This is a genomic window from Mesorhizobium sp. M0854 (assembly GCF_040319815.1).
GTDB lineage: Bacteria > Pseudomonadota > Alphaproteobacteria > Rhizobiales > Rhizobiaceae > Mesorhizobium.
In genome coordinates this window covers 1-88,023 of record NZ_JAMYOL010000022.1, presented here as the reverse complement: position 1 = coordinate 88,023, position 88,023 = coordinate 1, and the positions used below count along the sequence as shown (strand labels likewise).

General features: G+C 60.2%; 73 protein-coding genes, 10 pseudogenes and 1 riboswitch. Of the genes and pseudogenes, 51 read left to right on the top strand and 32 right to left on the bottom strand.

Translation table 11 applies throughout. The features are described 5' to 3' along the window. Positions 1 to 364: 364 nt before the first annotated feature. A complete protein-coding gene (locus NKH99_RS25240; protein ID WP_353016171.1) occupies positions 365 to 2,107 on the bottom strand; it encodes a hypothetical protein in 1,743 nt (580 codons plus the stop codon). A 14-nt stretch (positions 2,108 to 2,121) separates the two neighbouring features. Beyond that, entirely contained in the window at positions 2,122 to 2,487 is a 366-nt protein-coding gene (locus NKH99_RS25235; RefSeq protein ID WP_353016168.1) for a hypothetical protein, read from the bottom strand. A gap of 300 nt (positions 2,488 to 2,787) precedes the next feature. On the opposite strand from NKH99_RS25235, the gene NKH99_RS32800 reads away from it, so the two are divergent. Continuing rightward, positions 2,788 to 3,075, top strand: a complete 288-nt coding sequence (locus NKH99_RS32800) for a hypothetical protein (RefSeq protein WP_502900107.1) — start codon at positions 2,788 to 2,790, stop codon at positions 3,073 to 3,075. Between the two features lie 423 nt (positions 3,076 to 3,498). Next, entirely contained in the window at positions 3,499 to 3,642 is a 144-nt protein-coding gene (locus NKH99_RS25225; protein WP_353016166.1) for a hypothetical protein, read from the top strand. Between the two features lie 782 nt (positions 3,643 to 4,424). Here NKH99_RS25225 and NKH99_RS25220 read toward each other — a convergent pair. Together NKH99_RS25220 and glmS are read right to left on the bottom strand one after the other, a co-directional pair. Continuing rightward, entirely contained in the window at positions 4,425 to 4,679 is a 255-nt protein-coding gene (locus NKH99_RS25220; RefSeq protein WP_031212627.1) for a helix-turn-helix domain-containing protein, read from the bottom strand. A 723-nt stretch (positions 4,680 to 5,402) separates the two neighbouring features. After that, positions 5,403 to 7,226, bottom strand: a complete 1,824-nt coding sequence (gene glmS / locus NKH99_RS25215; RefSeq protein ID WP_023679615.1) for a glutamine--fructose-6-phosphate transaminase (isomerizing) — start codon at positions 7,224 to 7,226, stop codon at positions 5,403 to 5,405. Between the two features lie 336 nt (positions 7,227 to 7,562). Between glmS and NKH99_RS25210 the strand changes: the two genes are divergently transcribed. Continuing rightward, positions 7,563 to 7,853, top strand: coding sequence for a hypothetical protein (locus NKH99_RS25210; protein ID WP_352572085.1), 291 nt, complete (start codon positions 7,563 to 7,565; stop codon positions 7,851 to 7,853). A 219-nt stretch (positions 7,854 to 8,072) separates the two neighbouring features. On the opposite strand, the pseudogene NKH99_RS25205 reads toward NKH99_RS25210, so the two are convergent. Continuing rightward, positions 8,073 to 9,412 (bottom strand): annotated as a pseudogene (locus NKH99_RS25205) (IS1380 family transposase). Positions 9,413 to 10,183: 771 nt separating this feature from the next. On the opposite strand from NKH99_RS25205, the gene NKH99_RS25200 reads away from it, so the two are divergent. After that, positions 10,184 to 10,459, top strand: coding sequence for an acyl carrier protein (locus NKH99_RS25200; RefSeq protein ID WP_352852551.1), 276 nt, complete (start codon positions 10,184 to 10,186; stop codon positions 10,457 to 10,459). Beyond that, positions 10,460 to 11,665, top strand: a complete 1,206-nt coding sequence (locus NKH99_RS25195; RefSeq protein ID WP_023679610.1) for a beta-ketoacyl-[acyl-carrier-protein] synthase family protein — start codon at positions 10,460 to 10,462, stop codon at positions 11,663 to 11,665. It begins immediately after the preceding gene. Here NKH99_RS25195 and NKH99_RS25190 read toward each other — a convergent pair. The 7 genes and pseudogenes from NKH99_RS25190 to panB all read right to left on the bottom strand — a co-directional run. Further along, positions 11,652 to 11,816 (bottom strand): annotated as a pseudogene (locus NKH99_RS25190) (LysR family transcriptional regulator); the annotation flags it as partial. The gene NKH99_RS25195 and the pseudogene NKH99_RS25190 sit on opposite strands and share 14 nt — an antisense overlap. Positions 11,817 to 12,283: 467 nt before the next feature. Then, entirely contained in the window at positions 12,284 to 12,595 is a 312-nt protein-coding gene (locus NKH99_RS25185; protein ID WP_245274808.1) for a DUF2285 domain-containing protein, read from the bottom strand. Positions 12,596 to 12,752: 157 nt separating this feature from the next. Continuing rightward, positions 12,753 to 13,127, bottom strand: a complete 375-nt coding sequence (locus NKH99_RS25180; protein ID WP_352572089.1) for a transcriptional regulator domain-containing protein — start codon at positions 13,125 to 13,127, stop codon at positions 12,753 to 12,755. After that, entirely contained in the window at positions 13,124 to 13,774 is a 651-nt protein-coding gene (locus tag NKH99_RS25175; RefSeq protein ID WP_352692545.1) for an acyl-homoserine-lactone synthase, read from the bottom strand. Before NKH99_RS25175 ends, NKH99_RS25180 begins: the two co-directional genes overlap by 4 nt. 93 nt (positions 13,775 to 13,867) lie before the next feature. Further along, a complete protein-coding gene (locus NKH99_RS25170; protein WP_353016163.1) occupies positions 13,868 to 14,593 on the bottom strand; it encodes a LuxR family transcriptional regulator in 726 nt (241 codons plus the stop codon). Between the two features lie 94 nt (positions 14,594 to 14,687). Next, positions 14,688 to 15,548 (bottom strand): pantoate--beta-alanine ligase, encoded by an 861-nt coding sequence (gene panC, locus NKH99_RS25165; protein ID WP_353016161.1) that lies wholly within the window; start codon positions 15,546 to 15,548, stop codon positions 14,688 to 14,690. Beyond that, positions 15,545 to 16,405: a 3-methyl-2-oxobutanoate hydroxymethyltransferase gene (gene panB, locus NKH99_RS25160; protein ID WP_353016158.1), complete on the bottom strand. Its 861-nt coding sequence runs from the start codon at positions 16,403 to 16,405 to the stop codon at positions 15,545 to 15,547. The genes panC and panB overlap by 4 nt, the downstream gene beginning before the upstream one ends. A 173-nt stretch (positions 16,406 to 16,578) precedes the next feature. Here panB and NKH99_RS25155 point away from each other — a divergent pair, with 173 nt between their 5' ends. The 13 genes and pseudogenes from NKH99_RS25155 to NKH99_RS25095 all read left to right on the top strand — a co-directional run bounded on the left by NKH99_RS25155 (position 16,579) and on the right by NKH99_RS25095 (position 29,452). After that, positions 16,579 to 17,547: an NUDIX hydrolase gene (locus NKH99_RS25155; RefSeq protein ID WP_023722073.1), complete on the top strand. Its 969-nt coding sequence runs from the start codon at positions 16,579 to 16,581 to the stop codon at positions 17,545 to 17,547. A gap of 66 nt (positions 17,548 to 17,613) precedes the next feature. Next, complete coding sequence (gene nadA, locus NKH99_RS25150) at positions 17,614 to 18,588, top strand: quinolinate synthase NadA (RefSeq protein WP_352508058.1); 975 nt, start codon at positions 17,614 to 17,616, stop codon at positions 18,586 to 18,588. Beyond that, positions 18,585 to 20,126 (top strand): L-aspartate oxidase, encoded by a 1,542-nt coding sequence (locus NKH99_RS25145; RefSeq protein ID WP_353016156.1) that lies wholly within the window; start codon positions 18,585 to 18,587, stop codon positions 20,124 to 20,126. Before nadA ends, NKH99_RS25145 begins: the two co-directional genes overlap by 4 nt. Beyond that, complete coding sequence (gene nadC / locus NKH99_RS25140) at positions 20,126 to 20,980, top strand: carboxylating nicotinate-nucleotide diphosphorylase (RefSeq protein WP_352469119.1); 855 nt, start codon at positions 20,126 to 20,128, stop codon at positions 20,978 to 20,980. The genes NKH99_RS25145 and nadC overlap by 1 nt, the downstream gene beginning before the upstream one ends. A 95-nt stretch (positions 20,981 to 21,075) precedes the next feature. After that, positions 21,076 to 22,074 (top strand): biotin synthase BioB, encoded by a 999-nt coding sequence (bioB, locus tag NKH99_RS25135; RefSeq protein ID WP_352684237.1) that lies wholly within the window; start codon positions 21,076 to 21,078, stop codon positions 22,072 to 22,074. After that, complete coding sequence (locus tag NKH99_RS25130; RefSeq protein ID WP_353016152.1) at positions 22,071 to 23,210, top strand: 8-amino-7-oxononanoate synthase; 1,140 nt, start codon at positions 22,071 to 22,073, stop codon at positions 23,208 to 23,210. The genes bioB and NKH99_RS25130 overlap by 4 nt, the downstream gene beginning before the upstream one ends. Positions 23,211 to 23,221: 11 nt before the next feature. Further along, positions 23,222 to 23,857, top strand: coding sequence for a dethiobiotin synthase (bioD, locus tag NKH99_RS25125; protein WP_023679599.1), 636 nt, complete (start codon positions 23,222 to 23,224; stop codon positions 23,855 to 23,857). Next, the gene (locus tag NKH99_RS25120; protein WP_353016149.1) at positions 23,857 to 25,122 is read left to right on the top strand and encodes an adenosylmethionine--8-amino-7-oxononanoate transaminase; all 1,266 of its coding nucleotides are present in this window, start codon (positions 23,857 to 23,859) and stop codon (positions 25,120 to 25,122) included. The genes bioD and NKH99_RS25120 overlap by 1 nt, the downstream gene beginning before the upstream one ends. Continuing rightward, the gene (gene bioZ / locus NKH99_RS25115; RefSeq protein WP_353016146.1) at positions 25,119 to 26,102 is read left to right on the top strand and encodes a 3-oxopimeloyl-[acyl-carrier-protein] synthase BioZ; all 984 of its coding nucleotides are present in this window, start codon (positions 25,119 to 25,121) and stop codon (positions 26,100 to 26,102) included. The genes NKH99_RS25120 and bioZ overlap by 4 nt, the downstream gene beginning before the upstream one ends. A 68-nt stretch (positions 26,103 to 26,170) precedes the next feature. Next, a complete protein-coding gene (locus tag NKH99_RS25110) occupies positions 26,171 to 26,437 on the top strand; it encodes an aspartate 1-decarboxylase (protein ID WP_352772439.1) in 267 nt (88 codons plus the stop codon). A gap of 103 nt (positions 26,438 to 26,540) precedes the next feature. After that, positions 26,541 to 26,705: pseudogene (locus tag NKH99_RS32795) on the top strand (NrtR DNA-binding winged helix domain-containing protein); the annotation flags it as partial. 623 nt (positions 26,706 to 27,328) lie between these two features. Then, positions 27,329 to 27,985, top strand: coding sequence for an antitoxin Xre/MbcA/ParS-like domain-containing protein (locus NKH99_RS25100; protein ID WP_352577960.1), 657 nt, complete (start codon positions 27,329 to 27,331; stop codon positions 27,983 to 27,985). A gap of 315 nt (positions 27,986 to 28,300) precedes the next feature. Beyond that, a complete protein-coding gene (locus NKH99_RS25095) occupies positions 28,301 to 29,452 on the top strand; it encodes a porin (protein WP_352779595.1) in 1,152 nt (383 codons plus the stop codon). A gap of 566 nt (positions 29,453 to 30,018) precedes the next feature. Here the strand turns inward: NKH99_RS25095 and NKH99_RS25090 are convergent. Further along, positions 30,019 to 30,897: pseudogene (locus NKH99_RS25090) on the bottom strand (S46 family peptidase). 526 nt (positions 30,898 to 31,423) lie between these two features. Here NKH99_RS25090 and groES point away from each other — a divergent pair. The 7 genes and pseudogenes from groES to NKH99_RS25055 all read left to right on the top strand — a co-directional run. Beyond that, positions 31,424 to 31,720: a co-chaperone GroES gene (groES, locus tag NKH99_RS25085; RefSeq protein ID WP_352453535.1), complete on the top strand. Its 297-nt coding sequence runs from the start codon at positions 31,424 to 31,426 to the stop codon at positions 31,718 to 31,720. 65 nt (positions 31,721 to 31,785) lie between these two features. Further along, on the top strand, positions 31,786 to 33,441 hold the full coding sequence (gene groL, locus NKH99_RS25080; RefSeq protein WP_352671077.1) for a chaperonin GroEL: 1,656 nt from the start codon (positions 31,786 to 31,788) through the stop codon (positions 33,439 to 33,441). A gap of 309 nt (positions 33,442 to 33,750) precedes the next feature. Beyond that, positions 33,751 to 33,900 (top strand): hypothetical protein, encoded by a 150-nt coding sequence (locus tag NKH99_RS25075; protein WP_352779598.1) that lies wholly within the window; start codon positions 33,751 to 33,753, stop codon positions 33,898 to 33,900. Positions 33,901 to 33,996: 96 nt separating this feature from the next. Next, positions 33,997 to 34,500: an ABC transporter permease family protein gene (locus tag NKH99_RS25070; protein WP_353016141.1), complete on the top strand. Its 504-nt coding sequence runs from the start codon at positions 33,997 to 33,999 to the stop codon at positions 34,498 to 34,500. 373 nt (positions 34,501 to 34,873) lie between these two features. Beyond that, positions 34,874 to 35,956, top strand: a complete 1,083-nt coding sequence (locus NKH99_RS25065) for an HPP family protein (RefSeq protein ID WP_353016138.1) — start codon at positions 34,874 to 34,876, stop codon at positions 35,954 to 35,956. A 1,585-nt stretch (positions 35,957 to 37,541) separates the two neighbouring features. Beyond that, entirely contained in the window at positions 37,542 to 39,197 is a 1,656-nt protein-coding gene (locus tag NKH99_RS25060; RefSeq protein WP_353016135.1) for an MFS transporter, read from the top strand. A gap of 32 nt (positions 39,198 to 39,229) precedes the next feature. Then, positions 39,230 to 39,779: pseudogene (locus NKH99_RS25055) on the top strand (ABC transporter transmembrane domain-containing protein); the annotation flags it as partial. Here NKH99_RS25055 and NKH99_RS25050 read toward each other — a convergent pair. Both NKH99_RS25050 and NKH99_RS25045 read right to left on the bottom strand, forming a co-directional pair. Continuing rightward, positions 39,754 to 40,359 carry a cold-shock protein gene (locus tag NKH99_RS25050; RefSeq protein WP_352595612.1) on the bottom strand — a complete coding sequence of 202 codons (606 nt, stop codon included), beginning with the start codon at positions 40,357 to 40,359 and terminating at the stop codon, positions 39,754 to 39,756. The pseudogene NKH99_RS25055 and the gene NKH99_RS25050 overlap by 26 nt on opposite strands. 272 nt (positions 40,360 to 40,631) lie before the next feature. Next, positions 40,632 to 40,848 (bottom strand): annotated as a pseudogene (locus NKH99_RS25045) (3-methyl-2-oxobutanoate hydroxymethyltransferase); the annotation flags it as partial. Between the two features lie 147 nt (positions 40,849 to 40,995). Between NKH99_RS25045 and NKH99_RS25040 the strand changes: the two are divergent. Further along, the gene (locus tag NKH99_RS25040) at positions 40,996 to 41,958 is read left to right on the top strand and encodes an NUDIX hydrolase (RefSeq protein ID WP_353016131.1); all 963 of its coding nucleotides are present in this window, start codon (positions 40,996 to 40,998) and stop codon (positions 41,956 to 41,958) included. Between the two features lie 7 nt (positions 41,959 to 41,965). Here NKH99_RS25040 and NKH99_RS25035 read toward each other — a convergent pair. Then, positions 41,966 to 42,310: pseudogene (locus NKH99_RS25035) on the bottom strand (transposase); the annotation flags it as partial. Positions 42,311 to 42,449: 139 nt separating this feature from the next. Between NKH99_RS25035 and NKH99_RS25030 the strand changes: the two are divergent. Further along, the gene (locus tag NKH99_RS25030; RefSeq protein ID WP_353016128.1) at positions 42,450 to 42,734 is read left to right on the top strand and encodes a hypothetical protein; all 285 of its coding nucleotides are present in this window, start codon (positions 42,450 to 42,452) and stop codon (positions 42,732 to 42,734) included. Between the two features lie 166 nt (positions 42,735 to 42,900). Here the strand turns inward: NKH99_RS25030 and NKH99_RS25025 are convergent, their stop codons facing one another. Continuing rightward, positions 42,901 to 43,587 (bottom strand): isopentenyl transferase family protein, encoded by a 687-nt coding sequence (locus tag NKH99_RS25025; protein WP_353016125.1) that lies wholly within the window; start codon positions 43,585 to 43,587, stop codon positions 42,901 to 42,903. A gap of 731 nt (positions 43,588 to 44,318) precedes the next feature. Between NKH99_RS25025 and NKH99_RS25020 the strand changes: the two are divergent. Next, a pseudogene (locus NKH99_RS25020) lies at positions 44,319 to 44,659 on the top strand (PIN domain-containing protein); the annotation flags it as partial. A 202-nt stretch (positions 44,660 to 44,861) separates the two neighbouring features. Here NKH99_RS25020 and hemN read toward each other — a convergent pair. Beyond that, positions 44,862 to 46,217 (bottom strand): oxygen-independent coproporphyrinogen III oxidase, encoded by a 1,356-nt coding sequence (hemN, locus tag NKH99_RS25015; protein ID WP_353016122.1) that lies wholly within the window; start codon positions 46,215 to 46,217, stop codon positions 44,862 to 44,864. A gap of 518 nt (positions 46,218 to 46,735) precedes the next feature. Here hemN and NKH99_RS25010 point away from each other — a divergent pair. The 9 genes and pseudogenes from NKH99_RS25010 (at position 46,736) to NKH99_RS24970 (ending at position 54,597) form a co-directional block, all read left to right on the top strand. Continuing rightward, a complete protein-coding gene (locus NKH99_RS25010; RefSeq protein WP_353016119.1) occupies positions 46,736 to 47,101 on the top strand; it encodes a hypothetical protein in 366 nt (121 codons plus the stop codon). Between the two features lie 159 nt (positions 47,102 to 47,260). Then, positions 47,261 to 48,418, top strand: coding sequence for a porin (locus NKH99_RS25005; protein ID WP_353016116.1), 1,158 nt, complete (start codon positions 47,261 to 47,263; stop codon positions 48,416 to 48,418). A 14-nt stretch (positions 48,419 to 48,432) separates the two neighbouring features. Beyond that, positions 48,433 to 48,642: pseudogene (locus NKH99_RS25000) on the top strand (bifunctional hydroxymethylpyrimidine kinase/phosphomethylpyrimidine kinase); the annotation flags it as partial. 402 nt (positions 48,643 to 49,044) lie between these two features. After that, positions 49,045 to 50,577, top strand: a complete 1,533-nt coding sequence (locus tag NKH99_RS24995; RefSeq protein WP_353016113.1) for a Fic family protein — start codon at positions 49,045 to 49,047, stop codon at positions 50,575 to 50,577. Between the two features lie 15 nt (positions 50,578 to 50,592). Beyond that, positions 50,593 to 52,362 carry a prenyltransferase/squalene oxidase repeat-containing protein gene (locus NKH99_RS24990; protein ID WP_352617042.1) on the top strand — a complete coding sequence of 590 codons (1,770 nt, stop codon included), beginning with the start codon at positions 50,593 to 50,595 and terminating at the stop codon, positions 52,360 to 52,362. A 176-nt stretch (positions 52,363 to 52,538) separates the two neighbouring features. Then, positions 52,539 to 53,300 carry an HsdM family class I SAM-dependent methyltransferase gene (locus NKH99_RS24985; RefSeq protein WP_353016179.1) on the top strand — a complete coding sequence of 254 codons (762 nt, stop codon included), beginning with the start codon at positions 52,539 to 52,541 and terminating at the stop codon, positions 53,298 to 53,300. Between the two features lie 31 nt (positions 53,301 to 53,331). Continuing rightward, positions 53,332 to 53,724, top strand: coding sequence for a hypothetical protein (locus NKH99_RS24980; RefSeq protein ID WP_353016109.1), 393 nt, complete (start codon positions 53,332 to 53,334; stop codon positions 53,722 to 53,724). Further along, complete coding sequence (locus NKH99_RS24975; RefSeq protein WP_353016106.1) at positions 53,721 to 53,912, top strand: type I restriction enzyme subunit R domain-containing protein; 192 nt, start codon at positions 53,721 to 53,723, stop codon at positions 53,910 to 53,912. The genes NKH99_RS24980 and NKH99_RS24975 overlap by 4 nt, the downstream gene beginning before the upstream one ends. 61 nt (positions 53,913 to 53,973) lie before the next feature. Further along, on the top strand, positions 53,974 to 54,597 hold the full coding sequence (locus NKH99_RS24970; RefSeq protein WP_353016103.1) for a hypothetical protein: 624 nt from the start codon (positions 53,974 to 53,976) through the stop codon (positions 54,595 to 54,597). 741 nt (positions 54,598 to 55,338) lie between these two features. On the opposite strand, the gene NKH99_RS24965 is transcribed toward NKH99_RS24970, so the two are convergent. Next, positions 55,339 to 55,551 (bottom strand): hypothetical protein, encoded by a 213-nt coding sequence (locus tag NKH99_RS24965; protein ID WP_353016184.1) that lies wholly within the window; start codon positions 55,549 to 55,551, stop codon positions 55,339 to 55,341. Between NKH99_RS24965 and glyA the strand changes: the two are divergent. The 3 genes and pseudogenes from glyA to NKH99_RS24950 form a co-directional block, all read left to right on the top strand. Then, a pseudogene (gene glyA, locus NKH99_RS24960) lies at positions 55,504 to 55,865 on the top strand (serine hydroxymethyltransferase); the annotation flags it as partial. The gene NKH99_RS24965 and the pseudogene glyA sit on opposite strands and share 48 nt — an antisense overlap. A 54-nt stretch (positions 55,866 to 55,919) precedes the next feature. After that, on the top strand, positions 55,920 to 57,095 hold the full coding sequence (metK, locus tag NKH99_RS24955) for a methionine adenosyltransferase (protein WP_353016101.1): 1,176 nt from the start codon (positions 55,920 to 55,922) through the stop codon (positions 57,093 to 57,095). 110 nt (positions 57,096 to 57,205) lie between these two features. After that, a complete protein-coding gene (locus tag NKH99_RS24950; RefSeq protein WP_353016098.1) occupies positions 57,206 to 58,198 on the top strand; it encodes an adenosine kinase in 993 nt (330 codons plus the stop codon). Positions 58,199 to 58,230: 32 nt separating this feature from the next. On the opposite strand, the gene NKH99_RS24945 is transcribed toward NKH99_RS24950, so the two are convergent. Further along, positions 58,231 to 58,905 carry a transposase gene (locus NKH99_RS24945; RefSeq protein ID WP_353016095.1) on the bottom strand — a complete coding sequence of 225 codons (675 nt, stop codon included), beginning with the start codon at positions 58,903 to 58,905 and terminating at the stop codon, positions 58,231 to 58,233. A 288-nt stretch (positions 58,906 to 59,193) separates the two neighbouring features. Between NKH99_RS24945 and NKH99_RS24940 the strand changes: the two genes are divergently transcribed. Continuing rightward, complete coding sequence (locus NKH99_RS24940; RefSeq protein ID WP_353016092.1) at positions 59,194 to 59,454, top strand: MFS transporter; 261 nt, start codon at positions 59,194 to 59,196, stop codon at positions 59,452 to 59,454. 52 nt (positions 59,455 to 59,506) lie between these two features. Next, on the top strand, positions 59,507 to 60,340 hold the full coding sequence (locus tag NKH99_RS24935; protein WP_353016090.1) for a helix-turn-helix transcriptional regulator: 834 nt from the start codon (positions 59,507 to 59,509) through the stop codon (positions 60,338 to 60,340). Positions 60,341 to 60,656: 316 nt separating this feature from the next. On the opposite strand, the gene NKH99_RS24930 is transcribed toward NKH99_RS24935, so the two are convergent. After that, a complete protein-coding gene (locus NKH99_RS24930; RefSeq protein ID WP_353016086.1) occupies positions 60,657 to 60,911 on the bottom strand; it encodes a hypothetical protein in 255 nt (84 codons plus the stop codon). 556 nt (positions 60,912 to 61,467) lie between these two features. Beyond that, positions 61,468 to 61,668, top strand: a riboswitch (cobalamin riboswitch). A gap of 95 nt (positions 61,669 to 61,763) precedes the next feature. Here NKH99_RS24930 and metE point away from each other — a divergent pair. Next, positions 61,764 to 64,109 (top strand): 5-methyltetrahydropteroyltriglutamate--homocysteine S-methyltransferase, encoded by a 2,346-nt coding sequence (metE, locus tag NKH99_RS24925; RefSeq protein WP_353016084.1) that lies wholly within the window; start codon positions 61,764 to 61,766, stop codon positions 64,107 to 64,109. 98 nt (positions 64,110 to 64,207) lie between these two features. Here the strand turns inward: metE and NKH99_RS24920 are convergent, their stop codons facing one another. The 3 genes from NKH99_RS24920 to NKH99_RS24910 are packed head-to-tail and all read right to left on the bottom strand — an operon-like array spanning position 64,208 to position 66,648. Then, positions 64,208 to 64,426 (bottom strand): FMN-binding negative transcriptional regulator, encoded by a 219-nt coding sequence (locus NKH99_RS24920; RefSeq protein ID WP_353016081.1) that lies wholly within the window; start codon positions 64,424 to 64,426, stop codon positions 64,208 to 64,210. Positions 64,427 to 64,460: 34 nt separating this feature from the next. Further along, complete coding sequence (locus NKH99_RS24915; RefSeq protein ID WP_353016078.1) at positions 64,461 to 65,363, bottom strand: dihydrodipicolinate synthase family protein; 903 nt, start codon at positions 65,361 to 65,363, stop codon at positions 64,461 to 64,463. A gap of 52 nt (positions 65,364 to 65,415) precedes the next feature. Further along, entirely contained in the window at positions 65,416 to 66,648 is a 1,233-nt protein-coding gene (locus NKH99_RS24910; protein WP_353016076.1) for a trans-sulfuration enzyme family protein, read from the bottom strand. Between the two features lie 74 nt (positions 66,649 to 66,722). On the opposite strand from NKH99_RS24910, the gene pdxR reads away from it, so the two are divergent. The 3 genes from pdxR to NKH99_RS24890 all read left to right on the top strand — a co-directional run bounded on the left by pdxR (position 66,723) and on the right by NKH99_RS24890 (position 70,158). Then, a complete protein-coding gene (gene pdxR, locus NKH99_RS24905) occupies positions 66,723 to 68,228 on the top strand; it encodes a MocR-like pyridoxine biosynthesis transcription factor PdxR (RefSeq protein ID WP_353016073.1) in 1,506 nt (501 codons plus the stop codon). Between the two features lie 454 nt (positions 68,229 to 68,682). After that, positions 68,683 to 69,390, top strand: coding sequence for a B3/B4 domain-containing protein (locus tag NKH99_RS24895; RefSeq protein ID WP_352818152.1), 708 nt, complete (start codon positions 68,683 to 68,685; stop codon positions 69,388 to 69,390). Positions 69,391 to 69,636: 246 nt separating this feature from the next. Further along, the gene (locus NKH99_RS24890) at positions 69,637 to 70,158 is read left to right on the top strand and encodes a helix-turn-helix domain-containing protein (protein WP_352468280.1); all 522 of its coding nucleotides are present in this window, start codon (positions 69,637 to 69,639) and stop codon (positions 70,156 to 70,158) included. A gap of 277 nt (positions 70,159 to 70,435) precedes the next feature. On the opposite strand, the gene NKH99_RS24885 is transcribed toward NKH99_RS24890, so the two are convergent. Continuing rightward, entirely contained in the window at positions 70,436 to 71,491 is a 1,056-nt protein-coding gene (locus tag NKH99_RS24885) for a cytochrome-c peroxidase (RefSeq protein WP_353016177.1), read from the bottom strand. Between the two features lie 812 nt (positions 71,492 to 72,303). Beyond that, a complete protein-coding gene (locus NKH99_RS24880) occupies positions 72,304 to 72,606 on the bottom strand; it encodes a DUF982 domain-containing protein (RefSeq protein ID WP_353016070.1) in 303 nt (100 codons plus the stop codon). 557 nt (positions 72,607 to 73,163) lie between these two features. On the opposite strand from NKH99_RS24880, the gene NKH99_RS24875 reads away from it, so the two are divergent. Beyond that, entirely contained in the window at positions 73,164 to 73,634 is a 471-nt protein-coding gene (locus NKH99_RS24875; RefSeq protein ID WP_352684092.1) for a Ros/MucR family transcriptional regulator, read from the top strand. A 227-nt stretch (positions 73,635 to 73,861) separates the two neighbouring features. Here NKH99_RS24875 and NKH99_RS24870 read toward each other — a convergent pair whose 3' ends face one another. Together NKH99_RS24870 and NKH99_RS24865 are read right to left on the bottom strand one after the other, a co-directional pair. Next, the gene (locus NKH99_RS24870; protein WP_023679670.1) at positions 73,862 to 74,074 is read right to left on the bottom strand and encodes a cold-shock protein; all 213 of its coding nucleotides are present in this window, start codon (positions 74,072 to 74,074) and stop codon (positions 73,862 to 73,864) included. 290 nt (positions 74,075 to 74,364) lie between these two features. Next, complete coding sequence (locus NKH99_RS24865) at positions 74,365 to 74,793, bottom strand: hypothetical protein (protein ID WP_352780513.1); 429 nt, start codon at positions 74,791 to 74,793, stop codon at positions 74,365 to 74,367. An 829-nt stretch (positions 74,794 to 75,622) separates the two neighbouring features. Between NKH99_RS24865 and NKH99_RS24860 the strand changes: the two genes are divergently transcribed. Continuing rightward, positions 75,623 to 77,041, top strand: coding sequence for a M16 family metallopeptidase (locus NKH99_RS24860; RefSeq protein ID WP_353016067.1), 1,419 nt, complete (start codon positions 75,623 to 75,625; stop codon positions 77,039 to 77,041). 510 nt (positions 77,042 to 77,551) lie between these two features. Beyond that, the gene (locus tag NKH99_RS24855) at positions 77,552 to 79,009 is read left to right on the top strand and encodes an NAD-dependent succinate-semialdehyde dehydrogenase (RefSeq protein ID WP_353016175.1); all 1,458 of its coding nucleotides are present in this window, start codon (positions 77,552 to 77,554) and stop codon (positions 79,007 to 79,009) included. An 829-nt stretch (positions 79,010 to 79,838) separates the two neighbouring features. Here the strand turns inward: NKH99_RS24855 and NKH99_RS24850 are convergent. The 4 genes from NKH99_RS24850 to NKH99_RS24835 form a co-directional block, all read right to left on the bottom strand. After that, entirely contained in the window at positions 79,839 to 81,839 is a 2,001-nt protein-coding gene (locus NKH99_RS24850; RefSeq protein WP_353016065.1) for a class I tRNA ligase family protein, read from the bottom strand. A 335-nt stretch (positions 81,840 to 82,174) separates the two neighbouring features. Then, positions 82,175 to 82,954 carry a phytanoyl-CoA dioxygenase family protein gene (locus NKH99_RS24845; protein WP_353016063.1) on the bottom strand — a complete coding sequence of 260 codons (780 nt, stop codon included), beginning with the start codon at positions 82,952 to 82,954 and terminating at the stop codon, positions 82,175 to 82,177. 496 nt (positions 82,955 to 83,450) lie between these two features. Further along, positions 83,451 to 84,755, bottom strand: coding sequence for a lysine N(6)-hydroxylase/L-ornithine N(5)-oxygenase family protein (locus NKH99_RS24840; protein WP_353016061.1), 1,305 nt, complete (start codon positions 84,753 to 84,755; stop codon positions 83,451 to 83,453). A gap of 202 nt (positions 84,756 to 84,957) precedes the next feature. Next, positions 84,958 to 85,149 (bottom strand): iron-sulfur cluster assembly accessory protein, encoded by a 192-nt coding sequence (locus tag NKH99_RS24835; RefSeq protein ID WP_353016058.1) that lies wholly within the window; start codon positions 85,147 to 85,149, stop codon positions 84,958 to 84,960. Between the two features lie 1,175 nt (positions 85,150 to 86,324). On the opposite strand from NKH99_RS24835, the gene NKH99_RS24830 reads away from it, so the two are divergent. After that, positions 86,325 to 86,726, top strand: a complete 402-nt coding sequence (locus tag NKH99_RS24830; protein WP_352753643.1) for a hypothetical protein — start codon at positions 86,325 to 86,327, stop codon at positions 86,724 to 86,726. A gap of 166 nt (positions 86,727 to 86,892) precedes the next feature. Further along, a complete protein-coding gene (locus NKH99_RS24825; RefSeq protein ID WP_353016173.1) occupies positions 86,893 to 87,573 on the top strand; it encodes an OmpW/AlkL family protein in 681 nt (226 codons plus the stop codon). The last annotated feature ends 450 nt before the right edge of the window (positions 87,574 to 88,023 follow it).

Genomic DNA, 88,023 nt, shown 5'->3' with positions numbered 1-88,023 from the left:
GCTCCGCGCCAGCGCCCGTCGCTTCACCCGCCCAGCAGGGCACAACCCACGCCGGAAACGAACTCAAAACTGGATAGAAACTGGGAGCAACGTCACTGAGACAGCATAGCCCGGCAGCGACCGTGGACGTTTCCTTCAGGTGCCTGTCAGAGGGAGGGGTACAGTTCGGCCATGCTCCGAAGCTGTATCGTTCCCAATTATGTGGTCGCATCAGGAGGACTTTCGCCGCCTAGATGAACAGCGTTCGCAGATACGTGCTGCCGCGCTTTGAAATGCGGCCCAAGATCGGCTTGCCGCCGGCACCCGTTAGGGAAGGGCAGCTGCACACGAGCCCTTTACCAGCCAAGGGCTATCGCTGTTTCGCTCAGACATGGACATAGAGGGCATTGCCGAAATCGTCTATCAAGCGGACCCCGGAACGCTGCTGGCACTCCTTTATCCTATCGACAGCGGCCTGGAGGCCTTGCAGACCTGACGGGAAATATTTGGCCAGGAAAACCTTATCCCAGGATATGCTGTTCAGCAGTCCAAGTCTGGCCAGGGCTTCTATCAGCCCCAGGTCATCGTCCAGAACATGAAGCAAACCGTCTTGCCTCATATCCTCCTCGACCGAGTCCAGATTTTCGTCCGGCGTAAGCAGCAGCGCCCTCTGCTTATAGAATTTGTTGGCAACCCACGACACATTTTCCCGAAAATGAAGGAGTTCCTCCGTAAGACCGGCGTCGGCGACGACCTGGTCGATACCCTTCTCGGCCAAGTCGTCCTGCGCGGCTGCCTTGTCATAGCTCGTCTGAAAAGAGAGAAAATGCTCTTTGGCGCTATCGGAGACATCGTGCGGCATAATCGTCGCGACCACGAGCCGGTCATCCAGATGAACCGCCACGGCCCGGTACTGCGCGGGTCCCAGGCAAATGAAGAACGAAATCGACCCTTGCCCTTCCCCGGGCGGCGTGCCGGGAAGAGCGCCCGTCTTGAACGCCCATCTTGGCATCTCCGGCGGCATGTCCGTGCCAATTTCGGGATTGGTAATGGCCTCAACGAAGCCAGTTTCGGTCACCTTGACGCGGTCCCGAAAACGGCCGACGCAGATGATGGATCGCTGAGCGACGCGCCACATATCGTCGCGGCTAATGTAGGGAGATGCTGCCTTTCGCAGCCGGTCGAGCCTCGCCTTGCCACGCTCCACGGCCGCCGGTTCGGATAGTACAATTGGCAGCTCCCGCTCCTCTAGCGTGCGCCCCTGTTGTTCAAGAACAAATTTCTCGAACTGTTCCAGCATGTCGTTCGTGAGGTTGGCGGCCACATGCGACAGGCGCCTCTGAAAATAGACCGAAACGGCCTGAACACTGTCATAACCCAAGCGGTCGGAATCGAGCAGCTCATCGACAAAGCCATAGTCCTCGTAAATAAAACTCCGCATGAAGCCGAGATAGTGATCCTGGTCCAACAATGCTGTGCATTTTCGCTCGGTCAAAAGCAAAAAACGTAGATTTTTTACAACCATATATCCGGCAAGATAGCCCCCCTCGTCACATTCTAGTGACGATACAAGAAGATTCTCCTTCCGCTCTCTTAGCTTTTCACCCATGCGATTGTCGGAGATGATACCAGTCAGGATCGTCAGCATTTCCTCGTCGCCGACAAACGGCATTTTCACGGGCAGAAACGCCTGGAAAATGCACTTCGCCGTTTCGGAGATCAGGCGCGATTGTCCGGGAAGCAGATCGTACTCCGCATACTGGGCGAGCCCCTCGGCGAAGGGCCGCATCAATTTGAGAGCGACGTCGGACCGGAGAAGGTCGTCTAGGACCTCCGCCGCACCAGTGCGAAACTCCTCAGAGGCAGGATGGAGGCCGGAGACAGCTTTCGCCCTGGTGCGAGCACGAAGGCGAAGATACGCGATGGCGGCCCCGACCGGCGAATGGAAGCACCAATGATGGGTGAATTCGTGGGCGAAGGCGGCGAACATCTGCGACGGCAGACGGCCCCGCGTTATGAACCATTTTTGATCGCGGAAGACGTCGACGCCGGACAATCCGGTCCAGTTTGAAATCGGATCGGTCCAGTTCCGATCGCTGCCCTGCGAACAGTGAATGTGGCTCGCCATGGACAGCCTCCTATTCAGCTTGCCAAGGTGGATAGATCTATCCCGAGCGCTTCGACTATGGCCTCGACCACCGTCTTTTCGGGCGCTTCGCTTTCCTTTCGCTTGTAGATGACCGTCCGTTCGATTCTCTTGCCGTCCTTTATTTCGACGGTGGTGTCCGTCCACTCAGTGCTCTTGTGCTTCCGCAGTAGATACCTGCCGACAACCTTCAGCGCGGCCAGCGTCAGCACGACGGTGACAACACCAAGTCCAAGGTCGCCGTGACGCCCGCCGGAGAGGGAATCGGCTTCAAAGGTCGAATTTCCCTCACCGAGTTCATTCTGGAGCTTGAGAGAATCGATCTTTGATACACCGCGTATCTGAAGCTGATGGCTGCTCATTTGGAATCCCTCAGGTTACGGTCCACTATCTGAATTCTAGGAAGTTGTTTCTGCTTGTGAGCAGACTTTGCAAAGTCTAAGCAAAACGAGCGCACAATGCCAGCCGATGCGTGACGGCGGCTTGAATCGGTGCCGGTGTGCCGATGCGAGAGAGCCGAGACGGGAACTATGGTACTTGGCCTCTGCGTCATTGGAGGATCTGTATCGATGCCGAGCGCAGCGCGTACGTGTCTGGTCCGCGAGGCCAGTTCGTAATTGCGTTGCCAAACCCTTGGGGTTGTTGTCACCGCAAGCGTGTAGATGCCTACGATCGCATTCCCGGACGAGGTCCTCGAAGTCCGTGTAGAGGTCGAGATGGCAGTGAACGTCTACAAGCGGCTCGCCATGCATACCGCTGCTGATGTCCGCGCTGCCTTGCAGATGACTGCGGAAACCGGAAGCTCGTCGAAGTCGAACCTGGACGGTCTTGGATGGGAAAATGGTGCAGTGGTCGCGCCGGGCTGCTCCGCCACGGGGCGAGTGTGGTCAAAGGCCCAGGGTAGCGTCAGAGTGTCGGCCAGAAACAGGGCTGACTGCGACGGCAGCTGATCCCGTCGTCTCAAAAGGCAGCCCGCCGAATGACACTGAGCGCGGTCAATGGCGTGATTGCATAGATCCACGAATTCCTCGCCCAGATCGAGGTGCCGGAATTGATCTGGAAAGGCTGGAAACCACCAAGGGAAACCTCCAAAGCGCACTCAGGTATACAACTTTGGGTGTGCTAGGTACAAAACTTTGGGTGTGGAATACCTTCCTAAAAAATATGCCTGGATTTCAATTAGATCCGAAGGACGTAGGATACAACTTTGGCTCTCGCACCAGCGATCGCCGCGATGATGGCGATCGACGCGTGGGCGTTGCATCGATGCGCGATCGTTTAGACGGAGGTCTCCGCCTGGCATCGAGCAACATGCACGGAGGTACGCAAAGCGCAAATCATCAAGTAGTTGAAGGGACGAGCCCCTCGCGTAAATGGAACTTGCGCTGCCGTTGTCGTCCCATCGTGCCGCCGAACTCGGAGGCGTGACGATCGACCACGATGGTCTATTTTTTTGCAAAGTCGAATGTCCCGATTCCGATGCCAAGGAAAAAAACTCCGACCACAGCGAAGAATAGTAACAACACGGGCGACGCAAGCCGCCTTGCCCTCTAGCAGGGGAGGTGCTTGCGGTGCTCTCACCGACACAAGATCGCAAATGGCACGTGGGTGAGCACCAGAACTGGCGACACCCATGGTGATCGGCTTGACTCGCTGGAGGAAGCACAAGGCCTCATCGGGCAGAGGCGCAAGCGACGGTCGAACACTGGCTGGCTGCTCGGGATCTGATCGAGGCGTAGTCGGACAAGGAAGCGTAGTGCCCTACCTCGATGTTCCTAGAAGCGCGCCGGCAGCCTGGCGGGGGGCTTGGGGTTAGACTGCCGGCGCACGCCACTCATGAAGAGCGGCCCCTTTTTGCGGTTCCGACACCCATAGTCAACCCGGCAGCGTCTGGATGCCCGCTGTGCTCTTTTCAGAGCGGCGCGCGATGCCGGCCATGTCGGCCGATCCTGCCTAGTCTAGGATGGGGGGCCACTCTCGTCGGCCGAGTTGATGCTCCAGCCAGTATCGCCTTGCCGACCAGCATGAGTTCGCTGTTAGCAATCCATCGTCGCGAGCCGATGCTATCGTGCACGTGTCGCAGCACTCCGGGCGGCTATATCGCCTAAGACAGCATGACGAAGCGTTCCAACTTCCTGTTCGGCGAGCCCGTGTGCAGTTCCATCGGACAGTGACGAGAATTCTCTTGGCGGTACTGCGCCAGAAGGCATTCGCGTCCAACGGAATCAAGCGACGACTATCAGCCGCAAACTTCACATCACAAGAGCGGTCTTCCACCCATTGCAGATTATCCGACTGATCAGGCGGCGTCCGATATGTCCGCCTCTGCCTCAAGAATTCCCACAGGTATGGACAGCGATCTTGCTATCCGATCCCGATAGCCCTTGTTGTACCTCACACCCCGCTCGATGTTTTGGATTTCCTCAGCGGCAAGCCCGCACGCCACCGCGAGGTCCTCGATTGAATACCCAAGGTGCTCACGATAAGCGCGGATGATGTGGGTCCCCTGCGACATAGCCGTCAAGACTGGCTCGGGAATGCGCGAATCCTTCATAAACATCTCCAAGAAGATGGGAGCGCCTGACAAATCGGGAGATTTCCTCCCCGACCCTGGCGCACACCCAGCAAATCAAAAAAATGGACGTCCATTCGGCCGGACCGGCCTCATCCATGGAATGGGCCACTTGAAATTGGCAGCCGGGTCGGAATATGGCGGCTCACCTGCTTCTGATCAAGTTCTAAGAACCTGCCCACCCTGAGATGGCCTGATCGGCTGTAGCGCATTCGACCTGCGATCCTACACGACTCACTCTCGCCGATGGCTTTCTTGAACAGCAACTCGAACTCCCCCTGACGCCTCCAGTGGCTATTCGCGGCACCGTCCACCCAGCCTCGCGGACGCTGATACCTTCGACCAATTTCCACCGCCGATGCAGCGAAAGACGCGCTTGTGCTTGAATCACACATCGATCACCGCTGTTAACGAAATTTTTTAAGCCGCCGATGCTTGTTCGGAGACCGAAAGGATGGGGCGCCCGAGGAAACAGCCGAAAGGGCCGCGCGCTTTTGTGCTGACGTCGGCTTGAGCAAGCTCGATCCGGCTGCCCTGTGCAATCGCCCGACCGGCCGAAAAAAGGATGGCGATTGTCATGATGCGGCGACGGCGAGTTTCCCGAAATTGCAGCAAACAATGGTCATCTGGTTCATCCGGGCTTCGGATCCAGACAGGGGGTAGCGCTTTCGATGGACGAGCATCGCGACCTATAAAGGTCCGCAATCATTCGACCGTGACCGATTTTGCGAGATTGCGCGGCTGGTCTACATCTGTGCCCATGAAGAGCGCCGTGTGGTAGGCAAGAAGCTGTATCGGCAGCGAGAAGATCATCGGCGCGATAATCTCGTCGACAGCCGGCAGCACGAGCGTGTGCATAGTGTCGAGTTTCGATGCGGCTGCCCCTTTTTCATCGGTGATGAGGATAATCCGCCCTCCACGGGCAGCCACTTCCTGCATGTTGGAGACGGTCTTGTCGAAAAAGCGATCATGGGGCGCGATGACGATCACTGGCATGTTGTCGTCTATCAATGCGATCGGACCGTGCTTCAATTCACCCGCCGCATAGCCCTCGGCATGGATGTAGGAAATCTCCTTGAGCTTCAGCGCACCTTCCATCGCTAGCGGGAAACTGGTGCCACGGCCGAGATACAGGACGTCACGACACTTTGACAGTTCGCGCGACAGGAACTCGATCTCCGGCTGGATGCTGTTGAGTACCTGGCCCATGACGCGCGGCACTTCGGCGAGGCTCCTGACGAGCGCCTGCAGCTCGTCTTCGGTTACGGTCCCGCGGGCTCTGGCGGCGCCGATGGCGAGTGCGGCTAGAACGGCAAGCTGGCAGGTAAACGCCTTGGTGGAGGCGACGCCGATCTCCGGTCCGGCAAGGATCGGGAAGACCGCATCGGCCTCCCGAGCGATGGTCGATTCGCAGGCATTGACGATAGCGCCAATTTTCAGCCCACGCTCCTTGCAGTACCTCAACGATGCGAGCGTATCGGCGGTTTCGCCGGACTGCGAAATGAAAAGAGCCGCCGACTGCGGCGACAACGGGATCTCGCGGTAACGGAATTCGGACGCAACGTCGATTTCAACCGTCAGGCGCGCGTAGCGCTCGAACCAGTATTTTCCGATCAGTCCGGCGAGATAGGCGGTCCCGCAGGCCGAGATCGCCAAGCTCGGGATCCTGGCGAAATCGATGCCAGAAACCATGTCGGCGCGATTCTCTATGATGTTGCTATAGTGACGGAGAGCATGGGCGATGACTTCGGGCTGCTCGCAGATTTCCTTCTCCATGAAGTGGCGATGATTGCCCTTGCTGGCCAGATCGGCCGCGGCCGTGGAGGTATGGCGCGGACGCTCGACGGGGTGGCCGTCGAAATCGAAGATATGGGCGCCCGAATTGCCGACAACGGCCCAGTCGCCCTCGATGAGATAGGTAATTTCATTGGTGAAGGGAGCGAGCGCGATCGCGTCGGAGCCCAGGAACATCTCGCCGTCGCCGTGACCGATCGCCAGCGGTGGTCCGTTGCGCGCCGCCATGATGGTCGACGGATCATCTTCGAAGAGGACGGCAAGCGCATAGGCGCCCCTGACGCGTTTCAGCATGGCACGCATCGCCTCTTGCCGCCTCATGCCCTCCCGGCGGTGTCTTGCCAAGAGATGCGCGACGACCTCGGTGTCGGTGTCGGTCTGGAACTCGGCGCCAGCCGCCGCCAATTCGTCCTTCAGCTCGGTGAAATTCTCGATGATCCCGTTATGGACGACGGCGACACCGTCGGTAAAGTGCGGGTGCGCATTGCGTTCCGTCGAGGCCCCATGGGTTGCCCAACGCGTATGGCCGATGCCGATGTTGCCGCTCAGCGGCTCTTCCTTCAGTCTCCTCTCGAGATTGACGAGCTTGCCCTCGGCGCGCCGGCGGTGCAAGGCACCTTCGGTGATCGTCGCAACGCCGGCGGAATCATAGCCGCGATATTCCAAACGCTTCAATGCGTCGACCAACCGATCCGACACCGGCTGTTGCCCAACGATGCCAACAATCCCGCACATGTTCGTCTTCCCATTGTTGCCGGCAGCTTCAGCCCACGCGAGACGGATACCCATCCGGCCGCTTTCATTGGGGATCTTGTAGTAGTATTCGGTAATATTGGTACAATTGATTGTAGGGATGACTATCATCCAGCCCATGGATGAGCCCCTGATCTAAACTTCTCGTTGCGCCTGACGCCTTCATGACCGAACGCAAGCCCACACCCCGCGGCACGAAGGAACAATCGGCCATGCGCGACCATCCCGGCTACGCACCTGACACGAAGCGCCGCCGCTCGTGATCACGCGGTGATCGGCATGATCACAAGCACTGTAGTTAGGCAGCATCAGCGACGCATGATCGGCATCATCATCATCGGCAGCGTCGGCGCCGTCGGCATGATTCACGTGTTCGTCACGTTGATCATAATCATCGTCGCCGCCGATCCAGTTTCTGATTGCCTGCCGCTGTTGACGCGGCTTTCGCCGGTAGAGCTTAGCCCGCGATGGCCTATCAATACGCTGTTAGTCGGCATGGCCGAAACCGAGAGTCAGGCGGCGCACGCCACAGAGCACGTTCAGCGACCGTTTCACTCAGCGCCGGCTTTCTTGGGGTTCGTAACGGTCAACAGGATTCTCGGGGCATGAATGCACTGTCCGTCTTACTCAAACCCGATTCCCGCAGCGGAAGAACTAGCCGCCTTGATGCACGGCGATAAGCTTTTGACGGCCTGAAGCGACGTTGTGGTCGCGGTTGCGGTGCTTTTCCACGCGCCTCGTCAGGCGCCGGGATTGCTCCGTCGTGATGGCAGGCGGGGGTTTGCAGGTTGCGGTCGACGGGTTCGTTTCGGGGCGTCTGCCCCATCGTTATGTCGCGAGTTGGGGGATGCGATCGAGGAGGATGCGCAGGATGCGCTGGTCGGGGCACGATGTCGGCAGGTGCAGGCGGATTTGCGATTTCATCTCGACCACCCGCGCAGCGATTTTGATGAGGCGCAATCGCAGCGTGTCGAATTGGGCGGCGGCAAAGCTGGAACGCTTCGGCATCGCGGCGCGCAGGCTCCACATCATCCAGTAGGCGCCGGCATGCAGGAATAGCCGGAACTGGTTGGCCGTCGCTCTGGTGCAGGATGTGCGGTCGGCGGCAAGATGCGTCTTCCACGACTTGATGTGGTTCTCGGCCGCGCCGCGCCGGCAGTAGACATCCTCGTAGAGCGCCTTGGCCTTCCCACCGGCAAGGTTGGTGACGACGAAGCGGATATCGCCACCTTGGGCGCCGACCTCGACCCGCGCGATGATGCGCCGACGCGGCTCCAACTAGCGGCGCCGTCAACGAACTCCTTGAACCTGCGGACCTTGCCTGTCTTGGCCGACGCTTCGAAGCGCGCCGTCGTGCTGGCCTCCAGATCCGCGACATGCTTGCGCAGGGTCGTGGTGGGCGCGAGGCCAAAGATGAAGTCGACGTCGTTGGCGCGGCACCAGTCGATGACCTGCGGGTTGCAATAATGGGTATCGCCGCGGAGCAGGATTCGAATGTTCGGCCATTTGATCCGGATCGCCCGCACCAGACGGCGCAGGTGGGGGCGGATCTCAGCCCCACTCGGCCGCTTGGCCGGTCGCAGGATCGCGCTGACGAACCGTCCCGCACCATCGAACACGACGATCGGCTGGAAGCCGTACTCGTCATGGTGGGCATTGAACAGGCGAAGCTGTTGGCCTCCGTGCACAGCGTCGAAGGTGTCGTCAGTGTCGCGTACGATCCGCTTCGGCACCTGCCGGAACGAGGCGCAATAGAGATCGACCATCGCCCGTCCCATCGCGACCAGCTCCCGCACGCCGGGTAGGTTCTCCAGCCGGCACAGCGTCGATTGCGACGCCAGATCCCGACCCGACGGCAGCGCATCCTGGGCCATCTTGAAGACCGGATCGCGGCGCAGCCGGTTGGCGTCGTTGCCGTCCTCGTAGCCGGCGGCGATCATCTTCATGCGAAAGCGGATCATGTCCGCCAGGCTGTAGACGACCTGGTCCGGGCAGCGCGGATCGTCGATGCAACGCGCCAGACGCTCGGCCACCCGCAACCGCTTTTCCACCTCGGCCAAGGCCAGAACGCCGCTGTTGGACGACAGCATGCCGCCGTCGAAACGGGCGACGACGGACTTGCCGCCGACTGATGACAAACCGCTCAGCGGCAGCGCAAGATCGTTCATGGTGGGTGTGGTCTCCGGGAAATGGTTCGGATCGGCTTAAGAAACCAAATCCTACGTCATTTCAACGGCTTGCGCCACATCCACCAACCCCCATGAATTTGGTTAGGTTGATGCGGCGTGCCGCCGCCGTGAGGCCGCGCTCGCTCAGCAGCGCGTCGAGAACGACGAGAAGATTCAGATCGAGCCCTTGAAACGCATGTCTTAGCTATCCATAGCGTGGATGCATTTGATTGAAACAAACGATTTTACCAATTTTCCGGAATGTCGCATGGACTTGGCAGGACCTAACGTACGCCGATCACTGCCTCTATCGCGTGGCGAGTCCCTTGAGAAGAGCCCGAAAGAGGAAATCTGTCGCGTGCGGTGGAGATTGTACTGGGAATGAGAGGCAGCGCTCCGATCATGTCGAACTCTCCGACGAATGGTGGACCGGTACAATAGTTGATCGCAATGGTCCGGAGCTATGAAACATCTCGATTACATATGAGGTGCCGAGTGAATACGCTGACAGCACCCACCGTCGCAGCGTTTAGCTGACGTTTGACGACGGTTCCTATCCATTTACACGCAGATTCTTGATGTGCTGGCGCAAAAGCGGGAGGCCGGCGACTTTTCTTCCTCATCGGCCTGACGCCGCAGAGCCGGAACTCGTCCGGTTCCTATGGGCATTGGGCTTGGTCGGTCGCACAGGCTCTATGAGGGGCAATTTTGGCAACGCGACGCGACTCGGGTTTTGAACGACGCCGAAAACGCAAGCTGGAAAGGAACAAGATGGCAGATCAACTCGCCAACGAAATAATCGCCATGATCAAGAAGCGCGCCGCGTCGGAGGGCGGCATAGCGCCTGCCACGGGCGGCGAGATAACGGCTGCCACGCGACTGACTTCGCTCGGTATCGATTCACTGGGATTGGCGGACGTTCTCTGGGACCTGGAGCAGGCCTACGGCATCGAGATCGAGATGAATACGGCCGAGGCATGGTCGGATCTCCAGAATGTTGGGGACATGGTGGAAGCCGTGCGCACCTTGCTCGCTAAGGGGGTGTGAATGGACAGGCGCGTCGTGATTACTGGGATTGGCGGGATTTGCGGGCTTGGGACCAACGCCGCCGCCATTTGGAGAGAGATGCGAGAAGGCCGCTCCGCCATCGGCCCAATCGTCAACTCCGAGCTCCATGAATTGAGGGTCAGGATCGGTGCCGAGATCAAGGCGCTGCCGGAGCATGACATCGACGGCAAGCAACTCATCTCCATGGACCGCTTCAGCCTGCTCGCTGTGCTTGCGGCGCGCGAAGCCATGCGTCAGGCCGGACTTTCCTCCAAAGAGGGAAATAGCTATCGCTTCGGTGCGACGGTGGGCGTTGGCGGCTGCGGGTGGGATGCGATCGAGCAAACCTACCGCGCCATCCTTCTGGGCGGTAAGCGTGCCGCTCTCTTGACTGTACCCAAGGCGATGCCGGGTGCCGCTGCCGGCCAGGTCAGCATGAGTCTCGGCCTGCGCGGGCCGGTCTTCGGCGTCACGTCTGCCTGTTCCTCGGCAAACCATGCGATTGCCTGCGCGGTGGACCAGATCAGGCTCGGCCGGGCCGACGTGATGCTTGCCGGCGGCAGCGAAGCGCCGCTCATATGGGGTGTGCTGAAGGCATGGGAAGCGATCCGCGTGCTTTCGCCCGATACTTGCCGGCCATTCTCGGCCGATCGCCAGGGCCTGTCGCTTGGTGAAGGCGCCGGCATGGCGGTGCTGGAAAGCTACGAGCATGCCCTGGCTCGGGGCGCCACCATCCTTGCCGAAATTGCCGGTGCCGGCCTTTCCGCCGATGCGTCCGATATCGTCGCGCCGACTGTCGAGGGGCCGGAGGCAGCAATGCGGGCCTGCCTTGCCGATGCCAGGCTGGACGCCGAGGATGTCGACTATCTCAACGCGCACGGCACCGGCACCAAGGCCAACGACCAGATCGAGACGGCGGCGATCAAGCGCGTCTTCGGTCAGCACGCCTTCTCAATGTCCATTTCTTCTACCAAGTCCATGCACGCGCATTGCCTCGGCGCGTCCGGCGCGCTCGAGTTGATCGCCTGCGTGATGGCTATCCGCGAGAGCGTCGTGCCGCCGACTGCCAATTATCGTGAGCTGGACCCCGATTGCGATCTCGACGTCACGCCCAATGTGGCACGCGAGCGCAAGGTGCGCGTGGCACTGAGCAACTCCTTCGCCTTTGGCGGCACGAACGCGGTTCTGGCGTTCAGGCAGGTGTAGAAGCCATGAGAGATGCCTCCGGCAACATTATCTCTCGCATCCAGATGCTTGCCGGATAACTATTGTGAAGGGCGGGTCATTGACCGCCTCGGCGAATGCGGGAAGTGGCAGCGGAAGCTCGACGATCCGGGGGTATCGTCTTTGCGAAATTCTTAACTGTTGAAGCGGCTTGGACGTACCGCCGCCCCGTAAAAGGTAAGCGAGGCCCTGCGGGCTCGGCTTGAGGGTCTGAAGCTGTACACGAATGTCTGGAAGCCGCAGGGTCGGCTCTGCGCCCGTCATAGTCGCCTGAGTGCTGCCGGCAAGAAGCCACCGGTGGTCATGGCCGAGATCGTGCATGAGATGGCCCCTTCTTGTGGACCATCGGGCGAGAGGTTTCACCATCATAGCGGTCTCGAACCAACGTGCGGCACAGCGCCGGGGGCGGAGCAACGGTGGGGAACTCCCGTCGGTGGTTATGTGGCCGAGCCAGTCCGCGCGGCGCCCTCTCCGATAGGGTTAGAAGGGTTCAGCTAGCTAGGCGCGTGTCACGTTTTGTATAAGGCACAATAGCAGTGAGAAATGGAGATTGATGCCTGCGCGTTTTCGAATAAGACAATCACTAAGCTGTCACCCGAATTACATCAGGAATTGTCTATAGCCGCCGCCCATCAGGTAGCGGCCACGTTGGATGGCGCGACGCACCTGATCGCGAAGATGGCTACCTGGATGAGACCAATCTTCTTCGACACGGCGTCTCCCGAACAGGGCAATGGCGATCTCCTGATGAGATGCTCCCGCAAGCGAGCCATCCAAAGCCTGGAGCACGAGACGCAGACGCGCTCCGCGGGGCTCCGGCGGAAAGCAAGCTGCTGCCAGGCGGCCGCAACCATTGATGTCGTTCAGGAACTGAAGGGCAGCGACATGGAACTTCAGGTGCTGCGGCTGCACGATCGCGTCGACATATAGCCGCAACGGGCGGAGAACGGATGCACCGGAAAGGGCGATCTGCAGACTCCGGCAGTCCTCCCTCAGCAGCACGTGCTGCACGCCGGCAGGTGTCAGCAGGATGTCCTTGCAGCATGAGAGCGAAGAAAGATCAAGCGGTTCAAAATCGTGGTCGAGCCCAACCGGCTCCGCGGCCGCTCGTAGGATACGGGCGCAGTCGCGCGGATCCCAAAAGACCCTTGCCGACGTAGCGTCCGACTGTGGCGCGTCCGCGAAAAAGGAGGCTCCATTGTCTTAGGAAAGATGATCCTGTCGTCAACTCGATTATCTTCATGTCGGCCTGGGCTCCGACAATGCAGGCGGACGGTGCCATTTTGGCGTGGTCGCGCTGGAATTGTGGATTGCGCCGAAGAAACTCCCAGGCCCAGGCAGTGCGCGGCAATCGTCTGGCGTAGTGGTAAGCTTCGTGACGACGCCAGTCCGGCCAGCATTCAAGACCGACCGTCGCTTCCTTGGGCAGACCAGCATCCTTCACGGCTCAGGTGTCCACAATGCCGACGGGCCTAGAACCGGTTGCCACAGTACCGGTCCGCTCAGACGTCCCCTGCTGCGGATGCGCAAAAGGCTCGCGCGGGAAATCTCGAGAAACCCGGCCACCGCCTCCGTTTTGCCGACGGACTTGGGTTGTCCGATGCGCGACAATGGCCACGTCGCGAGGCGAAGGATCCGTTCCATGCGCGTATCCGTCACCGTTACTATCCGGGTCAGATCCTTGGCCAAGCCGAACTCGATCATGCCCGCGAAGAGCTCGTAGGTTGCCTGGGCCAGCCCGCCCGCTGCCTTGGGCGCCGACGGAGGGAGATCGAGCGCGAAACGACTGCTCTCCCATATGTCGGCAGTCGAGGGCATGACGTCAGCACCCAGCAGCACCGGGAACGTGTCGCGCAACATTGTGGGTCCGGTGCTGGGCAAAAGACGCACGCAACCGCGAATTCGCCAGTCGGATCCCTTGAGGAGCAGATAGACAGGCTTCAGACCATCAAACGGGTCTGTTTCCATCTGGTCTTCGGTATCAACTTCCCAATCGAGCCTTTCCTTGAACACCCGAAACCTGAGCCCGTGCATCTCTTTGAGCTCGCTTGCGAACTCGTTGTAAAGGTCTGGTGTTATCAGCTGCATCATGGTCGCCTCCGTGCGGGATGTGTTCCCGCCATCGAAGGGCAAAGCTGGCAACGATGCAGCCTGTAGAGGTTTACAGCTATCGTGGCAGAAGAATCAGGATCTCGCCTGGCCGGAGGCAACCAGTCGTGCAACGGCCTGGTTGATCGTTCGAACGCCAAGCTTTGCCTTGGCGTTTTCCAGATGAAAGGTCACGGTGCGCTTTGAGACGCCGAGAAGCTGGCTGATAACCCAAGCCGACTTGCCGCGCGCCGCCCATTTCAGGCACTCGAACTCCCGCGGGGTGAGCGTTACACCATCCACCACGCGATCGTCGGCGAGCCTGCGCCGGACATGGATATGAAAGTTGATGGCCACCAGCTGCAATGCTTTTTCGTAACGTGTCAGTGACCGCAACAGAGGCGGACGGGACTCGTCGGAAGCAAAGGTCAGGGCAGCAAACCGGCCGCGATGATCATGCATGGACATCGTCAGGCCGCCGCGGATGCCAAACTCAGCCGCACTCTCCAGAATTTGATGCTGCGAATTCGGCAGACAGTGCCGAGCGCGATCCACACCCCAATCGAAGGTATCCCAGCCTTGCAGCCCGCGCAGGATGACCGGATCAAGACTGTGGTACCGCTGTTGCAGATAACGTGATGTCCAGGATGAAGGATAGTTTGAGATCAATTGCGGGGCGTCGCCGGAGGCCGACGGGTAAGTGAAATAGGCGAATAGCGGAAAATCGAAGCCGGCTGCAGCGGATGCCATTGCCTCACGGAGATCGGCAGCATCAACACTTGCAGACAGTTGCTCGACGAAGTTCTCAAACACGCGATGCATTTGCGCTTTGCGTAACCTCCGTGATCGCTCGATGCCAGGCAGAGACCTTGTTTTAAACGATCCCGGACGGATACAGCGCGTGCCGAGAACCCCGTTAACCTGTTAAAACCCCTGATATTCTGACGTTGTCTATGAGCCGTGTGCCGCCGAGCCAGGCCGCGACAAGCAAGCGTGCAGGTCGGTCAAGGCTTGTCATGGGTCGCAGATCTGCCTCGTCGCGAAGTTCCAGGTATTCGATCTCGCGATAGCCTGCAGCCAGAATTGCTGCGCGCGCTTCGGCAAGCGTTGGCAGGACGGGCGAGCCGCGGGCAAGCCGCTCAGCCGTCCCGAGCAAGACCGATGGTAGCTTGTGGGCAACAGCACGCTCTGCTGGTGAGAGCCGGACATTGCGCGATGATAGTGCAAGACCGTCGGCTTCGCGGACTGTCGGACAAGGAACAATGGTGATTGGAATATCCAGGTCCCGGGCCATATGCCTGACTAGCTGAAGCTGCTGAAAGTCCTTTTCGCCAAAGAAGCCGAAGTCAGCGCTGGTCTGCAGGAAGAGCTTGGCGACGACGGTCGCCACGCCATCGAAATGTCCCGGCCGGAAGGCACCGCACAGGCCCTCGCTGACACCGGACACCGAAACGGTCGTGGCGAAGGCCGCCGGATACATTTCCTCTGCATCCGGCGCATAAAGCAGGTGCGCGCCAAGCGGTGCCAGCTTGGCGGCATCCTCGTCCTCGGTGCTCGGATACGCGGCGAGATCGGCCTGGTTGTTGAATTGCTTCGGGTTGACAAAGAGCGTCACGATCACCCGGTCGGCCTTCTCGAGTGCCGCGCGCACTAGGCTGAGATGGCCCTCATGCAGGACGCCCATCGTTGGCACCACGGCAATCCTCACGCCCTCGCCGCGCCATGCGGCGACGATTTGGCGAAGCTGGGCAACGCTCCTGACAATCGGCACGCTCACGCTGCTTCTCCGCTCTTGGCCGCGTCCGCGTCGGCGGGCTTGGGCGCATCGGCAAACACGTGCTCGGCGGCCGGAAACTGGCGCTCCTTCACTTCCCGCGCATAGGCCGCGATCGCAGCCGCAGCGGCCTCCCCCAGTTCAGCATAGCGCTTGACGAATTTGGGCCGGAAGTCGCCGAAGAGGCCCAGCATGTCGTCGACGACGAGAATCTGGCCGTCACAGGCTGCCGAGGCACCGATGCCAATGGTCGGGGTCGCCACCTCCCCGGTGATCCGGCGGGCGAGCGCCTCGGGAACCTTCTCCAGCACGACCGCAAAGGCGCCCGCTTCGCTCACCGCAAGCGCGTCGCGCCTGATGCGCTCGGCATCCCCGCCTCTGCCCTGCACGCGGTAGCCACCGATGGTGTTGATCGCCTGCGGCGTCAAGCCGACATGGGCCATGACCGGCACGCCGCGCGCGGCGAGGAAGCCGATCGTCTCTGCCATCGTTTCGCCGCCTTCGAGCTTGACGGCCGCGCAGCCGGTCTCGGCCATGACGCGCGCGGCATTGCGGAAAGCCTGCTCGGGGCTTTCCTCGAAGGAACCGAACGGCAGGTCGACGACCATCAGCGCCTGCTCGAGGCCACGGCGCACGGCCTGGCCGTGCGTGATCATCATCTCCAGCGTCACACCGAGCGTCGAGGGCAGGCCGTGGAGAACCATGCCGACGCTGTCGCCGACCAGCACCACATCGCAATGGGGATCGACAAGCCGGGCGACTGGCGTCGTATAGGCGGTAAGGCAGACGAGCGGCGTCCCACCTTTGCGCGAACGAATATTCGGCGGTGTGATCGCCTTGGTGTCACCAAACGCACTCAATGGACCCTCCTTCCCCAACGTTACCAACCGCGGGTGTCGCGTTTGCCACATTTTTGTGCAAGTGCGAAGAGCTAAAAATGGCCGTGCAGCTGTGCGGTGTTGACGTGCGGACAGGCGCGCTTACACTTAAATCGATTCAGGCGCCCCCGAGCTGGCCAACCACTTTCGCGAACATGGACGATCAGGCAAAAGGACCCAGGAAAGACAGAGCCGCCGTCAAGGCCGACGAAGTCAAAGTGGACCTGATCGCCTTTGTCGTCGCCGTAAACGACAGTGAACCCTGTGTCCTCACCATCGGCCAGGCGGACACCCTGCCCTCCGGACCATTTGCGCTTGAGCACCGATCGCTGCAATCCGGTTTGAGGGGGTGGGTCGAGCAGCAGACCGGCCATCCGCTGGGGTATATTGAGCAACTCTACACCTTCGCGGATCGGGATCGCATCGGCGCCGAGCGCCAGCAGCGCGTCATCTCCATCAGCTATCTCGCATTGACCCGCAAGGAACAGGCAGCTGGCTCGCCCAAGTGCGGCTGGCAGAGCTGGTATGAATATTTTCCATGGGAGGACCACCGCTCCGGCACGCCTCCGGTCGTGCTGGACGTTCTGCGACCGCGCCTGATTGAATGGGCAGACGGCGTCAGCGACGCGGCCACGCGACGTGAACGCTGGCAGCGGGCGACGATAGCCTTCGGCTTCGACGACCGCCTTTGGAACGAGGAACTCACGCTTCAACGCTATGAGTTAGTCTACGAAGCAGGCCTGGTCCAAGAGGCCGGAAGCGGACGGGACGCGACGCTGCCTCCGCTGGTGCCCAGCAAGTCTATGGTCGCCGATCATCGCCGCATCGTGGCGACCGGCATTGCGCGGCTGCGCTCCAAGATCAAATACCGGCCGGTCGTCTTTGAGCTGATGCCGCCGGTCTTCACGCTTTTGCAGCTGCAGCGAACCGTGGAGGCGCTTGCCGGCAGGCTCGTGCGTAAGCCGAACTTTCGCCGGCTGATCGAGCAGCAGGAGCTGGTCGAAGAGACCGGAGAGGCAACCGCGGAGACCGGCGGCCGGCCAGCGAAGCTTTACCGGTTCCGCCACGCCGTTCTCGACGAGAGGGTCATCGCCGGGACAAAATTGCCGCTGGCGCGGGGTTGACATCGCTTATACTCACAGCAAGTATATGCTGGTTATTTTCAACTAGAGTATAAGCCGGAGGGGTCGATGAGCGCCATGTTGCCTGCGACCGCGTTTCTCTACGAGCGCGTCCGACGAGTGATCCCGCCGATCGAATGGCCGGCTTTCGTCGAGGATATCGAGGCGATCCTTGCACTGAAGCGCGAGCGCAACGCCATCATCCTGGCGCACAACTATCAGACCCCCGAGATCTTCCATTGCGTCGCCGACATCGTCGGCGACAGCTTGGCACTGGCCCGCACGGCTGCGACGATCGAGGCGCAAGTCATCGTGCTGGCCGGCGTACATTTCATGGCCGAAACGGCCAAGCTGCTCAATCCGCAAAAGACGGTGCTCATTCCCGACCTGCGGGCAGGCTGTTCGTTGGCGGAATCGATCACGGCAGAAGACGTGCGCTTGATGCGCCAGCGTTATCCCGGCGTGCCGATCATCACTTATGTCAACACGTCGGCCGAAGTGAAAGCCGAGTCGGATATCTGCTGTACATCCGGCAACGCCAAGGCGGTGGTCCAATCCCTTGGCGTTCCCCAGGTGATCATGTTGCCGGACGAATATCTGGCCCAGAATATCGCCGCCCAGACCGATGTGCAGATCATCGCCTGGAAAGGGCATTGCGAGGTGCATGAGCGCTTTACACCGGCCGACATCCGCGAGTTGCGCGAAAGCCATCCCGGCGTGATCGTGCTCGCGCATCCCGAATGCCCGCCCGACGTCGTGGCTGAAGCAGATTTTTCCGGCTCGACCGCTGCCATGTCCGACTATGTCGAAAGGCAAAGGCCGGCACGTGTCGTGCTGATGACGGAATGTTCGATGAGCGACAACGTCGCGTTAGCGCACCCAGAGGTCGAGTTCATCCGGCCCTGCAATTTGTGCCCGCACATGAAGCGTATTACGCTTGCCAACATCCGCATGGCGCTCGAGCAGAACCACCATATCGTAACCATCGAACCCGGGATCGCCGGGCGCGCGCGGCTTGCGGTCGAACGGATGCTGGCAATTTGAGCGCCGATGTCCGCAGCTTCTTCGGGCGGCCCATCATCATCGGCGGCGGCATCGCCGGACTGATGACCGCGCTTCAACTGGCGCCGGAGCCGGTGCTGCTTCTGTCCAGGACGCTGCTGGGAGCTGACAATTCGAGCACGTGGGCACAGGGTGGTCTGGCTGCAAGTTTCGGCGAAGACGACGATCCGGCACTGCATCTGGCCGATACGCTTGCCGCCGGGGATGGTCTCTGCGACACAGACGTGGCGAGCCGCATCCTCCAAGCCGCGCCCAAGGCGATAGAGGGGCTTGCGGGCTTTGGGGTTCCCTTCGACCGTACGCCGAAAGGATCACTGTGCCTCGGATTGGAGGCCGCACACAGCCGACGTCGCATCGTTCATGCGCATGGTGACGGCACCGGGCGTGAGATCATGCGTGCCCTGATCGCGGCTGTGCGTTCCACTCCGTCGATTGTTGTCGTGGAGGGCGTGGAAGCGCGCCGGCTGGCGGTGCGAGAGAATGCGATCCGAGGCGTCTGGGCGAGCGGTTCGATAGGACCTGTCTTCTTCGGCTCACGGCGGGTCGTCCTCGCCACCGGTGGGATCGGGGGACTGTTTCTCGACACCACCAATCCTTGCGGCAGTTGCGGACAGGGCCTGGCGCTTGCGGCCCGCGCTGGCGCTGTCCTTGCCGACCTCGAGTTCATCCAGTTCCACCCGACCGCGCTTGACGGCCCGGAACGCCCTATGGTGCTGGTCAGCGAGGCCGTCCGCGGCGAAGGTGCTGCCCTGATCGACGAAACCGGCCAGGCTTTTCTCCAGAGCGTGCCAGGGGCGGAACTTGCGCCTCGTGATGTCTTGGCGCGCGCCATCTGGAACCATCTTGCCAACGGCCACCGTGTTTTTCTCGACGCGCGGCAACGGCCTGGCCCGGAATTCGCTCGACACTTCCCGACAATCGCATCAGCCTGTCGTGGAGCGGGCATCAATCCCGCGCGCGATCTCATCCCCATTCGTCCGGCCCAACACTACCACATGGGTGGCGTTGCCGTGGACGGCTCCGGTAGGACGTCCGTCAAGGGGCTGTGGGCCTGCGGCGAAGTCGCTTCGACAGGACTGCATGGCGCCAACAGGCTCGCCAGCAATTCCTTGACCGAGGCCGTCGTATGCGCGCGCTGGGTCGCTGAAAGTGTCGCTGGAACGCCTGCTCGCAGAACAAAGCCTGCGTTTGCGGACGTTTACCCATCGCCCGCTCCGACACCCGTGCGTGTTTTCCTGTCGCGCGCACTCGGCATCGTCCGGGATGGTGAAGGTTTGAAAGCAGCCGCACGTGCCTTATTGCCGCTCGCCGAAAGCAAGGACGCGGCCTCGGATCCGGCGGCTGTCGGGCTAATGATCGCGGTTGCCGCCCTGTTGCGCGAAGAAAGCCGCGGCGCTCATTACCGGACAGACTTTCCTCATCATGCGACTGTCGCCCGACGGTCCGAAATCACCCTCGAAGCCGCCTTGGCCGCTGCGCGGGAACTCGGACACTCGCCAAGCCTCGAAGGGGCAAAGTGATGACGCTCTCACCGCTTCCCACGGTCATGCTTGAGCCGCTTGTAAGGGCAGCTCTTCTTGAAGACCTTGGCAGAGCCGGCGACTTGACCACGGAGGCCATCGTCCCGAAGGAACGCCAAGCGGGAACCGTGCTGGCGGCGCGCCAGTCCGGAGTTGTCGCCGGCCTCGATCTGGCGATGCTCGCTTTCCGCTTGATTGATCCTGATATCGAAATCTCGGTGGAGCGGGCAGACGGCTCCAATGTCATGGATGGAGAGGTCATTGCATCAGTGGTTGGCCCTGCCCGGGCCATTCTCACAGCCGAACGGACGGCACTCAATTTTTTGTGCCATCTGAGCGGCATCGCTACAGCAACGGCATCGATCGTCGCCGCGGTTCGTGGATATGGCGCGAAGATCGTCTGCACGCGCAAGACGACGCCCGGATTGCGGGCAGTCGAAAAATACGCCGTGCGCGCAGGTGGCGGATCCAATCACCGCTTCGGCCTCGACGACGCAATTCTGATCAAGGACAACCACATCGCCATCGCAGGCGGCGTTCGCCCGGCGCTCGAGCGAGCACGAAGACGGGCCGGTCATCTCGTCAAGATCGAGGTCGAGGTCGATACGCTGGCCCAGTTGGAGGAGGTACTTGGCTTCGCTCCCGATGCGGTTCTGCTCGACAACATGTCCCTCGCCGATCTTCGCCGCGCCGTCGCAATCGTTGGCGGCCGTGCTATCACCGAGGCTTCTGGCGGGATCGCATCCGATACAGCGCGAGCGATTGCCGCGACCGGCGTTGATCTGATTTCAGTCGGCCGACTGACCCACAGCGCGCCGATCTTGGATATCGGCCTCGACTATTGGGGCTCATGATTGCCTGAGGAACGGACAGGATCGAATCAACTGTCCTTTCCGATCGTCATCAATCAGACAGCAAAGCAAGGCAGAACCGGAGGAACAGCATGGACATGCAAACAGCCAGTCCAACGCAGACATCGCCACAGGCTCAATCCCCTGACCCTGGAGCGTGGACCCTGGAGAAGGCTCGGGCACTTCACGATGCCCCCTTCAACAATCTCCTCTTCCTCGCGCAAACCGTGCACCGCCAGAATTTCGATCCCAACAAGGTCCAGCTCAGCCGGCTGCTCAGCATCAAGACGGGCGGATGCCCGGAGGATTGCGGCTATTGCAGCCAGTCGGCGCATCACGAGACCGGCCTGAAGGCGTCGAAGCTGATGGAGGTCCGGCGCGTCGTCGCCGAGGCGAAGAAAGCGCGTGACGCCGGCGCAACCCGCTATTGCATGGGCGCGGCCTGGCGAAACCCCAAGGCGCGCGACATGGATGCGGTGGTGGCGATGGTCGAAGGCGTCAAGGCGCTGGGCATGGAGACCTGCATGACGCTCGGCATGCTCGATCTTGAGCAGGCCGCTCGACTGAAGCAGGCTGGTCTCGACTTTTACAACCACAACATCGATACGTCGGAACGCTACTACAGCGAGATCATCAGCACGCGCAGCTTTGCCGAGCGGCTCGAGACGCTCGAGCACGTTCGCCAATCCGGCATCAAGGTCTGCTGCGGCGGCATTGTCGGCATGGGCGAGGAGCCGGTGGACCGGATCGGCATGCTGGTGACGCTGGCCAACCTGCCGGAACATCCGCAAAGCGTTCCGATCAACATGCTGATCCCGATCCCCGGCACCCCGCTTGCCGACGCCAAGCCCATCGAGCCGATCGAATTCGTGCGCGTGATCGCGCTGGCGCGCATCATGATGCCGAAATCGCATATCCGTCTTTCCGCCGGCCGTACGGCCATGACCGACGAGATGCAGGCGCTGTGCTTTTTTGCCGGCGCCAACTCGATCTTCGTCGGCGACACGCTGCTGACGGCGGACAATCCCGGTGAGGACAAGGATACCCTGCTGTTCCGGCGCCTTGGCATCGAGCCGATGGAACTCGAGGCGCAATGAACGGGGCACCGCTTGCCCGCTATGAGGCGACCTTGCAGGGACTGGCGCGCAAGGACCGGCTGCGGACGCTGAAGCCGCGCGCCGGGCGCGACTTCTCGTCGAACGACTATCTCGGGCTTGCCGCCTCCAAAAGACTTGGCGAAGCGGTTGCGGCGGCGATTGCGCGGGGCACGCCGGTTGGCGCCACCGGGTCGCGGCTGTTGCGCGGCAATGCACCGGAACACGAGCAGCTCGAGGCAGACGCGGCGGCATTCTTTGGAGCCGACCGCGCGCTGTTCTTCGGCAGCGGCTACATCGCCAACTTCGCTCTGCTGACTGCGCTGCCGCAGAAGGGCGACCTTTTGGTCCTCGATGAGCTCGCCCATGCCAGCATGCATGAGGGGGCACAGGCCGGACGTGCCGAGTTCAAGCTGGCCGCGCACAACGACGTCGATGCTGTCGAGGATGCGATCACACGTTGGCGCGCCAAAGGCGGCATGGGATGCGTCTGGATCGCGGTGGAAAGCCTTTACAGCATGGATGGCGATTGCGCGCCTTTGGAGAGCCTGGTCGCGCTTGCCGATCGGCACGACGCATTCATCGTCATTGACGAGGCGCATGCCACCGGCGTCTGGGGACCGGACGGCCGGGGGCTGGCCGCCGCTTTCGAGGGCCGCGACAACATCGTCGCGCTCCACACCTGCGGCAAGGCGCTCGGCGCATCTGGTGGGCTCGTGACCGGGCCGAGGACACTGTGCCAGTATCTGATCAACCGTTGCCGGCCATTCATCTACGCCACCGCGCCATCGCCGCTGATGGCGGTCGCGGCGCGCGAAGCGCTCGCAATGCTCGCCGACGAGCCTATGCGGCGTTTTCAGCTGCATGAACGCGTCGCCCTCGCAGGCCGCCAATTGGTCGATCGCTGCGGCGTGATACCAAGTGGCTCTCAGATCCAGCCCTTGGTGATCGGCGATGTCAGGCGCACCATGGCAGTGGCGGCGCGCCTGCAGGCCCGCGGCTTCGACATACGCGGCATTCGTCCGCCGACCGTGCCCGAGGGCACGTCGCGGCTGCGCATCTCGCTGACGCTCAATATCGGCGAAGCCGACATTTCCGCCATGGTCGAGGCGCTCGTCGAGGTGTTGGCTCAGACATGACCGGAGGCGACATGACCAAGCGCATCGTCATCACCGGAACAGACACCGGAATTGGCAAGACGGTGTTTTCGGCCGGGCTTGCCGGCCTGCTTGACGGTTTCTACTGGAAGCCGGTGCAATCGGGCCTCGACGGCGAGACCGACAGCGAGGCGGTGGCACGGCTTGCCGGGCTTCCGTCGGGGCGCGTGCTGCCGGAAGCCTACCGCTTGAAGAGCCCGCTTTCGCCGCATCGTTCGGCCGAAATCGACGACGTTTCGATCGAGGCTGCCGATCTTTCGTTTCCGGTCCTGCCGACACCGCTCGTCATCGAAGGCGCCGGCGGGCTGATGGTGCCGCTGAACCGCCGGACAAGGTTCATCGACATATTCGAGCAATGGCAGTTGCCGGTCATTCTGTGCGCCCGCACCGCGCTCGGAACAATCAATCACACCCTGCTGTCGATCGAGGCCCTGCGGGCGCGCGCTATCCCGCTGGCTGGCATCGCCTTCATCGGCGATGAGATGACCGATACGCAACGGACGATCGTGGAATTCGGCGACGTGCCGCAACTCGGCAGGCTGCCGCACCTCGATCCGCTGACGGACAAAACGCTGAGACAAGCGATGATTGCCGGCTTCGACCTCGCTTTGATTGCCGGAGGCGAATGATGCCGCAATCCCGTGTGTGGCATCCCTTCACCCAGCACGCGCTCGAGCCGGCGATCCTTGAAATCGTCCTGACTGAAGGCGCCTATCTCCACAAAGCCAATGGCGCGCGCATTCTGGACGCCATTTCCTCCTGGTGGGTCGTTACACATGGCCACCGCCATCCCCGCATTATGAAGGCGATCGAGACGACCGCCTCGAGCCTCGACCAGATCATCTTCGCAGGTTTCACGCACGAGCCTGCCGAATGCTTGGCCAAGGCGCTTGTCGGACTCGCTCCCGCCGGACTCGACTGGGTGTTCTATTCCGACAGCGGCTCGACCAGCGTCGAAGTCGCGCTGAAGATGGCGCTCGGCTATTTCCGCAACATCGGCGCGCCGCGCTCGCGCATCGTCGTCATGGAGCACAGCTATCATGGCGACACGATCGGCACGATGAGCGTCGGTGCCCGTGGCGTGTTCAACGCCGCCTACGAACCCTTGCTGTTCGAGGTCGACACCATTCCCTTCCCGGCCGCCGGCCGCGAGCAGGAAACGCTGGATAGATTCGAGGCCGTCAGCCGCGACCAGCGCGCCGCCGCGCTGATCGTCGAACCGCTCGTGCTTGGCGCGGGCGGCATGCTGATGTATCCGGCCTCGGTTCTGACCGGATTGAAGAAGATTGCCGAAGCCTCCGGCACGCTGCTGATCGCCGACGAGGTGATGACCGGCTGGGGCCGCACCGGGAGCATGTTCGCCTGCGAGCAGGCATCGATTTCTCCAGATATCCTGTGCACCTCCAAAGGCTTGACTGGCGGCGTGATCCCGCTGGCGGCCACGCTTGCCACCGATGCGATCTTCCAGGCTCATTATTCGGCGGATCGCAAGAAGACGTTTTTCCACTCGAGTTCCTACACGGCCAATCCGATTGCCTGCGCGGCAGCACTCGCCAATGTCGAGATCTGGCGTGACGAGCCGGTGGCCGAGCGGATCGCCACCCTGAGCGCGAGGCAGGCCGCCGGGTTTCGACGCTTTCGCGACAATGCCAACTTCACCGACAGCCGCGCGATCGGCACGATCCTGGCTCTCGACCTGCGCGCCGGCTCTGCCGGCTATCTGGCCGAGATCGGACCTAAGCTGCGGGCTTTTTTCCTCGAGCTCGGCCTGCTTGTGCGCCCGCTCGGCAATGTCCTTTATCTCCTGCCGCCCTATTGCGTCACCGGCGACGAGCTCGATCGGCTCCATGACGCGATCGAGGAGGCCGGCGAACGCTTCGGCTCAAAGCCATGAGCAGGTTGTCGCGCCTTCTCGCGTTTGGCCATCATGCGCCTGGGCGAAAGGTGGCGAATGCCGAAATCGAGAACAATCTCGGCCTGGAACCGGGCTGGATCGAGCGGCGTACTGGAATCCGGTCGCGCTTCTGGGCAACGGACGAAGACACGCTGTCTGGTCTTGCTGCCCAGGCCGGCGCCATGGCGCTGGCCAGCGCCGGCATTGCGCGCCACGACATCGGTCTGCTGCTGCTTGCCACCTCGACGCCCGATCACCTCCTGCCGCCCAGCGCGCCCCTGGTCGCACATCGGCTGGGGCTCGGCCGCGCCGGCGCTGTCGATCTGACCGGCGCCTGCGCCGGCTTCATCTATGCGCTGATGTTTGCGGACGGATTTACTCGCCTGCACGGCAAAGCGAGCCTTGTTATCGCCGCCAATATCCTCAGCCGCCGCATCAATCCCTCTGAGCGCGCCAGCGCCGTGCTGTTTGCCGATGCCGCCGGCGCCCTCGTGATCGGTCCCTGCGAGGATACTGATCGGGGGATTCTCGGTGCCTCCGTGGATTCGGACGGCTCGCGATACGGGCTGATCCAGATTCCCGCAGGAGGAAGCAACAAGCCGTTCCATGACGGCCTCGACCTTGCGCAAACCCGCATGACGATGACCGACGGACGCGAAGTGTTCGCCAAGGCCGTCGAGATGATGACCGATTGCTCGAGAAGCGCGCTAGCCGCTGCCGGAGTGCGACCACAGGATGTCGACCGGTTCGTGCCGCATCAGGCCAATGCTCGCATTTTCGATGCTGTCGGGAGTAACCTCGGCATAGCGGATCAAGCAATTGTCAAGACGATTGCCGAATACGGCAACTCTTCGGCCGCGACGATCCCGCTCTCACTGTCGCTCGCCAATCAAGCGGAGCCGTTTCGGCCGGGCGAGAAAATACTCCTGGCGGCGGCAGGTGCGGGACTCAGCGGCGGGGCGCTCGTCGTCGGGATTTAGCCCAGCGAAGCTGCTCAACATCAGGACTGACTTTGTGAGATGAATAGGACAACGGGACCAATGCGAAAATAGTCGCCGGCAAGCTGCACGGCATCCACGTCACCGAGCAAAGCTCAACTACCACGGTTCGATACTGCTCGACCCTGACCACGCGAAGAACCCGGGATCCTGCCAATGGATTCGTGGAGACATGGAGCAAGACTTCCGGCGCGCGAATCTCGACCTATGTCATCCTCGGCGAGCGCGGCTCTCGATGCTGCATCCTCAACGGCGCGGCCGCCCGGAACCTGCCAGCCCACTCCATCCATCTGGACGAAGCGCACATTCCTGTCTGAAGCCGCGGATCGTTACGTTCGTCATCAACAATGTCGTCGGCTTCTCGCCGATGGCAATGCGCTGACGCGGACGGCGTTGACGATTACATCGGCAGGGGCGCTTCAGCAGAACTTTCGCCGGTTGATGGAGCAGCAGGAACTGGTGGAGGAGACCGGCGAAAGTGCTTTTGATACCGGCGGTCGGCCGGCGAAGCTTTATCGCTTCCGCCACCATGTCCTCGACGAAACGGCGGTCGCCCGGACAAAATTGCCGCTGGCGCGGGCTTGACATCCTTTATACTCAACGTAGAAATATACCCTTATAATCAATTCGATTATAACGAGAAATTCATTCGCAAGTCCAAACCCACGGTCTCGCTCGGGAAGCCCGTATGAGTGGATCGAAGTGATCTTGGAAATGAAACGCCCGAGGACGGGCTTTCAACCTTTGTCGTGAAGGAGGTGCCGCGCGAGTGGGCCAATGCCTAGCGGCAACGGTGAAGGATGTATACCGCCAGTAAACACGTGCGTCAAAGTCGCTGTCGAATGTACAGTTCGTCCAAATGTGCGATACGTTCGATTTGTGCAAGTAACAATGGAAAAGTGTTGCATAAAAGAAACGTCTAATTATATAAAGCTGGCAAGCTAAACTTTAAACTTGCACAAATGAGCATCGCGGATAGCGTCCCACTGTGAAGCGTGCACTGCGATGTGCGTCTGTTTCGATCGTGGGGGGCAAGACGGTCGTCAATTGATGTTCTTCCCTTTTTATTGAGAGGCAAAAGTTGAAGCCGCAAGACGGCTGCTAGGTTGCGCGCATACGAAAACGCAACACATCGCCGTCCCCCCAACTTCATGTCTTCAACGCTCTTTCGGAGGCTTGCTGAGGGAATGCTATTGGGAAAGCCAGATATGTCCGCGTCGAGTGATCTTGGGGATGAAAAGCGCCAGACCGAGCTTTCAAGCTTTGTCATGAGGGAGGTGCAGCGCATTCTTGCCCAATGCGATGAGGCGAAGCAGGGTGACAAGGCTGCTGTTGCGCCTTCTGGTTCTCCTTCCAACGAATTGACCGTCGTGGCCGCCGAATTTCTTGGTAGGCTCGAGGCCGAAGCAGCGCGACGGCTAAACGCCCAGGCGGGTGAGATCGCTTCGCGACCACGGGCAGCCGATCATCCGCTCGGGCATCCGGTTCTGAAAGATTGCCCGAGAGAAGGCGCGCGCATTGCAGAATGGGCCGGTCCAGTTGCGGGGTCGACGCATCTCGAGAGACGTTTTGGAATACCGCGGTCCACTTTGTATTGGTGGCAGCAACACAATGATGTGGTTGCCTTTCGGAGAGGCTCCCGTAAGCATGTATTTCCCCTGGCTCAGTTCATCGACGGCAGGCCTATGCCCGGAATCAGGCAGGTCCTTTCCTCGATCTCCGATCCCAGACTGGCTTGGCTGTGGCTGATCAGCCCCTCGCCTCTTCTCAAGGGTCGCGTCCCTATCGAATTGCTCAGAGAAGGTATGAACACAGAAGTTGTTTCATCCGCCGCCCAGGCTGTTTCTCTGATTGAATCTATCTGACAATTGGCCGGATGCCGATGGCTGTCCGCGCATTATGTAAGTGCGCACAAGCAGATGTACCAATTGTGCGATTTGTGCAAATGTATAGTTGTTCAATTTGTGCAAGTAATACAATAGATATAGTGGCAATAATGCAACGGATACTTCTATATATGGTTGGCAGACGGAATTTGAACTTGCACTAATTCGCCCAGCGAATAGCGTTCGAGCCGGGAAGGATGCATCGCGATGCGCATCTTTTTCGATCGTGGGGACAGGGAGCGGTTCGTCCATCGACGTCCTCGCCCTTTTCAAATCATTGAATGGAGATCAATTATGAACATCAAGAGCCTTCTTCTCGGCTCCGCTGCGGCTCTGATCGCAGTTTCCGGCGCCCGCGCCGCCGACGCGGTGACCGTCGCCGAGCCGGAACCGGCTGAATACGTCAAGATCTGCGACGTCTACGGCTCGGGCTACTTCTACATCCCCGGCACCGAGACCTGCCTGCGCATCGGCGGCTATGTCCGCTACGACATCGGCGTCGGCGACGTTGGATCCTACGACGGGGCGCGGACCCACGACGTCCAAGACGGCAGCGACCAGGGCACCTGGCGCAAGAACGCCCGCTTTGACCTAAGGACTTGGACCGGCCAGGAAACTGAACTCGGTACTTTGAAGACATACACCGAGACCAAATTCAATTTCGGTAACCGCAACGCCTATTCGGGTCCCGACAGTCCCCAGAACTATGCCTTCAACAAGGGCATCACACTGAACTTCGCCTGGATCCAGCTTGGTGGCCTGCGCGTCGGTAAGGACGAATCGGCCTTCGATACGTTTATCGGCTATGCCGGCAACGTCATCAACGATACGCTCGTTCCCTACGGCGATTTCGACACCAACGTCGTGCAGTACTACTTCGACGCCGGCAATGGCTTCTCCGCCGTGGTATCGCTCGAAGAGGGTTCTGGCGTCGTCGGCACGATCGACAGCTACGTTCCGCATCTTGTCGGCGGCGTGAAGTACACGCAGGGCTGGGGCGCCATCACCGGCGTGATCGCCTACGACAGCAACTACGAAGAGGTAGCCGGCAAGGTCCGCTTGGATGTGAACGCCACCAACGAACTGTCGCTGTTCATTATGGCTGGCTATGGGACCGACGACAACCTAACGGATGGGACCTACGCTATTCCTGCCGGCGGTCGCGGCTTCTACAAGCAGTGGGGTGGCAACTGGGCCGTCTGGGGCGGCGGCACCTACAAGTTCAACGAGAAGACCTCTTTCAACCTTCAGGCGGCGTATGACGAGTGGAAGAACCTCGGCATTGCCGCCAATGTCGCCTACGATATCGTTCCTGGTCTGACGATCACGGCCGAAGTCGACTATCTCCACGCTGGCAAGTTCGGGGATGTGGACTTCTCTAACTGGACCAATGCCGACAAGAAGAACAGCGTCGGCGGTCTGCTCCGCTTCCAGCGCTCGTTCTGAGGATTGAAGAGCCCGTTGCCCCGCGTTCGGAGCGCTAACTGCGAGCCTAATTTGCGGCCGAACCATTGTGGTGAGGCTTGTAGAGGTTTTCGGCGAATTGCTTGATCACGGACCTCCAATCCGAGCATTTCGTCGATGAGAAGGGCGCCCTGTTCCCGGGCGCCCTTTTTTAAGGGTTATCATCAGACTCTCTCCCGGGGGAATTGTGGGTAAGAAACAACGCATCGTCCTGCAGGCAGCTGTTGCAGCTGTTTTGGCGTCTGCCTTTGGCTTTTTTCTGCTGATCCTGATCGTGCAGATGGTCAGTTTTTTGGTTGACTAGGCACGCGCAAGCGGGATGGATCGCGCAGAGACACGCGGAAGTTTTTTTCGCCAGCGAAACCCCGACGACCTGATGGGGAGTCGCGCCAGCAGGGTGGGCGCCACGTCCAGTGCCACCGACCATGCGAGATGCCGATTGTTGGCGCGTCTGTCAGTTCGCGCGGCCATATTCATTCTGGTGCCAATCTGTTGCCTTTTCTGCTTTTCCCATGCGTTTTAGGCCGAGCCATTTGTGAAGCGGGCGGTCAATGGATCTGCGCCTCGCGATTGCCTGCCGTTGCCTGGTTGATCTGGGCGGCATAATCCGAGAGCGAACGCTGCAACCGCGGTTCGAATTGCGCGAAGTTGAACCGGACTTCATCCGCCGTCAGGAACTGGTGGGTTGCGCCGGGAAAGCCGGCGACCATCACAAGGTCGCCTTCCTTGACGCCTTCACAGGCTATGGGTAGCCAACTCTTCGGCCGGTAAGGCACATTGTCGCGCGCATATGGCCGGGAGCAATCATCAGGAGCGACATAGGCGCGATAAAAGCCGAAGTCGCCTGTGTGGCGCGGCCACATCCAATTGTCCGTTTCGCCGCCGAAGTTACCGATGCCGAGCGCGGGCGCATAGACAAGGCGCACGTCCTCGATTTCGAGCTTCTGCTGGAGATAGTAGGAGGCGCCGCCATAATAGGCCCCAACGTCGCAGCGGCGATTGGGCTGTCCTTCACATGCGGCGATCAGGGCCTTGCGGTTCGTGGCGAGCCCCTCATAGCGGGCAAACCATTCAGCTTGTCCGAGACGCCCTTGAGCATTTCGGCGGTCACATCCCGCATGTCCTCGATCACATAGATTCGGCTGCCTGGCGCCGCGGGCAATTCTTCACCCAGGGCTCTTCGCCAGAAACCCGTCTGTGAGATAGTCCTGGCCCTCCTTGCTGTGGTATTGGATGGATTCGAACACGCAGTGATGATTGGTTGCGACCAGCCCTTGTGGACTGACGAACGAGGCGGAGCATCCGCCCAGTGATACGATCGCGTTGAGCGGGTCAGCGTCCAGACGGCCCAGCTGGGCGGGATCGATCTGGAGCCCATCCGCGCGCATGGCCGCGCCCACTTCCGCAGTCTGGCCCGGCATCCACATATCTTCGTCCGCCGACGTAGCCGTGACCGTCCAGAGCAAGGCGATGGCAGTTGCTTTGGCCAAACATTTCAAATTCGAGTTCATGCTGACTGTCGCTCTCATCTTGCCTCCTGTTCTCCGCAGATTGGATTGGTGACTATCGGGATGGCCGGAGTCCTGGCGCCCGCGCGGCGGCCACACCGTAAAGACCGAGTGGACCGTTAACCGCAAGAGTCCTGATGGCGCTCACCTCTCATATTTGTCGCGGGCAACGTTTGCGGATCATCCGCTGCACCAATCGTGCCAAATAAATAAAGCCCTCAGTTACAAATGGTGAGCCGCCCCATCCATGTCCGATCTCCGACGTCGTCTACGTAAAGGGCTCAGTGCTTCCACGCTCGTTTGCTCTTCGCCGGTCCCTCTTCCGTCTTGACTAGCAGGAGCCTACGGCCTATCTGACTGCCGCGTTAGCACTCGCTTCTGGTGAGTGCTAAACACGCTCCGGCAACGGAGAACCGTTCAACATCCGCACCAGGGAAATCCAAAAATGGCAAAGTCGAATTTCCGGCCGCTGCATGACCGCGTGGTCGTTCGCCGGGTCGAGTCCGAAGCGAAGACCGCCGGCGGGATCATCATCCCCGATACGGCTAAGGAAAAGCCGCAGGAAGGCGAGATCATCGCCATCGGTTCCGGCGCCCGTGACGAGGTCGGCAAGCTCGTCCCGCTGGACGTCAAGGCCGGCGACCGCATCCTGTTCGGCAAGTGGTCGGGCACCGAAGTCAAGCTCAACGGCGAAGACCTTCTGATCATGAAGGAAGCGGACATCATGGGCGTCATCGGCTGACACGCCGCCGCCTTTCATCCGCACCATCCAATCTGAATTTCGGGCGAAATGCCCAGGAGTAAAAAATGGCTGCCAAAGACGTAAAATTCTCCCGCGACGCTCGTGAGCGCATGCTGCGCGGCGTCAACATCCTCGCCGACGCGGTGAAGGTCACGCTCGGCCCCAAGGGCCGCAACGTCGTCATCGACAAGTCGTTCGGCGCGCCGCGCATTACCAAGGACGGCGTCACCGTCGCCAAGGAAATCGAGCTTGAAGACAAGTTCGAGAACATGGGCGCGCAGATGGTCCGCGAAGTTGCGTCGAAGACCAACGACATCGCCGGCGACGGCACCACGACCGCGACCGTTCTGGCACAGTCGATCGTCCAGGAAGGCCACAAAGCGGTTGCCGCCGGCATGAACCCGATGGACCTCAAGCGCGGCATCGACCTCGCCGTCGCCGACGTCGTCGCGACGCTGATCAAGAACGCCAAGAAGATCAAGACCTCGGAAGAAGTTGCCCAGGTCGGCACCATCGCCGGCAATGGCGACGTTTCGGTCGGCTCGATGATCGCGGAAGCGATGCAGAAGGTCGGCAACGAGGGCGTCATCACCGTCGAGGAAGCCAAGACCGCCGAGACCGAGCTCGAAGTCGTCGAAGGCATGCAGTTCGACCGCGGCTATCTCTCGCCCTACTTCGTCACCAACGCCGAAAAGATGGTTGCGGATCTGGAAGACGCCTACATCCTTCTCCACGAGAAGAAGCTCTCCAACCTGCAGGCCATGCTGCCGATCCTCGAGGCCGTCGTGCAGACCTCGAAGCCGCTGGTCATCATCTCGGAAGACGTCGAAGGCGAGGCCCTGGCCACGCTGGTCGTCAACAAGCTGCGCGGCGGCCTGAAGATCGCCGCCGTCAAGGCGCCGGGCTTCGGTGATCGCCGCAAGGCCATGCTGGAAGACATCGCCATCCTCACCGGTGGCCAGGTCATCTCCGAAGACCTCGGCATCAAGCTCGAGAATGTCGGCCTCAACATGCTCGGCCGCGCCAAGAAGGTGTCGATCTCCAAGGAGAACACCACCATCGTTGACGGCGCCGGCAAGAAGGAAGAGATCCAGGGCCGCGTCGCCCAGATCAAGCAGCAGATCGAAGAGACCACCTCGGACTACGACAAGGAGAAGCTGCAGGAACGTCTCGCCAAGCTGGCGGGCGGCGTTGCCGTCATCCGCGTCGGCGGTGCGACCGAGATCGAAGTCAAGGAAAAGAAGGACCGCGTCGATGACGCCCTCAACGCGACCCGTGCGGCCGTCGAAGAAGGCATCGTTCCCGGCGGCGGCGTCGCATTGCTGCGCGCTTCGCTGGCCATCACCGTCACCGGCGCCAACTCCGACCAGACCGCAGGCATCAGCATCGTGCGTCGCGCGCTGCAGGCTCCGGCCCGTCAGATCGCGGCCAACGCCGGTGCGGAAGCATCGATCGTCGCCGGCAAGATCCTCGAGAACAAAGGCGCGACCTTCGGCTACAACGCCCAGACCGGCGAATATGGCGACATGATCGCCATGGGTATCGTCGATCCGGTCAAGGTTGTGCGCACGGCTCTGCAGGACGCGGCCTCGGTCGCCGGCCTGCTGGTCACCACGGAAGCCATGATCGCGGAGGCTCCGAAGAAGGAGTCGGCTGGCGGCGGCATGCCGGCTGGTATGCCCGGCGGTGGCATGGGCGGCATGGGCGGTATGGATTTCTAATTCAGCCAATCTCGCAAGCTTACGGAAAGGGCGGCAGCGATGCCGCCCTTTTTTATGTGCCGAGCATGATCGACAGCTTTAGACGTGCAAGTCCTCTACGCAGCCTGATGGCGGCGAAGCGCAACGGCGTCGTCGTGAGACGGGGTCTGGCCGTGTCCTTTCGTTCAGCCGCTGGTCGAAACTCACGATGATCGTGCTGCCTTCCGCCGTGCGTCGATCTTTACAGGGCTGCGAGAAGGCCTTGCCAACGGCTGGCAGACCCTGGTTGCGGTAGAACTCATCGCATCGTTCGAAGGGCTCCGATACCTGATGGCCTATGGTCGTCAGCTCTTTCAATTGGAACTCGTCTTTTCGGCCATGATCGTGGTCGGCCTGACCGGATTGGTGATCCACGGCCTGCTCACGCTTGCCGAAAACTATCTGCAACGCTGGCGTCCGGAGACCCCACGATCAGCCTGATCACGATTGCAGGTCGGGATAGGCTGTCGCGGCGCTTCCATCGCACCGCCGGCCTTCCGCTTCATCGGCCGACATCTGCGGCCGCTTGCGGAGCCGATGGCGCTGCTCGCGATTTGGGAGTTGCTCGCCCATGCCGGCGCTGCTGACCCACGTTTTCTACCGCGGCTGGAAGAGGTGGCGGCCCGCGGCATGGCAGAGTTCAGCCGAGGTGGCCTCGGCTCCAATCTTCTGGTGAGCCTGGAACGTGACCTGATCGGTTTCGTGTATGGCAGTGTGGCGGAATCGCGCTTGGTCCGGCGATCGATTTTCCCGCCTCATCGAACGCCTGAGAGGCTCGTGGTCGCGGTTGTGTTACCGCTATTACGTGACCTGATCATGTTGACGATGCCACCCCCCTTCATTGGCCACTTTCTGGACCATGTACGTCACATCAGGCTCCCCCGCCCGGTCGACACAAGCCGGCTCTGTAACCAAGCCGCCGTCATATGGCGGTTCCACGACGGCACTGGCGGCAGTCGTCTTCTCAGCGGCTACAGGTGGACGTTTCAGCAGCCAACAACTCCGATGGTGGCAAGGACAGGCAGACCAAGCACCGCGTAGAAGCCGTACTCCGCTGGAGTTCGCCTCGGAAGTGGAGCGACAAGGGCCTGATTTGTCTTGCCATGCCGACATTGTCAGCACGCTTTTCGAAGCCTCTGAATTCCTTAGTGTCCATCCCAGCTCGACCTCCGACCATCCCCATTTCCGGCTGCCCGCGGCACGACAGCCCTTGGCCTCTAGCTGCGCTCGAGCGGATCAGCGTGCCGTCCGCCTCCTCTGGCTGATCAAAATGTCTGCACCCATTTGGCAATGGCCGTTTCGCGCAAAAGTATTCCCCCGTGAGCCGGCTTTCCGAATTGGCTTAACTTCCAAATCTGTGGCTTTGCCTGCATTGCGGAGCGCGGAGTTCCGACCACTCGCCCAAGGGTATGCCATGGCGTTTCGTCTCTTTGTTCCGATCCTTGCCGGTGCAACGCTGCGCGAGCGGCTGCTCGCCTGCATCGGGGCCATGATCGGCATCGCATTGACTGGCGTGATCGGTGCGCTGGCGAACGGGTCTGGCCCACATGTCGCACTGCTGGTTGCTCCAATGGGAGCATCGGCCGTGCTGCTCTTTGCCGTGCCTTCAAGCCCGCTGGCGCAACCTTGGTCGATTATCGGTGGCAATACGATTTCGGCGCTGGTCGGGGTGACCGTGGCGCATTTCGTGCATGAACCCGTCCTTGCTACCGGCATTGCGGTGGCGCTGGCCATCGCCGCCATGTCGTTCACGCGCTGCCTGCATCCGCCGGGTGGCGCCGCCGCCTTAACCGCGGTGTTCGGCGGACCGGCCGTCTTCAGCTCGGGCTTGCTGTTTCCCTTCGTTCCGGTAGCGCTGAACTCGATCGTGTTGGTCGCACTCGGCTACGGCATCCATAAACTATCGCGGCGCAACTATCCGCATGTGGCGGCCCCCGCCCTTAAAAGCGCGCATGGAACCATCGATCCGCCGGCGCGGGAGCGGGTCGGCTTCCAGCCCGAGGATGTCGATGCCGCGCTCGGCGCGCTGGAGGAAACCTTCGATATCGACCGCAACGATCTTGAGCGGCTGCTACGGCAGGTCGAGTTGCAGGCGATGGTGCGCTCCCACCGGACCCTGCTGTGCGAGGACATCATGTCGCGCGATGTGATTTCGGTCGATGAACATGCGCCTGCCGACCAGGCGCGTCATTTGCTGCTCGATCACAACATCCGGACGCTGCCGGTGACCGACGCCGGGGGCGGGCTGGTCGGTGTAGTTGGCCTGCGCGAGCTGACGAAGGCGACCGACACGGTGAGGGCTGTGATGTCGAAGGCTAGCACCGCCTCTCCCGATACGCCGGCGATGAGCCTGCTGCCGGTGCTCACCGACGGCCGCAGCCATGCCGTGGTCATCGTCGATGCCGAGCGACGCATTATTGGGCTGATCACCCAGACCGACCTGCTGGCAGCGGCAGCGCGCGTGCACATGGCGGACACAACGCTGGCAGCGGCATAAAATAGTAATCCGGACTTGCTCAATCCGGAGAACCCGATGGGGCGCCAATAGGATAGCGGTATCAAGTGCGGCCTTCCGCCTAAGACAATTCCTTTTTACGAGTAGATCAACCCTGAAACGCGACCGCGTGCTCAGGCATCTGGTTCACTTAGGCCAAGTACGACTGCAACAACGGACACTCTTCAACCTTGCCGGTGGGCAGAGCCAGTCCGCTATGTCGACCAAAGGCGCGGACTACAAGTGGAACCATCTGGTGGACGGCTCCTCTGCAACGATGGTAGCGCGGTTCGCGTGTCCAAGGCTGGGTTGAAGCTCTACGTCGCGGGTTGAGTGATCGTTGGCAAGGGTCGCGGCTCAGACGTCGAGGACGCGGTTCGCAATTCCATGCAGGTGGTCCTTTCCTTTGGTTCCTGCATTTCGCCTATGGTGAGGCGCCGCCGACTCCCGTCATGCATCACGCCGACGACCGCCGCTTCCTCGCCGCGCCAAGGGTTTGACTAGGCCGACGATAGACCATGCGATAAGCAATTCCGAAACGATGTGGCTTCCTTGCGCGAAGTCGGCTCTGTCGAACAGCGATGTCAACATGATCCTGAGTTCCGAGGGTTCGCCGCGCATCAATCCTATAACCTTGATGACGTTCCTGACTAGGAGGATGAGGCTGCTCCAACACGTCCACGGTGTTAGGAATTGCCATTGCACGAGTTGATCTCGGACTTCTTCGTCGCGCGTCGCCAATTTCCAGCCCAATACCGCGCCTACGCTTGGTACCCGAACCACGCGGCCTATCGCCCTCATGCCCACTTCGAGGACCCTCCAGGATCGGGCCTGTTCGGATAGGTGTGGGAGGCCGAAGCATCAGGGGGGACGGCCAGACGCTACCATGCGGATGCGCCATCTGCCGAAGAGCCGTACCGTTACCTTCGTCACTGTGCGGAACGCGGGGCGACCGTCGCGTCAGCCATCCGGCTTTGGGTGTCATTTCTCCCCTGGCGGAGTCCACCGCCCCTGACCAAAGCCTGACCTTTGCCAGTCTTCTACGGGCAAGCGTTCGCGCCAAAAGTTCAAAGCCGCGTCCATAACATTCAACAATGAAAGTCAGCCTCATCAGATCGAGCAGAAAGTCGTCGATGGCATGTGTGAGCGCGTCAGACTTTTGTTCAAGCTGAAGCAGCAAGGCGCGCGCCTCTTCGATCGCGGCCCGGCAACCGTCTGCGTATATCAGCAATCAATCCTGTCTAAGATCTGCAAGCCCTCACCTCGCCCCAAGCCAGACTCAGCGCATCGAACGCCGTTGGAGAGAGTTTCCGACGAAAGAACATCGTCGCGTTTCGGGAAAAGGCATCGCTCGGCAAAGTGCCCGTTGATGAAGCATGCTGTGTCAAACGACAAGCAAGAATCCGGGCTCCACCCCGTGATGTCTTCGAAGGCGGGGTGAGCCGGCTCGGGCATGCGTCTCGGCCGCAACCCTTAATCACGAGGAACTGTGCCGCAAGGCAAACAGTTTCTCTCTATTCTTCTAGCCGCCACGGTTCAGCCTAGATTACATGGGAAACGGCAATAACGCAAAGCAAAGGGTGGCAAAATGAGTAGGGTGGCTGGATCAAATGATGATTTGGCTGCACCAACGACCTTTGCGCCACTTTTGCAGCCCACCTTTCGTTCGATCTGGCTCGCCACGCAAGTCTCGAGCCTCGGCTGGTTGATGCAGACTGTTGCCATCAGTTGGCTGATGGCTACCATCTCGACTTCCGATCTGATGGTTGCGCTGGTGCAGGCTTCATCGAACCTGCCCGCTTTCATTTTGTCCGTGTTCGCCGGGGTTCTCGCTGACAATTTCAGCCGTCGCAGGGTTATGTTCGCGGGCCGCTGCCTTATGGTGATAGCATCTGCGATGCTGACCGCTGTTGTAGCGCTGGGCTTTCTCGACCCATGGATGATTCTCGGCTTCAGCTTTTTAATCGCATGCGGCGGCGCTCTCAACGATCCCGCCTGGCAGGCGTCGGTTGGCGATATGGTGGACCGGCGCGATGTTCCCGCTGCCGTTACCCTGCTTTCCGTTGGCTTCAACACCGTACGGACCGTGGGCCCGGCGCTCGGCGGCATCGTGGTTGCCTCCTTCGGGCTTTTGGCCGCTTTTACCGTGACCACCCTCACCTATTTGGTACCCTTGGCCACCATATGGCGCTGCAAGTGGAAGGTCCGCTCGTCGCCTCTTCCGCGCGAGTCGATGAGGAGAGCCATCTATGACGGGCTGCGCTTCACGGCGATGTCATCGGAAATCAAAGCGGCGATCGCACGCGGAACCCTCTTTGGCCTGGCGAGCATCGCCATACTCGCGCTGCTGCCGCTGATTGTCCGCGACCAGTTGGGAGGAGGCCCGCTCGCCTATGGCACGCTCATGGCAGGTTTCGGAACAGGCGCGGTCTTCGCCGGCCTCTCCAACAGCCTGTTCAGACGGAGCTTGTCGCAAGAAAAGCTGATGAGGCTCTCCTGCGTCGCCTGCGCGGCGTGCTCCCTCTCCCTGGCGCTTACCTCTTCGATCGGCGTGGCGGCAATTGCACTTGCTTTGGGCGGCGCAGGCTGGGTCACTGCCTGGTCCGGGGTTGGCGTGAGCGTGCAGCTGGCAAGCCCGCGCTGGGTCGTGGGGCGCACGATCTCCATCTACTATGCATTGATAGACGGCGGCATAGCGGCCGGCAGCTGGGTGTGGGGCACCGTTTCCCAGAACCATTCGCTGACCTGGGCGCTAGAGGGTTCCGCTGCGGCCCTGCTGCTCGTTGCTGCAGCCGGCGTTCTGTTTCCTCTTCGCGAGCGCCGCGAGTCCGAGCCCGATCCTTTGGAGGAATTCGACGCCCCAGCTGTCGCTCTCAGTTTGAAGCCGAGAAGCGGCCCGATCGTGGTCAAGATCGAATATCTGATAGCCGAGAGAAATGTCGAGGCCTTCCTCGACCTCATGCGGCAGCGGCGTCATGTACACAGCCGCGTCGGTGCTCGGAACTGGACGCTCCAGCGCAACCTTCAGAAGCCTATGCAGTGGACAGAAACGTTCCGAACGCCGACCTGGACCGACTACCTTCGCCTCAATCATCGTCTCACGGAAGTAGACAAGGAACTGGACGAGCGTGTCTTCCAGTTACACGCGGGAGAGAAAGCGCCTCAAATGACGCTTTCGATTGAGCGGCCGACAAGCTCGGCCCGGAAACCCGACCAGTCAATCCTTCACCTTCCCCGTCATTGAAGCCTGACCTTCCCATATCTGGGCATCAGCGATCGTTAAAGATCCGGGTGATGGATGAGAATCTCGGCGGCATCCGTGTCGTGCGTGCCTTCGCCGCGCAGCCGCACGAGCTGGAAAAGTTCGACCGCGCCAAGCAGGACGCGCCTTGATCTCGCCAATGAGCGCGTTGACATCCGTGTCGGCAACACCAGCGCCATGAATTTCTCGTTCCTGACCGCCATGGGCCTGGTGCTCTGGTTCGGTGGCCAGAAAGTGATCGCAGGTCAAATCAGCGCCGGCACGCTGGCCCTGTTGCTTACCTTCATGACCATTCTACAGATGCCGGTGCGCTAGCTCGAATTGATGGTCAACTCGTTCGCGCGCGCCTCGACCTGCGGCACGCGGCTGTTCGAGTTGCTCGACGCCGAACTTGACATCGAGGACGCGGCGGGCGCCAGGGATCTCGTCGTCACCGACGGCGTGCTGCGCTTCGACAATGTCGGTTTCTGCTACGCGGGCTCGGGCGGCCGCCCGACGCTCTCCGGCATCTCCTTCGAGGCGAGCAATGCATCGCCGTCTAGGCAAGGCGAATGCTCCGGACTTCCCAGCCTTTCTTGCCTTGCCCGCATTCGACAAACACCTTCTGTCCCGCCACCAGCACGCTGAGCCCTGAGCGCGTCAGGGCGCTGGCATGAACGAAGACGTCCTTCTCACCGTTGTCAGGAGCAATGAAGCCGAAGCCCTTTTCGGGTTTGTACCACTTGACCGTGCCCCCGCTCTCCAGCTGCGCACCGGTTTCAACGAAGGTCCCTCCAGCGACGCGCGTATGTGACGGAGTTTTCGCGCGGTGATCGCCGATCTCCAGCACCTGCGCGACTTGATGACCTTTTGGACTTTTTTCGACCGTGATCTTGAGAGGCGTTCCCGCGGCAACATCCCGGCTTCCGGCCGCCTCTAACACTCGCACGTGCAGATAGGCCTCCGTGCCGTCCGACAGTTTGACGAAGCCAAAACCCTTGCTGACTGTGAACCACAATACCTCCGCATCGACAGGATCTGCCGTCACGGTCGGCGGGCGCTGAAAATAGCTTGGCTCGGAAGTCCGTTCCGAAAAGGAAACGGGGTCATCGTCATAGCGATGCCGGCGTGGCTCGCGATGGTCTCGATATTTGCCCATGATCATCTCGACTGGCATGGATGGCGCACTGCGCTACCGTCAAGATAATCTCAATCGGGCGACGCGTTTATGTCAAAAAGGCCCGTGAAGACCGCAGCTGTGCCCGGCCTATCGGCCGAACCCTTTGAAACTAGATTCATTTCCCCTGAAACAATAGTGCCGGCGAGTCGATTTACTGACTCGCATAGGTTGTGTTGGAGCGAGAGTGCGATGATGCTGGCGCGGGCGCACTGGAAGGGCTTTATCAGGCAGCGGAAAGCCTGCTCCGGGTTTCTTCAAAAGGAACCGAACGGCGGGTCGACGACCATTTGCGCCGACTCCAGGCCACGGTGCAGGCCTGACCGTGCATGATCATCATCTCCAGCGTCACACCCAGCGTCGACGCCAAGCCGTGGAGAACCATGCCGCGCTGTCGCCGACGAGAACAACGTCGCAATGTCGATCGACGAGCTTTGAATCGGCGCACTCAATGGGCCTCCTTCCCCAAGCACGGATGTCGCGTTGGCACTTTTTGTGCAGCTGCGAAGAGCTAAAATCGCCACGACGGGTGGTGTTGACGCGCCGACAATTATCAGACAAAAACGGAATTCAATCGGTTCAGCCGCCTACGCGGCAGGGCTCTGCTCAACGACGTCGGGGACCATGGACGATCGCGCAAAAGGGATTAGGAAAGGCGGAGCTGGAGGCAAGGCCAACGACGTCAATGCGGACTTGATCGCCGTTGTGGTCGCCATGGACAGCAGCGCCCCCTGCGTTCTGACCATCCCGCAGGCAAACGCCCTGCCCTCCGGCCCGTTCGAGCTTGCTCACCGTTCGCTGCAGTCGGGCCTCAGGGGATGGGTGGAACAACAGACCGGCCAGCCGCTCGGCTATATCGAACAGCTCTACACCTTCGCCGATCGCGACAGGGTTGGCGCTGACGACCGCGTGGTCTCTATCAGCTATCTGGCGCTCACCCACCAAGACGAAGCTGGCGACCCGGCCGGGCGACACTGGGGAAGCTGGTACGACTATTTCCCGTGGGAGGATCACCGCTCCGGCACACCGGCGGTCGTGTTGGACGAATTGCGGCCGCGCCTGATGGAATGGGCGGATGGCACTGACGAGGGTACGACACGCCTCGACCGACGACGGCGGGCGGCGATCGCCTTCGGCTTTGACGACCGCCATTGGAACGAGGAACTCGCGCTTCAACGTTATGAGCTGCTCTACGAAGCCGCCCTGGTGGAGGAAGCAATACGCGCCGGACATTCCGCTGCGCCCACCTCGGTGTCGGGCAGATCGATGATCGCCGATCATCGTCGCATCCTGGCGACCGGCATTGCGCGGCTGCGCTCCAAGATCAAATACCGGCCGGTCGTATTCGAACTGATGCCGCCGGTCTTCACGCTTTTGCAGCTGCAGCGCACCGTGGAGGCGCTTGCCGGCAGGCTCGTGCGTAAGCCGAACTTTCGCCGGCTGATCGAGCAGCAGGAGCTGGTCGAGGAGACCGGTGAGACAACCGCGGAAACCGGCGGCCGGCCGGCGCAACTTTATCGCTTCCGTCACGCCGTTCTCGACGAGAGGGTGATAGCCGGAACAAAATTGCCGCTCTCGCGGGCTTGACCCGCCTTGCGCCAGCAGCCCTGACGATGTCGCGGACGGCTTGGCCCTTGTGAGAACCGGGATTGTCGAGAATGACGATGTCGCCCGGCTTCAGTGTTTTGTTGAGTTCGGTTTCGACATAGACGCGAAAGGCCTGCGTATTGATGGGTCCGTCAATGACCCAAGGCGCCTCCACTCGATCATGCCGCAGCGCGGTGATGAAGGTCATCGTCTTCGAATGGCCATATGGTGCGTGGGCCATCAGCCGCTTGCCGCGCACACCCCAGCCGCGCAACGGCGCCATGTTGGTCTTGACCCATGTTTCATCCAGGGAGACCAGGCGCGTAGGGTCAATGCGGGTCTGATAGCGCATCCATTGCGCACGCCGGCGCATCAGCTTTGGCTTGAGCTGCTCGGCCGGCAGAACGGTTTTTTGAAGCTCTTGCCCTCGCGGTGCAGGAAGCGACCGACGCTCGCAGGAGACCACGTTCAGCCAGTGCCGCCGTCAATTGATGAAGCGTCATGTTGGCATCTCGCTCAACCTCGCCCAGGACGAAAGCACGGTGCTCCCCGTCGATCAGATAGGGCCGATGACCACCCATCTTGCCGGGTGCCGCACTGCCAAGGCGACGCTTGCGGCCTCGGGCGTTTCCTGGGCGAAGGCGGTGGCGATGAAAGCCGAGACGACGCCACAGACTGGGCTGGCGGATAGTAGTTCGCGAGTCAGCCACGGTAGCGGTCGCTACGAACCGCGCAGCACTTTGTCATCGGTACATTCCGTCCCATGCCTGAAATGAGCAGTGCAGCCATGTCGCGTCCTCCGCAGTCACCGTGGCGAAAGCAATCCTTCCGCTGCCACACGGACCTAATGTCGCCGGGCACTAGCTTGCTTCAGCAAACCACTTAGCGCAATTCTCAGGAGCTACCGTGCCCGCACCGCAGGCGAGGTCCGGGGAGGCTTGCTCACTCAGTTTGCCATTCTGGAAAGTCGCGTTCTTGCCAACGCGCATATTCGAGATATTCTCTCGCAATCGCCTCTACAAGATCTTGTTGGAGCTCTTTGCGAAGGCACGGCATTTCGCTGATTGCCAAGCTGTGCTCTCTCGCAAAATGAATGGCGCAACGATATCCGTCAACGTCTTCCAAAGTGGGACGGACTGCATCTTCCTTCCACTGATCCGCAAGTTCCTGCAGCAATGAAGGTTGTCCTTCTCTTGTGACAAACATCTCTGTGACCCGACGCTTGGCTCTCTCCAGAAAGGCGTCCGAGTTGCCGAGCCGCAACCGCCTTACATGCCACCGAAAAGCGCCATCCCAATGCTGACTCCGCGCCATTAAATTGAGAAGGGAGATCGAACCGCCTTCGAGGATGAGCCCCGGCTGGGAACTACGCTCATCCACTTGCATTATCAGCTTACGATGGGCGGTCTCGGCGTCGATGATGCCCGCGGTTAGCGGGCGCGAATCCAAGTAGATCCGCTGGGTAGATTGCAGTTCGGAATCCGAGGGACGCCCGCTGCCGGTGGCGATTTGAGGACAGCATTGTACACGATCCAGCGCAATGACCGGCCATCCGGTCTCTCGTGCAATTTGGATTGCCGCGTCTGTTTTGCCGCTGCAGGTCGGCCCGTAAATCAAATAGATTAGCATGTGTATGCCGCTTAGTTTATCGGAACTAACCCCCCCAAGCACAAGATACTCGGTAGGCTTTCACCGGACTTGTCGCAAACATTTTGACAAGCGGCGATTATGCCCTGAAACGACGCCATTTTCGAACTTTGTGAAGTCCGAAAGGGCGCAAGCAGCCCGTTCTGGTCGTTCAGTCCAGTCACCAACGCCTCTGTTTGACGTTTGACGACGGTCCACTTTGCACATCTCATGCCGACTGTGACGCAACGCGGCACCGCAGGATGGTGACCTCGTTGTCTCCGGCAAAAGATCCTTGCGCGTCTTGGGTTAATCGAGGCGGCGGCGCACGGGCGCCTTATTGTCTCGGAACATGGCCAGGAAGGCGGCTGATCAACAAAAGTGGAAGACGGTGTCCCGACGACCTCACCGATTTGTGAGGCGACCGAGGATCTGCCCGACATCGTCGATCTCGTCTTCGAGGTGGGCCGTGTGCCGGCCGCGCCGCCAAAGCCTCCTCCCCTGCCGGTCCGGCTGGAAGCCTCGTCGAAACGGCACAGGAGTACACCAAAGCCGCCAGCGCGCAAACACACAGACCGCCGGCGCCAAGGATTTGGCGCTTTTTGCGTGGCGTCCGCTCGATCTTCCGGAAGGGGAGCTGGCTGCTGTTTTCTGGGCACTCGCTGCGCATCGCCGCTGCGCAACGCCGAACTGGACATCGAGCGGCTACGCGATGAACCGCATGGTCTGCCATTGTGAGGCTCTTGCTCGACACTAATGGCCTCTCCGAGGTGACGAGGCCGAGCCCTGACGCGCGCGTGCTGGAATGGATGACGGGCTCGATGAAGACCGCTCATTTATCAGCGTTGTGTCGATCGCCGAGATCCGGCGCGGCGCTGCCCTCATGGACAAAGGTCGGAAACGTGACGCACTGGCCGGATGGCTCGCCCGGGACCTGCCGCAGCGCTTCGAGCCGAGAGTCCTGCCCGTGGACGAACTGGTTGCCCTGGCCTGGGGCGACCTAACGGGCCTCGCGAAGCGGCGTGGCCGCGGTCTGTCATCGATGGACGGGCTAATTGCAGCCACCGCGATTTCCTGACCCATCACATGGCGGGGATATTCATGCGCTGACGGCGAAACACCCAGATGCCCCGCACCTACCACGATCAATATGGAAACGCCTCGGTGGCAGCCACGAGGTCGATGTCATTGAAGATGAGATGAAATAGGCGGATCAGCTCTGCTTTTCGCATCCTTGACGCGCGCTTCATGACAGGCCTCAGCCAAGGGCGTCGAGTTTAGCTTCCGGTTGGATGCTTGCCCTCACGTGTGGCTATGCGCCGATCGAGAAAAGCATCGAACGCGGCAGCGACAGCGCGAATTATAAAGCGATGCTCCCGCCGTACGCGGACAAAACCGTTTTCGAAGTCCACTATCCCGTCCTCGGCCAGCATCGCCAAGCGTTCAGCTGAATCGAGAAGACGGATCGGATCAGATCCGTGGGCGGCACAGATTGCCTGCACATCGGCCTCGAGATCGCACATTAGTCGCTCGATAATTGCGGCTCGCACGCGGTCGTCGTCGGTGAGGCGATAGCCCTTTGACGTCGCCAGACGGCCAGCTGCGATGTGCTGGATGTAGGAATCCCGTGTAACTTCGTTTTGGACGTACCCCTCGCCAACGCGGCCGATAGCCGACGCGCCGAATCCGATCAGGGTTCTGCAGGTGGTGGCCGAGTAGCCCAGCGAGTTACGCCGCAGGCGACCCGTTTTCTGTGCCAGCGCGAGCTCGTCGTCCGGCAAGGCGAAATGGTCGAGCCCGATCTCGCGGTAGCCGGCGGCAATCAGCGTCGCGGCCACGGCCGCATACTGTTCGGCGCGGGCAGCGCTGCCCGGAAGAACTGCCTCCTCGATGAGGCGCTGATTCTTTATAAGCGACGGGATGTGCGCATAGCCGAACACCGCAAGCCGGTCGGGGCGCATTGCGACCGCCGCCCTCGCGGTCTCGACGCAGGACTGCACCGTTTGATGCGGGAGACCGAAGATGAGGTCGAAGTTGATGCGGCTTACTCCATGCCGGCGCAGCATTTCCACGGCAGCCGACGTCTGCGCCTCACTCTGAACCCGGTTGATTGCTTTTTGAACAATGGGATCGAAGCTCTGCACGCCGAGACTCACACGGTTCACGCCGGCTGCTCCTAAGGCCTCGGCCATCTCGGCCGTGAACGTGCGCGGATCAATCTCGACGGCAACCGTAGCTGTTTTCGTGAGAGCGAAGCGGCGTCGCAGGAACTCCATCAGAGCCAGGAACTCGGCTGGTCCTATGAGAGACGGCGTTCCACCGCCGAAATGCATGTCGCTCACGGGCAGCGTCTGCGGCGCTCGCTCCGAGACCAAACGGATCTCGTCACGCAGGGCCGCCAGATAGTTGAGGATCGGCGCATCATGGCGGGTGATGGTGGTGGGGAAGCCACAATACCAGCAAGCTGATCGGCAGAACGGAACGTGGAAATAGAGCGACACCGGATCGTCAGCCGGCAGGTTCCTGAGCCATTCCTCATAAGCCTCGGCGCCGACCGCCCCAGAGAACTCCGACACAGTCGGATAGATAGTGTACCAAGGCAGGCCGGCCTCGCGATATTTTGTGGTCTGCAACAGTTACCGTCCCATGCTGATAACCACCAACCTTACCGCTGCGCTCGCCTGTGTCTTTGCGCTATGTCAGTCCGTTCCGCTTTGGGCTCGAAACTTGTATTTCTCAGCAATAGCGGCCGTTCAGTCTTGGCTGGACGGTCAGCGACTGGCCATGGCTGTTCCCGCCGCGACCCTCACGCGCACCGTTTGGTTCCACCATCCCTTCCCTTCAGCCTGCGCTTGGTCGAGTAGATTCTGCTGAGCGCGGCTGCCGCATCCAATGAGATAACACGGCGTTGGGACCAGACTTTGCTCGCCAGCTAGCGCAGCCCCATAGTGATCTCTGGCATCTCGATGAGCTCGTTGTGTGAATTGCTGGCAAGAAGCATTAGCTGTGGCGCGCCGTCTATCAGGACGAGAGGCTGCTCGACGCGACCGTCAGGTCGGCCGCAATGCCAAGGCCGGCGCGCCTACTGACTCCGTGGTGGAGGCAAGGCTGCGCGTTCAGCGCGTGATTACCGATCATCGCGCTCGCCAAAATGACGGCGTCGTACCGAGCGGCGCCGCCGCATGATGTCTCAACGTCGGGGCTCATAGCAAACAAAGCTGTCGCCATTGAACGAAACTGTCGCGAAGCGAACAGACGAACCGTAGCCGAAACGTTTGCCGTTCGTGCTTGGGTTGATCCGCAAGGCAAAAAGGAAGGAAGAGCGAACCAAGGTCCGCCGGCACACTTGAGCTTCAAGCCGCAGCTGCGTCGTCACGATGGCACGTCATTTGCAGTAGAAGCCTTTGTGACGGCCCGCCCACAACTAGCGGAGATGACGGGGATGATTTGTACAGAAATGTTGGATGGCGTCGTTTCGGCGATAATTATATTTGCAATAACAATTGCATATTTGTAACAATAATACCAATCATATTCTCGATTACTGATGAACATCTGGCGTGACGAGCGCATCAAAACTGCACAAATTCAACTCGGCGCATGGTAATCAACTGTTTCCTTAGCAAGAGTTCATCACTGACGTCCATTCCTTTTACTCTTTGAACGGAGATCAACAATGAACATTAGGAGCCTCCTCCTCGGCTCAACTGCGGCACTGATTGCCGTTTCCGACGCTCGCGCCGTGACCGCCGTTGCCGAGCCTGACCCGACTGAGTACGTTAAAGTCTGCGACGTCTACGGCTCGGGCTACGTCTACATTTCAGGCACTGAGACCTGCGTGCGCATCGGCGGCTATGTCCGTTACGACGTCGGCTTGGGCCATGTCGGATTGGTTGATCACGCAAGAACCTCGGATGTGAGGACTGGTGAGCATCAGGGCACATGGCAAAACAACACGCGCTTCACATTGAAAACTTGGACCGGCCAGGAGACCGAACTCGGCACGTTGAAGACCTACACCGAAACCCGCATGAACTTCGGCAACCGCCACACTTCGGTTTCGGACAGTTCTCGGTCCTATGCCTTCAACGGAGACAGCACCTTGACTTTCGCCTGGATTCAGCTTGGTGGCCTCCGAGTTGGTAAGGACTGGTCGGCCTTCGACATGTTTATTGGCGGCGCGGGTGACGTACTCAACCAGACGCCGGTTCCGTACGGCGCTTTCGATACCAATGTGGTTCAGTACTACTTCGACGCCGGGAACGGCTTTTCGGCCGTGGTTTCGCTCGAAGAAGGCTCGGGCGTGGTCGGCACAATCGACAGCTACGCACCGCACGTAGTCGGCGGCTTGAAATACACACATGGCTGGGGCGCGATCACCGGCGTTGCCGCTTATGATAGCAACTACGAATCGGTGGCCGCCAAGGTCCGTGTCGACATCAATGTCACCAACGAACTGTTGCTGTTCGGAATGCTCGGCTACGGTTCCAACGGCAAGCTCAACGACGACTCCACGAACGCCATCGACGCTCATGGTCGCGGCTTCTATAAGAGTTGGGGCGGGAACTGGGCTTTCTGGGCTGGCGCCATTTACAAGCTCAACGAGACAACTTCGTTCAACCTTCAGCTCTCCGGTGATCAGCTCAAGAACCATGGTGTCGCTGCAAACGTCGCCTATGCGTTTCTTCCAGATTTCACAGTTACGGCGGAACTCGACTATGGCCGCTACGGCAACTTCGCCGTCGGCAAGGTGGACGCTTCCAACGTGAACTGGACCAACGCCAACGAGAAGAGCAGTGTCGGCGGAATCCTGCGTTTCGAACGCTCATTCTAACGGATGAAAGGGCGCTGAGGCAGGCATCGCATGTACTTGTCGTCGGCGGATCGGACTCCAGTGGGGGTGCCGGAATCGCGCGCGATATCGAGACGCTCTCCTCCATGGGCGTGCGCAGCTGCCTTGCCGTCACTGCGGTGACGGTGCAAACACACGACAGCGTCACGGACATCCTTCATCTGCAACCCGGTCTGGTGGCCGATCAGATGCGTGCAGCGATCTCGCGGGCGTCGCGGCGTAGTGAGCGCGGGCGCGGCCGTGATGATCGTGGCGGGAGGGAGAGGTAAGGAGCGTCTTTCCTTTGAGAATTCGCGTTTACGGTTACCCACGATGCACAACGGGCGAGTTTTTCAAAGAGGCGCGTCCTCCTTCGAAGCGCTTCGGAGGGCCAGGCTCTAGGCTCGCCCCGAGCCCCTGCGTAGCCTGCGGGGGAGCTGGGTCTCGGCCCATCCGGGTAACGATCCTTCGCGCGGCTATGGAAACGATCGCATTTCCCGATTATCGCATAAAAAACTTGTTATCGCACGACTTAAAAAACTTGCAACTCAACAGCATCATTGACTTGTCGCTTATCAGCACTATATACTTGTAATCGCACAGCTCTAAAAAGTTGCAAAGGCACGGCCATGGCCAAGCCCCATGAAAAACTCGCTGTATCACTGGCCGGCCTCAGAGAGCTGCAGGAGGGTGGGCGGCGCATATTCAAATCAGATGAGCTGACCCGCGTCCACCGGGAGCGGCTGCTGCAGAACGGGTTCCTGCGCGATGTTATCAAAGGCTGGCTCATGTCGACCGGCCCGCAGGCACGGCAGCAAGACACCACCCCTTGGTACGCGAGCTTCTGGGAGTTCTGCTCCCTTTACTGCAATGACCGGTTCGGCAAGGACTGGTTCCTCTCACCGAAGCAGTCGCTGCTTCTGCACGCGGAAGCGCCCACTATTCCGCCTCAGGTGGTGGTGAACACCCCCAAAGGTACGAATAACAAAATCGACCTGCTGTTCGGCACTTCGCTCTATGACCTCAAAGTCAAGGAGATGCCGGCCGAACTGACAGAGAAAAACGGCCAGCGCGTGTTCACTGTCGAGGCCGCCCTTACCCGGGTGCCGGAAGCGTTCTTCCAGCGCGCCCCTATCGAGATGCAGATCGCCATGGCGTCGGTGCGCGACGTATCAACCGTTCTGGCCCTGCTGCTTGATGGCGGCCATTCCGCCGTGGCGGGACGGCTTGCGGGGGCCTTCCGTCGCGTAGGACGCGACTCTTTTGCCGATGAAATCGTGGCCGCCTTCAAAGCCGCCGGCTATGACGTGCGCGAATCCGATCCGTTCGCGGGACAAATTGGAGTGACAACTATTGCGGCGGGCGTACCGCCGTTGGTCGCCCGCCTGCGCGCGATCTGGCAATCGCAGCGCGAAGTCATCATCGAGATATTCCCGAAGGCACCCGGACTGCCGTCCGACAAAGACGCCTATATGAAGTTCGTCGAGGATATCTACGAAAGCGACGCCTACCATTCGCTGTCGATAGAAGGGTACAGCGTCACCCCGGAACTCATCGACCGGGTGCGCGAGGGGAGCTGGAATCCGGAGATTGATGAAGAGGACCGCAAGAACCGGGATGCGCTTGCCGCGCGTGGCTACTACCTCGCATTCCAGAAGGTCAAAGACTCTGTTGCCGCGATCATCAACGGCAAGCCAGCCGGCGCGTTGACGCGGGACACTCACCGGGAGTGGTACCGGGAGCTGTTCGCGCCGTCAGTGACCGCCGGCATCCTCAAAGCCAGCGCGCTTGCGGGATATCGCAATCACCCTGTGTACCTGCGCGGCTCGCAGCACGTGCCGCCGCGTACCGAAGCGGTGGCCGATGGTATGAATGAACTGTTCGACCTGCTGGAGGCGGAGAAGGAGGCCTCCGTGCGTGCCGTGCTGGGGCATTGGCTTGTGGGCTATGTGCACCCCTATCCGGACGGCAACGGACGGATGGCGCGGTTCCTCATGAACGCGATGCTGGCTTCAGGCGGTTATCCTTGGACAGTCGTCAGAGTCGATGACCGGAAGGCCTACCTCGCAGGGCTGGAGGAGGCGAGCGGCAATATGAATGTGAAATCATTCGCCGCCTTTCTCGCCGAACGGGTGAAGTGGTCTATGGAGAACGCGGCGTGAGGTCGGTGGTGTGCTATGTTTAACTTGCTTGTCTCGGGCCACGGCGAGTGGTGGGAAACGCCGCCGTTCACGTCAACCATTGACCGGTTCAAGGAATATAGCGGCGCCGAGGCCGAGGCTATCGACCTCGCGCGCCCTGAAACATTGCGCCGGCTGGAGGAAATCCCGGCGCTGTTGATGTACGAAGTCGGGGCGGGAGGCCCGCACGCGCGCGTGGTCCGGCACGGCCGCATACGCAATATCGTTCGGCGCGGACACGAACTGGCCTTCACCTTCGAGCCCGATCCGGAACATGCCTTTCTCGACCGGTCAGCGGTGTTGAGAATTGCGGACCGGCTGGGCATTCAACAGTTCGAACAGCACCGTACGCACTGGGCGATCAAGGATGGTGACATTCCGGCCGAGCTGATTGCCACCGGCACCGCTGAACGGGCGCAGCGCACCGTTGCCGTGGTTGCGGCAGAATATGTAGAAGCGCGCCGCGAGGGACGAAGGAGAGAAGCTGCCGAACTGGCCGAAGAACTGGAGGATTTTCCTCCCTCGCTGGAGAAAGCACTGTCGCTCGTGCCGGCGCGTATCCTTCAGCAGCCGACACCCGAATTATACCCGATCCTTGGGATAGAGCCCCGCACGCCCGAAGGCCGCAACGCCGTCGTGGCCGTCGTCGCAAGGGATCACAATGGGCAGGACTTGCCTGCCGACTGGTCTTATTCGCTGGCGTGGTTCCTGGACCTTTACGGCAGCGCGACGGAAGCGGGGCGCCTTGACGGCGCGCTGGCCGAATGCGCAACGCATATGATCGCGCTCGGCACTGGCGAGGGAGAAGCTGCCGCCCCGGTTGAAGATATCGGCTACGCACTCTGGCGCTGTTCGCGAAGCCCGAAACTTATCGGCGATCTGCGCCGGGAAATTGCGGTCCTGACTGATCGCCTCGTGCGCCGCCAGGAGGGTGGGGGCTACTGGAATGAAACTAGAGAAGGGGTTCCCCGGCCCGGCCTGCGCGCCACGGCCCTTGCGACAGTCGCCCTTCAGCGGCTTGGCGATGACCGCTACCACGACGCAATTCGGAAAGCCGTGTCATGGCTGATCACACAAGTTATTCCTGACACAGGCGCGCTTCCGCGCGACGCGGGCGACGACGATCCCGAGGTCATCGCCACGACACTCGCGATGGAGGCTATTCGCCGGTCTGATTTTGTCGATGACGTGCCCCACGTGCTGGCGGCTGGAGATGCCTGGCTGGTCTCCGGTCAGACCGTGCTGGGAGGCTGGCAGGCAGAGCCGTGGGCAGAGGATTTTGTCGCGGCCTTGGTGCTTGAATATCTCGCGCGCCAAAACGAGATGCTGCCGCAGGTCGATGGCTTTCTCCTGATGGCGCGCGACTTCTTCCGCAAGGCAGAAGAGCTGCAGCTGGAAGGCGGCGCCAATAATCGGCGGCTTGCTGCCATAGCGACCGTGCATGCTGTGGAAATGTTCCTCTATGGGCTGTTTGAGCGGCGGGAAGATTTGGCGCTGTCAGCCTTCCGCGAAAACGGCACTGAGACGCTCGGCCCCCGGGAAGCGCTCGGCGCTCTGCAGGCTGCGTTGCAACGGATCGGGGTGCTGCACGCGCCGCAACGGCTGTCCCACCGCGACAATCTGAGTGCGTTGGTCGGGCGGCGTGACGGGATCATCCATCGCGCTCACGAAATTAGCGAAGCGGAACTCAGAGACGGGATGAAGCATGCCCGGCGCTTTATCGAAAAGTATGCCCGGTCGCTGCTCGACTTGAACCTGTTACAGTGAATGTACGTGATTGAGGGGGATGATGAAAAGAAGCGATATTCCAAAGGATGTTATGGCGGCTATTCCGCAAGGCCGCGGAAGAATATGGGGGCAGCGATGCCCCGGCGACATGGCCCCGGATGTGCTGATGACCGGACGTTACCAGTTCGGCAGCAACGAGCGCCGATGGCGACGACATTCTCGGCGATGCCGACGAATATCTGATGCGCCATTTCGCGACTGAGAGCGGAAAGAGCAAAGGCCAGTTCTACACCCCCGCCGAAGTCAGCCGCATCATGGCGCAGATCATCGGCATTCGGTCCGCCAAGACCAGCGGCGACACCACCGTCTACGACCCGACCTGCGGATCGGGATCGCTGCTGCTGAAAGTGGCCGACGAGGCCGGGACCAATGTCACGCTCTACGGGCAGGAGAAGGATTCGGCCACCAGCGGTCTCGCGCGCATGAACATGATCCTGCACAACGCACCCACCGCGATGATCATGCAGGGCAACACCCTCACCGATCCCAAATTCCGCGACGGCGATGCGCTCAAGACCTTTGATTACATCGTCGCCAATCCGCCCTTCAGCGACAAGCGCTGGAGCACCGGGCTTGACCCGCTTCATGATGAGCTGATCGCTTTAAGTCGTTTCGGCGTACCGCCCGCCAAGCAGGGCGATTACGCCTACCTGCTACACATCGTCCGGTCGCTGAAGAGCGCCGGTAAGGGCGCCTGCATTCTGCCGCACGGCGTTCTCTTCCGCGGCAACGCCGAAGCCGAACTCCGGCGCAACCTTGTGCGCAAGGGATACATCATCCACACCTACAAATTCAGCGAGGCGGTGGAGGACGAAGTCGTTCTCGACCTCGTTTTTTATGAAGCACGCGATATCGACCAGCGCCTGGGTTCAGAGGACAAATTGATCAGTGGTTCGATGCCAAAACCAAGGCCCTGAATGACTGGCAAAGGGATGAGCTAAAAAAGAAATGGGGCACGATGTAAAACGTGCTCAGCTCGCGATCCCGCATGGATCGTGTCGTCAGCGGCACGTCTTCGATTTCAGCGTGAAGCCCCGCCTGTCAAGCGAACGCGGCAACGCAATTCTCGTGGCCTCCAGCATCTACGAAGCCTGCAAGCACTTCGAGCTTTTTCAAAAGACCCCGTTCCGCAACACGTGCGCCCTGATCACATCGTACAATCCGAATGCGCAGGACATCACAAAGGAAGAGACGGGCGCCAACACCGATATCGACCGGCAGGTCATTTACAACACCTACACCGAGTTGCTGAAGGGCGTTGAGGCCATGGGGGTTTGTCCAAAACCGAGGTGTACGAGGAGGCGGCCAAGGCTCTTTTCACCAAGGAGCCGGCGAACATGAAGCTGCTGGTGGTCGTCGACAAGCTGCTCACAGCTTTCGATGCGCCACCCTGCACCTATGTCTACATAGACACGTCTATGCAGGACCACGGCCTGTTCCAAGCGATTTGCCGGACCAATCGGCTTGACGGCGAGGACAAGGATTTCGGTTATATCGTCGCCTACAAGGGCCTGTTCAAGAAAGGTTGAGAATGCGATCGCGGTCTATACGTCGGAACTTGATCATTCCGACGACGGGCCGGCTCTGGATGTGCTGCTCAAGGACCGTCTGAAAAAGGAAAAGAACGTCTCGATCAAGCCCTGGAACGCATTGTCCTGCTTTGCGAGCGTGTGGAGCCGCCGAAAGGAGAACTGGAATACATCCACTTCTTCTGCGGCAACACCGAAATCGCGTCAGACCTTAAAGAGCGCGAACCTCAGCGCGCGGCCCTGTACAAGGCAACCGCAGGGCTGCTGCGGGCGTATGCTAGCTAATATCGCGGATGAAATGGATGCCGCAGGCTACAACAACGCCCACGTTGCCCGCATCAAGAAACAGGTCGAGCATTACCTGAATGCGCGGGACACTGTGCGTCTGGCCAGCAACGAAAGCCTCGATCTGAAGGCCTACGAGGCTGATATGCGGCACTTGATCGACACATATTTCAAAGCCGATGAGCCCCGCAAAATCTCACCATTCGACGGCATGAGCCTCCTTGAGCTCAGCTCGTTTGGGAGGACGTGCTGGACGATAGGGTCACCATTCCCCGCAAAATCAAGCAGTCCAGCGAGCGTAAAATCCAGGATCAAGCTGACCGCATATGGAATCTTCTCACTACGCTTTACTACACGGGAACAGAGCGTATCCCTTGGCGCCGGAAGAAGATCGGATTGAAAGGGAACCTTCTTTGTCATCTTTGCATCACGGTCAGTCTGCTCGAGATTGACCGCTGCAAATCGGGAGCACGAGCGGGCTGGGCAAACGTTGCAACAGATCCTTCAAGGAAATTCATAGACTCTTAGCAACTCCGGTTCGCTGTGAATGGTAGGCTTATTGCAACGTCTGAGGTCAGTGGGGTCCAAACCGTGGCGCCGCTTATTCTCCGACCCGCCGAACTGCGTGCAATTTCGGCTAAAGGCAATGGCAAGAAGAGCGCCCATCTTGTTTGTTCAACACAGCCATATCGGCTCAAAACAGTATCTTCACGGCCACCGACATTGTCCGGTCGATGGACAATCAACCATATAATTTGGTTCGAAAGCCGCAACATCTGTGGAGAACGCGAAATGACAAATTCAGTAGGACGAGTGCCCAGGCTTTCCAAGTGGCTTGGTCCTGAGCAATGCTGACACTGGTCAGTCGCCTACGGACGGCAGCGCATTTAGATCGCCTTCGAATCCTAGGTCTTTGCGCGCACGCGGACCTAACTGTCTGCCAGCTAGCGGAGATTCTGGGTCTGCGTCGTGAGCACGTTGTACGACACGTCCGGCTGCTGGCCAGAGCCGACTTTCTTTACTGCAACGAACAACGCCCGTGGTGCTCGTACCATCTCAAAGCAGCAGGTAAGGACGGCGGGCTGGTTCAGTTGTTGGTTGATCTCCTGCCCCACGGCGATGGCTATCACAAACGAGACCTTCAACGGCTCGAAGCGACACAAGACGCGCCGTCGAAGGGGATCGCATGCTTGACCGTGAAATAGATCCAATTGGAGCGCGAAACCACCATGGACAACTCCGCCGACGGCGCCATCGCGCCGCCCGACACTTGCGGACGGTCTCGCTTGGCGGCCTCTGGCCCACGCTTCTGGACCGAGGTTATGACCTGGTCACCGGGGGCACTGACAATCACATGCTGATCCTTGATCTTCGCGATCGACCACTATCAGGCAAGGCCTATGCCGAGCGGTTAGCGAAGGCAGGCATCATTATGAACTTTAAATGGTGCCTGGCGACCCGCGGGATCCGGCGGTCACAAGCGGAATTCGCTTGGGGTCGCCAGCAGTGACGTCCATGGGCATGCGCGATGTGGAAATGGTGCAAATTGCTGGCTTCATTGACTGCGTCCTCCGGCGGCCTGATTACGAAGATCTCCATGCCTGCGTGCGAAGAGACGTTGCCGATTTGTGCGCTGCGTTCGAGGTCCCGGGCATCACCAACAGGTAAGGTGGGCTAAGCAAAATGCCCCATACAACTCCAACACCCGAAACGAGGCATTTCATGGCTAGGCAGTTCGTGTTCTCCTCCGAATCGGTTGGCGCGGGACACCCGGATAAGTTGGCCGACAACATCTCGGATGCCATCCTCGATGCCATCCTCCGCACCGATCCCAAGGCGCGCGTCGCCTGTGAAGCGTTGGTAAAATCAGGGATAGTCGTTCTGGCTGGCGAGATTACCAGCGATGCGCGGGTGGATTATAGCCAAGTTGCGCGCGATACGATTCTCGATATTGGATACGACGATGAGGCCGTCGGCTTTGACGGCCGGCGTTGCTCCGTCGTTCATGCACTCACCGAGCAATCGCCCGACATTAGCCAGGGCGTTGACGAGGGACGAGGGCAGGACCTCCAGCAGGGAGCGGGAGATCAGGGCCTCATGTTCGGCTACGCATGCCGCGAAACCGATACCTTGATGCCTTTGCCGATCCAGCTCGCTCATCGCTTGACGAAACGACAGGCAGATGTCCGGAAAGCACGACAGCTTGGCTGGTTGGGTCCTGACATGAAATCCCAAGTCTCAGTGCGTTATGAGGGGTTGCGCCCGGTCGCCCTTGATACCATCGTCGTATCGACCCAACATGACGAGCAGGTCTCGCAAGAGACGGTCCGCGAGGGCGTCATTGAGGAAATCATAAAGCCTGTCCTGCCGACCCACCTGGAGACGGAAGGCATCAGAATTCTGGTCAACCCGACGGGGAGGTTCGTAGTCGGCGGGCCGCGCGGCGACTGCGGTCTCACTGGACGCAAGATCATCGTCGATTCCTATGGTGGGATGGGTCGTCACGGCGGCGGCGCCTTTTCGGGCAAGGACCCGTCCAAGGTTGACCGCTCAGCTGCCTATGCGGCCCGGTATGTCGCAAAGAATATCGTCGCTAGCGGACTTGCGGACGTCTGCGAGGTGCAGCTTGCTTACGCAATCGGCGTGGCCAGTCCGGTTTCTGTCATGGTCAACACGTTCGGAACAGCGAGGGTTGAGGAAAGAAGGATCGAGCGCCTCATTCTTGAGTTGTTCGATCTCAGACCGAAGGGCATTATCAAGATGCTTGATCTCTTACGCCCTATATACCGCAAGACCGCGACCTATGGCCATTTCGGTCGTGAAGAGCCTGACTTCACCTGGGAGAAGACAGACAGGGCCGACGAATTGCGTCGCGAGGCAGGACTTGCCGCCCCGTGAGGGGCTGGCGCCGAACGGATTGGCAAGCGGAAAGCCCATTCCCACTGGCCAGACCCGCCCGCGGCCGGCATGCCAGAAAGCCGGTGGGTTTTTTGGCGGAGACATGAATTATGCCGGACTATGACGTGCTTTGTATCGGAAATGCCATCGTCGACATCATCGCTCAGTGCGACGAGGCGTTCCTGGAGACCAACGGCATCATCAAGGGCGCAATGAATTTGATCGACACGAGGCGCGCCGAACTGCTCTACAGCCGCATGGGCCCGGCCATTGAAGCCTCGGGCGGCAGCGCCGGCAACACGGCGGCGGGCGTCGCCTCCTTCGGCGGTCGCGCCGCTTTCTTCGGCAAGGTCTCCAACGACGCGCTCGGCGAGATTTACGCGCACGACATCCACGCGCAGGGCGTCGCCTTCGACACAAAACCGCTCGACGGCGAACCACCGACGGCGCGCTCGATGATCTTCGTCACGCCGGACGGCGAGCGCTCGATGAACACCTATCTCGGCGCCTGCATCGAACTCGGCCCGGAGGACGTCGAGGCCGACAAGGCCTCGGGCGCGGCGGTCACCTATTTCGAGGGTTATCTGTGGGACCCGCCGCGCGCCAAGGAGGCGATCCGGCAGACGGCGAAGCTCGCCCATGCGGCGGGGCGCGAAGTATCGATGACATTGTCGGATTCGTTCTGCGTCGACCGCTACCGCGACGAGTTCCTCGACCTGATGCGCTCCGGCACCGTCGACATCGTCTTTGCCAACAGCCACGAGATCAAGTCACTCTACCAGACCGCGTCCTTCGACGAGGCGCTGGCCCGGATCCGCAAGGACTGCAAGATCGCCGCCGTCACCCGCTCGGAAAAGGGCTCGGTGATCGTGCGCGGCGACGAGACCTTGACCATCAATGCGACCAGGATCCGCGAGCTGGTCGACACCACCGGCGCCGGCGACCTCTACGCCGCCGGCTTCCTCTACGGCTACACGCAAGGCCGCAGCCTGAAGCAGTGCGGCGATCTCGGCTCGCTGGCAGCCGGGCTGGTCATCCAGCAGATCGGCCCAAGGCCAAGGCAGAATCTGCGCCGAGAGGCCGAGCAGGCGATATTGCTGTAGGTGGGGAGCCAAGAACCAGCTGCCCACCCTTCTTAATCCAGCCCGAGCCTTTTCTTCAGTTCCGCATTCTCCTTGCGGAGACGATCGGCAAGCAGGCTCTTTAGCCGCTTGTTTTCTTCCTCGAGCGCGACGAGATCCTTCAGCCCGTCACTGTCCGCCGCCGGCGCCGCCGCCTTCTTCCAAAGATAATATGTCTGTTCCGAGATGCCGGCGTGCTTCACCGCACTCTTGAGAGTAGCGCCGCCGCCGATCGAGGTCTCGATCTGCGCCAGCTTCTGGGCACGATCCTTCGCGGAGTAGCTCTTTCGGCCTGTTCGCGCTGACGGCGGTGCTTCAGTGGCCGCGGATATCGGCTTGGCGCCGTTCTTGCGGGCAGGCGAGCTCGCCTCAGCTTCTGGCTTCCTCGACCGCCGCGCTCTCGCCTTCGGTTTTGGCGTTTCCGTTTTGTCTGCCGGTTCGCTAACTACTGCTGACTCGGTTTCCAGAGGATTGGCCATGAAATGCTCCACTCGCGGTTCGTGCAAAGGTTCAGCATCAAGGACCACTACAGTAGAGTCAACAAGCTGACGATTTAACGGCTCGGCTTCCTTTGTTGTCTCGGCCATCGCCGCGGCGATGTCGAAATTGCCCCAGATGGAACGTGCGGATTTTTGATAATTGCGCTTTTGTTTGACTTCCACGGTGAATGGTCGCGTCTGCCGCCTCATAGTTCCTTCCTGAATAGGAGAATGAAGTCGCCGCTCGAATTTTTGGCGCTTCCTGCTTAGCGCGGAGCATTATCGTATAGCCGCTCAACGGGCAAGTGATGCCGGTCTTCGATGGCTGACCCATCTGGGGGATTTGAGCGGCTTCGCGCGTCCTGCGCATGCCTGTAAGGCCGCCAAGTTTTCTGGGTTAGCAGGCGCGCACTGTGGCAGCTTGGCTTGCACGGCGAGGCCATGGTTGAGTGAGGCGAAACAAATCCAACCCCGCGGTCAATCCCGAGGCTTCCCACAATGGCGAAGAGAACATCTTCACTCGTTCCTTTTGAGCACAAGACCTTCCGTTCAATATGGTCGGCTGCACTCATTTCGAACCTTGGCACCCTAGTGGAAGGTGCGGCGGCAGCTTGGCTGATGACGAGCATCGCAGCAGTAATTTTTGATCGCCCATCGTGCTGTGTACCAGCCCTGTGTCTTGCGCAAGTGGTCACGAACGGCTGCCGGAGCCTCGAAGACGCCCTAAAAACACATGCTGCGATTTTTCAACACGCTTGACGTGTTAGATTAATTCATCCACAACGCGTGTGTTGAACACGCGAGGTGAGTTATGAACATGAAAGAGCTTAGGGTTCGACTGGGCATGACTCAAAAAGATTTGGCAGAGCAGATGGCAACGACGCAACAGACTGTGGCCCGTTGGGAAACAGGCAAAACGCAGTTGAACGTCGAGCAGATCAAGGACCTTTGTCTCACGTTGAAATGCACGGTCGAGGAGCTGCTGGGCTGGAAGATTGACGTCGGGGAGTGGCGCACGAGCCCGTTTGCAATTGCCGATGCCGAAACGCGATACGGCACGCTCAGAATCAAGACGACTGTTGGCAGCCGCCAATATCCTATCGATGAAAAGGCGCGTGAATCGATTTTACGTCAGTTGAAGGAACTTCATAATCTGCGTAGAAATAACACAAGCAGGCCATGGCTGTATTGTTGGAGCCTTGACAACAAAATACTCTTGATAAATCCGCAATATGTCCGCACCATTGAGCTTATCGGTGACGATGTAGAGGAGCTGCCAGAGTATTATCATCCAGAAATCTATCGGGCTTTGGATGACTGGGATAAGGGTGAGGTTTCAGGAAAGCTGAAGAAAGAATGCGATGCCATCATCGCAGAGATGGGTGATCAGGAAGCCGTGCGCATGGCCTCCTATGTTCGCGTCACATATGACGACGGAGAAGATGAGTGGAACTTCTTGGATGAAGAAACCGCTACGACTTTCTTCGGATTGGAAGCTGCGACCTTTGACGTTCCCCAGTGTAGTTTCGCCGAAGTGGAGGAAGAAGGTTACTACCGAGCGCGATACGCCAACCTTGATCGCGTCGCGGTGATGGAGGTTCCAAGCGACCGTTATCACAGATTGACCGCGCCCGAGGAAGCTTAGAACCATCCACGAAGGGCGCATGTTACATCTCGACCTTGCGTGGTGCGTTTTCAGTACGAGATGACGTTAAGCGTAGGTAGTGGCAGGTAAGAGTGCTCGACCAGAAGCTCAACTGCCTCCTCAATATCGCTGCCGATGTGCCGCAGGACACCCCGCGGGAGCGTGGATAGGCGTGAAGTTCCTGCACTCCACGGTCCGCTCTCCCATCGCCGGTGTGTGCCCGACGCCATCTTGTGGACGAGCTTGGCCGCCTGCACCCGGTTGTATTCCGGCTTGCGGTCCGCCTGGGCGGTCCGCCGCGATGGCTATCTCCATGTCAATCGGCGCCGAACTTTGACTGCCCGCTGCTTTTGATGAATTTGGCGAGGTCCCGCGCATAATCACTCTTGGTCTTCTCCTTGAGGCCCTCTGTCGCGAACTTGTGGTCCAGCAGGGCAAACAGGTCCAAGTCCCCTTCCGCCTGTGGCGCTGGCTTGCCCTCACCGCCCTCGGCTTCCCAATTGGGGACCGCTTCTGCGCGCTGCACCGTGGCGATTGTCCGCCCAAGACGCATCACAAGATCGAACGCCAAACCGTGCGCGTGCACGACGATTTGCCGCTCAGGCCTCATTTGGACAGGACTTGAGCTGGCCCGGTGGTTTGAGCCGGGTTACCTTGAGCCGGTGGGCTGCCAACAAGCAGTTCGAGACATTGGCCTCGATCACTTCGCAACACGCCGCTGCGCCTGGCCTCGGTGTGCTCCCCCCCGAAATCGTTGTGTCATATCACCGAGGGCATCACGGCCAACAGCTTCCACATGGGCAACAGCCTCACCATTGAGCCGAATATGGTCGCGAGCAGATCACCAACGAAGCGGTCGGAACCTCGGAGCCGAAGTTCGACGCCGAGGTGGTTCGCATGATGCGCTAAGCAGCACCACGGCGCTTACCGGTATGTTTGCTGCCGGCAGCCGACGAACTCCTATCCTCCTGGACAAGGGCGCCGTGCGTCATTGCTTTGATTTACCGGCCGCTCAAGGCTTCCACAGTTTTCGCTTTCGAGGCGACCTTTGGAACATGCCAACGGAAATTTAACATAACGACATAAACATTTCTTTATGCGGCGTTGACAAAGAAGCGAACTGCTGTAATTGTCTCCCGCGTCGTGGTTCTCCGTACGGCGCTGCCGCAGCGGAGCTAAGAGGGAAGCCGGTGCGATGCCGGCGCTGCCCCCGCAACTGTTAGCGGCGAGCCAACCCCACTCATGTCACTGAGGCGAATAGCCTTGGGAAGACGGGTAGAGGCTATGACCCCGCGAGCCAGGAGACCTGCCACGGCGAATTACGTCCACGGGCGGGGTGTCTCGGTGGCCGCTGCAGCCTGGCGTTCGTGCCGGCCTGCTAGCGCCTTCCTTGTCACCGACGCCCCAACCATCGGGGTCTGGCATGACTATCTCTCAGCAAATTCCTGTAGCAACGCTCGGCGTGCCCCGCTTCGGTCGTCGGCGAGAACTGAAATTCGCGCTTGAAAGCTACTGGTCCGGAAAATCGTCCGCTGCCGACCTTCTCACGACCGCGAAGGCGCTCCGTGCCGCTAGCTGGGAGGAGCAGCACGATCGCGGCGTGTCGAAAATCCCGTCGAACGACTTCTCGCTCTACGACCATGTGCTCGACACCGCAGCCATGGTCGGCGCCGTTCCATCCCGTTACGGCTGGAATAGCGGCGAGGTTCCACTTGACATCTACTTCGCAATGGCGCGGGGCAACCAGGGTCAGACGGAGGATTGTCGACACGCTGGTCACCAGCAGGCGGCTCATCGGTCTGATGTAACCGCGATGGAAATGACCAAGTGGTTTGACACCAACTATCACTACATTGTGCCGGAACTCAACGATGATCAGACGTTCGCCCTCTCGTCGACGAAACCGGTCGATTACTTCATCGAGGCTAAAGCTCTCGGCGTTCACACACGCCCAGTCATCCTTGGACCGATCACCTTCCTCAAGCTGGCGAAATCGCCTGCCGAAGGATTCGATCCCATCGCGCTCCTGCCGCGGCTGCTGCCCGTCTACGAGCAACTCCTGCAGAGGCTGAAGCTGTCTGGAGCCGACTGGGTGCAGATCGATGAGCCAGCGCTTGTCCTCGATCTGAACCCGAGCGAACGAGCTGCGTTCGAATTCGCCTATGGCCAGCTGTCGAAAGCCGCGCCCGAGCTGAAGATCATGCTGGCTACCTATTTCGGGCCGCTGGGAGACAATCTCGAAACCGCGGTTTCTCTGCCCCTGGCCGGGCTGCATATTGATCTCGTGCGCGCTCCCGAGCAGCTGGAAACGATGGGTCGGCTCGCACCGAAGGATGTGGTGCTCTCGCTTGGCTTGATCGATGGCCGCAACGTCTGGCGTGCGAACCTGCCCGCCATTCTCGACCGCATCAAACCGATCGTCGCCGGCTGGCCCTTGGACCGCGTCGAGATCGCGCCTTCTTGCTCGATGCTGCATGTGCCGATCGACCTCCGCATGGAGACGGAACTCGACGCGGACATCAGGTCGTGGCTCGCCTTCGCGGCCCAGAAGACCGACGAGTTGGTGTTGCTTGCCCGGGCCCTGTCCCAAGGCAGGGATGCGGTGGCAGGCGCGTTGAAAGCGTCTGCCGAGGCCGCCGCCACTCGCGTGACATCCACGAAGATCCATGACCCACTGGTTGAGGGGCGGATCGCCAGCATTGACGACAGCATGAAGCGACGAGAGAGCGCTTTTGCCGAGCGCTCCAGAGTCCAGGCCGGCACGCTCGGGCTGCCGCCGTTCCCGACGACGACCATCGGGTCCTTCCCGCAGACGCCGCAGGTACGCAGGGCGCGGGCCGCTCATGCGAAGGGCCAGCTGAGCTATGTCGACTACGAGACCTTCCTGAAGAAGGAGATCGAGGCTGCAATTCGCTGGCAGGAAGAGATCGGGCTGGACGTGCTGGTGCACGGTGAGTTCGAACGAAACGACATGGTACAGCATTTCGGCGAGCAGCTGTCCGGCTTCGCCTTCACCCAGCATGCCTGGGTGCAGAGCTATGGGTCGCGTTACGTGCGCCCCCCCATCATCTTCGGCGACGTATCGAGGCCCAATCCGATGACGCTGCGCTGGTGGCAATTCGCCCAGTCGCTTACGGAAAAGCCTGTGAAGGGAATGCTCACAGGCCCAGTGACCATTCTCAACTGGTCTTTTGTTCGCGACGACGTACCCCGCTCCGAAGCATGCCGCCAGATCGCGCTCGCCATCCGCGACGAAGTGACGGATCTCGAATGGTCCGGCGCAAGGATGATCCAGATCGATGAGGCCGCGTTTCGCGAAGGATTGCCACTGCGCCAGTCTGATTGGAACGACTATCTCGACTGGGCTGTCGAATGCTTCCGGATCGCTTCAACGGGTGTAAAGGACGCGACTCAAATCCATACCCACATGTGCTATTCGGAGTTCAACGAGATCATCGACGCGATCGCTGAAATGGATGCGGATGTCATTTCGATTGAGACGTCGCGCTCGAAAATGGAGCTGCTGGACGCTTTCACGAGCTCCAAATATCCGAACGAAATCGGTCCCGGAGTCTATGACATTCACTCACCACGCGTCCCGGAAGTCGGCGAGATTTCGGATCTCGTCATGCTTGCCCGCGAGCGACTGTCGGATGCCCAACTGTGGGTAAACCCGGACTGTGGCCTCAAAACACGCAAATGGGAGGAGGTCCGCCCTGCCCTCATGAACATGGTTGCTGCAGCACGCGCGCTCCGGGAGAAAGTGTAGGCCGGAGGGTTTCCTGGTTGCTCACCATGTGGTGAGTGACCGGCTGCCGCATGTCGGCCGTGAATGTGCCAAAACGCGATCACATCCTTTGAAATAAGTCACTCGAGCGAGAATGTGCACTTTCCTTCGGCACGTGTATTAATCGCGCAGGAGTAAAGGGTACCGTTTTCTCCCTGTGACGTGTCGAGTTCGAAGGGGATGTGATTGGCGTCGAGACCGCTCCGGCCATGGGTTATCAGCATGCCAAGTGCACTGTTCTCGATCAGTTCGTAGAGGACTTCTCGGCTCGGTTCATCGAAATGCGCGGGTAAATACATGACAGTTCCTTTCACTGGCCGCCGGGTTCGCTATTCACCGGTTGACATCCGATGGCAAGCGTTCCAACGCGGCGGCGATCTGGCGCTTCGCTGCTGAGGGCAGAGGCAGGATGGGACGCGGGGGGTCGGCACGGCAAATCTCGAGCAATTCGGCAAGTGCATAGACGACGCGAAGGCTCGAGAACTCCTTGAAGAGGCTCCAGAGCGGCGCAAGCGTGGCATCGATCCGTCGCGCTTCGGCCGCATCGCCCTGTTGCGCCGCCGTGACGATCTTCACGCAGACCTCGGGCAGGATGCCGGCGAGGACGCTGTACCATGTGTCGGCGCCGGCGATCATGGCCTCTGCGGCGTTCCAGTCGCCGCTGTAGCCGATCGAGAACCCTTCCGGCACAGTGCGCCTCTGGTCGGCCAGATGGCTCTTGATCGCATCGCCCTTGTCTGTCGGATTCTTGATAGCGACGATCCCTCGCACCTTTGCCAGGCGGCTGACGAGTGCTGGGGTGAAACGGAAATGCGTCGTTCCTGGATTGTCGTAGATGACGATCGGAAGGCCACTTTCGCGCGCCACCGTGGAGAAATGTTCGAACACCTCGTCATCAGTGAGCGGGGTGTAAGAGGCGGCGGCAAGCAACCCCGCGGCAGCCCCAAGGGCCTTGGTGTCCTGCGCGAGCCTCACTGCTTCGTCGGTGCGCAGCGCGCCCACACCTACCACGACCGGCATTTGTCCCCCGGTTTCGTCCAAGGTCTCGGCGAGCGCCCGTCGCCGTTCCTCGCGCGTCAGAAACATGTATGTGCCGGTGCTGCCGAGAAGACCGATGGAATCGACCTGAGCGGCGCAAAGCCTGGCAATCAGCTTGCGCAGAGCAACGGTATCGACACGGCCGTCACGATCGGTCGGCGTGATGGGAAACGCGGAAAGGCCGCTCAGGAATGCCATGGCAAGGCTCCGGGTTTGTACGCGAGCGCGGGACTGGCCGGACCACAGGTCATCACAAGGCGTCCAGAGCCCGCCGCAGGTCGGCGATTAGGTCATCGGCGTCTTCAAGACCCACCGAGAGACGCATGAGGTCCTCGCCGACTCCATCGGCCAGATGCGCATCCTTGCGGATCGGCTGACGAGCACGGGTCAGGCTTGCCGGATGATAGATGAGGCTGTCGGCATCGCCGAGGCTGACAGCCCGGGTGATCAGGTTGAGCCGGTCCATCATCCGGCGCGCGCCCTCGAATCCGGCGTGGAGGCCAAAGGCCAACATGCCCGACCCGTGGGACATCTGCTTTCGCGCCGTCACCTGATCAGGGTGCGAGTCGAGGAAGGGATAACTCACCCATGCCACCGCCGGGTGCGCCTCGAGTGCCTGAGCCACCGCAAGGGCCGTGGCGCTGTGGCGTTCCATGCGTAGCGTGAGCGTCTTCAGACCGCGGAGGATCAGGAAGGCTGACATGGGCGAGAGCGCTGCGCCGGTGATGTAGCGCAGGCCCGTCTCGTGCAGCGTGCGGAGCGTTTGCGCGTCGCCGAGAATCGCCCCGCCAAGGGCATCGCCGTGCCCATTGATGTATTTGGTCAGGGAGTGGAGCACGAGGTCGGCCCCATGTTCGAGCGGCCGCTGGAGCGCGGGCGAGGCGAAGGTGCTGTCGACTGCAACCTTTACACCGCGCGCGTGGGCGCGCTCGGCAATGGCAGCGAGATCAAGGATGCGGCTCAGCGGATTCACCGGCGTCTCGAAAAAAACAAGCCGGGTCCGCTCGGTAATCGCGGCATCGAGATTTTGAGGATCGGACAGGTCGACCGCGACGACCTTGATGCCGAAGCGGGGGACCGCCTGTTCGACCATGGCAAGCGTGTTCGCATAAAGCGTCTTGTGGACGATGAGTTCATCGCCTTGGGACAGGAGCGACAGGATCAGTGTGCCGAAAGCCGCCATCCCCGAGGCAACGACCAAACCTGCCTCGGCTCCTTCCAGATTGGCGAGCCGTTGCTCGAGGATCTCCGTCGTCGGATTGTATTCGCGCGCATAGAGCCTTCCGCCAAGGGTGGCAGCGGCCTCGTTCGCTGCCACGCTTTCGAATCCATAGGTCGAGGTCAAGAAGACTGGCGGCTGAACGGCATTGGAAAAGCCGGCGGGATCGTAGCCATGATGGATCGCCCGAGTGGCGAATCCGGGACCGGTGTCGTTGGGCGACCGCGTGAGAGCATCGGTTTCCGATTGATAGGAGCGGGTCATTCGGCCTCTGAGATCTTGCTTGGGTTTCCGAAAGATTGACGGCAAACTGGCCAATGTGAAATATCCAGTTGGCGATGAATGAAATGGTCCAGTTTTCAAGTGCCGGTTCTGCAGGTCGCACGCACGCGATGGGTGCACGCCAGATCTACGAGGCTCTTCGCGAGCAAATCCTCGGCGGCGTCTATGAAACCGGCAGTCAGCTGCCGTCCTCCCGAGGCCTCGCAAATGACCTTGGGGTTTCGCGAACGACGGTGACGGTCGCCTATGACCAACTGACCGCGGAAGGTTTCATCGAAGTCCGTCAAGGCGCACGACCTCGCGTTGCATCTTCGCTGATCGGTCCTGAGGCGAGCCGCACTGTCGCGAAACGAGTCGGCCCGCTTCATCTGTCCGCCTATGGCGAACGACTGCGCGTCACGCCGCCCTGGCCGGATTATCTGCCGACTGGGCTGAAGGTCGATTTCCGCTATGGCGACCTGGCGCCGTCAGACTTCCCCGCATTGGTCTGGAAACGTGCGATGAGCAAGGCGATGGGGCAGCGCCCGTTGCGTCTTGCCTATGACGATCCGCGCGGCTCGCGCCGGCTGCGCCAGGCGCTCCAGGGCTATCTCTGGCGCGCCCGAACCCTGAGTTGCGACCTCGAGCAGATCATCATCGTCAACGGTTCGCAGCAGGGCCTAGATCTGTGCGCTCGCCTGCTTCTCGATCCCGCCGACCGCTTCGTCATCGAGGACCCGTGCTATAGGATGGCGCGTCAGGTCTTTGCCAGTACGGGTGCCTCGCCCGTCCCGGTCACCGTCGACGAGGACGGGATGAAGACGGAGTTGCTGGCGGGGATCGGGGCACGACTGGCCTATGTCACGCCATCGCATCAGTTTCCGCTGGGCGGCGTCATGCCGATCACGCGCCGCCACCAGCTTCTGGAATGGGCGCGGCACAACAATGCCTACGTGATCGAGGACGACTACGACAGCGAATATCGGTACGACATCAATCCGGTCCCTCCGCTGCACAGTCTCGAGGACCACGGGGCTGTCATCTACCTCGGCACGATCTCCAAAACGCTCTCGCCGATGCTGCGTATCGGCTATCTCGTCGTCCCGACGGAATTGCAGGAGGTCTTCGCTACCGCCAAACAATTCGCGGACCGGCATTCGCCGGTGGCTGAACAGGAGGCTCTGGCCTGTTTGATCGAGAGTGGCGGCTACGAAAGCCATGTGCGGCGTGTGCGCAGGCTGAACGGCGAGCGTCGGGAGACGTTGTTGGGCGCCTTGCGGCGCAGCTTCGGCGATCGCATCGCTGTCCAGGGAGCAGAGGCCGGTCTGCACGTCGTCGTTTGGTTCGACGAACTGCCGCGATCGCGGGAAACGACCCTCGTCGAAGCCGCCCGAGGCGCGGGTCTGGGGCTACACCTGATCTCGCCCCTTTACGAGCGGCAGTCGGACGAAGGCCACATCGCTCGCACGGGGCTTGTCATGGGCTATGCCGCCTTGAGCATTCGGCAGATCGAGAAGGGCGTTGAGATCCTGCGAGCGGTTGTCAAGCAGGTGCAAGACGCGTTGCCGGGACACGGTGGCTAAAACGGCGGGACGTGGCGTGCTGGCGAGGAAACCGACCCTTGGGCTGAACCGCATTTCGTTGCAAAGCCAACTGGACTGGGAATACGCCATGCAACTGGTGCTGTTGATCAGGCCAGTTTGGCGGCAGATTTTTCGTGCGAGACGAATTTCCGAGAGCGATGCATGCGGCAAGGAAAACTGCTTCACATCCATATCGCGCCCGCTGCCTTTTATGAAATGGAGGATCTGGCGGAGGCGTAGCTTGTTGCCGGCCGAGCGGGCTCGAGCACCCGCAAGAGATAATCGACGATCTCTACCAGGCCTTGTCCACGGCCGAACGATGGAATTATCCAGCGCATAGTGCGGCATGCACCATGCCGATGCCAGAAGATCGGGACGCTCGACAAGCACCTTTCTTCATACATTTCCCGAACGACCCGCAGCGCAAAGCCTCCCCATGAGAAAAGAGCATCCCATGTCTTTCACGCCATTGATTGACCCCGAGATCAAGGCCCGCTACCCGGATTTTCATCTGATCAGCATTGTGGTGCGGAACGCTGAAATCGACGTGCCGGATGCACAGGCGTTGAACGACACGATTGCGGCGGCGGAACAGGCGGCGCTTCGCGATGACGCCCAAAGGGACGCGCATCTTGCGGCGTGGGCCGTTGCCTACGAGGCTTTCGGCACAAAAGCCAATCGAACGCCGTGCTCGGCCGCCGCGCTTCTCAAGCGGGTGCGGAAAGATGGCTCTCTCCCGCGGATTTCCCCACTGGTTGATGCCTACAATGCCGTCAGCGTGTTGTATGGCGTTCCGATTGGCGGGGAGGATCTCGATCTTTACCAGGGGGTCCCGAGACTTTTAATTGCGAAGGGAGCGGAGCCATTCGACACGATCCAGCAAGGTGAAATGGTAACCGAGCATCCCGAACCGGGCGAAGTCATCTGGTGCGATGATGCCGGTGTCACGTGCCGCCGCTGGAACTGGCGGCAGGGGCGGCGCACCATGGTCACGGTTGATACCCGCGCCATGTGGCTCGTGCTGGAAGCCCTCGGCCCAATGTCAGCTAAACAGATGACGGCCACCGGAGAGCATCTGATGGGACTTATCCAAGCGTTGTGCCCGGGTGCGCGAATCGAAACCGCGCGGATCGACGAGTCCACTACATCTCGTGTCCCTTAGGGCATGGCCCACCTTCCGGAAAAACACCCCACTCAGCCCTGTCCGGATCTGGCGCTCCTTGCTCGCTCCGCTGGCCTACACAGTTGATTGCGAACGACCCAGAACGGCTCTCGAAAACGAGCGTCGAACGAAATCAGATCACTGCTTGTTCTCCCTTAGCGTTGTTTGGCGTACTTTTATCGCGATGCCTCCAGTGGGGATGGTCCAAATTGCGCAAGCTCGGTCGAGTGATCGCGGAGAAGCTTAATGTCGACTAAATCGAAATTCATGGAGCGGTACGGACAACGGGTGCGAACCCGGGACGTCGTCCCGGTGTCGTCAGGCTCTCCCGTCCGACTGAGCCTCAGTTTTCTTCACGGCGCGAATACTCCTGAGGCCGCCCGGATTCTCGTTAAGAGACAGCTGCCGCTCAGGACGGCCCACGCGATACTTACGGAGATGGTCGATCACGGCAAGGCGTTCGTGACGGTTCCTTGCGTCGACGACCTATTGGCACTGAAGAATGAACTGTCGTCCGCAGGCGTGATCGCGAAGGTTCATGCGCCGCGGCCGATAAGTGTTCGCGAAGTCCGGGATCGCACGAAGCTCTCTCAGGAGGCATTCTCCGTGAGGTATGGCCTCGATCTGGCAACGCTTCGAAACTGGGAGCAAGGTCGCTCGAAACCGGATGCAGCGGCGAATACTCTCCTTTGGACCATCGCCCGGAATCCGGAAGCAGTCGAAGAATCGCTGGACATGGAGGACGGAGTGGCTGCCCCTTCGCCCTAAGGGGGCCGATCACTTCGGCGCGCGGCAATTCGGCCGCCAGCGCGATGGCCGGCCGCCGCGCGGTATCGCCAGCGCGCGAGCCTCATGCGTCAGACGCCTTCCTTGGCATGTCGCACGCCAGATCCCAAACATGATTCCATCGCAACGAGCTGGTGACGGAAGCAGTGTCTGCACTTTGGAAACGAGCCATTTGCGTTCTCATGGACGTCGCGACTCGTCTCGTCCAGTAAAAGTCGCAATCATTGTCAATTGCGATGTTCCGCAGTCAGCTGGCCGTTTATTTTCCTAAGATCTGCGTTATAGGCCTGGGTGTTGTCGCTGTTTCGGCGGGTAAGATGGGATAGGCGACCTCGGGTGCCTTTCCGGTCAGCGAGTTGAGGAAGGCAACAAGCAGGTCGACTTCTTCGTCCGCCAGTACCACGCCAAGCTGGGTGGTTCCCATGATGGCAACGGCCTGTTTCAGATCCCAAACCTTGCCCGAATGAAAGTATGGCGCGGTGAGTGCAACGTTGCGCAGCGGCGCCACGCGGAAAACATAAGAATCGTCGGCTGCATTGGTGACCGCAAATCGGCCCTGGTCTTTTTCCGGCAGGACCTCGGCGCTGGGCTGTTCCACGAGGCCGAATGGGTAATAGGCTTCCCCACCAACGTTGATACCGCCATGGCAGGACGAGCAGCCTTTGTCCATGAAAAGCGCCAGGCCCTGTTTCTGTTCGGAAGTCATGGCGGCGTCATCGCCATTCAGGAAACTGTCGAAGGGGGCCGGCGTGACCAGTGTCGCCTCGAAGGCTTCGATTGCCTTGGCGAGGTTGTCGAAGGTGACCCGATCGGCTTCAGCCGGAAAAGCTGCATCGAACCACTCGACATATTGCGGCATGGACTTGAGCGTGGTGATGACTTGGCCCGGTGTATTGGCCATTTCGATCCCGGCTTGGACCGGTCCCTTCGCCTGAGCCTTCAGGTCTTCGGCACGACCATCCCAGAACTGGGCGATGTTGAAGACAGCGTTCAGTACAGTCGGCGCGTTGCGCTGTCCCTTCTGCCAACCATGGCCGATCGAGGTTTCGTGATTGTCGTCGCCGCCGGTGGCCAGGTTGTGGCACGAGTTGCACGACAAGACGCCTGACGCAGAGACGCGTGGATCGAAGAACAGTGCCTTGCCGAGAGCGATCTTTTCCGGGGTGATCGGGTTGTTGGCGACTGCCGGCGTGGTGGGTGGCAAAGCCTTGAAAGTGGCCATTGCCGTTTCTCTGAGGTCTGCGGGGATCGAATCCGCAGCAAAGGCGGTGGCCGTCAGCAAGGGGACAGCCATCGTACTGAATAGGATTTTCATAAATGATCTCGCTGCGTCGTGCACGCAGCCACTCTGGGATATGCGGCTCATGAATGCCCTGCGCTAGATCAGTTGCGGGAGAGGACCGGGTGGTCTGACACCTGTTTTTGCGGCAGAGCTTGGACCGTCCCGGAATTGAACGCTCTTCTCGATTGGATTTTGGGAGGCGGAGGATCGCTGCTCGGCAAGCGGCGGCGCCGGAGCCGTGCTCCGGTTCTCTCTGCGCCTTCTACCATGAAGAAATCGGGTCCGCCGCTGTCTCAGATTTCGGCTGGGGGCCGGTTATCTGTTCCGCTGCAGGTCCTGCTCGATTTCCGGGCCTTCGCCAGATCGACGTTGGCCCAAACGATCCGCGATCGCGTCTTGTAGCACCCTTTGCGGGACAATCTTATTTTCGACTGTGGAGGGCCGTTTGGGGTGAGCGAAATTAAACGAATTTCAAAGGGCGCCCAAGTAGCTGTTTTGATTAGCTTGTGAGCCCTATAGCCCCCATCGAGCGAATATTGGCAGACGATGGAGCACAATTTTGGCTTCGTTATCATCTTGCTTCAATGGGACAACTGCTTTGCAATAACTACACGGAAATTTACCATCATGAATTTGAGAGAACCAAGCCCCATGCAGTGATTTTCACATCGGAAGCGTTGCAGTCCTGTCGCGAGAAGTTGATTTAAAAATACAACAAGATTATTAACATCGCCATAGGGCCAAAATATTGTTTGTTCGCTATAGTACGCTTCAGATGCCGGCGAAATCTCGATACAATAACCTCGTCGGCGTACCCACTCCAGCCTCACATACGGCTGCGACGCCTATACTTGCGCTTTTCCACTGCCCGACATGCAGGCAGCGAGCCATTGCATCGCGGAGGTTGCATCTTCCAATATGGCGACCTGTTCCCCAAAGCGGAAAAAAGTCTTGCGCGCTGCGCTCGCAGGTATTCGTCCGTTGTATGCATCAAAGCACGCCCTGAGGGCGGCTTCGTAGATCCGGTCTCTGCGATCTTCTGGCCCTTCGTTGAGAGAATCGATAGCATCCGCAGGACTGGCAATCTCTTGCACGATGTGCGCTGCACGCCTTACGAAAAGTGGGCTGCTGAAAGTCCCTGAGCTCATTCGTTCCTCCCGACCTGCTGAACCGCTAGTTTGCGTGAACAGGCGCCTCCTCTACACCCGCCCACCATTGCGGAATGTGTTGTCACAGCGGTAGCGGTTCAATAGCAAAGCAGCGGCGTGATGTCCTCGGTTTACCAGCGGTCCAATCCCTAACATCCTGCTGCGAGAGCGGCTCACCGGATGAATCTACATCGTTTCGACCATTGCGAATCAACGCTTGATAGTTCCTCCACGCGCCATCAGGAAGCGGCCACTGCTCCGCCACCGATTTCACAGCCAAAGAGAGGATGGCGAAACAGAAATAGCCCGCTTCGTTTCGAGATTACTGGTCATTTCGGCGCAAAGCTTACGGCCGAGACGCGCCTGAAAATGCGCAAGCACCGCGGCAGGTCACCAACAACGGACGGATCAACGGTCACGACAGCGGGATACCGCGCCATAGATCTCGCTGGACGAGCATCGCAATAATCGTCTCGAGACCTTTGTTGCTTTCAGCGGCGACCGCCACTATGAAGCGACGCTTCGCCGACTGTGTTTCACGCCGCCTGGAGAGTTTCATGACAGAAGAAGCCGAAAAAAACATCGACACCCTCATCGAGCTCACGGCCGATGTCGTCTCAGCCTATGTCTCCAACAATCCGATCCCGGTGGGGGATCTCCCTGCCCTCATCGGCCAAGTGCACGCGGCTCTGAAAGGGACGGCCGGAGGTGTCTCTGCAAAAGAGCCGGTTGCCCTTACGCCTGCAGTCCCGATCAGGAAGTCGGTGACACCGGACTACATCATCTCCCTTGAGGACGGGAAGAAATTCAAATCGCTAAAGCGCCATCTGTCGACCCACTATGGGCTGACGCCGGATGGATATCGGGCCAAATGGGGCCTGCCGGCGGATTATCCCATGGTCGCGCCGAACTACGCCGCGGCGCGCTCGTCATTGGCCAAGACAATGGGGCTCGGCCGCAAACCGAAAGCGCCGGAAGCGCCGGAGCCGGCGCCGACGAAGCGAACCCGCAAGAAGGTCGCGGCTTGATTTCGGCAATCGAGATTCGTTCTGGAGCGTTGCAGCCATCGGCTTAATCTGCGCGTCATATAAAAAGGCGGGGCCAACCCCGCCTTCCTTTCAAACAACTTTGTTTCATGAGGAATTCGCGACGCCAGCAGCAATCTGCTGCCCTCAGTTTTTGCTCGCTCCTATCGAGCGGCCGTGAGGACCTCCGGACCTACGCGCCCACTCTTGCCAAGACGCAGGAGAAAATTTCAACCAGCTTTGCTGAGGCTGCCAGCGGAGGATTTGCCGGTGCGGCGATCCTGCTCGATCTCATAGTTGATCTTCTGGCCGTCAGCGAGGGTCGAGAGGCCCGCGCGTTCGACAGCGGAAATGTGGACGAAAACATCCGGACCGCCATTGTCGGGCTGGATAAATCCAAACCCCTTGGTGCTGTTGAACCACTTTACCGTTCCAGTAGGCATATACGTGTTCCTCCTTAACAATTGCAACGTGGGCAGGCCATTAGGCCTGCCCGACTCATAGCCGAGACTTGGGCACAGCAAAAAGCGAAAAATTGTTAAGCCCCGATCAGCTGGCGCACTCCATTTTGGCCGTAGTCGCCAGCAAGCAGTGTCCTACACTACCGCTCGAGCACGGCCGGAAGCGCCCGATCCTTCCAACGCTCCTCAGCGCCACGTCTATGGCTGGTGCTTGGAGGCACGGGACGTAAGGCCGACCGCTGCTCGTGCCGCCAGGTCAAAGGCCGGGTGGTTCACGGAGCTACCTTCGTGCATAACGGCTTGGCAAGCGCTTGAAGGAGTTTCGAATTGGATTGTTTCAAGAGGGTCGAGGAGTTAATCGATGCCACCAGCGTGGAAGCGATCGATAACGCGCGCGTTTTGCTGGACCAGTTCAAGGGCAAGTCAGAAACAATCGCCCAAGCGATCGATGACTTCCTACTTGATTTCATGACCTTGCTGTTTGTGGTAAAAGCTACGCGCGAGCGGTTCCACAATCCGGCGAAGCGGTTGGCGCGCATCAGATTGAGCAGGATCAGGCTGTTACTCACCCGATGCTCTTGACCTAAGGGACCACGCCGCCAGGGATGCTTTTGCAGCCGCAAAGAAGGCAAATCTGTTCGCCGGCAAACCGAGCACAGCCAGGCGGTATTTACGCAGATGAATTCGATCGCGACCGCCAAATTCTCCTGTTTGGTACCCAGCGACGACGGCAAGCGCGGACAGCTTCCGTGCTGCTGTCCTCCAGCGACAAACGTGCCTGCATGCCCCTCCACGGCGAGCTCGACGGTTGTTTCTTACGTTTGACCAAGGTCCCGCGCAAACACTCCCCTTTCCCGCAGCAACTCATCAGGCTCAACGGCCTCGCGGCAGGCGCATTACGCCAGAAGCGCGCAACCGCATCGTTTTTTCCCGCCCGAGTCCTACGATCTTCGTTTTCCAGCGCCTCGCGGATATCGCCCAACTTGCCGATTTTTGGATCAGATCCGTCCTAGCGCGCGAGCAGGCTCCGCGCTCGAGTTGGCTGGGCTGTTCACGCCTCTGCCCTTCAGCATCGACCCGGTCTGGCTGTCGCGGACAGGGTTCCGCTGGGGCGACCAACATCTCCATTCTCACCGTCAGTGCAGCGGCCATTCGAAGCGCATCCTATACCCCTCCCCGGCAGCGCGCCCAATCGAACGAAGAAGATATTCTCAGCCGCACGCGTCGCGTTCGGCCCTGTCCGATGTCCGACAATGTCGGATGCGCAGCATGGCAGAGCCTGATTTGTCCACATGCCTCGAACGGTTTCTGATCTGGCACGGTGCATGCTTGGTCATCCGCAAGGCTCGCGGACCAAGGAGAATCCGTCCCATGATCAGCTCACCAAGAAATACCGCCGCAGATCTCCTGGGTCCATCCAAAGATGAGGCTCGAGGAAGGCCTGGCCCCATGAAGAGCTTATTCATCTGGCTCGGCGCTGTCCGCCGATCCCCCCATGGGGGGAGACGGGGACGCAGCGCCTTCATCGAAATGAGGAACAAATCACTTTGCCTCAAACCTTGCCTTTCGACCAGCCACCACAACTGGAGCCATCGATCGTCCGCCTGGCTGCGCAAGGCGTTCATTGCCACCGCGCTGGCCCTGGTGACGACCGGTCCGGCTCTGGCCGCCACCGACGACGGCAAAGTGACGGATTTCCTGCTCGACAACGGCATGGAAGTGGTCGTCATCCCCGATCACCGCGCGCCGATCGTCACTCATATGGTCTGGTACAAGATCGGCAGCGCCGACGAGCCACCCGGCAAATCAGGCCTTGCCCATATCCTCAAGCATCTGATGTTCAAGGCGACGACTAACCACGCCGCCGGCGAGTTCGACCGAGCCGTCTCAGCCATCGGCGGCTACAACAACGCCTTCACCGCCTATGACTACACCACCTTCGTCGAGACGGTGGCGCCCTCGGCGTTGGGTGAGATGATGGGCTTCGAGGCCGATCGCATGTTCAACCTCATCCTCAACGACGATGATATTAAGACCGAGCGCGACCTGATCCTGGAGGAGCGCCGTTGGCGCAGAGAGACGAATCCGCAGGCTCTGCTGGACGAGGAGGTCAACGCGACGTTGCGGCAGAACCAGCCCTACCGCATTCCGGTCATCGGCTGGATGCAGGAGATGGAGAAGCTGAAAACCGACGCATTCACCATCTACAACAAATACTACCGACCGAACAACGCCGTGCTGGTGGTGGCCGGCGACGTAGAGCCGGAGACGGTGAAGGCGCTGGCCGAGAAGACCTATGGCAAGGTTGTGCGCGGGCCGGACCTGCCCCCGCGCAACCGCCCGCTCGAGCCGGAGCAGAACACCAGGCGCACAGTGACGCTGACCGATGCGCGCGTTTCGGTGCCGAGCTTTTCCACTCAATGGGTGGTGCCGTCCTATCATACGGCAGAGCCCGGCGAGGCCGAGGCGCTCGACCTGCTGGCCGAGATCCTCGGCGGCGGTAACCGCAGCCGGCTATATCACGAGCTTGTCTTCAAGCAAGGCATAGCCTCGGCGGCCGGCGCCTCCTTCCAGGGCACCATGCTAGACGACACCAATTTCACCATCTCCGGCTCGCCGCGCGGCGATGCAAAGCTCGTCGATCTCGAAGCGGCGGCCGTTGCCGAAGTCGCCCGAATCGCCAAGGATGGCGTCACCAGCGACGAGCTGGACAAGGCCAAAGACCGCTATATCCGCTCGGTGATTTTTGCGCACGACGAGCTGGACCACATCGCCAACATTTATGGCAAGACGCTCACCACCGGTGGCAATGTGAAGGACGTGCTCGAGAGGCCGGACCGCGTCCGCAAGGTCACCACCGACGAGGTCAAGGCGGTCGCCGCGCGTTACCTGGTGCTCGACCATTCGACCACAGGCTATCTTTTGCCGCAGCAACAGGCGGGGAATTGATCATGAGCTCCATCCCCATGCAAATGCGCCGGCCGGTCTTCCCTCGGCGCGCCTTCGCCACCCTGTTCCTCTCCATCCTCTTTCTCATCTTGCGCGCGCTCGCCGGGTAAACGGGATCTGTTTAAAGCCGCGAGGAGCGGTTTTCGCGGGCCTTGCCAGGCATTTGCCGGTTCAGGCGTCATTATTGGGGTGCGCTCCTCTTTAAGCCAGCCTCTCTTCGAGTGGATAGAGTTGCCGATTCGTGGTCCGCAGATTGTAGGCGCAGGCCACCAGCATCCCACTCCGCGCGGCTGGCGAAGCCGATGTCGGTTGTTCAATCGTTCGACTAGTAGAACCGCGAGGCATCTTCTAGCGTATTCAGGTATTCTCCCTTTCCAGTCGGGTACCGTGGTCTATCAGCTGTCTGGCCGAGGCCCTATAAGGAACCCGGACGTCGCGGAGTACACACCGCACCTGCTATATATACCTGCTGCGTTGAGGAGGAATCCGGTATTGCCCCTGTGCCTGCCGATGATCCGTCACCTGAGATCCCCCGACCTGTTTGGACCCATTGATCGCCTGCCGGCACTTGGCACGCGGATTAGCGAGCGGACATTCGAGGTCCTCAACCCGTCGACTGGCGAAGTGCTGGCAGAACTACCCGACATGGGTGTCGAGGAGACATGCGCTGCGATCGACAAGGCCTATGTCGCTCAGCCTGGATGGGCAGGGTTGACCGCACGTGAGCGCAGCGACGTTCTATGGCGATGGCATCAGTTGATCATCGACCACGCCGACGATCTCGCCGAGATTCTCACCGCGGAGATGGGCAAGCCGCTTGCAGAAGCCAAGTCGGAGATATCGCATGCTGCGGCGTATCTGCAATGGTACGCCGAGGAGGCCAATCGCGTCTATGGCGAGACGATCTCCGCACCATCGATGGACCGCCGAATGCTGGTAATCAAGCAGCCCATCGGAGTTGTTGGCACGATAACGCCATGGAATTTCCCGGCCTCGATGGTGGCGCGCAAAATCTCGCCAGCCTTGGCGGCGGGCTGCACGATCGTCCTCAAGCCCGCTGAACAGACGCCGCTCGTGGCGGGAGCAATGTTCGCCCTCGCCCATCAGGCTGGCTTTCCCGAAGGCGTCGTCAACCTGATCTATGCGTCCGAAGGTGACGCGGTCGGCCGCGAACTTTGTACCAATCCCAAGGTCCGCAAGATCAGCTTCACCGGGTCGACTGAGATCGGGCGCCTGCTCATGCGCCAGTGCTCGGACCAGATCAAAAAAGTCAGCCTTGAGCTCGGCGGCAATGCACCTTTCATCGTCTTCGATGATGCCGATATCGATGCCGCGGTTGACGGTGCGATCCAGGCGAAGTTCCGCAATGCCGGCCAGACCTGCGTTTCGGCGAACCGCCTTTACGTCCAGTCGGGCGTTCACGACGAGTTCGTCGAGAAATTCGTGCAACGGGCTCGCCAACTTCAAGTTGGTGATGGTTTCGCTCCCGGAGTGGACATCGGACCGCTCATCGACAAGCACGCATTGGCCAAGATCGAATCCCATATTGCCGATGCCGTCGCCAAAGGCGGCGCAATTCGCTGCGGGGGCAAACGCATCGGCACGAATGGCACTTTTTTCCAACCGACAGTCCTGACCGGTGTCTCCAGCGAGATGACCGTCGCGCAAGAAGAGACATTCGGGCCGCTAGCCCCGATTATTCGCTTCAAAGATGCGGATCAGGTCGTGCGTGAGGCCAACGACACGATCTACGGCCTCGCGGCCTACTTTTATGCCTCCAACCTGAAGCGTGTCTGGCGTGTGGCCGAGGCCTTGGAATATGGAATGGTCGGGGTAAATACCGGCCGGATGTCTTCAGAAGCGGCGCCGTTCGGTGGGATAAAACAGTCCGGCATCGGGCGGGAGGGATCCCGCCATGGCCTCGAGGACTACCTCGAAATGAAATATCTCTGCATGGGCGGCATCTGAATTTTCGGCTTGCAGGGTTCACAGCCGGGTAACCTAGCGAGCGATCTCCAAATATGTGAATTGTAGGATCGCTCCTCGATTGGGAACTGAGGGGCGGCTCCGTACCCGAGCAAACACGCAATCCTGAAGGAGCACCCGGGCTGGACTTATCTCTCGACGAGACAAGCGTCTGCTTTGTCGGCGAAGACGGCGTGCTTGTGACGGAGGATACGCTTGCGAGGGATTTGGCGGCCCTCGCCGACTATCTTCAGGCGACGGGCTGTCGTTGCGCGGGTCTGGTTGGAAGCTTGTTCACCATCGCGATCGTGAACGCTGGCTGTGCGCAATATCCGGTTTCTGGGGCAGAATTTTGAACCTGCTACCTTCCGATTGTCAGTAGCTCAGTTGTTCTTCGGCCGACTGCCGCGCCGGTACAGGCTCGGCCAGAATCGAAGATACCATCAGGCAGGCATTCGCATTCGACATTCCGGTGATCGGCGCACAATCCAGGGCGCGCCATGTTGACCAAGCGCCTCGAACCGCATGACAGTCTTGACCGGCTGGAGGACGGAAATCCCGCGATGCCGAAGAGGTTGGTCAGCGCAGTCGAGCCCACACGGCATTTGCGGCACGAAACAGCAAGGGCTGGGAAGCGATCGGCCGAGCGGTCCTCGAAGGCGCGGGCCAGGGTGTCGACGATGCGTCGGTTCAGGTCCGCCAATCTGGTCTCTACCGTCTGATAGCGGCTTCGGTCGCCAGTGACAGCGAGTAAAGATATTTGGCATCATCGGCTTTGATTGCCGCGCAGATCTGGTCGAGATTGGGATAGCTCACTGGTGCACCTTTGGGCTCATAGTGCTTCCTCCTCATCGAGATGAGGATTGCCGGATTTGGCGTAGAAGACCAACACGGGTCCGAGATCAAAGCGCGTCCCGGGCGCAAGGCGCTGGACGGACCGGGGCCATGTTTCGGTTGAGACGCCATCGATGCCTCGCGCCAGCGTTCTGGCGAATCGGGGCATCAGCGGAGCGAGTGTCGCTGCCAGGATCGCAGCGGCCGTCGTCTGAAGGGCTAGCGAAGTCCGATTGCGGGCGGGATAGAAACGTCGCGCCGCTGCATAGTCTTGCGCCCGACGGTAGATCACGCAATCGCGCACGAAATCGCAGACCTGAGCGGCCGCGCGCCGGACCGAGAAGCCTTCGTCCGAATAGGCGCGCTCCATCGCCGCGCGATAGATCTCTATCCGAGCAAAGAAGGCGCGGTCGACCGGGCTCCAGTCGCCTGCATCGGGTACACGGCCGGCAAAATCCTGCTTGATTTCCTGGTTCAACGCATCAAGCCAGTTCAGCCACCCTTGGAACACCTCGTTCTCGGTGCGGCGCAGCGCGTCCAGCGTGAAATCCGTCCGCTCACCTTCCGGGCGCGTCAGGCCCAAATGGAGGCGCACGACGTCGACTGTCTTTGGGCTCAGAACCTCCTTGCCCCAGACCGCATGGCGGCAGCTGGTTGAGAACTTCTTGCCGTCGAGCAGGTAGAACTCGTTGACGTGATAGTGGATGCGTGGCGTCCAGTGGGAGAAGACCTCGGCGTAAAGAGCGGGGTAGAGTAGCGCGTGGTAGAACGAATTGTCGAAGCCGAAGAAATGGACAATCTGCCAGTCGTTGCCGGGCATCTCCGCCTTCCAGTCGCGACCCAGCAAGCGGCCGAGCGCCTGAATGTTGTAAAGAAAACCGAAGGCCATTTCCGGCCAGACCCAGATCACTTGCCCCGGGAACCCTTCGGCCGGCAGGCCCCAGTCCGAGGGGTGGGTAATGGGCACTGAAAATTTGCCACGTCGGCGTAGGCGCGCGAAGAGATCCAAGATCCGTAGCGGGACGCCCGACGCCCTTAGATGCCGGTCGATATTGTCGTAGCATCGGTCCAAGGCAAGTTCTGGGCGGCGGACGGAGCCGACCAGCGGCGCCTCGGCAGACTGCCGTGACCGGGCTGCGCCCAAGTCGTGGCAAAGGTTTGGGGCGCCGCATTCCTCGCAGATGTTGCCACCGGCGGAGCCGCCGCAATCGGGGCAAAGGCCGCTAACATCCGGCTCGTAAAGATAGTGGCCTGTCACAGCATCGAAAAGCGCAGGGCTCTGGCGCAGATCTACCGCCGTGCTGCTCAGAAGTCTGCGGAAACACGCGGCTTGAAACTCGCCGTAACCGTCATCGCCCATTGTGGGTTGGAAGCTGTGGACGTCACAATCGAGAAGTGCAAGCGTGGCGCGAATCTCGTCGGCGTAGTAGCGCGCCACGGTTGCAGGCGTCGATTGATCGGCATCGGCGCGTGTCGTGACGTAGCTCTGGTTGTCATCGCTTCCAGTGAGGTGATATGCTTCGACTCCTTTCATGCGCAGGAAACGAGTATAGACGTCGGCGCCGAAATAGGGGCCAGAAAGATGCCCCAGATGCAGATCGCCATTTGGCGTTGGCGGCGTGGAGAAGACGAAGAGCGGCCCGCGTGGAGCCGTGGTCTTTGCAGCGGCATCAAGGGCGGCCTCGCCGTCTCGCCAGTAGACATCGACGAAATCGAGGTCTTCGTTTCCGTCGTTGCGCAGCACATGCGCTTCAAAAGGGTGGAACAGAACGACATCGCCCGCCTCGACCGAGATTTCCCCACGGTCGGTCGTGACCTTGCCCGCGCCAGAGAGGACCACGAAGGCCTCAATTTCGTCGTGTCGATGGGGCTCGGATGTGACGCCGGGTCCAACCTTTCCGAATGAAAACCCCGTGCGAGCGCTTCCCGTTCCAAGCGTGGCCATGTCGATACCGAACGCCCGCGACAGCTCCGTTCGAGAAAACCTGTATTTGCGCATGACGAACCTAAGCTGTTGAAGCAGTGGGATCTTCGGCTGCCAACGCAACAGTCTCCCGTGCAATTTTTGGAGAGAAACGGTAGCCCGACCCGTTGGCGCCCCCGGCCAGGATAATGCAGCTCTGGGCCGCCAGGCGGGCGACGAGGGGGGCGCCAGTCGGGCTGTAGGCGTCACAGAAGACCGCCCTGCGACCACCTCCACAATCCACGTGCCGAAGCGTCGTAACGGGCTGCGGTCGATGCTCCGCGAGCCCGCAAATCAGAACGCCATACTCTCCGCGCATTTTTGAGCGGTCGATCAGTTTCGTGTGCATGCCTCAGCCTGGCTGCGTGAGCTCAATCGCGATAGAAAATGCCATTTGGGGGCTTGAGTTTGTCGAGATCGGCCACTTTGCCCTCGGGCGGGTTAAGGGCGCGCTTAAGCACGTTATATTCAGCGCGGGTCGGTCCACCGGTTGAAGCACGCTGGAATACCAAGTAGAGTGTCCGCCGCGAACGATTGCTTTTGTTCGGTTGTGAGTAGTGCGGTGCGTAATCGTCGAAGATGAAGATGTCGCCAGCCTTCCATACTATGGGTTCCCAGGAGAACATTTCGGCGACTTGAGGATCGATCACCCCACCGGCATCCATGGGAAACACCCCCTTCTTGTGGTTGCCGGGGCTGAAGAAAAGCCCGCCGTTTTCCGGGTCGGAGTCGTCGATGCCTATGGCAACCACCGCATGGACCATCCGGTCGGGGAGTTTGTGTGGAATGTGATAAATGTCCTGATGCGGGAGATAGCCGCCGCTGTCGGGGTAGTGGAAAATCAGCAACTCCTTGAGCCTGCGCGAATCTTCGCCAAGCAAATCCTCGACCGCTGACTTTATGCGCTGATCTTCTAAGAGCAAACGACGCAATGGATCATGGAAGTCGAGAAAATTCTCGATCTTGGAGATGATCTTTCGATTGTCCGTCGTCTTCTCGAACCACATGAGCCATTTATCATCGCTGACATCCCAGCGTGACATATCTTCGACAAAAGTAGAGATATCTTCCTGAGCCGCTGGAGCGAAGAACCTTTCAAGCCTGACGTATCCGTCTTTCTGCCACTTTTCTCTTTGTGCATCAGTCAACATGCGAAAAGCCTCCTGTTGGAAAGACTGGTTGGTCGGACATCCCAATTAGAGCAGTCGGACGCTGGTCAACACGGAAACGGACTCACGTCATGTGGGACGGCGATGCTAAGTGCGTTCCGCTCCGGCGGATATTCTCCGCAGAAGCTCGGCGCGAGACTGCCTATGTCAGGCTCAGCCGGGTCCAGGGGTTCCGTAAACTGGGCCGGATCAATCGCTTCACCCGGTCCAGCCACGACACGCATCGCTAAAGGCCGGCACCATCCGCTGACCGCCGACCCAGCCATGGCCGCCAAGACCACGGCGCTCTTTCGAGTGAGCGACCTGGTACGGTCTTGACAACCGTAGGGGGAATGCACCCCCCCAGAATAATGCGATGCGCCGCTTGGTCCAAGGGCTTGTTCGGTCACGATGATTTCGGAGAAGCCTCCGGCCTTCGCCGCAGCGGAGGCGGACATCATTCCTAGGATGCCACCGCCGATGATCAAAAGTCTACGAGTCATATCCCGCTGCCCATTTCTTCGGCTGCGGGGGCGGGCCAGCTCTCGATCGAGGTATGGCTGATGAAGCCAGGATGCTCGGGGTTCGCGCATGGCGCGCGCCCAAGAAGGCTATCGAGGATGCGGCGCGCGCGCCAGGCCAGCAGGCTTAGGTTCGGATCGGCCAGGCCGCGCTGCCCGAGGCTCGCGTTTTGTACGAAGATGCGTCTGTCACCCGGTCCGTCCCAGCTCACCGAAAAATCCTCGCGAATAGCTAATTCATTGTCGATCTGCTCCAGCCGGTGCGCGATGGGTTCCAAGAAGTCTGGCACCGCGTTCTCGTAACCGGTGGCCAGGATGACGATGTCAGCCGTGACTTCTTCGACCTCGACCATGCCGTGCTGCAGGGTCAGCCTGTGACCCGCGCCGGCGTTGAGGCAGTGCGAGACGGTGCAGCCCGGCCGCAGTGTGATGTCGGATCGGTTTGGCTCGAAAAATGCGTGGCGGTACAGCGCCTGATAGATCGCGCGCAACGTGCTTTCCGAAATGCCGTCCGAGGCAAGCACGAAACGCCGCAGGAGCAGCTTACGCTGCGACTCGCTCATCGCCGCGAAACGATCCGAAAAGCAGGGCATGAACAACTCGTTTGTGAACGGGCTGTTGTCCAGAGGCAGATAGTTTTCGCGCTGCGAGACCCAAGTGATCGAGGCAGGCCGCCGTTCTTTCGGCAGGCCGACAAGATGCAACATCACCTCGGCTCCCGACTGGCCTCCGCCGACCACGCAGACATGCTTTCTCCGCACCTCAGGGTGGATGTGCAGTAAAACAGATGAGTGGAACAGGTTGCGTCCAATCCAGCCCTGAAACTGAGGCGGAATTTGCGCCTGCTTGCCAATGCCGACCACGACGTTTCTGGCGCCGAGAACCGCCTTATCCGTCCGCACCCGAAACTCGCCGTCAAAGCGGATTTCGTGCACGGTCTCGCCGCCATGGACAAGTGGGTTCCTGTGGAAGGCCCAGTTCAGGTACTGCTCAAACTCAGCTCTGAACACAGCCTCGAACTGTGCGTTCAGGAAGTGGTACAGACGCCCGTTCTCGTACAGGTAGTTTACGAAAGTGTAGGCTGATCGCGGATTCACCAGCGTGACCAGATCCTTGAAGTGGCTCACCTGGAGCTCTGAGGAATCGAAAGCGATGCCTGGATGCCAGCGGAAGTCGACCTGCCGATCCAGGAACAGTGCCCCTTGCCCAACTTGCTCGTGTATCTGACACGCAAGGCTCAAATTAGACGGCCCAGCACCGACCCCAACGCAAGATAACTCCACTTGCTTTCCTCCTATAGAGTCTTCCCACTAGGCGCTTGTTCGCGGCGAATATCGGCCATAGCCATTGGGCCCCCTCGCGGACGTTTCGATCCCCGGTGCCGACGGATTTGCGAGAATTGTCCTGCGGGTTGTCGAATGTAGACCCGAGCATTCCAGCGCGGTGACAATCGACGGGTCATGCCGGCGACGTGGGTTGGGGCCATCAACGTATATCCTTTCCGCCCGCCTCGATGACTGCGTCGCCGTTACGCGAGACGCTTTCCAGGCCCATCAGGTGTTTGAAGCCGGCCGAGGCGCCCGCCTCGACCATGACGCGCCGGCCTTTCGCCGGCTTGGTGGCAGGCAAGAGCGCGGGTTTCAATGCGGCGACGGCATTTTCGGTGCGCATGATCATGGACGACCTCTCGCTGATGCGTTCGCAGAATCCCGTGCATGGGCCGTGCCAGAGAAGGAAAACCTTGTTAAACAGTGGGTTGGCGGATTTGCGATCCTGTCGGAAACCCGACATTGAGGGGGGACGCCTACCGGCGGCGCCCGATTTGCACGTCGATGTCGCCTTTTCCGAATAGCTAATCGGGCACCTTCTGCACCGAATACTTCTCATGGAGACCGGCACGAAGCCTTCATGAACGGACAGTGCATAACCTGGTGTCTCTGCCGGACAGATCGCGATATGCCGTCTCCCATCGAGGTCGGCAGTTGTAAGAGCTGCCAAATCCTTCGCCCTATCGTGCCGTTGCACTGGCTCGATCCCGACATCCTCGGAGGCGGCGATCATGAAGAGTGACGCAATCTCATGTCCGCCGCGACGCCTCTCTCATGAGGAAGCAATTCTGTGTGTTGGTGTCGGATCGATGCTCTTGATGACATGGTTGCGGATGGGCGCATGCCCAGACCTGAGCGCATCAATGATTGCGCGATCTGGGACCTTCACCCTTCACCAACTGGATTGTCGAACTCTGTAAAGATAGCGGGAAGGAGAATTGCGTTCTGACCACTCTGCCGGTTCCAAAAGCACGACGCCATTCGGTCCCTGCGACTCAATCCAGGCGGAGGGATGAGGCCGCACAGCAGTCTTTTGCGCGCCCACCGGTCGGCCAGGATGGAGCCGTCGTAAACGCAGTTATTCGATGATCGCCGCCGCGGAGTCCTCAGGCTGTGCCGCGCACGACACCAGCGGCGTAGTGGTCGTCGATCGCCCCGTCGCCGATGTCGATCCGAAGCTCGGCCAGTTTCGCGGTGAGCTTCATTGCAATTCCGCCGTGCCCACCGAGCTCGCACAGGAGGTTCTATCAGGCGGTCACGGCTGCACTCGTTGTCGGGTCTTCGACAAAGTCGGACATGAGACACACCGCAATCAGAGCCATGTCATTGTTGTGAAATGATTTTCCCGTTTGGCACGACACGTGCAAGGCTATCCGCAAACGCGCTGCGGCAAGGACTGAGGAGAAATCATGCCATGATCAAGCTCGCCGAACATGCGGTCGCAGCCGCGAAAACTGGCCTTTCCGAGCCGACAGGACGTTGCGGCTGTTTTCCAGTCGACATCATTCTTCACGTTATCCGGACATGACCGTATTCGATTTCCGCCCAACGCTGAATGCTCCGTACGATGATCCCCATCTTTGGCTCGAAGATGTAGAAGGAGAACAGACACTTGCCTGGGCCGCCAGCCAGTCGGCCAGGACCCTGAGGCACTTCGGTGGAACACAGTTCGATCGCGACCACGAGGCCCTGACAGCGATCTTCGACCGTCCTGACAAGGTTCCCGTGATCACGCGCCGCGGTCAGTACCTCTACAATTCTGGCAAGATGCCGGAAATCCGCACTACTATGGCGCCGGGACCACCCTTGCCGCCTATCCGCCGATCCTGCTCGCCACCACGAAGCGGGACGACCGCGTCCCACCCGGGTCACGCGCGTAAGACGGCCGCAAAGCTGCAGGCCTTTGGTTATCCCGCTTACTTCTAAGTGAGTACAGGTCGATGATTGCGAGCACGGCGCAAATAATGGGTGCGCGGTCCCACGCAAACTGCGCATGCAGCGCTCCGCCAGTCACGCAATTCGAACAAGACTTTTCGTAGTTCAGTGCATCATTTCTAAACAGCAAGGAGAGAATATCATGGCGAGAAACCAAATGCGCGCGGCACGGGGAGTAACAGCGGCCGTTTTCCTCATCGTGATGGGACAGCAGGCCGTCGCGGCGGACCTTGCGCAAGCCGCGAGCGTCCCGCAGGCGGGAGCCTCGGTCACGGAAGCGCCAAGCCCTTGGCAGATCCGCCTGCGTGCGTTGGGGGTCGTCACTGAGGATTCGGGCTACGTCAAAGCAGTGCCCGGCTCCGATCTTTCCTATTCGAACACGGTGACGCCGGAACTCGATATCTCCTATTTCTTCACGGACAACATCGCCGCCGAGCTCATACTCGGCACCACCTATGCAAACATCGGGGGCCAAGGAGCGATCGGCGGGCTGGGCAAGATCGGCAAGGTTTGGCTGCTGCCGCCTACGCTCACATTGCAGTATCATGTTACCAATTTCGGCGCTTTCAAGCCCTATGTTGGTGCCGGCGTGAACTACACGATATTCTATAACCAGGATGTCGGCAGCGCCGACGCTCTCAAGGTTAGGGACACGTTCGGCGCCGCGCTGCAGGTCGGGTTCGACTACATGGTGGATCAGCATTGGGGCGTCAACTTCGACGTGAAGAAGCTTTTCCTCAAGCCAGACTTCGACGTCACGGTCGACGGCGCGAAGCTGACGGGGAAGGCTGCGCTCGATCCGTGGTTGATAGGCGCAGGTGTCACCTACCGCTTCTGATACGCAACGCGAAGGCGGCCCTGCTGACAGCCGATCTGAAATGAAGGGCGCCTCGGGCGCCCTTTCCACGCCGGCGGTGCACGGCGAGTCGACCCGGATCGATTAGAGGGGTGGGGCCTTGTAACCCTTGGGTGGGGAGGTGTCCGAATCGGAGGAATGTTCTGATCAACTTCATGCGATGACCATCCAACGCATAGCAGCCGATTGTCGGGGATACTTGAAGAAGCCGTTGTTAAGAGTGGGCGTCCCCGCCTGCACCCGACCAGGTACTTGCCAGTAGCAGCCGACAGGCTGCCCCGCGCCAGGGGCGCGAAGCCGAACGGGGCAAGATCGCTGAAGCCTGCCGAAGAAGACCGGGCGCGGTTCACGAGCAGCCGGGGGGGGCCGCAGGGGGCGCGGGGCGGCTGGGTATATATTGTGTGTGGGGTGGCGTGGGGGGGTTTTTGGTGG

Coding starts and splice junctions, on each gene's coding strand:
- NKH99_RS25120 (WP_353016149.1), top strand. CDS start 23,857: ATGCCGCAATCCCGTGTGTGGCATCCCTTCACCCAGCACGCGCTCGAG.
- NKH99_RS25095 (WP_352779595.1), top strand. CDS start 28,301: ATGAACATCAAGAGCCTTCTTCTCGGCTCCGCTGCGGCTCTGATCGCA.
- NKH99_RS25220 (WP_031212627.1), bottom strand. CDS start 4,679: ATGAAGGATTCGCGCATTCCCGAGCCAGTCTTGACGGCTATGTCGCAG.
- NKH99_RS25175 (WP_352692545.1), bottom strand. CDS start 13,774: ATGATGCAGCTGATAACACCAGACCTTTACAACGAGTTCGCAAGCGAG.
- bioB (WP_352684237.1), top strand. CDS start 21,076: ATGCAAACAGCCAGTCCAACGCAGACATCGCCACAGGCTCAATCCCCT.
- NKH99_RS25100 (WP_352577960.1), top strand. CDS start 27,329: ATGTCCGCGTCGAGTGATCTTGGGGATGAAAAGCGCCAGACCGAGCTT.
- NKH99_RS25025 (WP_353016125.1), bottom strand. CDS start 43,587: ATGCTAATCTATTTGATTTACGGGCCGACCTGCAGCGGCAAAACAGAC.
- NKH99_RS25130 (WP_353016152.1), top strand. CDS start 22,071: ATGAACGGGGCACCGCTTGCCCGCTATGAGGCGACCTTGCAGGGACTG.
- groL (WP_352671077.1), top strand. CDS start 31,786: ATGGCTGCCAAAGACGTAAAATTCTCCCGCGACGCTCGTGAGCGCATG.
- nadA (WP_352508058.1), top strand. CDS start 17,614: ATGAGCGCCATGTTGCCTGCGACCGCGTTTCTCTACGAGCGCGTCCGA.
- NKH99_RS24975 (WP_353016106.1), top strand. CDS start 53,721: ATGAAGCTGCTGGTGGTCGTCGACAAGCTGCTCACAGCTTTCGATGCG.
- NKH99_RS24890 (WP_352468280.1), top strand. CDS start 69,637: ATGTCGACTAAATCGAAATTCATGGAGCGGTACGGACAACGGGTGCGA.
- NKH99_RS24830 (WP_352753643.1), top strand. CDS start 86,325: ATGACCGTATTCGATTTCCGCCCAACGCTGAATGCTCCGTACGATGAT.
- NKH99_RS32800 (WP_502900107.1), top strand. CDS start 2,788: ATGCCTACGATCGCATTCCCGGACGAGGTCCTCGAAGTCCGTGTAGAG.
- NKH99_RS24935 (WP_353016090.1), top strand. CDS start 59,507: ATGAACATGAAAGAGCTTAGGGTTCGACTGGGCATGACTCAAAAAGAT.
- NKH99_RS24920 (WP_353016081.1), bottom strand. CDS start 64,426: ATGTATTTACCCGCGCATTTCGATGAACCGAGCCGAGAAGTCCTCTAC.
- NKH99_RS24895 (WP_352818152.1), top strand. CDS start 68,683: ATGTCTTTCACGCCATTGATTGACCCCGAGATCAAGGCCCGCTACCCG.
- NKH99_RS25075 (WP_352779598.1), top strand. CDS start 33,751: ATGGCCTATGGTCGTCAGCTCTTTCAATTGGAACTCGTCTTTTCGGCC.
- NKH99_RS25240 (WP_353016171.1), bottom strand. CDS start 2,107: ATGGCGAGCCACATTCACTGTTCGCAGGGCAGCGATCGGAACTGGACC.
- bioZ (WP_353016146.1), top strand. CDS start 25,119: ATGAGCAGGTTGTCGCGCCTTCTCGCGTTTGGCCATCATGCGCCTGGG.
- NKH99_RS25060 (WP_353016135.1), top strand. CDS start 37,542: ATGAGTAGGGTGGCTGGATCAAATGATGATTTGGCTGCACCAACGACC.
- NKH99_RS24950 (WP_353016098.1), top strand. CDS start 57,206: ATGCCGGACTATGACGTGCTTTGTATCGGAAATGCCATCGTCGACATC.
- NKH99_RS25210 (WP_352572085.1), top strand. CDS start 7,563: ATGATCGGCATCATCATCATCGGCAGCGTCGGCGCCGTCGGCATGATT.
- NKH99_RS25195 (WP_023679610.1), top strand. CDS start 10,460: ATGGACAGGCGCGTCGTGATTACTGGGATTGGCGGGATTTGCGGGCTT.
- NKH99_RS24990 (WP_352617042.1), top strand. CDS start 50,593: ATGTTTAACTTGCTTGTCTCGGGCCACGGCGAGTGGTGGGAAACGCCG.
- NKH99_RS25030 (WP_353016128.1), top strand. CDS start 42,450: ATGAAGCGTCATGTTGGCATCTCGCTCAACCTCGCCCAGGACGAAAGC.
- NKH99_RS24910 (WP_353016076.1), bottom strand. CDS start 66,648: ATGACCCGCTCCTATCAATCGGAAACCGATGCTCTCACGCGGTCGCCC.
- groES (WP_352453535.1), top strand. CDS start 31,424: ATGGCAAAGTCGAATTTCCGGCCGCTGCATGACCGCGTGGTCGTTCGC.
- NKH99_RS24980 (WP_353016109.1), top strand. CDS start 53,332: ATGGGGCACGATGTAAAACGTGCTCAGCTCGCGATCCCGCATGGATCG.
- bioD (WP_023679599.1), top strand. CDS start 23,222: ATGACCAAGCGCATCGTCATCACCGGAACAGACACCGGAATTGGCAAG.
- NKH99_RS24875 (WP_352684092.1), top strand. CDS start 73,164: ATGACAGAAGAAGCCGAAAAAAACATCGACACCCTCATCGAGCTCACG.
- nadC (WP_352469119.1), top strand. CDS start 20,126: ATGACGCTCTCACCGCTTCCCACGGTCATGCTTGAGCCGCTTGTAAGG.
- NKH99_RS24855 (WP_353016175.1), top strand. CDS start 77,552: ATGATCCGTCACCTGAGATCCCCCGACCTGTTTGGACCCATTGATCGC.
- NKH99_RS24940 (WP_353016092.1), top strand. CDS start 59,194: ATGGCGAAGAGAACATCTTCACTCGTTCCTTTTGAGCACAAGACCTTC.
- NKH99_RS25005 (WP_353016116.1), top strand. CDS start 47,261: ATGAACATTAGGAGCCTCCTCCTCGGCTCAACTGCGGCACTGATTGCC.
- NKH99_RS24870 (WP_023679670.1), bottom strand. CDS start 74,074: ATGCCTACTGGAACGGTAAAGTGGTTCAACAGCACCAAGGGGTTTGGA.
- NKH99_RS25010 (WP_353016119.1), top strand. CDS start 46,736: ATGACGGCGTCGTACCGAGCGGCGCCGCCGCATGATGTCTCAACGTCG.
- NKH99_RS25050 (WP_352595612.1), bottom strand. CDS start 40,359: ATGATCATGGGCAAATATCGAGACCATCGCGAGCCACGCCGGCATCGC.
- NKH99_RS24850 (WP_353016065.1), bottom strand. CDS start 81,839: ATGCGCAAATACAGGTTTTCTCGAACGGAGCTGTCGCGGGCGTTCGGT.
- glmS (WP_023679615.1), bottom strand. CDS start 7,226: ATGTGCGGGATTGTTGGCATCGTTGGGCAACAGCCGGTGTCGGATCGG.
- NKH99_RS25170 (WP_353016163.1), bottom strand. CDS start 14,593: ATGCATCGCGTGTTTGAGAACTTCGTCGAGCAACTGTCTGCAAGTGTT.
- NKH99_RS24825 (WP_353016173.1), top strand. CDS start 86,893: ATGCGCGCGGCACGGGGAGTAACAGCGGCCGTTTTCCTCATCGTGATG.
- NKH99_RS25155 (WP_023722073.1), top strand. CDS start 16,579: ATGGACGATCAGGCAAAAGGACCCAGGAAAGACAGAGCCGCCGTCAAG.
- NKH99_RS24845 (WP_353016063.1), bottom strand. CDS start 82,954: ATGTTGACTGATGCACAAAGAGAAAAGTGGCAGAAAGACGGATACGTC.
- NKH99_RS24860 (WP_353016067.1), top strand. CDS start 75,623: ATGAGGAACAAATCACTTTGCCTCAAACCTTGCCTTTCGACCAGCCAC.
- NKH99_RS25225 (WP_353016166.1), top strand. CDS start 3,499: ATGGAACTTGCGCTGCCGTTGTCGTCCCATCGTGCCGCCGAACTCGGA.
- NKH99_RS25235 (WP_353016168.1), bottom strand. CDS start 2,487: ATGAGCAGCCATCAGCTTCAGATACGCGGTGTATCAAAGATCGATTCT.
- NKH99_RS24880 (WP_353016070.1), bottom strand. CDS start 72,606: ATGAGCTCAGGGACTTTCAGCAGCCCACTTTTCGTAAGGCGTGCAGCG.
- metE (WP_353016084.1), top strand. CDS start 61,764: ATGACTATCTCTCAGCAAATTCCTGTAGCAACGCTCGGCGTGCCCCGC.
- NKH99_RS25065 (WP_353016138.1), top strand. CDS start 34,874: ATGGCGTTTCGTCTCTTTGTTCCGATCCTTGCCGGTGCAACGCTGCGC.
- NKH99_RS24945 (WP_353016095.1), bottom strand. CDS start 58,905: ATGAGGCGGCAGACGCGACCATTCACCGTGGAAGTCAAACAAAAGCGC.
- NKH99_RS25200 (WP_352852551.1), top strand. CDS start 10,184: ATGGCAGATCAACTCGCCAACGAAATAATCGCCATGATCAAGAAGCGC.
- NKH99_RS24885 (WP_353016177.1), bottom strand. CDS start 71,491: ATGAAAATCCTATTCAGTACGATGGCTGTCCCCTTGCTGACGGCCACC.
- NKH99_RS24915 (WP_353016078.1), bottom strand. CDS start 65,363: ATGGCATTCCTGAGCGGCCTTTCCGCGTTTCCCATCACGCCGACCGAT.
- metK (WP_353016101.1), top strand. CDS start 55,920: ATGGCTAGGCAGTTCGTGTTCTCCTCCGAATCGGTTGGCGCGGGACAC.
- NKH99_RS24995 (WP_353016113.1), top strand. CDS start 49,045: ATGGCCAAGCCCCATGAAAAACTCGCTGTATCACTGGCCGGCCTCAGA.
- NKH99_RS24835 (WP_353016058.1), bottom strand. CDS start 85,149: ATGATCATGCGCACCGAAAATGCCGTCGCCGCATTGAAACCCGCGCTC.
- pdxR (WP_353016073.1), top strand. CDS start 66,723: ATGAATGAAATGGTCCAGTTTTCAAGTGCCGGTTCTGCAGGTCGCACG.
- NKH99_RS25040 (WP_353016131.1), top strand. CDS start 40,996: ATGGACGATCGCGCAAAAGGGATTAGGAAAGGCGGAGCTGGAGGCAAG.
- NKH99_RS25070 (WP_353016141.1), top strand. CDS start 33,997: ATGGCGCTGCTCGCGATTTGGGAGTTGCTCGCCCATGCCGGCGCTGCT.